The sequence below is a fragment of the Mitsuokella sp. AF21-1AC genome, assembly GCF_003458855.1.
In the GTDB taxonomy this organism is placed as follows: Bacteria; Bacillota; Negativicutes; order Selenomonadales; family Selenomonadaceae; genus Mitsuokella.
In genome coordinates this window covers 1-90,691 of sequence record NZ_QRVW01000009.1, presented here as the reverse complement: position 1 = coordinate 90,691, position 90,691 = coordinate 1, and the positions used below count along the sequence as shown (strand labels likewise).

Genomic DNA, 90,691 nt, shown 5'->3' with positions numbered 1-90,691 from the left:
GGGCCAGAGCAAACCACCAGTTTAACTGGTGGTTTTGATTTATGCATTTTTGTTTTCCGGAAACAAGCAGGGAAATGTGCTGTCGAGCTAGAAAGATAATATGTGAACCGTAGAAAAAGGTAACACGTGACAGGATTGATCAGGGGGAGGTCGTGCTATGATCGGGTTAGAGGATAAAAAAGAAATCTGGCTCGGCTTGCCGCAGGATACGCCGGAGCAGCAGGTATGGGCCGATAATTACTACGATGCCGAGCTGGTGCCCATGGCGCAGGAACGCTTCATCGGGCATTATGCGACGGAGAAGAAAACATCGTATTACGGCATGTTCCTGCTGCTGGGGTCTTCGTGGGAGCAGGTAGCCTTCAATGTCAAGCTCTTGGACCCGCAGAATGTCCATGTGCTTTGCGGCCGGGACCACGACATCCAGCTCTCCTTGCTCTGCAACAATCTGGGACTGGACGAAGGGAGCTTCTGTGTGACGACCATCCAGGAGGGTGATGCGACGGCGCTTTATCGCGTGATCCGCAAGCAGCATGATATCTGGGATTCCATGGGCAGGAGTGCCATCGACATCACGGGCGGTTCGCCTCTGATGCGCACGGCAGCCGCGATGGCGGCTGCCTATCTCGATATCGATGTGTACCGCCTCGAAAGCCACTATATGCCGAAGTATCATCATTATGAGCCGGGTACGGAGCGCATGCAGAGACTCCCGTCGGTACAGTCCATCCTGCTTTGAGCCGGGATGGGACGGTAAGACGCCACAGGAAAGGGATGGCAGCATGAAGCAGATGACGGAGCTGCAGCAGAAAATCGTCGATTTTTATCATCAGAATCCATTTGTTGAATACATTCACGCGCAGGTCGTGCCGACGCCGGACGGTCAGATCCGTCTGGAGCTCGATGTCGAGGAGGAGCATACGAATCTTTACGGCATCATCCACGGCGGCGTGCTCATGACGCTGGCCGATACGGCCATGGGCGCTGCGGCGCTCATGCACAACAAGCGCGTGGTCACGATTGAGCTCGGCATGGATTTCATGCATTCGGTGCCGCTGACGACGCATATTTACGCGCAGGGGCAGGTATTGCACGACGGCCAGCACAACATGACGCTCGAATGCACGATCACGGACCGTGACGGCAAGCTCTATGCCAAAGCGCATGGCACATTCTATGTGCTCGGCCGTGTTGACGATTAAAATAAGATTAATTTTATATTGTTAACAAATAATAATTGTAAATTACACTGGATATATCTGCGAAATGCTGATATAATAAAGTCATCAAGAGATGTTACTACGTATTATCTTTTAGGAGGAAATGAAATGGCTGAAGAAAAGAAAACTCAGTATGCAGGAACTCAGACGGAAAAGAATTTGTGGGCTGCTTTTGCCGGTGAAAGTCAGGCAACGAATAAGTATACGTATTTTGCATCACGTGCAAAAAAGGACGGCTATGAGCAGATGGCTGCACTGTTCCTGAAGACGGCAAACAATGAACGTGAGCATGCCAAGATCTGGTTCAAGGAACTTGCTGGTATCAGTGATACGCCGGCTAATCTGGAAGATGCTGCCGCAGGCGAGAACTACGAGTGGACGGACATGTACGAGGGCTTTGCCAAGACGGCAGAGGAAGAGGGCTTCAAGGTCCTGGCACAGAAATTCCGCATGGTTGCTGCCATCGAGAAGCATCATGAGGAGCGTTATCGTGCACTGCTCAAGAACATCGAGACGTCGCAGGTCTTCGAGAAGAGCGAGGTCAAGATCTGGGAGTGCCGCAACTGCGGTCATATCGTCATTGGCACGAAGGCCCCGGGTGTATGCCCGGTCTGCGCACATCCGCAGAGCTTCTTCGAGGTCAACGCCGAGAACTACTGATTTGCCTGCATAATCATACACCACAGCAAACAAAAGGGAGGACGTTCGTCCCCCTTTTTTCTTTCGCCTCCTGGTCAAGCTAGCGGGGCTTTTTTATTTTGCCTGATATGCTGCAACAGTGCTCGGCATCCCTTGAGCACATCATCATATGTTGCGGAAAAATTATCGGTATACCAGGGATCGGCGACTTCGCGATGCTCGCCGGCACAGTCGAGCAGCAGACAGGTCTTGCGGTCGGGGTCACCCTTTGTCAGGCGTCTGAGATCACACATGTTCTCGTTGTCCATGCCGATGATGAGGTCATACGTCTCGTAATCCTGCGGTGTAATCAGGCGGGCGCGGCGCGGTGTGAACGGGATGCCCTTTTTCCGCAGCTGCGCTTTGGTGCCGGGATGTGTGTCGGAGCCGAGTTCATCGCGATGGCAGGCCGCTGAGGCCACCATAATCTGGTCCTGCAGTCCGGCCCGGCGCACGAGCTCCTTCATGACGAATTCTGCCATCGTGGAACGGCAGATGTTGCCATGGCAGACGAATAAGATACGTTTCATTGCGAATTCCTTTCTGCAAAAAGATACGTTTATTGTAGCATGTATACCGATTTTTTCCTATTGGCGGATTTTTGTATATAGTAATCGTTTTCAGATACATTGTTACAAGTTTGTCCCCGTGTGTGTATCCTGTGTACATACAATAAAATTATCAAAACCTATTGAAAGATAAATGAAATCTATATACAATAATAGCAGGGGGAATCAACAGAAAAATCATAAAATGTGAATGGAGGTTTTTATCATGTTGATTGTTGGAGGACTTATTGTCATCCTTACCTTCGTACTGATCGTCAAAAAGTACGAAGCACGTCTGGTATTATTCTTAGCAGGTCTTTTGATGTGCCTGATCGGTGGCCTGCCGGGGGATGTCATGAAGGCATTCACGAAAGCGATGGTCAACAACTCGCTGGTGCCGACGATCTGTACGGTCATGGGTTTTTCTTACGTCATGCGCCTTACGGAATGTGACCAGCATCTCGTCCAGTCCATCTCGGGTCTGCTCAAGAAGGGCCGCGCCGTACTCGTGCCGCTCTCGTTCCTGCTGACCTGGTGGATCAGCCTGGCCATTCCTTCGGCTTCGGGCTGCTCGGCTGCTGTCGGCAGTATCCTCATTCCGACGCTCATCGCTGCCGGTGTTCATCCGGCCATGGCTGCCGCTACAGTTCTTGCCGGCACCTGGGGCAGTGCCATCAGCCCGGGCAACGCGCATAACCCGTTCGTTGCCGATCTCGCCGGTACGGACATGATGACGGTCATCATCAACGAGACGCCGGGAGCCATCATCGCCTCGATTGCCTGCGTGGCTGTCATGACGGCTTATGCAGTCGTGCGCCGCGAGGGTGCCACGGAAGAACGCCGCCAGGCCTACCTTGCTTCTCTCGGTGAAGATGCCAAGGAACTCGAAGCATTCCATGTCAATCCGCTGCGCGCCATCGTGCCGCTCGTGCCGCTGATTCTCCTGATCATCAGCTCGAAGCAGGTCGGCCTCATCCCAGAAGTCAGCGTACCGCTCTCGATGCTCGTCGGTGTGGCGCTCGGTTTCCTCGTAACGCTCACGGATCTTCAGGAAGTCTGCCGCAAGTTCTTCCAGGGCATGGGCAATGCCTATGCGGATGTCATCGGTCTGATCGTCTGCGCCAGTGTCTTCACGGCCGGCATGACGGCCATCGGCCTCACGGGTGCACTGACGGACCTCATGAAGGGTTCGCAGTCCGCAGCAGCTGCTGCCGGCACGTTTGGCCCGTTCCTCATCGCCGTCATCTCGGGTTCCGGTGACGCCGCTGCCTTTGCCTTCAATGGTGCGGTTACGCCGTTTGCTGAGCAGTTCGGCATGAGCATCATGGATCTCGGCTCTCTCGCTCAGATCGCCGGTGCCATGGGCCGTTCCATCTCGCCGGTCGCCGGTGCAGCCATCATCTGCGCAGGCCTTGCCAAGGTCAACCCGATTGAAGTCTCAAAGCGCAATGCGCTGCCGTGCTTTGTCGCAGCGCTGGTCCTCATGTTCATGCTTTGAGATGGATATATGATAAGTCAAGCTGCCATTATGGTATAATGATGGTGAGCGCATAGAAAGGAAGTCTTTATGATGATTAATCGCGAGCGTGTTTTGCAGGAATTTCTCGAATTGGTGCAGATCCGCTGCTCCACGCGTCAGGAGCGTGAGGTCGGCGATCTTCTGACGAAGCGCCTGGAGGAACTCGGCGGTACGGTTCATGAAGATCAGGCCGGCGTTAAGCTCGGCGGCAACTGCGGCAATCTCGTGGCGGATTTCCCGGGCACGATTGACGCGCCGACGGTCATGCTGACGGCGCATATGGACTGTGTGGAACCCTGCGGCGACGTCCATCCGCAGATCGAGAACGGCATCATCCGCTCCGATGGCACGACGGTGCTGGGCTCCGACGATAAAGCAGGCGTCACGGCCATCCTCGAGACGCTGCGTCAGCTTAAGGAACAGGATATCCCGCACGGCCCGCTGCAGGTCGTATTCACGATTGCCGAGGAGAACGGCGTGCATGGCTCGCAGAATCTCGACAGCAGCCTGCTGCATGCAGATTTCGGCTTTACGCTCGATACGCACGGCCATCCGGGCGTCATGAGCTACAAGGCTCCGGGCAAGAACCAGATCCACATTGCCATCAAGGGCAAGGCTGCACATGCCGGTGTAGAGCCGGAGAAGGGCATCAATGCCATTCAGGCAGCCGGCATCCTGCTTTCTGATGCACCGCAGGGTCGCATCGATGAGGAGACGACCTGCAACGTCGGACGCATCCAAGGCGGCAGCGCGACGAATGTCGTGGCCGATACCTGCGATGTCTTCTACGAGTCGCGCAGCCGCGACAAGGCGAAGCTCGATGCCATCACGCAGCGCATCGTCGATCATTTTGAGCAGGGCGCTGAGAAAACCGGCTGCCAGATTCACGCAGAGGTCAGCCCGGACTACGGTCCTTACGAGATTCCGCAGGACAGCCCGGCCATTGAGGTGGCAAAGCGTGCCGCGGAGAAACTGGGCTTCCCAGTTGAGCTCGAGGAGTCGGGCGGCGGTTCGGATGCCAACCACTTCAATACGTACGGCGTGCCGACTGTCGTGCTGGCTGTGGGCATGACGAACTGCCACACGAAAGAAGAGTATATTGAAGAAAAAGATCTTTACGATGCAGCAGAATGGGCGCTTGAGATCGTCAAGCAGGCTGCAGACTGCAAGCGCGGATAAAAACACAAACAGTTGGGAGAGAGAATGTGACCTGGATCTTATTTGACTGGGCGGGTACCGTCGCCTTTGCGGTTTCAGGCGCCATGGTTGGCCTGTCGCGCCGCATGGATATCTTTGGCGTTATCGTGCTGGCTCTGCTGACGGCTGTCGGCGGCGGCATGGTGCGCGACGTGCTAGCGGGCATCACGCCGCCGGGGGCCATGACGAAGACGACGGATCTCTTGATGTCCATCGTCGCGGCAATACTGGTATCCTTTGCGTATTCGGCCATGCATTTTGACAGCCGGCGCAGGAAGAGCATGACCTTCCTTTACAATCTGTCGGATACCATCGGCCTGGCATCGTTTACCGTGACGGGCGCGTCGACAGGCCTCATGCAGGGGACGGGGGACCCGTATGTGTTCCCCGTCACGCTGGGCGTCATCACGGCCGTGGGCGGCGGTATGCTGCGCGATCTCATGGCACAGCGCGTGCCGGTTGTCCTGCGCATGGACGTCTATGCCGTGGCCTCGTTGGCAGGAGGCATCGTCATGTGCTGGAGCTGGCCCATCTGGGGGACAGAGATCTCTTCCTGGATTTGTTTTCTGGTGGTACTGCTGCTGCGCGGCTGCGCACTGCATTTTGGCTGGCAGCTCTATCATCCGCATCCTGGCGGGCGGATGTTTCATCGCCGCGCCAAACATCAGAATAAAGATCTTTAACTAGCATTACAGGGCGGGAACAGGCTTCCCGCCCTGTTTTCTATCTGTTTTTGATTTTTTGGCAGAAAAAATGAAAAAACCTGTTGACAAAAGCTCTGAAAATGAGTAAAATAGTTTTTGTCAGTCAGTGAGAGACACAGAAAAGCTCGCAGGAGATTGACGGCAGATGCGGAAATAGCTCAGTGGTAGAGCACCACCTTGCCAAGGTGGGGGTCGCGAGTTCGAGCCTCGTTTTCCGCTCCATACTGCGGAAATAGCTCAGTGGTAGAGCACCACCTTGCCAAGGTGGGGGTCGCGAGTTCGAGCCTCGTTTTCCGCTCCATTTGCCTGATTCCGCTTTGCGGATCACATATATCAATGGGCCTATAGCTCAGTTGGTTAGAGCAACCGGCTCATAACCGGTCGGTCCTTGGTTCGAGTCCAAGTGGGCCCACCAAAACAATTTCATAGCCAACAAAACATGACTCAGTAGCTCAGCTGGATTAGAGTATTTGACTACGAATCAAAGGGTCGGGGGTTCGAGTCCCTCCTGGGTCACCATTGTGGGTAGGTGCCCGAGTGGTTAAAGGGAACAGACTGTAAATCTGTCATCTTCGGATTACGATGGTTCGAATCCATCCCTGCCCACCACTATGAACGATGAGACGTCGCGTAAGCGGCGTCTTTTTTGTTGTCTGGAACTTACACGCGGAAGCCTTTGTGTCCTCCATGAAAAAATCCCGACGTACGAGCAATGCGTCGGGATTTTCCTGTATATCGTGTGTGGTTAGAACAGTGAGGTTTGTTCTGCCATTTCCGCGGGAGCGGGGCGGCGGCTGACGAGCGGCTGTTCCACTTTGCGGAAACCGGTCTTCTGCATCTCGGCGAGGAAATCGGCAAGCACGTCGTGGCTTTGCCCGCCGGCTGTAATGCTGAGGACGCAGGTGCCGGATGGCTGCAGAACGCGCGTGATCGTCACTTCATCAGCCGGCAGGCTTTCATTCTGGTCGTTGACGTAGATGATGTCTTTCTGGAGCGGCAGATTCAGGAGTTTCTTTAGCTCGCGCAGTTCGTCAGCGGCGATGCGGCTGAAGGGGAGCCCCAGGTAGCCGGCGAAGGGATTGCTGGCCGGGCCGCCGATGATCTTGGCGAGCTTCTTGTAGCAGTGAAGCGTGGCCAGGGAATCGGCGAGTGCGCCGTGTGCCTTCGTATCCTGCCAGTCGTACTGGAAGTAGGCGGCACATTCAGTGAGCTTGAATTTTCGCCATTTGCCGCGCTGCGTGCCGGGTACTTTGCGGTATTCAGCGAAGGCCTCCATGACATCGTAGGTACGGTGCGGGTGGATGGAGAGGCCGCTCTGGCGCAGCAGGCGGAGGTCAAAGCCGAGGTTGTAGCCGACGAGCATCGTGTCCTCGTCGTTGAGCAGGGCTTCGATTTCCTGTTTGTCGCTGAGAATCGTGGGCATGCCGACGAGGTCCTGCGGACTGATGTGATGGACTTGCTGGGCTTGCGGCCATTCCTTGTGCGACTGCGGAGCGTAGAGCCTGTCGAGGAGGACGCTGCCTTCGCCGTCGACCATGGCCAGGGAAAGCACTTCATCCGTTACGCGCACGCCGGTGGTTTCGGTATCGAAAACGATGATTTTCATCATATCATCCTTTCTTTTCTCTGGGGATCACTTCTGCTCGATGGGGCAGGAGTGGACGGCACCGCCGCGCTCGGCCGTGTGCTTGCCCTCAAAGAGTGCCTGGCTCACGCGCCGCATGAGTTCTTCTTCCTCGGCCTGGGCGCTGAAGACGACGCGCTTGTCCTCTGGCAGCACGTTGCCGTCGAGTTCCGTGATGGCCAGCTGCAGGCGGTGATCCTTGTCCTTGCGGAAGGAGTACGCGCGGCGCGTGGCCAGCCATTCCGTGATCATCTCGATGTTCTGGAATGAGGCATTCTTGTTGTAGTCCTTGTAGACTTCGGCGGCGATGCCGGCAGCTTTCTGCTTGTCTTCCGTGGCACCAATGATGGAGAAGGTCTTGGCCTGTCCCTCGGTGAGCAGCTCGGTGACGATATAGAGCATGATGATCCCTTCCTTTACTTTATATACGGGTGATTTTGACAGATACGAAAAAAGCACCAGCCGCAGCTGATGCCTTACTTTCATATGGTGACCCAGGAGGGACTCGAACCCCCGACCCTTTGATTCGTAGTCAAATACTCTAATCCAGCTGAGCTACTGAGTCATGTTCGTCTTTTGCTCTCGCAATCAACGTATATTATAATAGCATGACCCTGGCGGTCTGTCAACACTTGCCTTTGAAAAAATAAAAATTTTTTCGTAGAGTACGGGCTGTGCGTGATGATAAAAAGTGAATTCTATTCATTTTTCTCTTTATAAAGCGGACATTTTCTATTATAATGGAATAGACACAGAAGGAAGACTGAATGGAAACGGAGCGATCGATATGGAAGAAAAGATGGGACGCAGGGAGCGGAAGAAACTGCAGTCGCGCAAGGCCATCCTGGATGCGGCCGTGCGTGAATTCTCGGCGAAGGGGTTCAAGGAGACTTCGGTAGCGGATATCATGAATGCAGCGGATCTCGGCATCGGCACGTTCTATAATTATTTTCAATCGAAAGAGGAAGTGCTCATGTGCCTGCTGGCCCGCCTCGTCGACGAGGTGGATGCAGGGCTGAACGAGCTGCGGGCTGCGAAACGGCCTTCTTATGAGATGCTTGAAGCCGGCAGCCGCATCACGGCAAGATTCCTCGATGAGAACCGCTTTGTCCTGCCCCTGTTCCTTTCCGCGGCGGAGCAATCCGCCATGCCTGCCGGCCGTCAGGACCGTGCGATGCCGGCGCCTGGCTTCAAGCCGGTCTTTGAGGACATCGTGCGCCAGGGACAGAAGGACGGGGAGCTTCGCCGGGATGTTCCCGCTGAGATCATTGCGGAGATGTTCCATTCTATCTATCAGGCAGCAGCATTCAGCAAACTGCCCATTAATTTCCAGGAGAACGTCGCGCTCAAGACGCGCATTCTCTTGTCCGGCATCAAGAACTGAGCAGGATTTGTGTACTTGTATTTAGGAGTGTTTTGTAATGATCAGTGTAACGAAGCTTTTATTTGCCCGGGAGTATTTTGGCGACCGGCTGCGCTATACAAAGAATGCGCACACGATGCGCAATGGTGCAGCAGAGGGTGTCGGCCCTGTTGTCGTCTGGAATTCGACGAAGACCTGCAACCTCCGGTGCATGCACTGCTATATGCAGTCCGATGCGAAGAAATATCAGAACGAACTGACAACGGAAGAAGCCAAGAAATTCATCGATGATCTCGCGGACTTCCATGTGCCCGTGCTGCTGTTCTCGGGCGGTGAGCCGCTGATTCGCCCGGATTTCTTTGAGCTCGCGGCCTATGCTCAGGAGAAGGGCGTGCGTCCGACGCTTTCGACGAACGGCACGCTGATCACGCGCGAGGTCGCACAGCGCATCAAGGACATCGGCGTGGGGTATGTCGGCATCTCGCTCGACGGGCTCAAGGATGTCAACGATAAATTCCGCGGTGTGGACGGCGCCTACGAGAAAGCCATGCAGGGCATCAAGAACTGCGTGGCGGTAGGTCAGCACGTCGGTCTGCGCTTCACGATCAACCATCACAATATCCAGGAACTTGACCGCATCTTCGATTTCATCGAAGCGGAGAACATCAATCGCGTCTGCTTCTACCACCTCGTCTATTCGGGCCGCGGCGAGCAGATGATGGATCAGGACGTCACGCCGGAAGAATCCCGCCGTGCCATGGACATCATCATCCGCCGCACAAAGGATTTCGAGGAGCGCGGCCTCAAGAAGGAAATCCTGACCGTCGACAATCACTGCGACGGTCCGTACATGTATCTCAAGGCACTCGAGGCCGGTGATGTGGAAACGGCGGCGCAGATCAAGAAGTACATCTCGATGAATGGCGGCAATCGCTCGGGCATCGCGTTCGGCGAGGTCGATCCCCTGGGGTACGTTCATCCCGATCAGTTCACGCAGCATCATACATTCGGCAATGTGCGCGAGCGCAAGTTCGGCGATATCTGGCAGGATACGTCGAATCCGATTATGGCCGGCCTCAAGGACCGCAAGCCGCTCCTGAAGGGACGCTGCGCGAAATGCAAGTGGCTCGATAACTGCAACGGCAATTTCCGCACGCGCGCCGAGGCACGCACGGGTGATTTCTGGGCCTCGGACCCGAGCTGCTATCTGACGGATGAAGAAATCGGACTGACGGAGGAACATAAATGAAGATCATTTCCTGGAATACGACGAATGCCTGCAACATGTACTGCGCGCACTGCTACCGTGATGCGGGCTGCAAGGCCGAGGAGGAACTGAGCACCGAGGAAGGCAAGAAGCTGCTGCACGAGATCGCGAAGGCCGGCTTCAAGATCATGATCTTCTCGGGCGGTGAGCCCCTGATGCGCCCGGATATCCTCGAGCTCGTCAAATGTGCGGCGGACCTTCACATGATCCCGGTCTTTGGCACGAACGGCACGCTCATCACGCTCGATATGGCGAAGAAGCTCAAAGAGGCTGGTGCGCGCGCGATGGGCATCTCGCTCGATTCGCTTGACCCAAAGAAGCATGACAAGTTCCGCAGTTTCCCGGGCGGCTGGGAAGGTGCCGTGCAGGGCATGAAGAACTGTGCGGCCGTTGGCCTGCCATTCCAGATCCACACGACGGTCATGGACTGGAATCAGCAGGAGCTCGAGGCCATGACGGATTTTGCCGTTGAGATCGGAGCCAAGGCACATCATTTCTTCTTCCTCGTGCCGACAGGCCGCGCCAAGACCATCGAGGAGGAGTCGCTGCGTGCCGAGCAGTACGAAGATGTCCTGACGCGCATCATGAAGAAGCAGCAGGAAGTCGACATCGAGCTCAAGCCGACGTGTGCGCCGCAGTTCCTGCGCATCGCTGATCAGCTCGGCTACAAAACGCGCTTCCACCGCGGCTGCCTTGCCGGTCTTTCGTACTGCATCATCAGCCCGCGCGGCAAGGTACAGCCGTGCGCCTACCTCAACATGGAGCTCGGCGATGTGCGCGAGACGCCGTTTGACGAGATCTGGGCTAAAAATGAGGTCCTGCAGAAGCTGCGCACGCTTGACTACAGCGGCGGCTGCGGCTCCTGCAACTACAAGGGCGCCTGCGGCGGCTGCCGCGCGCGCGCTGCCTACTATCACGGCGGCGACTACATGAGCGAAGAGCCCTGGTGCCTCTATCACGGACGCCGCGGCGAATAAGCTGCATACCGAAAAAGAAACGGTCTGTTCACCGGGAAGCCTGCAGGGACTTCCGGCGAACAGACCGTTTCTTTTGGGAAATGGGGGGGATGAGAGAGGGATTATTTTCCAAGCTGGCGTGCAGCGGCTTTGAGCCACTTCCAGTGCCAGGCGAGGTGAAGAACGATGGCGGCGAGCATGATGTAGCCGGACCAGGTGTGGATATTCGAGAAGAGTTCCTTGCCCGCGCGGCCCATGCCGCCGAAGAGATGGAAATCGAGAACAATGCCTGTGATGCCGCATACCAGGATGCAGATGATCAACAGGATATCGAGGTAAAAATTCTTTTTCATCGCTGTCACCTTCTTAGCGTATGTCTGAGTTGTTTCTATCATCAATGATAGCGGAGAATGATGAAAATGTTGTGTATGTTCGCTAAATTTTATCTGAAAATTGGTGGTTATTCTGGGAGGGCTGGCTTATAACGGCGCAGAGGAAGAAGGATGCAGATTCCCTGCCGCAGGGCGGCCGCGAGGGGAGTAACTGTAATGTGTTTTTTAGATTCTGTGCGTAAAATAAGCCGCGTGAGTCTGTTGTTTTATATTTTTATATGAATTTAGGTGAATTTATGACTTTGAACAATCGCAATAAGATCCTTTTGATCATGATGATGTCGTCGTTCCTGACGCCATTCACGAGCAGCGCACTGACGCTCTCGCTGCCGGATATCGGGCGGGATTACGGGGCCTCTCCCAATGAGCTCGGCTGGGTCCTGGAGATATTCCTGCTGGCCTCGATCGTCTGCCTGCTGCCGATGGGCAAGCTGGCGGACCGCCTCGGCAAGCGGCGCATTTTCTTCTGGGGGACGATTCTTTTTACCGTGTCATCTGCGCTCTGCATCGTGACGCCCAACATGTCGCTGCTGCTGGCGGCCCGGGCCCTGCAGGGCGTGGCGGCATCGATGCTCTACGCGACGAACATGTCGATCGTGGCGCTGAGTTTTCCGAAGGAGCAGCGCGGACAGGCACTCGGCTGGATGGTTTCGATGGTCTATGTCGGCCTGGCCTGCGGCCCGGTGCTCGGCGGCCTGCTCAATTACTACGCGGGCTGGCAGAGCATCTTCGTCTTCATCACGCTGGCGTGCCTGGCCTGTGTCGTGACGACGATGCGCTATCTGCATCAGGAATGGCGCGAAACGAATGTATCGGGAGGTGATGGTTCGGGGGGCGTGCTCTACGGCCTGGCCATGATCCTCGCGATGTTCGGCCTTTCAGAGCTCGTGGAACTTTCGTGGGGCTGGGCGGCTCTGGCGGGCGGTTTGCTGCTGCTCGTGGTTTTCGTCCGTCATGAGCGGAAGACGCAGGACCCCATCGTGCCCGTCCATATCTTCGTGGAGAACCGCGAATTCTCGCTGTCAAATCTCACGGCCATGATCAATTACAGTGCGACGTTTGCCATCAGCTTCCTGCTGTCCATCTATCTGCAGTCGGTCCTTAATCTGACTTCGCGGGAAACAGGTCTCATGATGCTGATCCAGCCAATCGTCATGGCCATGCTTTCTCCTGTAGCCGGAAAACTCTCCGACCGCCATGCGCCGACGCAGATCGCGACGCTTGGCATGGCCATCACGGCTTTTGGCATCTTGGGGCTGGTATTGGCCGTCCATCTGCAGTCTCTCTGGCTGGTCGTGCCTGTCGTCGTCGTCATCGGTATCGGCTTTGCCTTCTTTGCCGCACCGAACAACAATGCCATCATGGGGGCCGTGCCGAAGCCTCAGTACAGCCTTGCCACCTCCATGCTCGGCACGGTCCGCCTCGTCGGGCAGGTCGTCTCGGTGGCCATCGTGACGATGATCCTGTCGCTCGATTGGAGCCTCCTGACACCTGGTGCAGAACTCGTGCGCAATATCGAGATTTCCTTCATCGTTTTCACGGTTCTCTGTGTCATCGGCATCCTGCCGTCCGTTGCCCGGCGCTCGCGCACAGCAGCGAAATAATGTCTGGTCAACCTTCATCGGGGGGATGCGGCAGGAATTGAAAAGAGCGGTCATTTCCTGCTATAATGAGGGTGATTTTATGGTATGATACGGACCGCTGCAGGCGGCGTTTAGAGATTGCGAGGGACCTTATGATCAAGATCATTTTTTCGGATATGGATGGCACGCTGCTCGACGAGCACGGCAATGTACCGGCCGGGTTTGATGAGATCGTGGCGGAGCTCGAGAAGCGTGGTGTGATGTTCGCGCCGGCATCGGGCCGTCAGTATTATTCACTGGAGGACAGCTTCATGAAGTACAAGGACCGGTTCCTGTTCCTTGCAGAAAACGGCACCGTCGTCACGTACAAGGGCGAGAAAATCTTCACATGCCCGATGGACAAGCAGCTGGCGCAGCAGGTCCTGAAGACGGCTGAACCATTGAAGCGTGTCTATGGCGTCTTCTGCGGCATGAAGAACGGCTACGTGTTAACGCATCAGTATACGGATGAATTCCTGGAGGAACTCCATAAATATTACACGCATTCGGAGCCCATCCCGTCCTTTATCGATGTACCGGATATCCCCGTCAAGGTGTCATTTTTTGATCCTACCGGTCATGCGGCCGAGACCATCTATCCCGTCATGAAGCCGTTTGAGTCAAAACTGCAGGTCGTGCTGGCCAGTGATCACTGGGTGGATCTCATGAATCCCGGCATCAATAAGGGTGTAGCAGTCAAGGAAGTGCAGAAGCGCTTCGGGATTCGCCCGGACGAGTGCGCGGCTTTTGGTGATTACATGAATGACGCTGAGATGATGGAGGCCGTTTACTACAGTTTTGCCATGGGCAACGCGTATCCGGAAATCAAGAAGCTGGCGCGCTTTGAGACGGCAACGAATGAAGAGCATGGCGTGCTGCTCGGTATCAAGCGCCTGATGAAGGAAGGACTGATATAAATGCGGATTGATTACCACATGCATTTTGAGAAGGGCTCCTATGACGAGAACTGGGTTGAGGGGTTCTTCACGGCTGCCAGGAAGCGCGGCCTCGCGGAAATCGGCATATCCGAGCATTCCCATACGTTCCCTGAGTTCAAGCCCCTGTATTATCAGGATCTGATCCTCGATGATTCCTTTATCGGCAGTTTCCAGCAGCAGTGGCTCAAGACGAATAAGTTCAAGTATACGCTCGACGAGTATTTCGCGTTCATGCACAAGCTGCAGCAGCATCATGACGTCAAGATCGGCATCGAGGTCTGCAACTTCCAGGATCAGGCGGCAGTCCGCGATATCCTCAAGGATTACGACTTTGACTACATCATCGGCTCCGTCCATTTCCTGCATGGCTGGGCCTATGATTCATCGGAAATCAAGGCGGAGTGGGACAGGATTCCGCTTGAGAGAATCTACGAGTGGTATGCGGAAGAAGTCGAGAAGCTCGCAGCTGCCGGCCTTTATGATGTGCTCGGCCATCCCTTCAACATCCGCCTGTTCCGTTATCTGCCGGATTTTGATGTGACACCGTACCTCATGCGTGTGGTCAAGGCGTTGAAGAAGGCCAATATGGCAGTCGATGTCAATACGGGCACGTATTACCGGTATCCCATCCATGAGATTTCACCGTATCCGGATTTCATGAAGCTGGCGGCACAGTACGATCTGCCCATCATCACGACGTCGGATGCGCATAAACCGGAGGACTGCGGCAACTACAATCAGATGGCTGTCGATTATGCCAGGGAATTCGGTTATACGGGCACATTGCGCTTCTCTCATCGCAAACGTTCGTTTGTTTCGTTCGATTGAAGTATAGTTTAAAATTATTTTATCATATTTTTTATTGTAATCCTCTTGACGTGTCCGATGGGGAAGGATATAATAAGCATGAACCGGGCGAGAGACGGTTGGAGGTAAGTCCATTTCACTCACATTTCGTTTGCACGGATGTCGCGTTTGTTTGATGTTTGGCAGTTTTGGTTGGGAAAGGTTGCACGTCAAGGATGTGTCTGGTGCTGCAGGTGATTGATCGAGATGGGTTTTGGATGTTTGTTTTACCATTACTGATTTTGTAATCATGCAGTAACGAGGAGAGGTTTTATCGTGAAAGTACAGATTTATTCCCAGTGGTGTGAAAACGTATTTGTTCCGGCCAGAGTCAAGCAGTTCTCGAAAGCAGCCCGCCTGATGGGATGCACGGGGTTCCAGGATTATGCCGAGCAGCATGACCTGAAGGATGCCGAGGCGCTTGATGAGCGCGAGCTCGTAGGCCGCTGGCTCGACAAGAATGCCGGCGAAGCTGCCGCCAAGGCAGAAGGCGTTGCCTGAACAAGAAGACACTGAGACAGCAAGAGGCGTATGACGAAAGCCGTCATACGCCTCTTTTTTGATTGAGCGATTTGCTTGCTGCGATTCTCTCTGGTGGATGCTTAGTGAGCGCTGCCGAGTAGGATCAGGCGCAGGCCAAGGGCAAACATGGCCAGGGACAGGAGCGTCAGGATGACCTTTGACTTCGTCTTGCGCGAGATCTTGGCGCCAATCTGCGCGCCGATGGCTGCGCCGATGGAGATGCAGATTGCCGGAATCCAGACGATGTGATTGAGCATATAATGTGAGACGACGCCAAAGGCCGAGGAGCAGGCCAGCACGAAGTGGCTGGTCGCCGTGGCGACGTGGACCGGGAAGCCGAGCAGATAGATCATCAAAGGCACGTGGATAACGCCGCCGCCGATGCCGAAGATGCTCGAGAGGAAGCCGACGCCGAGGCTGGCGATGATACCGAGCATGCGATTGTACTGGAAGTCCTTCGGCAGCTCGAGAAGGTCCGTGGCCGGCTTGTGCGTGGAGTTCCAGTACATGATGATGGACATGATGAGCAGGAAGATGCCGAAGTAGAGATCGAGCATCGGCGTACTGAAGCGGTTGACGATGTAGGAGCCGAGGATGGCGCCGGGCAGCGTTGCAATCGCGAAGGGGATGGCGGCGTTGAAGAAAACGCGCTTCTGGCGGATGTAGGCCAGCGTGCCCGAGAGGGCATTGGCGAAGACGACGACGAGCGAGGTGCCCGCAATCTGTCCGGCCGTGTGGAAGTAGGGATAGATGCCGCCCTCTGACATGCAGAGGATGAAGATCGGGACGCAGATGAGGCCGCCGCCGATACCGACGAGCGTGCCGAAGACGCCGACGCCGACGCCCAGCACGAGGAATAAGATGATGTCCATGGATTGCCTTCTTTCTTTGTTTTCAAGGAATTGCAATGCCATTATACCATATTCGTCCGCAGGATTTCATCCGCTGGCCATATGACTTTCCGATAGAGACGATACTCTTTTCGTTCGTGTCTCATTGTCAGTCTTTTTCTTCTTTTTCGGCAGGTATTTGCAGAACACAGCGCGAATTATCTCATTATAAACAATCAGGAAAGAGAGGTTGGTCTTTATGAAACGCTTTATGGATGAAGATTTTCTCTTGAATTCGGAACTTGCCGAAGACCTGTATCACGAGTATGCAGAAAAGCTCCCCATCATCGATTACCATACCCATATTCCTGTGCGGGATATTGCGGAGAATCGGCAGTATCACAATCTTTCTGAGGCGCTGGTCGATAATCCGGTGGCCCGCCGGCTGATGCGCGGCAACGGTGTGCCGGAAAAGTACATCACGGGCGGCGAGGCCACGGCACGCGACCGCTTCCAGTATTTTGCCGAAGCGCTTGAGAAGGCAGCGGGCAATCCGCTCTACACGTGGGTGCACCTGATCCTGCGCCGCGTCTTTGACTGCCGGTATATCCTGAGTGCGGCGACAGCGGATGAGGTGTGGACGCACTGCGAGGAGAAGATTCGGGATGGTTCGGTGACGGCGCGTTCGCTGCTGGCAGATGGTCATGTCGAAGTACTGTTCACGGCGGACAACCCTGAGGACACGCTCAAATGGCACCGCATGCTGCGCGAGGAGGGGTATCCTGTCAAGATCCTGCCGGTCATGCACCCCGATGCCGCCCTTGACATTGCCAATCCGGAGTGGGGCAATTACATGCTCTACGACCTCGGGCAGACGGCGGATGTCGATATTACGACCATGCGGGATGTGCGCGAGGCACTGGCCAAACGTATTGATTACTTTGATGCCATGGGCTGCCGCACGGCTGACCACGGTTTCCCGCGCATCGTTTACCGGGAAGCGGAAGAGTACGAACTCGACGATATCGTCGGCCGCGTCGTCCACAGCAAGGGCGCGCCGAGTCAGGAAGAGGTCGAGAAGTACCAGACGGCTCTTCTTCGTTTCCTCGGCAAACAGTACGCCGACCATGGCTGGGTCATGCAGATTCATTACGGCATCCTGCATGATGTGAATCAGGCCATGAAAGCCAAGCTCGGCACAGGGGCAGGCTTCGACTGCATCAGCTCGAGCAGCAACGGCGAGGGCCTCGCCAAACTCCTCGACCTGCTTTCGCGTGAGGAAGCATTGCCGCGCATGATCATCAGCTCGATGAATCCGGCCGATGAGATTGTCATCGGCGCCATCCTCGGCGCCTTCCAGGCGGCAGAGCCCGGTCATCTGCAGCTCGGTCCCTCCTGGTGGGTCAACCAGACGCCTGCTGGCATCCGCCGTCAGTTCGCCGCGATGGCCAGCCTTGGCATCCTCGGCACGGGCGTGGGCTTCGCCACGGATATGCGCAGCGTGATGTTCTGGCCCTGCCATGAATACTATCGCCGCATCCTCTGCGATTACCTTGCTGACCTTGCCAACCAGGGGCTTTACCCTGCTGACCAGGACGCACTGGGCACACTCATCCGCAATGTCTGCTATGAGAATATCAAATCGTTCTTCCATATAGTAAAGATATAAAATCAACCATATCAAATCTATAGATAATCATATTAAAATATGTTCTAATTATCTATAGAAGGGAAGTGGACCCCATATGTTTGCTAAAGATGTTCTTCGTGTCTTGCAGGTTTCCAGGCCAACGCTCACAAAATTACCGGTCGTGTCGAGGTGTGGTCGTGACCTGAAATCGTGAACTTGTTGCATTGCTACTCCATGAAGCCGTATTCCAGCAGCAGAAGACTGCGGAAGATCAAGGAGGCGATAGAGGATGATGAAACGAGTGGAACACCACCGGCTTAAACCTTCTTCACCTTTTTGCGCCATGCTGCGCAACTTCTGCCATCGTTCCAAGAACCTCTACAATCACGGGAACTTTCTGATTCGCCAGACGTTCATCGAAGATGGCAAATGGTTGCGCTATGGGGAAATCGACCGTCTGCTTAAGGCTGACGCAGAGTACCCCGACTATCGGGAGATGCCGACTGCACAGACGGCACAGCAGACGCTTCGACTGCTGGACAAGAACTGGAGAGGCTGTGTTCAAGCAGGTACGCATCATCCCGCATGGTGGTGAGATTGATCTGGAGCTTGTCTATGAGATTCCCGAGGTCGAAGAGAAAGCGGACAATGAGTATTCCCGAACGTGAACGCAGACGGGATAGAGGGCGTAGCGTTGCGCCCAGCTGTAGTAGCCCTTTCGATGAGCGCTCGTCGCAGCTCCGGCTGCGCCTGATGCGAGAAAGAGTGAACAGCGAAATTTATTAAAAATACAAATATTATTATTTTGTATTTTTAATAAATATAACGTGGAATGATTGGCTGAAACAGCATTGAATCAAACGCAACAAAAAAGAGGCTTCGCGTTCCGAAGCCTCTTTTGCTTGCAAGTGGCGGAGTGGAGAGGATTCGAACCTCCGCACCGGTTACCCAGCCTAACGATTTAGCAAACCGTCCTCTTCAGCCTCTTGAGTACCACTCCATATGGCGGAGAGGGTGGGATTCGAACCCACGGTGCATTGCTGCATCACCGGTTTTCAAGACCGGCTCCTTAAACCACTCGGACACCTCTCCATATGAAGTCATTATAGCAAAGAAACGGAGCATGTGTCAAATGAAGCGTTGTTTTCGTGCGTTGCCAGAGAAAAACAGAACTGCTATAATGAAGAATAGAAGAAGGAACCCGCCTGTTCGCTGTCACTGCTAGGCGGGTTTTCTGAATGCTGCGGGTCTGTGAAAGGCGTCCTCATGGGCGGCTGATTATATTGGCAGCGAATCTTATTGTTCGGGAGTGCTGAGAATGAAAATCGCGTTTTTTGATTCGGGCATCGGCGGGCTGTCTGTCCTGCATCATGCCATGCGTGTCCTGCCGCATGAGCAGTTCGTGTTCTATGCGGATGAGGATCATGTACCTTATGGCGTCAAGACGCAGGAAGAAGTGCGCGGCTTCGTGCAGGAAGCCTTTGATTTCCTGCTGACGCGTGATGTCAAGGCCATCGTCGTGGCCTGCAATACGGCGACCTCCGTAGCGGTCAAGGATATGCGCCGCCGCTACGATATCCCCATCATCGGCATGGAGCCGGCTGCCAAGAAAGCACTCGATCTCGATGGCGAGCATCGCGTGCTCGTGACGGCCACGCCAATCACGGTCAAGGGAAAGAAGATGAAGGTCCTGATTGACCGTGTGGACAAGGAACATCTCGTGGACCTTCTGCCGCTGCCGCGGCTCGTGGAGTTCGCGGAACGCGAGGAATTTGAGTCGCAGGCCGTGACGGATTATCTGCAGCAGGAGTTCTCGGCATTTGACCTTGCTGAGTATTCGGCACTTGTCCTCGGCTGCACGCATTTCAACTATTTCAAGGACACGATGCGCCGTCTCATGCCGCCGGCCATGCATTTCGTTGACGGCAATGCCGGTACGGTGCGGGAGCTCGTGCGCCGTCTCAAGGAGCGCCATGCCCTTGAGAATCTGCCGCAGAGGGTCGAGTATTATTATTCGGGCCGCCTCGTCAGGGAAGAAGCGGAGCTGCAGCGCATCGGCCGCTACCTGAAGCGGCTCGACAAGGTCTACGAGCTCAATTGATTCTTGACTTTCCATGGCTTTTGTTCTACCCTATACATTGTATTTCTAATCAAGAAACCTGCATGAGGAGGGATGGCCGTGTCAGTGATTACGGAACATCATGTCAACTTCTACGATACGGACGCCATGGCGGTTGTACATCATGCCAACTACATTCGCTGGTTTGAGACGGGCCGCGTTGAATATCTGCGCAAATACGGGATTACCCTGGGGGAGATGATGGAAGACGGATACGTTTTCCCCATCACCGAGGTGCGGGCGAAGTACGTTTCGCCGGGCCGCTTCGATGATGTCGTCCAGATTGAGACGACGGCCAAGGCTCTGACGCGCGCGAAGATGGCGTTCTCTTACCGCGTCTTTAACAAGAAGACAGGGGTCCTCATGGTAACGGGCTTCACGCAGAACGTCTTTACCCATAGCGATACGGGCAAGATCACGCGCCTGCCGGAGAAGTATTACCGCAAGCTCCAGCAGGCCATGGCGGAAGAACAGCAGGCTCTGGCAGCTGCAGAGGAAAAAGACTGAGGAGGAAGTAACGTGACGGTATTATATGTAATCATTGGCCTCATCGTGGCCGCAGTCATCGTGGCAAAACTTTATCTTTGCGCGGTCGGCAAGGAAAAGGTTGTCGTGAAGACGGATGCCCCGTTTGTCGTGGAATCCCAGACGGACGACAGCATCGTCATCTCCAAGAAACTGACCTTTATCAATGAGGGCAAGCAGTGTGCGACGATCATGGATGCCATGGTACGTCCGCAGCTGCCGTACGAGCAGTACGACGGCATCGAGGCACGTGGCAAGGCTGAGCGCGAAGGGGAGCCCCGCGAGGACGATTATTTCGAGGCTGTGCTCATTCAGAAGCTCGGCGACCGCAACCATGAGGACAAGCTCAACATCTTTGCCAAGGTCAAACTGACGCCGCGCAAGGGCCTGAGCCTCAAGGAAGCGCTTTCTCATATGGTCGACTTGCCGATGGATGTCATCTGGATGGAAACAGGCCGCACGCCGTGGCATTACACGAAGGTACGCCTGACTCTGCCGGCTGAAGAGATTGCCAAGCTCGCCGGTGTCGAGCTCGTTAAGGATTGAGGACTGAGGGAGGAATTATCATCATGGCAGAAGCAAAACTTGATTTGATCCCGGTCCCGACGCGCATCCTGACCGAGAAAGACGATATCGTCGACAGCATTGAACGCTATACGAAGGGCAAGATTGGCCCTGACGACCTCCTGTGCACGGCAGAGAGCGTCGTTGCCATCACGCAGGGCCGCTTCGTGCGCCCGGAGGATCTCAAGATTACGCGCGTCGCACAGTTCTGCTGCCGCTTCATCCCGGATTACGGCAGCCTGGCTTCGCCGCATGGCATGCAGTCCCTGATGGATGTCGAAGGCAAATGGCGCGTGGCCTTTGCGCTGTTCGCGGGCTTCCTCGGCAAGCTCGTCGGCCAGAGCGGCCTCTTCTACAAATGGGGCGGCGAGCAGACGGCGCTCATCGATGATGTCACGGGTACGATGCCGCCGTTCGATAAATGCATCGTCTACGGCCCGAAGGATCCGAATGAAGTCGTCAAGAAGATCCAGCAGCGTCTCGGCTGTTTCGGCGCGATGATTGCCGATGTCAATGATCTCAAGCGCTCGCGCGTGGTCGGTGTGACGGATAAGGTCGATGGCCAGATGGCAGCAAAGCTGCTCATTGACAACCCGTTCGGCAATGCCAGCCAGAAGACGCCGATCTGCATCATCAAGAACTATCGCCAGTATCAGGAGAGCAAATCCGGCAAATAAGCGTTGATTTTATGGAAGCCCTCCCCCTTGCGGGGGAAGGCTCTTTTCTTTGGAGGGTGAAGGCATGGCAAGAATTGACAGAAGGCAGGCCGGTGACCTGCGGCCGTATGAGATTCATCGCCATTTCCAGAAGTATCCGGCGGGTTCGGTGCTCATTGAGATGGGGAATACCAAGGTCATTTGCGCGGCTTCCATCGAGGACCGCGTGCCCTTTTTCCTGCGCGGTACGGGAGAGGGATGGATCGCGGCAGAGTATTCACTGCTGCCGAGTGCGACGAGCACGCGCACGCAGCGCGAAGCCGTCAGGGGACGCCAGTCCGGCCGGACGCAGGAGATTGAGCGCCTGATCGGCCGCAGTCTGCGTTCCGTCGTCGATACGAAAGCTCTCGGTGAGCGCACCATCCAGATTGACTGCGATGTCATCCAGGCGGATGGGGGCACGCGCACGGCTTCGATTACCGGTGCCTTTGTTGCGCTGGTCGAGGCATGTGCGTCCTTTTATGAGAAGGGGAATATCTTTCCCGTCAAGGATTTCCTGGCTGCAATCAGCGTGGGCATCAGCCATGAGGAGGAGCCGATTCTCGATCTTTGCTACGAGGAGGATTCGCAGGCCATCGTCGACATGAATGTCGTCATGACGGGAGACGGCCGTTTCGTCGAAGTGCAGGGGACGGGCGAGGGCCGTCCGTTCAGCCATGAGGAGCTCAGCAGCCTCCTGGCGCTTGGCGAGCGCGGCTGCCGGGAACTCATTTCGTATCAGAAGGATGTGCTGGGCGGGGAACTCGTCTGGCTGGTAGGCCGGGAAGGATGAGAAAAGCATGAAGAAAATCGTTTTGGCAACTAAAAATCCGGGCAAGGTGCGCGAATTGCGCGCGGCGCTTGCGCATCTGCCGGTAGAAGTCGTTTCGCTGGCAGATTTTGGCGAGCTGCCGGATGCGGTGGAAAACGGCCGGACCTTCGGCGAGAATGCCAGGATCAAGGCCTGCTTCTATCGGGAAAAAACCGGCTGCGACTGCCTGGCGGACGATTCGGGCCTGGAGGTCGAAGTCCTTTCAGGGGCGCCAGGTGTCCATTCGGCGCGCTTCGCCGGCTTCCATGCTGATGACGCGACGAACAACGCGAAGCTCAGGGAGGAACTGCGTGCACACGGCGTCACGTGTTCGCCTGCCGATTACCGCTGCGTCCTGTCCTTTGCCGGTCTTGACGGCACGGAGTACGAGACGGAAGGATGCTGCGAGGGCAAGGTCGCGCTCGAGCCGAAGGGGGAAAATGGCTTTGGCTATGATCCGTATTTCTACACGGCCGATTATCCGGGCCGCACGATGGCGGAGCTGACGATTGAGGAGAAGGATTGCATCAGTCATCGCGGCAGGGCTTTGCGTGCCATGGTCCGCAAGTTGGAGGAGTATCTGAAATGAAAGTAGGAATCGTGAGCGACAGCCATGGCAATACGCGTGCCATCGATGCGATGCTCGCCCATCCCGCTGCGCAGGGCGTCAGGCTCTGGTTCCACGCAGGCGATGTGGTACCCGATGCGGAGTACCTGGCGATGATGACGGATACCGAAGTCGTACGTGTCGCCGGCAATTGTGACTGGCCGGATGAGCGCGTCCGGGATGATGAGGTCCGGGATGTGGAAGGCCATCGCATCTTCCTGACGCATGGACATATCTACGGTGTGCGCTATACGACGCGGATGCTGCGCGAACAGGCGGAGGCCTGCGGCGCGGATATCGCCATCTACGGTCATACGCATGTGGCAGAACTTTCTCCGGGGGAGCTCACCGTACTGAATCCCGGCAGTGTCGCGCGGCCGCGCGATGCCGCGACGGGGTCGTTCGCAGTCATGGAACTCGTGCCGGGGAAGCGCCCCGGTGTCCGTCTCGTGCGTTTTCCCACAGAGGACACCATAAATGGCGTATATGTCAACACGATACAATAAGTCGAATCAAGAAAAATTTTAACAAAATATATAAGTGAACCGAAAAAAGTCCTGTGTGAAAGCAGGATTTTTTTTTGCAGATGGCCAATATATGTAAATGTATATAGTAGTAATTTCGTGTCCTGAACGGGCAGGAAAAAGTGAATGGAATTCACTATTTTCAAGGGTTTGCGGGCATTCAATAATGCTTGAAAGCCGCTATAAAATGTGTTATCATGAATCACAGATGTGTGATAAGTCGTATTTATGGGAGGGATTACTTTGCGAGAACTCGACGCAAAACAGATCACGGAAACCGTTGCACAGATGTGCAAGGAAGCTGCCTACTATCTTCCGAAGGACGTCTATGAAGGCCTGAAGAAAGGCCGTGAGACGGAGAAGTCCCCGGTAGGCCAGGCCGTGCTCGACCAGATCATCAAGAACGCAGAAATCGCACGCGATGAAGATCGCCCGTACTGCCAGGATACCGGCATGACGATTGTCTTCCTCGAAGTTGGTCAGGATCTTCACATCGTCGGCGGTGACCTCGAAGAGGCTGTCAACGACGGTATTGCCAAGGGCTACACGGAAGGCTACCTGAGAAAGTCAGTCGTGGCAGAGCCGATTTTCAATCGCGTCAACACGAAGAACAACACGCCGGGCGTCATCTACACGAAGATCGTTCCGGGCGACAAGCTCAAGATCACGGTTGAGCCGAAAGGCTTTGGTTCTGAGAACAAGGGCGGCATCAAGATGCTCGTTCCGGCTGATGGCGTCGAAGGTGTCAAGAAAGCCGTTATGGAAATCATCCTCCATGCCAGCATGAATCCTTGCCCGCCGATGGTTGTCGGTATCGGCATCGGCGGCACGATGGACCGCGCCGCTGTCATGAGCAAGATTGCGCTGACGCGCTCGATCGATTCGCATAACCCGATGCCGGAGTATGCAAAGCTCGAAGACGAACTCCTCGAACTCATCAATGAAACGGGTATTGGACCGCAGCTCGGCGGCACGACGTCCTGCATCGGCGTCAACATCGAGTGGGGCCCGACGCATATCGCTGGCCTGCCGGTGGCTGTTACGATCTGCTGCCATGCATGCCGCCATGCACAGCGCGTACTTTGATTCGTTCCATAAGCTGAGCAGAAATCATCAGGAGGAGAGATAATCATGGCAGAACCTATTCGTATCCATACCCCATTTACGGAAGAAGATTCCCGTAAGCTCAAGATCGGCGACAGCGTGCTCATCACGGGTGAGATTTACGCAGCCCGCGATGCCGCACACAAGAAGATGTGCGAAGCGCTTGCCAATGGCGAGAAGCTGCCGATTGACTGGCACAATAAGATGGTTTATTACCTCGGACCTACGCCGGCAAAGCCGGGTGACCCGATTGGCTCCTGCGGTCCGACGACTTCTGGCCGCATGGATGCATACACGCCGACGATGCTCGATCAGGGCATCAAGGGCATGATTGGCAAAGGCTCCCGTTCCAAGGAAGTCGTTGAATCCATGAAGAAGAATGGCGTTACGTACTTTGCTGCTGTTGGTGGCGCTGCGGCGCTCATCGCAAAATCCGTCAAGAAATACGAAGTCCTCGCTTACCCGGAACTCGGCCCTGAGGCGCTGGCACGCCTGACGGTCGAAGACTTCCCAGCAATTGTTGTCATCGACTGCCAGGGGAACAACCTCTACGATGTCAACCAGGAGAAGTATCGTACCCTGAAGGGTTACTGATAAAAGTTGGGAGGAAGGAAGCTCTTGAGAGGCTCGCTCAAGGCTTCTTTCCTTTTTTCCACGAATCAACAGGAGGTATAGAATGTTTCACACAACTTTTTATCTGCGCCGTCTGCATTCCTTAGTCGGCTTGCTGGCAATCGGCCTTTTCCTCTTCGAGCATATCATCACGAATGCTCGTGCACTTGGTGGTGCTGAGTCGCTCAATGGCGCTCTTGCCATGATGGAGCTCATTCCGCATCCGATTTTCCTCGGCCTGGAAATCTTTGGCGTTGCTCTGCCAATCCTCTTCCATGCCATCTATGGTATCTATATCGCACTGCAGGCCAAGAACAACCCGGGCCGCTATGGCTATGTCCGCAACTGGCAGTTTGCACTCCAGCGCTGGACGGCATGGTTCCTCGTCGTATTCCTCATCTGGCATGTATTCTATCTGCGCATCTTCACGAAAGCCATCTCCGGTACGCCGATTTCCTATGAGCTCCTGCAGTCCTACTTCACGGGCAGCCCGCTCGTAGCCGTGCTCTACACGATCGGCATGTTCGCTGCAATCTTCCATTTCTGCAATGGTATCACGACCTTCTGCATGACTTGGGGCATTGCCAAAGGCCCGCGCGTTCAGTTCGTCATCAACGTCCTGAGCATGTGCCTCTGCGCACTTCTCTGCCTGGTAACGGTCGCTTTCATGGCCAGCTACTACGTCATGTAAGACCTCGATACGCTGTGTAAGAAAAGGAGAATATCAATGGCTAAGAAACCAGAAAATAAGATTATCGTCGTAGGCGGCGGCCTTTCGGGCCTCATGGCTACGCTGAAGATCTGCGAAGGCGGCGGAAAAGTAGACCTCTTTTCCTATTGCCCGGTAAAGCGTTCCCATTCCCTCTGCGCCCAGGGCGGCATCAACGCCTGCATGGATACGAAGGGTGAGCACGATTCCATCTATGAGCATTTCGATGATACGGTATACGGCGGCGACTTCCTCGCTGACCAGCTCGCAGTAAAGGGCATGGTCGAGGCTGCTCCGAAGCTCATCAAGATGTTCGACCGCATGGGCGTGCCGTTCACGCGTACGGCAGAAGGCGTGCTTGACCTCCGCAACTTCGGTGGCCAGAAGAACAAGCGCACGGTCTTCGCCGGCTCCACGACGGGCCAGCAGCTCCTCTATGCTCTCGACGAGCAGGTTCGCCGTTGGGAAGTAAAGGGCGGCGTCAAGAAGTATGAGTTCTGGGAATTCATCAAGATCATCAAGAACAAAGATGGTGTCTGCCGCGGTATCGTTGCGCAGAACATGAATTCCAACGAGATCGTTTCGTTCCCGGCTGATGTCGTCATCCTCGCTACGGGCGGCCCTGGCCAGGTGTACGGCCGCTGCACGGCTTCGACGATCTGCAACGGCTCCGCTGTCTCCGCTGTTTACCAGCAGGGTGCTGAGCTCGGCAATCCGGAGTTCCTCCAGATCCATCCGACGGCCATCCCGGGTTCCGATAAGAACCGCCTGATGTCCGAGGCTTGCCGCGGTGAAGGCGGCCGCGTCTGGGTTTACCGCAAGAACCCGCAGACGGGCGAGAAAGAGCGCTGGTACTTCCTCGAGGATATGTATCCGGCATACGGCAACCTCGTACCGCGTGACGTTGCATCGCGCGCCATCTACAAGGTCGTTGTCCACATGGGCCTCGGCATGCACAACCCGAACCGCGTTTACCTCGACCTCTCGCACATCCCGGCTGACTACCTCGAGCGCAAGCTCGGCGGCATCCTCGAGATGTACAGCGACTTCATGGGTCAGGATCCGCGCAAGGTCCCGATGGAGATCTTCCCGTCGATCCATTACTCGATGGGCGGTATCTGGGTCGATCGCGAGCATCACACGAACATCCCGGGCCTGTTGGCTTCCGGCGAGTGCGATTACCAGTACCATGGCGCAAACCGCCTCGGTGCAAACTCGCTGCTGTCGGCAACGTATTCGGGCACGATCTCTGGTCCGGAATCCCTGCGCCTCGCACGCAGCGGCAAGCTCGGCGCTGCTCTTACGGACGAAGAGCTCGAGGCAGCACGTCAGGAGTGCGTAGCAGAGTTCGACAAGATCCGCAACATGAATGGTACGGAAAATGCGCATAAGCTCCATCACGAGCTCGGCGATATCATGTACAAATACGTTTCCATTGAGCGCGATAACAACGGCCTCAAGGAATGCGTCAAGGAACTCAAGGAGATCCTCAAGCGCTGGGACAACATCGGCGTCACGGATCATGGCACGTGGGCAAACCAGGAAGCCATGTTCGTTCGTCAGCTGCGCAACATGATCATCTATGCGATGGCCATCACGCAGTCCGCTCTGCAGCGTGACGAGAGCCGCGGTGCTCATGCGAAGATCGTCCTGAAGTCCGACTACGACAAGATGGACGATCAGCTCAAGGAAGCCCTCACGAAGAAGTACGGCAAGTTCCACTTCGATGCTGAGACGGGCCGTGGCACGACGGATGACGGCAACGACGACCTCGTGTTCTTCGAGCGTAACGATAAAGAGTTCATGCGTACGACCATCGTCACGTTCGACCAGGAGAAGGAAGAGCCGGTTGTTTCCTACCGTGAATTCGAACACTCTCTTATCAAGCCGCGTCTGCGTAACTATGCCGTAGCTAAGAAAGAGTAAGAGGGAGGACAAATAGAAATGGCAGAACAGAAAAAAGTCAGAATCATCGTCGAGCGCCAGGACGGCCCGAAAGAGAAGCCGTACAACCAGGAGTTCGAAGTAGACTATCGTCCGGGCCTCAACATCGTTGCAGCCCTGATGGAAATCCAGAAGAACCCGGTGACCGTCGACGGCAAGAAAGTCGCTCCGGTAACTTGGGAGTGCAACTGCCTCGAGAAGGTCTGCGGCGCCTGCATGATGGTCATCAATGGCAAGGCACGCCAGGCTTGCTGCACGCTCGTTGATACGCTCAAGCAGCCGATTCACCTGCAGCCGGCACGCACGTTCCCGGTTATCCGCGACCTGCTCATCGACCGCTCCGTCATGTTCGAGAGCCTCAAGCGCATCCATGGCTGGGTCGAAGTCGATGGTACCTGGGAAGTCAAGGATGCTCCAATCCAGAATCCGTACACGGCTCAGACGGCTTACGAGATTTCGCACTGCATGACCTGCGGCTGCTGCCTCGAAGCCTGCCCGAACGTTGGCCCGCAGTCCGACTTCATCGGACCGGCTCCGACGGTACAGGCTTATCTCTTCAACCTCCATCCGCTCGGAAAGTTCGACGCTCCGAAGCGCCTGAACGCCTTGATGGAGAAGGGCGGCATCACGAGTTGCGGCAACAGCCAGAACTGTGTCGAGGCTTGCCCGAAGAACATCAAGCTGACGACGTATCTCGCACAGCTTAACCGCGATGTCAACAAGCAGGCACTGCGCAACATCTTCGACAAATAATCTCTGACGACTTGGTCACATCTGGGGACTGCCCTGCAGAGCATAGCTTTGCAGGGCAGTCCTTTTGCATTGCTTGATTATTTTTGATGGATTCGCTATGATAGTAGTAATATACTGTGTAGGAATAGTGAAGATACGGAGGGAATTTCATTGTCACGCGATAAATCCCAGGAAGACATCACGCTTTTAGGCAAGAAAAATGTCAAATACCATTACGATTACTGCCCGGAAATCCTTGAGACGTTCGAGAACCGTCATCCGGATAACGATTACTGGGTCAAGTTCAATTGCCCGGAGTTCACGGCACTCTGCCCCATCACGGGACAGCCGGATTATGCGACCATCTACATCTCGTATGTCCCGGGAAAGAAGATGGTTGAGAGCAAATCCCTGAAGCTTTACCTCGTGAGCTTCCGCAACCATGGCGATTTCCATGAGGATGTCGTCAATGTCATCATGAAGGACCTCATTGCGCTCATGGATCCGAAATATATCGAGGTCTGGGGCAAGTTCCTGCCGCGCGGCGGCATTTCCATCGATCCCTACGCCAATTACGGCCGTCCGGGCACGAAGTATGAGAAGCTGGCCGAGCACCGTTTCATGGAACATGACCTCGTCGCCATGGACAAGGTCGATAACCGCTGATAATGCAAGGGATGAAGGGATGAAGGAATGAAACGTCAAAAGCGCATTGCGCTGGTGAATGATATCACGGGGTTCGGCCGCTGCTCGGTGACCGTGGAGCTGCCGCTCATCTCGGCCATGAAGATTCAGGCGTGTCCGCTGCCGACGGCTATCCTGTCCGTCCATACGGGATTCCCGGATCATTATCTCGATGATTATACGGCCCGCATGAAACCGTATATGGAGAGCTGGCAGCGCAACCATCTGGATTTTGATGGCATCTGCACGGGATTTCTGGGCTCTGCCGAACAGATTGCCATCGTGCTGGATTTCATCCGGCGCTTCAAGAAAGATGGCACGCGCGTCATGGTCGATCCGGTCATGGGCGATTACGGCAGGCTTTATCCTTCGTATACGCAGGAGATGTGCGACAAGATGCGCAGCCTGCTGCAGGTGGCTGACCTCGTGACGCCGAATCTTACGGAAGCCTGCCAGCTGCTCGATATCCCGTATCCGGAGAATGGGGAAGTGAGCGATGAAGAACTCCAGCAGATGGCTTCGTCTCTGGCTGCACGCGGGCCGCGGCAGATCGTCATCACGGGACTTCACGAAGCGGATACCATTAAGAATTTTCTCTATGAAGATGGCAGGACGGCCATCATCCGGGCGGAAAAGATCGGCGGCGACCGCTCCGGCAGCGGTGATGCCTTCGCGGCCATTGTCGCTGCCAGCCTGATCCGCGGCGAAGCACTCGAGCCGGCCGTACAGCGCGCTGCGGATTTCATCAGCCGCTGCCTTGCTTATGCCGTAGAGCTCGACCTGCCGTGGAATTACGGCCTGCCATTTGAAGAATACCTGACAGAACTGCATTGAGCCGTTTTGTCTGCAGAAAGCAACAAGAAGATAGGTGGTAATGAAGATGATTGTTTATGCAACGCATGCCGGCGGCAAATACCTGCCGCTTGAGGAATCCCTGCGCGTCCAGCCGGAGGGCAGGCGCAATCTCTATGTCAATATCACGAACCGCTGCAATTGCGCCTGCACCTTCTGCCTGCGCACGATGAAGCATATGGCGGAGCAGTCCACGCTCTGGCTCAAACGCGAACCGACCGTGGCTGAAGTGGAGCGGGCTTTGGATGAAGTTCCCTGGGAGTACATCAAGGAAGTTGTCTTTTGCGGCTTCGGTGAGCCGACGATGCGGCTTGATGATCTGCTGACTCTTTTGCACTATGTCAAGAAGACGCACCCTGATCTGCCGACGCGCCTCAACACCAATGGTCTTGGTGAGCTTGAGAACGGACGCGTCTTTGCCGCTGATTTCAAAGGAATCCTCGATACGGTTTCCATCAGCCTCAACGCTTCCAATGCACAGCGCTATTACGAGCTCACGCGGGCGAAGTTTGGCGAGAAGTCGTATGAGGCGATGCTGACATTTGCCGAGCATTGCAAGCCGTATGTGCCGCATGTCGTTCTGACCATTGTCGACCATGTCGAGGGTCCCGATGAGATTGCAAGATGCAAGGCAATCTGTGAGCAGCGTGGCCTGACATTGCGCGTGCGTCCCTATGAAGATTCCTGATGCGGGGAAATGGCAATAAAAAAGCGGCTCGTATTCTCTCTGTAATACGAGCCGCTTTATATGTAGATTACCATAGATATTTGTGATCCTTCTCTTTTTCAATATTCTGTTGTCGACCTGTAAAATTTCTTCGCGATTAGAAATTCTACCAATATCTCATGCTCAGCTGAAACAACTGTGATGTCAAATCACCTTGTTGTAAAATCGTGTACACATCTGGTTCATCTTCGGAACGTTACCGATAACGATAGGAGATACCGACTACCACTCTCGATGGAACGTAGATGAAACTCGTTTACTTACCCAGGGTTGCTTTCCTTCAGTCCATCGCGCTGACGTTGCGCTCCAAACTTCCACTGGCATCGAGCACGACTGGCGGCCCCTGGCCATCATTACGTGCATACCCCGCCGTTGCGGATATTCTTGTACTTCAACAATGCGCTTGCTAGTCAGGATGGAAAGAAGTCTTGCGATACATAATCTTCAATAACCACCCACATCCTTTCGTGTAAGGTTTTGAAGAGAGCCTCTTTCGGCAGGACAGGCACCGTACCTCATTTCGACCTCCAGGACTACTCTGCGGTGGTCTGCATGTCCATCTCCTCTTTACACTTATATTATAGCATTACTATCAGATAATTGCAATACTTCTGATATAAATTTGAGAAGAATTTTCTTTGCCGCAGGATGGACAGAATCGATTCTGCACAAATTGCGGATCAAGGGCGATGGATTCAGGAAAAATATAAGATTCTGTCGTATTTTGTAGTATAATGGAAGTAATACCAAAGGGAAAGAAGGGCCTGTCCTATGAAACATCTGATCATCGTGCGAGGAGGCGGTGAGATTGCCAGCGGCATCATCCATTGCCTGCACTGTGCCGGTTTTCGCGTACTCGTGCTCGAACAGAAAAAGCCGACGGCCACGCGCCGCAAGGTATCGTTTTCCGATGCCATGTACCGTGGTGAAGCCGAGGTGGAGCGCGTGACCTGCTATCGCGCCAAGACGCTGCCGGAAGCGGCGAAGCGTCTCAAGAAAGGCGAAGTCATCATGATGGCCGACCCCGAGGCCAAGTGCGTGGCCGAGCTGCACCCGGATGTGCTGGTCGATGCTATTCTGAACCATCAGCCTACGGGAACAAACAAGGGGATGGCGACACATACGATTGCTCTGGGGCCTGGCTTTTGTGCCGGACGCGATGTCGATGTGGTCGTAGAGACGGGCCGCGGGCACAACCTCGGCCGCCTAATCTATGAAGGCTACTCGTCAAAGGATCCTGACCATGGGAATGGCACGGTCGATGCGTCGCCGAATCTCGATCATCTGGTCTTTTCGCCGGCTGATGGCCGCATCGAGGTCCTGCGCACGATTTCTCTCGTGGTCAAGAAGGGCGAGCCAATCGCGCATCTTCATACGAAGGAGGGCAAGACAATCGAGATCGAAGCGACGATTGACGGCGTGCTGCGTGGCATCATCTACGATGGTGTGAAAGTGGCTGCCGGGCAGAAGATCGCGGATATCCATCCGACGATGGGACAGGAAGAATGCTATACGATATCGGACAAGGCCCGCTGCATCGGCGGCTCCGTACTCGAGGCAGTCATGGCCTGGCAGAGCAAGAAGCCGAAATATCGCTTCTTCTGAGGTTCTGGCCATTGCGGTACGAGCTGAGACAGCGGCCTGGAAAGGAGCGTCATGACTCGGTTTTCCTTATGGCAGCCGCTGCTGGATTTCTTGTTTCCTCCGCATTGCCCACTCTGTCATGCGTATGTGGAGACGCGCGGTTCGTGGTGCCCGGCCTGCCTGAAACGGGCTGGCGGCGTACACCGGTTGGTTTTGCCGGCTCCCTTAAAAGGAATCGTCCGTTCTGCCTGGGCGCTTGGCGTCTATCGCGGCGGCCTGCGCAGCCTGGTCCATGATCTCAAATACCGGCGCCGGCGCAGTGCACTGCCGTATATCGATACGTATCTTTGTCATGTGCAGCAGGATATTCATCTGCCGCCTGATCTTGAGGTTGCGGTGCCTGTGCCGCTGCATGCGGCGCGGGAACGGGAACGCGGCTTCAATCAGGTGGAGGCCATATTTGATCGATTCCTGACTGCCAGGAATCTGCCGTCTGAGCGCCTGCTGCGACGGCAGTCCGCCACCCGTCCTCTCTATGCGCTGCAGCCTCACGAGCGGCGCCGTGTCCTGCAGCATGCCTTCGTGCCTGAGCCGGGGGCTGCGATTGCCGGACGTCATCTCCTGCTGCTTGACGATATCCTGACGACAGGGACTACGATGGCAGCCTGTGCCCGGGTGCTCCATGAGGCAGGAGCCGCTTCCGTTGACGTACTTGTGTTTACAAGCGACTTTGGGAGATTAAATTGTCGTTAATGATTGTAAACTTGTATACAATTGATGTATAATAGAGGAATCTTACGCGAGTTTTTTGTTGGAGCCAATATGGCGAAGGTACAAGGGGGCATTCGATTGAAGATGAATGGTGCTCAGGCCGTCCTTACGAGCCTGAAGAAAGAAGGCGTGGATATGGTCTTCGGGTATCCCGGAGGCGCTGTGCTCACGTTATACGATGCGGTTTATAAGATGAATTTCCCGCATACGCTGACGCGTCACGAACAGGGCGCTGTCCATGCGGCTGACGGCTATGCGCGCGCGACGGGCAAAGTCGGCGTGGTCTTTGCCACGTCGGGCCCTGGTGCAACGAACCTCATCACGGGGATTGCAACAGCTTGCACGGATTCGGTACCACTCGTCTGCATCACGGGACAGGTCGGCAATGCCTCCATCGGCAAGGATTCCTTCCAGGAGGCGGATATCTGCGGCATCACGACGCCCATCACGAAACACAATTACCTCGTCAAGGATGTACACAATCTGCCGCGCATCATCAAGGAAGCGTTCTACATTGCCCGCACGGGCCGTCCGGGCCCAGTCGTCATCGATATTGCCAAGGATGTCTTCGATGCGAAGTTTGACTACGAATATCCGGAATCGGTTCATCTGCGCGGCTACAAGGGCGAGTGCGCCGGCAGGGAAGAGGACATCGATGACGTCATCGCAGCTTTGCGCAAGGCAAAGAAACCGCTGGTCTTCACGGGCGGCGGCGTGACGATCTCCAATACGTCAGAAGATCTCTGCGCCATCATCGAGCGTCTGGGCGTGCCTTCGACGGCGACGCTGCTGGGTATCGGCACGATCCCGGCTGATATGAAAGGCTATCTGGAATTTGCCGGCATGCATGGCTCGTATGCGGCAAACATGGCCATCCAGCAGTGCGATCTCTTGCTCTGCGTCGGCATGCGCTTCAGCGACCGCGTGACGGGCAAGGTTTCGGAGTTTGCCCCGCATGCCAAGATCGTTCATTTCGACATCGATCCGGCGGAAATCAACAAGAATGTGACGGCGGATATCAGCGTGATCGGCGATCTCAGCTGGGCACTGCCGCTCCTGCGCAGCAAGCTCGAAGCGGCAGAGGATGATTTCCCGGCCCGCTATGCACCGTGGCTGGCCCATGCCATCGAGATGACGGGCGAGCACCCCTTCGGCTATCAGGAGGAAGGCGACCTCATCAAGCCGGGTGCCGTGATTGAGAAGATCAGCCAGCTGTCGGACAAGGACACGATTGCCGTTACCGACGTTGGCCAGCATCAGATGTGGGCTGCGCAGTTCTTCAAGGTCTACAAGCCGCGTCATTTCCTGACCTCCGGCGGCCAGGGCACGATGGGCTACGGCCTGCCAGCTGCCATGGGCGCCAAGGTCGGCTGCCCGCAGAGCCGCGTCATCCTCTTCTCGGGTGACGGCAGCATCATGATGAACTGCCAGGAGTTTGCGACGATTGCCGATGAGGGGATTGACGTCAAGGTCGTCGTGATCCATAACTGCATCCTCGGCATGGTAGGCCAGTGGCAGCGCCTGTTCTACAATCATCATTATTCCCATTCGGAACTCAAGGGCAAGACGGATTTCGTGAAGCTGGCTGAAGCGATGGGCGTCAAGGGATATCGCCTGACGAAGAAGCAGGAGCTCACGACGCGCCTGCCGGAGATCCTCGCACAGCCGGGTCCTGTCCTCATCGACGTGCTCGTGCCGGAAGAGGAGAATGTCCTGCCGATGGTACCGGGCGGCAAGCGCCTGGATCAGATGGTGCTCGGCAATCTTTGAGGAACCGTTGTGTCATGGCGCCGGGTGACGCCATGGCTGCCATAGAAAGGGGTTTTATGATGAAAAAATATCTGCTGGCCGTCCTCGTCGACGATAAGCCGGGAGTTCTGACACATGTATCGGGACTCATCAGCCGCAGAGCATTCAATATCGAAAGCATTTCGGCCGGTTATACGGAAGATGCGGATGTCACGCGCATCAACATTGTGGTTTCGGTAGAATCGGAGAATGAGCTCTACCAGGTCATCAATCAGCTCAGCAAGCTCATCGATGTCATCAAGATCGTCAATCTCAGCGAGGCGGATTCCATTGAGCGCGAGCTCGTGCTCATCAAGGTTGCCGCGACGCGTGAGAATCGCGCGGACATCATCAATGTGGTCAACATCTTCCGTGCCAACATCGTCGATGTGACGCCGCAGGATGTCGTCATTGAATTGACGGGTGCACAGAATAAGATCGATGCACTCTGTGATGTCATGAAGGAGTACGGCATCATCGAGATTGCCCGCACAGGGGCCATCGCGATTTCCCGCGGTCCGGTCCCCGTCAAGGACATGTGAACACGCTGGTGTGGAAGCGTTACAATCCCTGCTGTGGCTTGCTCCAGCAGGGATTTTTTTACGTTCTTATTTTTGATAATGATAACCAGTCGTGTTATTATGGAAAGGAAATAGAGAGTGCAGTCCCCGCCAATATGGGTAATAAGCAGTCTGCATATTATATATACGATGATATGTGAAGGAGGATGGATGAGATGTTCCAGAAGACAGATTTTTGGATTGGTCTTGCTGTTGGTGCAGTAGCCGGTATCTTCGGCTATCGCTTCATGCAGGAGCGCGAGCAGCAGATGGCCGCTCTTCAGCCGGCCGCTCCGACTGGCGAAGTTCCCCTTGCTGAGCTTCAGCGTCAGAAGGAAGAACTGGAAGACCTGATTGCAGCTCAGGAAGCCAAGAAAAACTGATTGTTTTGCATGAGACAAGGGAGACTGCCAGCTTTGCGGCAGTCTCTTTCTGTACATGCCATTGTGGTTTTAGGGAGGAAATACGATTGAATTTCATGGGAAATCTGCAGATTCCTACGAATACCCTGGATTTATTCATCCGCTCGGTCGAGATCTCATCTTATCTGCCGGGCCGTGTGCGTCTTCACAGCAAGAAGCTCATCGGCAATCCCGGCCTGGAACAGCAGGTGCAGCAGCAGCTCGGTGCATTCCGGGAAATTGAGCGCGTGGAGACGAACACGGTGACGGGCTCCATCCTCATCCATTATGTGCCTGGGATCCTGCGCACGAACCGTGATTTGCGCAAAGTTGAAGAATATATCATGACACATGCGAGGAGGAGGTAAGCCATGTCTTATGTATCTGGTTTCATGATGGGCGCCGCCATTGGCAAGAGCATCCGTCAGATGCTGGGAGGTCGTCAGTCAGGAGCTTGTGCGCCGCGCGTTTCGGCACGCCGGGCACATTTTTCCCGTCCGGTGCGCAGTAAGGCTGTGCCGGACGGGCTCGAGCTCGTTTCCGCTTTGCCGGGCCGCCGGCGTTACCAGGCTGCTGTCATTTCCGCAGGACTGGCGAGTATCCTCGAGGAAAATCTTTCACGCCTGGATTTTGTCAGGAGCGTGGAGGTCAATGCCTTAAGCGGCAGCATCCTGTTCTGCTTCGAGGAGGCGGATGCACTGAAGATTGAAGGCCTGGCAGCCTGGCTGCGTGATCATATCTTTGGGCACAGGGGCCGCGCAGATACAGAAGACCGGCTGCCGGATGAGTCGCACGCGGGCAGTGTCACGCGCAGCATCCGCGGCTCGGCCCGCGCTTTTTCCGCCTGGATCAAGCACAGCACGGGCGGCTTGTTTGACATGAGTTCTCTGGCCTCCCTGCTGTTTGGCCTGCGCGGCCTGCGCAAGATGATTATGACACAGACTTCGCCATCAGGCGCGCAGATGCTCTGGTGGGCCTTGTCACTGATGAGAGGTTGGCGAACGGTATAATGTACGGAAGTTGTTATTTTAATCTGCAGGCCAGCCTGCCGCGCGAAGAGCGCGCAAGGCTGGCGGCAGCCATACGCCGCTACCGCATGGTCAAGGCCGTGACGGTAGCGGAGCGGCGCATTCAGATCTGGTATCAGGGACGCCTGCCGGTACGGGAAATCCAGCGCCTGGCCATCGAGACGGTCGAACACGTCAGGGAAGCAGCCATCAAACCGGCTGACCGCCTCGCGGAGTACCGCCGTGATGCCTTGTTCTCGCTTGCGAGCTTTGCCGGCATGGAAGTCCTGCGCCGCACGCAGCCGCAGCTCTTCCTGAGCCTCAAGGTCGTCAGGAGCCTGCTCGTGCTCGGCATTGCCCGCAAGTTCATCCAGAATGGCATACAGGGCATGGTCAAGGATCATCAGCCCAATGCTGATACACTGACGGCGACGGCTGTCATCGCTTCGGTACTGGCCGGCAAGCCGGAATCGAGCCTGACGCTGCTTGCCATTTCCAACGGTGCGGAAATGCTGACGAGCTACGCGGCAGAACGCGCGCGCAGCCATATTTCCGGCCTGCTCTCGATCGATCAGCGCTACGTATGGCTCGTCGATGGAGAGGTCGAGCGCAAGGTACCCGTCGAAGAGGTCAAAGCCGGCGATGTCATCGCCGCGCATACCGGTGAGAAGATTGTCATCGATGGCCGCGTCATCTCCGGCGATGCCGCCATCAATCAGGCATCGATCACAGGTGAGTCCAATCCGGCCATGAAGCACAAGGGCTCGCCCGTATATGCGGGCTCTGTCGTCGAAGCCGGTGAGCTCGTCATTGCCGTGGAGAAAGTCGGCAAGGATACGAGCCTTGCGCACATCGTCCATCTCGTCGAGGAAGCGCAGACGCGCAAGGCGCCGGTGCAGAACTTTGCCGACCAGATGGCCAATTTCCTCGTGCCGGTGTCGTTCCTCGGTGCAGCCATCGTTTATGGCGCGACGCGGGACTGGCAGCGTGTCCTGAATCTCCTGTTCATCGACTTTTCCTGCGGCCTCAAGCTTTCGACAGCCACGGCCATCTCGGCTGCCATCGGCGCGGCCGCGAAGCGCGGTATTCTCGTCAAGGGCGGCAACTACATCGAGGCCCTGGCCGAGACGGATACCGTTGTGCTCGACAAGACGGGCACGCTGACGGTGGGCGTGCCGCAGATTTCCTTTGTCAAGACCGCGCAGGGCGTCACGGAGAAGGAGACGGTTCTGCTCGCCGCTTCGGCGGAGCTGCATTCCGTTCATCCGCTGGCCGTTGCCATTCAGAAATACGTCAAGGAGAAGAACTGGGAGACGCCGCATCATAAGACTTCGAAGACCATCGTGGCGCGCGGCATGCAGGCGGAAGTGCCTGATTTTGAGGGCTTCCACGGCGGCGTGGTCCGCGTGGGCAGCAAGAAATTCCTTGCCGAGCATGGCATCACGGATCCCGAAACGCTCGATGCGGGACTCACGAGCAAGAATCTCCTCTACGTGGCTCGCGATGAACAGCTCATCGGCGTCATCGGCATCGAGGATCCGATTCGTCCCAAGATGAAGAAGACGCTCAATCAAATGCGCCGCTACGGCATTGATGAAATCGTCATGCTCACGGGTGACAGCAAGCCGGTCGCACAGGAAGTGGCCCGCAGCATGGACATCGATTCCTATTATGCGGAAATCCTGCCGGAGGATAAATCCGATTATGTCAACAAGCTCAAGCAGCACGGCACGGTCATGATGGTCGGCGATGGCATCAACGATGCGCCGGCGCTGGCCTTTGCCGACGTCGGCGTGTCACTCGGCGGCCGCCAGACGGATATCGCCGCGGAGTCTTCGGCTGTCACGATTCATTCGGAGGACCCGTCGAGACTCATGGAGGCTCTGCAGCTCGGCCGCCGCACGATGGATCTCGTGCATCAGAACTTCATGGCGACGATCCTCGTCAACAGTGCGGCGATGCTCCTCGGAGCACTCGGACGCATCAATCCCTTGTGGGCAGCCGTCATCCACAACACGGCTACACTGGCTGTCGTGCTCAACAGCTGCCGCATCCTGCGGCCCGAGCAGCGCGCCTTTGTTCGCCGCAAGCGCCGTTGATTCTCTTCATTCTCAAATCATGATTTTTTGGACAGGCTGTCTGCCGCGCGTGTGTTCCCCGCGGCAGACAGCCTGCTTTTTGCGTTGTTTGACGCGATGGTTATTGTTTCTAATTCAGCGGAATTTTTACACAATAAAAAAATTACTTGCACTTTATGATAATAACAAGTATACTGTATTTATAGACGTTCTTTTTCTTAGCATTTTCTGCTTATAGGGAAGCGGACATCTGAAGTTTATTTCTATTTTTAGTAAGGGGATTATCTTATGGAATACCAAGACAAGACACTCACGTGCAAAGAATGTGGTAAAGAATTCATCTTCACCGCTGGTGAGCAGGAATTTTATGCTGAGAAAGGCTTTGAGAACGAACCAGCACGCTGCCGTGATTGCCGCGACAAGCGCCGCCGCAGCCGTGAGGGCGGTGAGCAGCGCAAGATGTACAAGGTCGTCTGCGCAGACTGCGGCAAGGAAACGGAGGTTCCGTTCGAGCCGAAGAACGATCGTCCGGTATACTGCCGCGACTGCTTCAACAAGAGACGCGCACAGTAATCGCATAAAGAAAGACAGGAACCGCAGGGATCTCTCTTGCGATTCTTTATGCAGCATGCTATAATAAACATGCATATGAGCAACGAAGCCCGGGAATGCGTTTCCGGGCTTTCTTTTGTGAAAGGCGATTATTTTGAGAGAGAGGGATTTTGTATGAAGATGAAAAAATTACTGGCTCTCGCAGCTGCCTGTGTCTTCGCTGTTACGGCATTTGCCGGCTGCGGCGGCAATGGCGGGAGCTCCAGCAGCAGTTCCAGCGCGAAGGTCCTGAAGGTTGGTTCTTCCATCGACTTCGCTCCATTCGAGTTCCAGGATGAAGGCCAGAAGGAATACCAGGGCTTCGATATGGATCTCATCCGCGCCGTCGGCAAGGAGATGGGCTACGATGTCGAGATTCAGAACATCGGCTTTGATGGCCTGATCCCGGCCCTGCAGGCCAAGAACATCGATGTCATCATTTCCGGCATGACGATCAACGATGAGCGCAAGGAAAACGTACTCTTCTCGGATCCCTATTATCAGTCCGGCCTGACGATGGTTGTCCGCGCCGATGAGCAGGGCATCAAGAGCTTCCAGGACCTCAAGGGCCACAAGGTTGCGGTCCAGATCGGCACGACGAGTGCTGAGGCCGTCAAGAAGCTCGGCGGCGTCGAGGTCAAGGAGCTCAACACGCCGGCTGACTGCTTCATGGAACTCAAGGCCAATGGTGTCGATGCTGTTGTCAACGACCGTCCGGTCAATGATTACTACATCACCAAGAGCGGTGAGACGGGTGTCAAGGCTCTGCCGGAGCGCCTGACGGCTGAGGATTACGGCATTGCCCTCGCCAAGGACAATACGGAACTCCAGACGAAGATCAACGACGCACTCAAGAAGCTCAAGGAGAACGGCGAGTACGACAAGATCTATGCAAAATGGTTCGGTGAGCAGAAATAATCACGAATCCTGCATAAAAAAACACCAAGCCTGATGGCTTGGTGTTTTTCTTTCTATATAAAATATGCGTTGACAGGCCATACGACAGGAAATATAATTAAGTACAGGTTTTTCTTTTTTCGTTGAATAAATATAACTCGAAATGGTAAGGTGAGAGTACATGCATTTCAATTTTGACCTGGTGGTGAACTCCTTCCCACTGCTGCTGGTGGGTGCAGGAGTTACCATCAAGATTACGGCGCTGTCCGTAGCACTCGGCGTCATCATCGGCCTCTTTGTCGGCATCGCGCGCATATCGCGCATCAAGATTTTACGCGTGCTGTCGGCTGTCTATGTCGATTTCTTCCGTGGCACTCCGCTGCTCGTGCAGATCTTCCTCGTTTACTTCGCGCTGCCGGTCATTACGGGCCAGCGCGTCGATCCGTTTGTCGCCGCCATCGGTTCCTGCGGCATCAACTCCGGTGCATACGTAGCAGAGATCTTCCGCGCCGGCATCCAGTCCATCGACAAGGGGCAGATGGAAGCCGGCCGTTCCCTCGGCATGACGTGGGTACAGACGATGCGCTACATCATTGTGCCACAGGCCTTCAAGCGCGTCATCCCGCCGCTCGGCAATGAGTTCATCGCCTTGTTGAAGGATTCGTCACTCGTATCGGTCATCGGCTTTGAAGAGCTCACGCGCCGTGGTCAGCTCATCATCGCCAAGACGTACGGTTCCCTGGAAATCTGGATCAGTGTAGCGGTCATCTACCTGGCCATGACGCTGACGATTTCCCGCTTTGTCGCTTATCTCGAGAGGAGGTATCAGACGGATGATCGCCATTGAGAATCTGAAGAAATCATTCGGTGAGGTGGAGGTCCTGAAGGGCATTGACCTCGATATCAAGGAAAAGGAAGTCGTGGTCATCATCGGTCCGTCCGGTTCCGGCAAGAGCACCCTGCTGCGCTGCATGAATTACCTGGAACAGCCGACGTCCGGCAAGGTCAGCGTCGATGGCATCGTCCTCGACGGCGAGGCCAACATCAATAAGGTGCGTGAGGAAGTCGGCATGGTATTCCAGCGCTTCAACCTCTTCCCGCATATGACGGTGCTCCAGAATATCATGCTTGCACCGATGAAGGTCCGCCACATCAAGAAGGAGGAGGCTGAGGAGACGGCCAAGACCCTCCTCGCCCGCGTCGGCCTGGCAGACAAGGCGGATTCGTATCCGAACCAGCTTTCAGGCGGTCAGCAGCAGCGCGTGGCCATCGCCCGTGCCCTTGCCATGAAGCCGAAGGTCATGCTTTTCGACGAGCCGACCTCGGCGCTCGATCCTGAGATGGTCGGCGAAGTTCTCGATGTCATGCGCAAACTGGCGGAAGAGGGCATGACGATGGTCATCGTCACGCACGAGATGGGCTTTGCCCGTGAAGTCGGCGACCGCCTGCTGTTCGTCGACGACGGCCGCATCATCGAGCAGGGTGATCCGAAGGAAGTATTTGAGCATCCGCAGGAGGAGCGCACGCGCTCGTTCCTCTCGAAAGTCCTCTGATCCTCGAACAAATGTATAAGACCCTCTTATGATCCTCATATCGTAATGTAATTTGACAGTTGCATGGCGAGTCAGTATAATTGGAATTAATCAGCATCGTGCTGATTCGGGAGGCTGTTTTGGCCTCGGTTACATTGTTTTAGGGGGAATCATTATGGTTGGCAAAGTAAAATGGTTCAGCGCTGAGAAAGGCTACGGCTTCATTGCACGTGAAGACGGCGATGATGTGTTCGTTCACTTCTCCGCGATCCAGGATGAAGGCTTCAAGACGCTCAACGAGGGTCAGGGTGTCGAATTCGACATCGTTGAAGGTGCAAGAGGTCCGCAGGCAGCGAATGTCATCAAGACGGCCTGACAATATTTGTCTTTAACCAGCCCAGGCTTTGGCCTGGGCTTTCGTTTTGCATTTTTTGTTTTTTTTTAATGAAATATTCCGATTTCAAGCAGGGATTCGTGAGGCCTTGGCGAATACATATCATATAATCAGAAGCAATCCCCTGTCGGACCAGGCTTCTTGTATAGGATATCATGCAGCGGCATTCTCCGCTGCAGAAATAAGAAAGGGGATGTGTCTTATGGCAACATTCACTGTAAGAGGCAAGAATATCGAGATCACTCCGTCCCTGCGGGAATATGTGGAGAAACGTGTCGGCAAAGTCACGAAATACTTCGATAATGTCGGCAACATCACGGTGCTCCTGACGGTGTCGAAAGGCCGTCATACGGTTGAGGTGACAGTGCCGATCCAGGGCGGCGTGCTGCTTCGCGGTGAGGAATCGACGATGGATATGTACACCTCAATCGATCTCGTGGTGGAGAAGCTCGAGCGTCAGATCCACAAACAGAAGACGAAACTTGCCCGCCGCTTCCGTGCCGGTGGTTTCAAGGCCGACGAGTTCAAGTCGACGCCGCTTCCGGATGTGCGGGATGAAGGCGATACGTACAATGTCGTCAAGACGAAGCACTTTATTGTGAAACCGATGGATGTTCAGGAAGCCATCATGCAGATGAATCTCCTGAACCACAACTTCTTTGTATTCCGCGATGCGGAGACGGAGGATGTCAATGTCGTCTATCGCCGCAACGATGGCAATTATGGTCTGATTGAGTCGAGTAACTGACACAACCCCATATCGCATGCGCGCATGAATTTCTGCAGGGCCGCCGCATCCAGACAGATGGATGCAGCGGCCCTTTTCCATGCCGGCAGGGAACGGCTTTATCCTGATTTGCCAGCATCGAGGGAGCTGCGGTATAATAAAACTCATTCATATATAGTTGACGCAGCAGGATAAGGGAAAGGAAGGCATGAGAGGATGAAGCGAGTAATCATCAATGCGGATGATTTTGGCCGCCACGCCGCCATCAATGAGGCCGTGGAGCTGGGGGTCATGCACGGTTGTCTGCGTTCGGCCACGGTCATGGCCGGAGGCGGTGCGTTTGAAGGTGCCATCGACATCGCAAGGCGTCACTCGGAACTCGGCCTGGGCATCCACTTTACGCTGGTCGATGACAAACCGGTTCTTCCGCCCTCGGAGGTGCCAAGCCTTGTCACGCCGGACGGACGCTTTTATGATAATCACCTGCTCTTCGTCAAGCATTATCTGCGCGGCGGCGTGCGCCTTGAGGAGGTGCGTGCGGAACTCGGTGCACAGCTTCGGAAGGTAGAGCGCACGGGCGTGCCGCTCTCGCATGCGGACAGTCATCAGCATATGCATACGCTGCCGGGAATCCTCCGCGTCGTGCTGGATCTTTGCGGGCAGGGGGGCATCAAGGCCATGCGTGCGCCGCGCACGCCTCTCCTGGCCGGGGATTTCGGCGGGGCCGGTCAGCTTATCGGGCGTCTGGGGCTCGGGACCCTGGCGCGCCTGGCAGCTTTTTGCGCCAAGCGCCATCACATCGCTGTGCCGGATCACTTTGGCGGCATTGTGGCGGGCGAGGCCGTCAGTGAACCCTTTCTCATCAAGACTTTGCAGGGTTTGTCTTCCGGCACGACGGAAATTATGATGCATCCGGGCACGAAGAATGCGCCTTTGCAGGAAGCCTGCCGCTGGCAGCATGACTTTGAGGCTGAGCTTGCGGCCATCCTTTCGCCGAAGGTCAGGGCCGTGCTGGCCCAGGAAAAGATAGAGGCCGTGAATTTCCGCACCTTGTATGAGAAAACGCGGGCTTGACGCGGTCCGGGCGCTTCATTGACTTCTATTCGGCAGTCTGATAATATTGTAAGGTAGGTTAACTGTAGGACAGGACGTACTGTCCACACCGGACATGAAGGAGTGATTTGGTTGCTGGGATTCATCAAACGATTCTTAGGTGACAATAACGATAAAGAAATTGCCCGTTACCGCAAGGTGGTCGAGAAGATCAATGCGCTGGAGCCTCAGATGCAGGGGCTGACGGACGATAAGCTGACGGGCTATACGAATATATTCCGTGAGCGCATCGCGAACGGCGAAACGCTCGAAGATATCCTGCCGGAAGCGTTTGCCGTGGTGCGCGAGGGATCGCGCCGCGTGCTCGGCATGCGCCATTTCGATGTACAGCTCATTGGCGGCATGTGCCTGCATGAGGGCAAGATCGCCGAGATGCGCACCGGTGAAGGCAAGACGCTCGTCGCGACGCTGCCGGTTTACCTCAATGCGCTGACGGGGAAAGGTGTTCATGTCATCACGGTCAACGATTACCTGGCACGCCGCGACAGCGAGGAGATGGGCCGTCTTTACCGGTACCTCGGCCTGACGGTTGGCCTCGTCGTACACGATATGGATTTCCCGGAGCGCAAATTCGCCTACAGCCGCGACATCACCTTCGGCACGAACAACGAGTTCGGTTTCGACTACCTGCGCGACAACATGGTCATCTATCCTGAGCAGATGGTACAGCGCGATCTGCATTATGCCATCGTCGATGAGGTGGATTCCATTCTCATCGATGAGGCGCGTACACCGCTCATCATCTCGGGCCCCGGTGCCAAGTCGACGGATATGTATGCCGTCATGGCCAAGGCCGTGGCCGGCCTCAAGGAAGGCATCGACTACACGGTCGATGAGAAGCAGAAGACGGTTGCGCCTGCCGACAACACGATCCCGAAGGTCGAGAAGATTCTCGGCATCAACAACCTCTATGCACCGGAGAACATCGAGCTCTCACATTGCTTCACGGCTGCCCTGCGCGCCAAGGCACTCATGAAGCGCGACCGCGATTACGTCGTGCGCAACGGCGAGATTATCATCGTCGATGAATTCACGGGCCGCCTCATGGAAGGCCGCCGCTATTCCGACGGCCTGCACCAGGCCATTGAGGCCAAGGAGGGCGTCAAGATTCAGCGCGAAAGCCAGACGCTCGCCACCATCACGTTCCAGAACTACTTCCGCATGTACGAGAAGCTTGCGGGCATGACGGGTACGGCCAAGACGGAAGAGGACGAGTTCCTCAAGATCTACAATCTGCCGGTCATCGTGGTGCCGACGAACAAGCCGGTCATCCGCATCGATTACCCGGATCTCATCTATAAGACGAAGCGCGCGAAGTACAAGGCGGTCGGACGGGCTGTCGAAGACCTTCACCGCAAGGGGCAGCCAGTCCTCATCGGCACGACGTCCATCACGCAGTCGGAAGAACTCAGCGCCATCCTTCATAAGCACGGCATTCCCCACAATGTCCTCAACGCCAAGTTCCATGAGAAGGAAGCGGAAATCATCGCCGGTGCCGGTCAGAAGGGCGCGGTGACGATCGCGACGAACATGGCTGGCCGCGGTACGGATATCAAGCTCGGCGAGGGTGTGCCGGAGCTCGGCGGCCTCTTTATCATCGGTACGGAGCGCCACGAATCCCGCCGCATCGACAATCAGCTGCGCGGCCGTGCCGGCCGTCAGGGCGATCCGGGTGCTTCGCGCTTTTATCTGTCGCTCGAGGATGATCTGCTGCGCCTCTTCGCCTCGGACCGCATCTCTGGCATCATGGACAAGCTCGGCATGGATGAGGATGAACCGATTGAGCACAAGCTCATCACCAACTCCATCGAACACGCGCAGAAGAAGGTCGAAGCGCGCAACTTCGATATCCGCAAGCACGTCCTCGAGTACGATGATGTCATGAATCAGCAGCGCGAGGTCATGTACGGTGAGCGCCGCAAGATCCTGCTCGGCGAGAACCTGCGCGAGAACATCATGGGCATGGTCAAGCACATCATCCGCGCGGAGATGGACCAGTATGCCAATGCTCAGCTCTATCCGGAGGAATGGCAGCTCGACGGCCTCATCGAGGACGCAGAGAAGATTTACGCACCGCAGGGCCGCCTTAAGAAGGAGGAACTCGCGGAGATGAGCCGCGACGAGCTGCAGGAATGCCTCGAGAAACTCGCGGAGGAAGGTTATCACAACCGCGAGCTGCTCTTCGGCGAGGAGAATATGCGCGAGCTCGAGAAGGTTGTCATGCTGCGTGTCGTCGATACGAAGTGGATGGAACACCTCGATCACATGGATATGCTGCGCGACGGCATCAACCTGCGCGCCTATGGCCAGCGCAACCCGCTCGTCGAGTACAAGATTGAAGCACTCGACATGTTCGAGGAGATGGAAGCTGCCATCCAGGATCAGATTGCCTCGCTCATGTATCACGTCAGCATCGTGACGCCGGAGCAGCAGGCGGCTGCCGAGGAGCAGAAGCCCGCTTCGGAACAGGACAAGGCCAAGATGGAGGAAACCATCAAGAAGCAGAAGTCGCAGCTTGAAGATCATCTGCAGAATGCCCAGGCTTCGCATGGCGATGAGGTCAGTGCGGCCGAAGCACACAAGAAGCCGGTCACGAACGACGGCAAGAAGGTCGGGCGCAACGATCCCTGCCCGTGCGGCAGCGGCAAGAAATACAAGAACTGCTGCGGCAAGAATGCCTGAGCATCCTGTAAAGCAGCCGGCTGTCAGTCGATAAGGGCCGCAGGGCCTTGGGAATGGAAAGAAAGGATATCATGTTAGAAGATTTGAAACCGCGTCTCGGCGAGCTCAAGGAAAAGCTGGACCAGATGGGCGTGTCCCTCGAAGTCCCGGCCAAAGAAGAGAAGATTGCCGAGCTCGAATACAAGATGGGTGAGCCGACGTTCTGGGACGATGCGGAAAAGGCTCAGAAAATCAATCAAGAACTCAATGACGTCAAGATCAGCGTGGATAAGTACAAGCATCTCGTCTCGAAGTTCGAGGATGCCCAGACCCTCTGGGAGATGGGCATGGAGGAACAGGATGAGAGCATGGAAGCCGATGTCAAGGCTGAGCTCGATGCTGTAGCGGAGGGCCTTGAGGCCCTGCAGCTCGAGGTGCTGCTCTCGGGTCCCTACGACGCCAACAATGCCATCCTGACGCTGCATGCCGGTGCGGGCGGAACGGAAGCCCAGGACTGGACGCAGATGCTGCTGCGCATGTACGGCCGCTGGGCGGAGCGTCATGGCTTCTCCGTCGAGACGGCAGATCTCCTGCCGGGCGATGAAGCCGGCGTCAAGAGCGCGACGCTCTTTATCAAGGGCCACAATGCCTACGGCTTCCTCAAGTCGGAAAAGGGCATCCACCGCCTCGTCCGCATTTCGCCGTTTGATGCGCAGGCACGCCGTCACACGTCGTTTGCGGCCTGCGACATCATGCCGGAAATCGACGATAATGTCGAGGTCAACATCAACATGTCGGATGTGCGCGTCGATACGTACCGCGCATCGGGCGCCGGCGGACAGCATATCAACAAGACGTCTTCGGCCGTCCGCATGACGCATGAGCCGACGGGCATCGTCGTGCAGTGCCAGAATGAGCGCTCGCAGCTGCAGAACCGCGAGCAGTGCCTCAAGATGCTGCGCGCCAAGCTCTTTGAGCTCGAAATGGAGAAGAAGGAAGCGGAGCTTGCCAAGCTCGAGGGCGATCAGCAGAAGATCGAGTGGGGCAGCCAGATCCGCTCCTACGTCTTCCAGCCGTACACGATGGTCAAGGATCATCGCACGAACGTCGAGACGGGCAATGTCCAGGCCGTCATGGATGGCGATATCGACATGTTCATCCGCGCGTTCCTCGCGGCGAAGGCAAATCACGAAATCTAAAAGAATCCATCTGGGGAGTCAGGGGCCAAGCTTCTGGCTCCTCGTTCCATTGACAGGCGACTGTGAGGGATGAAATTGCGAAAAACCTTGACTATTGCGGGCTTGTTCTTCATAATATTAATCGTGCTCGGCGAGCTGCTGCTTCCCTCCCTGGCGGAGGAGACGACGGCATCGCGCCTGTCCCGTAAATTTGCGACAAATGATGTTGAGGTGGCCTTGTCTTCAACGCCGCGGCTCCTGTTGGCAGCCGGCCATGCGGACCATCTCAGCGTTGTGGTGCGCAACGGCAGGATCGGGCAGCTGCGCGCCCGGGAGCTCAAGCTCACCGGCAGCGATGCGCAGATTGACTGCGGCGAACTCTTCCATGGCAATCTGAAGCTCGAGGAAGGCCGCGATCTTTCTCTTATCGGCACGTTTGATGCGGAGGGACTGCGCGAGGCGCTGGCTGCAAAGCTCAAGCAGGCCGATAACCTGCAGGTGGCCATCACCGATGACAACATTGTGGCGACTGCCGATGCGAAGGTCTTTGGCCGCAGGACAAGCCTTTCGCTCGTGGGTCATATGACAGCGGAAGATGGCTCGCTTTATTTTGTGACGGATCAGCTCGAGGTGACGGATTCGCCCTTTGGTTCTGCGAAACTCGGCGATCTGGTGAATAAGATCCAGCTCGTCAAACCAGAACAATTGCCACTGGGCATGCAGGTGCGGCGTGTGGAACAGAACGCCGGCACCATCCTGATTGTGGCGGAGGAAACTGCGCGGAATTGATGTGCGCAGGGAATGTGATGAGATAAGGTGGTTTTTGGCAAATGAAGGATTTCAAATACAATCGGTGGCTCATCGCCGTCATCGTGGTCGGCCTGCTGGCAGCCCTTGTGATCGGGTTCCAGCGCCATGGTGTGGAGCAGGCCAACCGGCAGGTCGACATGGCCATCGATTATGAAGGCCTCAAGGAACTCGCACAGCGCGAAGGCCTGCCGGAAGATGTCGTGCTTCAGCAGGCCAGGGAGGCGGGCATCACCTCGCTGGCCGTCTATGAGACGACATTCAAGAAGCTCAATGAAAACGGCAAGGCGACGGCACTGCCGGGCAGCCAGATCCTGGCAAGCTACCATGCCGGTACGCTTTCCGATCCTGTCTGGCGCCAGCTCGTGGCATCGGGAAAAATCCAGGGCAGTGAGGTCTACGTCGTGGGCAATGATCCGCAGACGTACCGCGAGGTCAAGGAAGACCTGCTGCGCCGCCTCGGCCCGGACCGCGTGACAGCTCTGACGGTTGGTTCTGAGGAAGTCCTTGCCGTCAAGGCACATTACGAATCCTTCCTCAAGATGAATCTCGGCATGCCGACGGATGAGATGAAGACGGTCAATGATGCCGGTTTCTATGTCCTCGCGCGCCCGAGCAATTATGAGGAATGCACGCCGGATGATGTCAAGGCGGTGTTCCAGCGCCTCGAGGGCTTCAAGATCTCTGAGATCGTATTTTCCGGCAATCAGTCCCTCGGTGCGCCCAAAGCCCTGCAGACGACCATCGATGAAATGAAGGACCGCGGCATCAACCTCGGCCTCATCGAGGCGACGACTCAGCTGCAGTTCTACAAGCAGGATGGCATGGAAGAGATCGCCAAGGGACTCGGCTACGATCATGTGGCACGCTTGTACGCCATCCCGAAGGATGAACAGCCGAAGCTCAAGATCGATACGGCCGTTGAACGCTGGTCGAATACGGATGAGGAACGCAACATCCGCATCGATCTTCTGCGCATCTACGATAAACCGTCGCCGAACATGAGCCTCCTGAAGACGAATATGGAGTACTTCAAAGCCACGCATGACAAGCTCGTGGCGCATGGCTACACCATCGGACCGGCCGGCACGTTTACCCTCTACAATCCGTCTGTCATCCTGCGCGCGCTCGTCGTGCTCGGCGTCGCGGCAGCCGGTGTGCTCTATCTGTCGCTCGTCATCCCGCCCCTCAATGCGCGTCCGCGCTACCAGTATATCCTGTTCGTGATTTTCGGCCTTCTGGCGGCCGTGCCGGTGCTCATGGGCAACGGCTCGAAAATCCGCGTGGTCGCAGCCCTGGCCAGTGCCAACATGTTCCCGGCGCTTGCCGTCATCTTCCAGCTGGACCGCGTGCGCGCCTTCCGGGAGAAGACCCGCATCCACATCGTGCGCCTGATTGTGACGGCAGCCATCGCCCTCTTCGTGACGGGAGCACTTTCGTATATCGGTGCAGCGTATCTCTCCGCTTCGCTGGCGGATACGCAGTACTTCCTTGAATTCAACATCTTCCGCGGCATCAAGCTGACGTTTGTGCTGCCCATCATCCTCGTGGCCATTGCCTTCCTGCAGCGCTTCGATATCTTCGACGGCCGCATGGACGACACGCAGGGTGTGATGGAACAGCTCAAACGCATCCTGGACATGCCCGTCCGCGTCAAGACCCTCATCGGCCTCTTTATCATTCTCGTGGCCGGTATCGTTTTCGTTGCCCGCAGCGGCCATACATCCGGCATGCCGGTTTCGCAGACGGAACTCCGCTTCCGCGCCTTCCTCGAGCAGGCCTTCTACGCCCGCCCGCGCACGAAGGAGCTTTTGATCGGCCATCCGGCCTTCATGCTGGCGGCGATGGCTGTGCTGCGCAAATGGCCGACCATGGTCTTCTTTGCCCTGGTCCTTGTTGCAACGATTGGTCAGGGGTCGATGGTTGAGACATTTGCGCACATGCGCACGCCGGTCTATATGTCGTTCATGCGCGGCATCGGCGGCATTGTACTCGGTGCCGGCATCGGCGCCGCAGCCATGATCCTGGTCGAGCTCTGGCAGACCATCATGGCCAGAGCCCATAAAGCCCATGAAAAGGAGAGAAATGCAGACTGATGGAGAAACGGATTGTCGTATCGGGATATTACGGCTCCAAGAATGCCGGGGATGAGGCCATGCTGGCCGCCATGCTCGAGGTTCTGGGGGATCTCGACCCAAAACTTCATATCACGGTGATCTCGGCAAATCCTGCTGATACAAGCCGCCGCCATGGCGTCGACTCCGTTTCCTGGCTCCGTATCCCTGCGATTATCCGGGAACTCTATCACGCGGACATGCTCATAAGCGGCGGTGGCAGCCTCCTGCAGAATGTCACGAGCCGCCGGAGTCTCTATTATTACCTGGCCATCATCTTCCTGGCTCTGCTCATGGGCAAGAAGGTCATGCTCTATGCACAGGGGATAGGCCCCATCATTGGCAGGCTCGCAGAATCCGCCATGCGCGTGATCGGCAACCGCGTCAATCTCATCACCGTGCGCGACAAGGGGTCGCTCGCGGAACTTTCGCGCCTCGGCATCACGAAGCCCGTGATCGAGTGCACGGCGGACCCCGTATTGGCCATCCATCCTGTCGACCAGGCGGCAGGGCGGGCCATCTTTCATGCCTATCACGCCGATGGGGCAAAGCCGGTAGTCGGCATTTCCGTCCGCGACTGGCAGCATGAGACGCATTTCAAGGAGGTCATGGCGGAGGTATCCGACCGCATCGTGCGTGAGCTCTCGGCCCGTGTGGTCTTCCTGCCCATGCAGTTCCCGGAGGACGTGCGGGCTGCCAAGTCCATTGCAGCCCTGACGAAGGAGCCGTGCACGGTGCTCAACGATGAGTATACGACGAGTGAGTTCCTGTCGCTTGTCGGCAATATGGATTTGATGATTGCCATCCGCCTGCACGCATTGATCTTTGCCGGTGTCATGGGCGTGCCGATGATCGGCATCTCGTATGATCCGAAGATTGACCGTTTCCTGGATTCCATCGGGGAGCAGCCGGCCGGCAGTCTGGATACGATCACCGCTGACGAGCTCATGCGGGAAGTGCGCCGCAAATGGCATGACAAGGCTGCCTTCCGCAGGAAGAATGCCGAGCTGCTGTCGGTGCTGCGCAGCCTCGCGGCGCGCAATGCGGAGCTGGCATTGAACCTCATAGAGGATTGAGAACAATCGCAAGAGGACTCCGCCGGGGTCCTCTTTTGTGCATCTTAGTATTGGGATAGCTGGAGGAATTTCATTCATGATCCACATGCGCAATGTATCGAAGATTTACAGCAATGGCACGGCCGCACTCGACCATGTCAGCGTCGATATCGAGGCCGGAGAATTCGTCTTTATTGTCGGTGCCAGCGGTGCGGGCAAGTCGACATTCATCAAGATGCTGTTTCGTGAGGAGCTGCCGACGAAAGGCAGGCTCATCGTCAACGGGCGCGATGTCGTCCACATGAAGCGTTCCGAGGTCCCGTACCTGCGGCGCGGGCTGGGCGTCATCTTTCAGGATTACCGTCTGCTGCCCGACAAGACGGTCTTTGAGAATGTGGCTTTTGCCATGCAGGTCATCGAGGCCCCTCGCCGGCTGATGCAGCGCAGCGTCAACGCCGTGCTCGATGTCGTGGGTCTGCGCGACAAGTACCGCTGTTTTCCCTCCCAGCTCTCGGGCGGCGAGCAGCAGCGCGTGGCAATTGCCCGGGCCATCGTCAACGACCCGGCCATCGTCATCGCGGATGAGCCGACGGGCAATCTCGACCCCGAGACGAGCTGGGATATCATGGATATCTTCAACCGCATCAATCTGGCCGGCACGACCATCGTCATGGCCACGCACGACAAGACCATCGTGGATACCATGCAGCGCCGCGTCATTGCCATCGAAGACGGACATATCGTGCGCGACGAAGAACGAGGAGGATATGGCTATGAAGCTTAGGACCAGCGAGTATTTCATCCAGGAGGTATTCCGCTCGCTCAAGCGCAATAACTGGATGACTTTTGCGTCCATCGGCACGGTCACGGTTTCCCTGTTCGTGCTCGGCGTCTTTTTGCTGCTCGTGCTCAATATGAACCGCCTGGCCTCGACGCTGGAATCCCAGGTGCAGATCAGCGTCTATTTGGAAGACGGCCTGACGGAAGCTGGCAAGGGAACGCTGCAGCAGGACATCGAAGGTCTTGCGGGCATCGATACGGTCACGTATGTTGACAAGACAGAGGCGGAGAAGCGCCTGCGGGAGCGTCTGGGCGAACAGGGCTACCTGCTCGATGCGCTCGGCGACGAGAATCCGCTGCCCGATTCTTTTGAAGTGACGGTTGCTGATCCGGCCTTCGTCGAGACGGCCGCCGGGACCATCGGGCAGCTTGAGGGCGTGGAGGAGGCCCGTTACGGGCAGGATGTCGCCACGCACCTCTTTGACATCACGCGACTCATCCGGATTTTCGGCCTCGTGCTCATGGTGCTCCTGTGCGGTGCGACACTTTTCATCATCTCGAATACCATCCGGCTCACCGTCTTCGCGCGGCGCAAGGAAATCGCCATCATGAAGTACGTGGGCGCGACGGACTGGTTCATCCGCTGGCCGTTCCTGCTCGAGGGCGTCGTCATGGGCTTTGCCGGCGGCCTGCTCGCAGCTCTGGTGCTTCGGAGTTTCTATGCGGCCATGACGGCCAAGATTTACGATACGCTGGCCTTTTTCCCGCTGATGCCACAGTATCCGTTCATGAATTACGTGACGCTTGGCATCCTCGCAGCCGGCATTTTTATCGGAGCCCTGGGGTCGACCATTTCGCTCAAGCGCTTCCTGAAGGTCTGAATGACAGGCGGGAAAGGGACAGGAAAGATGGGAGTGTGTCACGTGCATCAGCATGTATGGAAAGCCTGGCGGCAGCGAGGGACAGGCGTCTGCCTTGCAGTCTGCCTCCTCCTGCAGCCGGCGGCCTTGTCTGCGGCGGCGCTGACCAATAACGGCGAGAGCTACGAGGATCAGGCTGCCGGCAAGCTGCGCCAGAGCAATGAATTGCAGCAGAAGATCGACAACGTTTCGGAGGAAAAGCGGGCCATCGATGAAGCGGCCGATGCGGCCGTCAAGGAGCATCAGGCGCTCAAGGCTGAGCTCGACGCGACGGAAGTGCGCATGAAGGAGAATGAAGATACGCTGCAGGGACTGCAGAAGGATTACGACGACAAGCGGCAGGCACTCGGCAAACGCGTGCGCGATATTTACATCCACGGTCAGATCTCGTATCTCGACGTACTCTTCGGGGCCAAGGATTTCAACGACCTGATGACGCGCATGGACCTTCTGAAGCGTATCATCCGGCGCGATTACAACCTCGTGACCGAGGTCGCCGCCGTCAAGGATCAGCTGGAGCTGGCGCAGGCCGAGCTTGAAAAGGACCGGGAGACGCAGGCGGAACAGGAAAGCCGGGCGCATAAGGCACGGCTGGACATGGAGGAAAAGGTCGGCCGTCAGCAGGCGCTCATCGAACGCCTCAAGACGGATAAGGCCCTCATCGATCAGCAGTATGAGGAACTCATGGCGGCCTCGCGCCAGGTCGGTGCGATGATCCGTGAGCGCGGCGATGGCGGCGTGCAGGCGTCGGGGTCCGGCGCGATGATCTGGCCCATTTCCGGGCCCGTCACGTCGGAATTCGGCTGGCGGGTTCACCCGATCACCGGCTCGCAGCGCTTCCACAGCGGCGTCGATATCGGCGGTGATTACGGCCAGAGCGTCCATGCGGCGCAGAGCGGTACGGTCGAGTATGCGGGCTGGATTTCCGGCTACGGCAACGCCGTCATCATCAATCATGGCGGCGGCATCACGACGCTCTACGGTCACAATCAGTCGCTGGCTGTTTCCGAAGGGCAGTCCGTGAGCCAGGGACAGACCATTGCCTACTGCGGCTCGACAGGCAATTCCACCGGACCGCACTGTCATTTCGAGGTGCGCCGGAACGGCGAGCCCGTCAGCCCGTATTCCTATTTGTGAGAAAGATAAGGAATGGATCAAATGTATTACATGAGCAAGAAAAAAATCATCATCGGCATCGTCGTGACGGCCCTCGTCTCTGCCTGCCTGACCATCGGCGGCCTCTGTTTTGCCCTGGGCATAAACGTCCGGCAGGCTGGCGACCTCGCGCGCTTCTTCGGCGTCAAGCATTTCATCGAGGCGCGCTATGTCAATGAGGTCGATGATTCCCAGCTGATGGACGGCGCGATTTCCGGCATGGTGCAGTCGCTCGGGGATCCGCACTCCATTTACATGAAGGCCGATATGTACCAGCAGCTCAAGGAACACACCGAGGGCGAATTCGGCGGCATCGGCGTGACCATGGGCTTCAAGGACAACAAGGTCACGATCATCTCGGTTCTGCCCGATACGCCGGGCGAGAAGGCGGGGCTTGCCGCCGGCGATGAGATCATGGCTGTTGACGGCACGCCGGTGTCAGAACTGCAGTCGGAAGAGGTCGCCATGCACATTCGCGGCGAGGTTGGCACGCATGTCACATTGACCATCAGCCGCGATGGCAGCGAGAGCGATTACGATATCGAGCGCGCGACCATCAAGATCGAGACGGCCAAGGGGAAGATGCTCGCGGACGGCATGGGCTATATCCGCATCGCCTCGTTCAGCGAGAACACGGACAAGGAATTCAAGGCGGCTTACGATGAGCTCGAGGCGCAGGGCATGAAGGGGCTCATCATCGATCTGCGCGAGAATCCCGGCGGCCTCGTGACGAGCTGCGTCAACATCGCGAATATGGTAGTGCCGAAGGGGCCCATCGTATCCGTTGTCGAGCGCGACGGCTCGAAGGAAGTCCACGAGTCGAAACTTGAGAAAGAGAAGTATCCGATCGTGGTCCTCATCGATGGCAACAGTGCCAGTGCGTCCGAGATCTTGGCAGGGGCCCTGCAGGATACGGGGGCGGCGACCATCGTGGGCACAAAGTCTTACGGCAAGGGCTCGGTACAGGTCGTCATGCCGATGTTCCACAACGACGCCTTGAAGCTCACGATTGCCAAGTATTACACGCCGAACGGCCGCTGCATCGACGGCATCGGCATCGAGCCGGATGTCGCGATCGACTTTCAGTCGGGCGATACGACGGATGTACAGCTTGAAAAGGCCGAAGAGGTCCTGCGTGAGAAGATGCAGTGATGCGATCTGGCGCAGCACAAGCGTACAGATAAGAGAACGGCGCTGCCGTGCGGAGAATCCGCGCGGCAGCGCCGTTTTCTGTTTTTATGGGTTGGCTGTCAGGCATGCTGCTTCTTCGTGTACGCCAGCAGGCAGGCGAGAAAATCATCGCCGTATTTTTTGAGCTTGTGCTCGCCGATGCCTCTGACTTCGCGCATCTCCTCCGCCGTCTGGGGCAGCCGCTCGCACATGTCGCGCAGCGTGGCGTCGGAGAAGACAAGGTAGGGCGGGATGCGATCGCGCATGGCGATGGATTTGCGCAGCGCGCGCAATTCTTCAAAGAGACCCGTATCTTCGGATACGGCGGCTTCTTCTTCATGCGGCACGGCCTGAAAGACTTGTGCCCTGCCGCGCAACACATCGTAGGCTGGCGGCTTCAGCACGACGACAGGATAGCGGCTTTCCGTTAGGCCAAGGTAATCGGTCGCGATGAAGCGCTGGATGAGCAGCTTGATGTCGGGGATGCTGCGCTCCTTCATGAGGCCGTAAGTGGACAGTTTGTCGAGGTGCAGCTCGCGCACGCGGCTGTTGGCGGAGCCCTTGAGCACCTGTGCGACGAGTGTCAGGCCGAAGCGTTCGTGCATGCGGTAGACGCAGGAGAAGACCTTCTGGGCATCGATGGTCACATCGCATTTCTCCAGGCCGGCCCTGCAGTTGCCGCAGTTGCCGCACGCCGCATCACCGCCTGTTTCGCCGAAGTAGTGAATGATGAAATGGCGCAGGCATTCGGGGGTATGGCAGTAATCGACCATCTTCTGCAGGCGGCCGAGATTGTAGCGCTTGCGCTCGTCATCTTCCGTCGAAACGTCGATGAGATACTTCTGCGTCATCGTATCCTGCGGGGAGAAGAGCAGGATGCAGGTGCCGGGCTCGCCGTCGCGGCCCGCGCGTCCGGCTTCCTGATAATAGGCTTCGATGCTGCGCGGCATGTTGTAGTGGATGACGAAGCGCACGTTGCTCTTGTCGATGCCCATGCCGAAGGCATTCGTCGCGACGATGACCTGTACGTTGTCGTAGAGGAAGTCGTCCTGCGCTTTCTCGCGTTCTGCATCGCTGAGGCCTGCATGATAGCGTCCGACCGCCAGGTGCTTCCTCGCGAGCAGGCTGTAGAGCGCATCCACTTCCTTGCGTGTGGCCGCGTAGATGATGCCGGCTTCATGCGGGTGCTTCCGGAGGTAGCGCTCGACGAAGCGCTTCTTGTCCTCTCCGCGGCGCACTTCGAAGTAGAGATTGGGGCGGTCAAAGCCCGTGACGTGGACATCGGGATGCACGAGGCCCAGCAGGGCGATGATGTCGTCGCGGACCTCCGGCGTGGCCGTTGCCGTGAAGGCGGCGACGAGCGGACGGCGCGGCAGGGCCACGATGAATGGTGCAATCTGGCGGTAGCTCGGCCGGAAATCGTGGCCCCACTGGGAGAGACAGTGTGCTTCATCGACGGCGACCATCGAGATGGGCTGCCGCTCGACGATATGCTGGAAGTAACTCGTATCCAGCCGTTCCGGTGCGATGTAGACGAGCTTGTAACGGCCCTGCTCCATGCCGTGCAGGCGCTCATCGGCCTCGGAAGGGGAAAGGGAACTGTTGAGGAAGGTGGCGGGAATGCCCTGCTCGACAAGGTCGTCGACCTGATCCTTCATCAAGGAAATCAATGGGGAAATCACGAGCGTCAGGCCGGGAAAAATCAGTGCGGGAATCTGGAAACAGATGGATTTCCCCGCGCCCGTCGGCATGACGGCCACAGTGTCGCGGCCGTGGAGCAGGCTGCGTATGACGGGCTCCTGCGCTGGGCGGAACGATGGATAGCCGTAATAATGGCGCAGGAGTTCCCGGGCTTTCTCAAAGTATGGATCGCTCATCACAATACCTCCTGTCTGGATAGCGTGGGAACAAATGTATTAGAAATGAATATGAAAATCATGTGCGATATGTTTAGATATTCCTTTAATGTATGTCTAATACAATCATAGGATAATGATAACGCTATTATCCTATCATACCCGTATGATGAATCTATGGCAATACCAGGAAATGTGGTATGATGGAAGAAGTTGACATAATTTCATTATCATACCGAAAAAAAGAGAGAATATCATAGTTTGATTGGTTCGAGGAGGACAAGATTTCATGAAGGAAAGATGTCATGGCAAGACAGCCGCGCTGCTTCTGGGCGCGATGTTCCTGGGCGCGCCGCATGGCTGGTGTGCCGATCTGTCGTTGCAGGATGCCATTGATATGGCATTGTCACAGAACACAGGGCTGCGGATCACGCAGAAGGATGAGATTGCCTCGCAGGCGGCACTCGACGAGGCCAAGGGTCAGAACGGAATTTCGGTTTCTGCTTCGGATTCGCTCTCTGGCAGCAAGAAGAATGGGCAGGAACAGAGCTCCTCGAACAGTCTGGGCGTGAGCGGTTCCCTGCCGCTCTACACGGGCGGAGCCAATGAGGCCAACATCAAGAAGAGCGACCTTGGACTGCAGGCGTCGAAGCTCACGACGGAGCGCGAGCGCGAGAATCTCAAGCTCGACGTCATCAAGGCGTATTACGATGCGCTGGAAGCCCGCCGGACCGTGGATGTGCGCCAGGAAACCGTCGACAAGTATCAGGATCACTACACGAATGTCAGTCAGCTTTACGCGGCCGGTTCGAAGGCCCGCATCGATGTCATCCGTTCATCGGTCGAGCTCAGCAATGCCCAGCAGGATCTCATCAAGGCGCAGAATGCCTATGAGGTCGATCTGGCCTCGCTGCGCAATTACATCAATATGGACCGCAATGAGCCGCTGACGCTCACGTCGGATTTCTCGTACGACCGTTTCGACATCGATATGGATTCCTGCATCGATTACGCATACCGCAACCGTAAGGATCTGCTCGTCGACCAGTATAAATACGATCAGCAGGATCAGGCCGTCAAGGCTGCCAAAGCGGGCTATCTGCCAACGCTCAAGGCCAACCTCGGACTCAGCGGCGACAACAGCTTCCAGCCGTCCAGCGATTCCAGCCGCGGTGTTTCGGGCGGCCTGACGCTGAGCTGGAACATCTTCGACAGCGGCGTGACGCGCGCGCAGGTGACGGCGGCTGAGAACCAGCGTGATATTGCAAAACTGACGCTCGACAAGGACAAGGAGGATATCGATCTCTCGGTCCGTCAGGCGTATTACAACATGCGTGAAGCGGAGAAACGCTTCAATTCCACCGGCGATGCCGTCAAGCAGGCCGAGGAAGATTACTTCATCGCACGGGAGAAGTATCGCGCAGGTGAAGGCCTCATGCTCGATATCATCGATGCGCAGGAAGCCTTGTCGACGGCACGCCTCAATTACATCAGTGCGGAGTACGATTATGCGCGCTACAAGGCGACGGTGGAGAATGCCATGGGCATCGGCCTCAACGACAGCGAGCAGGCCGCAGCAGCGCGGATGGATAAATATGCACCCGTTGACACTCCTGCCGCAGCGGCTGCGCAGTCTGTCCTGCAGGAACCCGTGGAGCCGAAAGGCGCCAGGACCGATACAGATACGAAGGGGCTCGCAAAAAAGGCAGAGAACGAGGTGAAGGCAGCTGCTTCCACGGCCAGTGCAGAGGAAGTGGCGAGTGAGTTGGCAGAAGGGAACGTTTCGCAATGAAGATCAATGGAAAAGTCAAGGCAGCGATTGCGGTCGTATTGATTGCCGGCTGCGCATTCGGCGGCTACCGGTATTATGAGAACCAGCAGGCGGCCAAGCAGGCCGCAGCGGTCGAGACGACGAAGGTCGTCCGCATGGATATGAAGTCGACGGTTTCGGCTACGGGCACGATCCAGCCGGTCGATTCGGTCGAAGTCAGCTCCAAGATTACGGCGCGCCTCAAGAGTGTGCTCGTCAAGGAGAACGACAAGGTCAAGGCCGGCCAGACGGTTGCGACGCTCGATGCCAAGGATTACGAAGCCAAGCGCGACCAGGCGCAGTACAAGGTCACGAACACGCAGGCGGAATACGAGCGCATCAATTACCTCTACAGCATCGGCGCCGATACGCAGAAACAGCTCGAGGATGCGCAGATGAATTACGATACAGCGGTCTCCGAACTCGCGCAGGCGGAATCGGATGCATCGGAGACGAGCATCCTTGCGCCGATGGACGGCACGGTCGTCGGCGAGCCCAAGACGGTCGGCACGATGGCCGTGGCGACTTCGGATAACCCGACGGTCATCATGCGCATCGCCGACCTCTCGAGCAAACAGATCAAGGCCAAGGTCGATGAGACGGATATCGGCAACATCAAAGTCGGCCAGGACGCGACCTTCACGGTCGATACGTACACCGACAAGACGTTCACGGCCCGCGTCACGAAGATTTCGCAGACGGATACGAGCAATTCCTGGGATACGAGCTCCAGCTCGAGCTCGTCGAGCAGCTCGTCCTCTTCTTCGGCCAGCGTCATTTACTACTACGTCACGCTCGATGTCGATGACCCCGACAGCCAGCTGCTGCCGGCCATGACGGCGCGCGTCGAGATCAACACGGCAAACCGCGACAACGTTCTGGCCGTTCCCATCTCGACGCTCAAGACGGACGCCAACGGCTCATACGTCATCGTGCGCAATGCCGACGGCTCGCAGGAGAACCGCTATGTCACGACGGGCATCTACAGCGATGAGTACGTGGAAATCCTCTCGGGGCTTGAGGAAGGGGAAGACATCGTCAGCACGTACACGGCTCAGAAGACCTCTTCTTCCTCGGGCAGCAGCCGGCGCGGCGGCCCCATGTTCTGAGGCGGGGGATAAAAATGGCAGAAGAAAAGAAGACTGAGGAGCGGTATGCGACGATACAGCTCCACGGCATCAAGAAAATCTATCATATTGGCGGCGAAGAACTAGCGGCACTCAACGGCATCACGACGAACATCTATCAGGGGGAGTTCGCCGCGCTGATGGGGCCGTCCGGCTCGGGCAAGTCGACGCTCATGAACATCCTCGGGTGTCTCGACCGGCCGACCGAGGGCTCCTACAAGCTCGACGGCGAGGAAGTCGCAGGCCTTGACGACGATGCGCTGGCGAAGACCCGCAACAAGAAAATCGGCTTCGTCTTCCAGAACTTCAATCTGCTCTCGCGCATCTCGGCGCTCGAGAACGTCGCCCTGCCGCTCATCTATGCGGGCGTCGGGCACAAGGAGCGCATGGAGCGCGCCATGCACTTTCTCGCGGCCGTTGGTCTCAAGGACCGCGCCGATCACCTGCCCAATGAGCTCTCAGGCGGCCAGCGGCAGCGCGTCGCCATCGCGCGGGCGCTCGTCAACGACCCGCACATCATCATGGCGGATGAGCCGACCGGCAACCTCGACACGAAATCCACGAAGGAGATCATGGAGATCTTCGAGGATATGCATGAGAAGGGACGCACGATCATCCTCGTCACGCATGAGCCGGAGATTGCGGCCTGTGCGAGCCGCCAGCTGCTTGTGCGCGACGGCCAGATTACGCGCGATGAAGGAAAGGGTGTGGTCATGGATGTTGTTTAAGGAATGTTTCGTCATGGCCATTCATGCGCTTTTGGCCAACAAGATGCGCTCGCTCCTAACGATGCTCGGCGTCATCATCGGTGTCGCCGCCGTCATCGCGCTTGTCTCCGTCGGCATGGGCGTGCGCACGGGCATCACCTCGAATTTTGAGAGCCTCGGCGCCAACACCATCACGATCATGCCGGGCTCCTCGAACCGCGGCGGTCCGCGCGGTGCAGCCGGCTCGATGCAGACGCTCAAGTATGATGATGCCAAGGCCATTGAGGCGAAAATCAAGGATATCCAGTATGTATCGCCCACGGTCAGTTCTTCGTATCAGGTGGTCAACGGCAACCAGAACTGGAATACGTCAGTCACGGGCGTGACGCCGGATCTCATGCAGATCCGCTCGCTTTCCGTCAGCAACGGTTCGTTCATCAGCAAGGCCGATATGACGAAGCGCAACCGCGTGGCTGTCATCGGTGCCACGGTCGCCGAGAATCTGTTCGGCTCTGAGAATCCCGTCGGCAAGAATATCCGCATCAAGAACCAACCGTTCAAGGTCATCGGTATCCTGGAATCCAAGGGAAGCTCCGGCTTCGGCCAGGATCAGGATGATGTCATTTACATCCCGTTGACCACGGCGCAGGAACGCATGATGGGCATCACCTACGTTCAGTCCATCAGCCTGCAGGCGACGGACACGCAGAAAATCGAGCAGGTGCAGGATGAGATCACGACGCTCTTGCGCCAGCGCCACCGCATCACGGCCGGCAAGGAGGACGATTTCCACGTGCAGAATACGGCCAGCATCATCGCCTCGGTCAATCAGTCGACGGCGATGATGACGGTGCTCCTGGGCGCGATCGCGAGCATCTCGCTACTCGTCGGCGGCATCGGCATCATGAACATCATGATGGTGTCGGTTACGGAGCGCACGCGCGAGATCGGCATTCGCAAGGCGCTCGGCGCGACCTTCCAGAACATCATGATGCAGTTCATGATCGAATCGATGGTGCTCGGCATCGTCGGCGGCCTCATCGGCATTGTCGTGGGGTGTGCCGCTTCGTACATTATCGCGAGTACCGGGGCGGTCCAGACGACGATCACGCTGCTGCCAATCGTCCTGTCGTTCTCGTTTGCCGTGGGCATCGGCCTCTTCTTTGGCATTTACCCGGCGCGCAAGGCTGCCCGGCTCGACCCGATCGAAGCATTGCGCTACGAATGAGTAAAAGCACTTGACAATGTTACACACCTAACGTATAATATCATCATATTAGTCCTTTAGAGAGATAAAGAAATAAATGGGAGAGATGCAATATGATGAAGTGGAAGAAAATCCTGGCCCTGGGACTGGCCGCCGTCATGACGGCCGCGTTTGCAGCAGGCTGCGGCAATAACAATCAGTCTGCCGGCAGTTCCTCGTCATCGGGCGGCGACAAGATTGTCGTCGGTCTCGACGACAATTTCCCGCCTATGGGCTTCAAGGATGAGAACAATGAGATTACGGGCTTCGACGTCGATCTTGCAAAGGAAGCCTCGAAGCGCCTGGGCCGCGAGGTCGAGTTCAAGGCCATCGACTGGTCGAGCAAGGAGGCGGAGCTCAAGAGCGGCCGCGTCAACGTCCTCTGGAACGGTCTCGACATCACGGAGAAGCGCAAGGAAAACATGCTGTTCTCGGATCCGTACATGGACAACCGCCAGATCATCTTCGTGAAGAAGGGCACGACGGGCATCACGGATGAAAAGAGCCTCGCCGGCAAGATGGTGGGCACGCAGAGTGCCAGCACGGCCGAAGAGTACATCGACGGTAGTGACTTCTTCAAGAAGAACGTCAAGGGTGTCAAGAAGTATTCGGATTTCGTCACGGCGTTCATGGATCTTGAGAATGGCCGCATTGATGCCGTCATCGGCGATGAGATCGTCGGCCGCTATTACATGAGCAAGCACCCCGACACGATTGAAGCCGTCGATGTGGCTGTCGGTCCTGTCAGCCAGTTCGGCATCGCCTTTGCCAAGGACAACCAGAAACTGCGCGATGAGGTGCAGAAGGTACTGAACGAGATGAAGGCCGATGGCACGACGGCCAAGATCTCGGAGAAGTGGTTCGGCAAGGACATTACAAAATAACACACGGATGCTTCCGTAATGCAGAAAAGGGCTTGATTCTTCAAGCCCTTTTTTGATACAATGAAATGGTATATCATTACTTTGCTTAATTAAAGGAATAAATCCATTGACGGGATCAGCCGGTAAGGCAGACCGCCTGCATATGGATGATGGATGATAAGGAAGGGAATACGATACGATGGATAGTATATGGAATACCGTGCTCCAGATGCTGGAGGGCTCTGAGATCACGCTGGAGATTTTCTTCATCACGCTGATCCTGGCTTTGCCGCTGGGCCTCATGGCAGCGCTCGGACGCCTCTCAAAGTGGCGTCCCGTGAGCTTCCTGATGGAAATCTACATCTGGATCATGCGCGGTACGCCGCTGATGCTGCAGCTGCTCTTTGTTTACTTTGCCCTGCCGATGATTGGCATCCGCCTGCCGGATATCGCGGCGGCGCTCCTGGCCTTCACGCTGAACTATGCGGCATACTTCGCCGAGATCTTCCGCGCCGGCATCCAGTCGGTGCCGAAGGGACAGTATGAAGCGGCCAAGACGCTCGGCATGAGCTACCCGCAGACGATGCGCCGCATCATCCTGCCGCAGGTCATCCGCATCGTGCTGCCGCCGGTTTCCAACGAGACGATCAACCTCGTCAAGGATACGTCGCTCATCTACATCCTGGCCATGAACGACCTTTTGCGCGTGGCCCGCACCATCGTGCAGCGTGAATTCGACATGACGCCGTTCCTCATTGCCGGCATCTTCTATCTGGCGATGACGTTCGTGCTCACCTGGCTGTTCAAGAAACTGGAGGCCCATTATGGCAAATACGACAAATGATGCACAGGTCATGCTGCGCATGCATGATATCCACAAATCCTTCGGCGAGCTGGCTGTGCTCAAGGGCATTGACATCGAGGTCCGGCGCGGCGAGGTGCTCGCGATTATCGGGCCATCGGGCTCAGGCAAGAGCACGCTTCTGCGCTGCATCAACAAGCTCGAGACGATTGATTCAGGTTCCATTGAGATCGAAGGGGAGTTCCTGGCTGATACGAATGAGCACGGCGTGGCGGAGTACGCCGATCTCAAGAAGAGCCGTGAGCTGCTCTCGCACACGGGCATGGTCTTCCAGCAGTTCAATCTCTTCCCGCATATGACGGTGATCGAGAATCTCATCGAGGCGCCGATGCAGGTCAAGAGCATGAAGAAGGCGGAGATCCTGCCGTATGCGCGGGAACTCCTCGCGAAAGTCGGCCTGAGCGACCGGGCGGATTACTACCCCTCGCAGCTTTCAGGCGGCCAGCAGCAGCGCGTGGCCATCGCCCGGGCGCTGTGCATGCAGCCCGATATCATGCTGTTCGACGAGCCGACGTCGGCGCTCGACCCTGAGCTCACGGGCGAGGTCTTAAAGACGATGCGGGAGCTTGCTGCCGAGCGCATGACGATGGTCGTCGTCACGCATGAGATGGCCTTTGCACGCGAAGCCGCGAGCCAGGTCATCTTCATGGCAGATGGCAATATCGTCGAACAGGGCGACCCGGAGACCTTCTTCAATCGTCCGCAGGAAGAGCGCACAAAAGCCTTCCTCAAGAATATGCTTTGAATCCTGCAGCGCCTGCCGCATGAAGCCATGCTTCAGACGGCAGGCGCTTTTCTTTTGCATGGGTGCGGCAGCTTTTCCATCAATCTTCTTGATTTTTTCAGGAGAACAGGCGATAATAAAATGTAGAATGTCGTGTTTGCGGCTTTTTTTCGTGTTCTCAGATGGAGGGATATCATGAAGCGCGTACTGTTCTTGTTCGTTGCGATTGTATCGATATTGCTTTTGCCGGCTTGTGTGTACGCGGCGAGTTCGGATTTTAGTGAGCGGGTCAGCGGCATGACCGAGATCACGGGCGTGCGTGTCAACAGCGGCTCTGAGAAGATCCGCATCGTGGTGGATGCCAATGCGCCCGTTTCCTACCGCACGATGACGCTGTCGAATCCGAACCGCGTCGTGGTGGACCTCAAGGGTGCCTGGCTCTCCGGGAAGGTCAAGAAGACAATCTCGGTCGACAGCCGTTTCGTCAATGCCATCCGCATTGGCCAGTTCAACAAGGATACGGTGCGCGTGGTCGTTGAGAACAAGGTCGGCGCGAACAATTACAAGGTGTTTTCCCTCAAAGGGGGAACGGTACCGGGGCGCCTCGTCATGGATTTCGGCAATATCAATGCGGATACGTCCAAGTCGACAATCGCCTTGCCCGATGTGAAGAACGGTTCGGCCGGTACGACGAAACCTTCGGTGACAGAGTCGCCGGAAACACCGGCAGACAACGACACCAAGACGCAGCCTAAACCATCCACGGCTGAAACGGGGACCGGCCAGCAGCCGTCTGCTTCGCAGAGCGGCGCAGAGCAGGCGAACACCACACCTGCTGCTGAGAACAAGCCGGCGGAGGCAGCCTCTTCCGGCGGCGAGGATATCGATGCGCCGGCTCAGGAAGCTGCCGGTGACACACAGGCTTCGCAACCTGCTTCAAATCAGCCTGCCGCCATCACGGATGATACGGATGCCGATATCGCCGCACTCACGGGGCTCAAGGGCCGCAAGATCACCATCGATGCCGGACACGGCGGCAACGACTCCGGTGCCATCGGGCCGACGGGCGTCATGGAGAAGAGCGTGACGCTGCGCATTGCCAATGAGCTGCGCCGCCTGCTCGTGGCGGAAGGCGCGACGGTCTACATGACCCGCACGACGGATACGGAAGTCTCGCCGAAGGGCGCCAATGCCTCGGATATCGAGGAACTGCAGGCCCACTGTGATGTGGCGAACAACAATAAATCCGATATCTTCATTTCCATTCATATGGATTCGTTCTCGAGCGGCGCGGCCAAGGGGACGACCGGCTATTACTATTCGCTGGGGTCCAAGCGCTCGCGCGACCTGGCCGATAAGGTCCGCCAGGGCGTCATTGACCAGATCGGCACCTCGAGCCGTGGCACGCAGAGCTGCAATTTCTACGTCGTGAAACACACGGATATGCCGGCGACGCTCGTGGAGGTTGCCTTCATCTCGAATCCGCAGGAGGAAAAGCTGCTCGACAGCGAGGACGGCATCAAGAAAGCCGCGCAGGGCATTGCCGACGGCATTGCCGATTATTTCGGATGAGTCCGCCGGATCATCGGGGAATCAAAAGGATACAGTTCCAACAGGCAGGCGTTTGGTGCGCCTGCTTCCTGTATGTGAGTATATGAGTATCAATGGGGACAGGATCGATTTCAGGGAGGAATTATTTTTTCATGGAACAGAAAACGAACGATATGGCACAGGAACTCAGTGAGAGCCTGCAGCAGCTCATGGATGAGAATATGGCAGAGCGCAGGAAACAGCTCTATCGCCATAAGCTGCCGGCGAATCATTCGCTGCGGGCTTTGCTTTTGGCCATGACGAAGTCGGAGCTCGACGACATCCGCTATAACCTGCATGTGACGGGCGCAAGCTCGCTGAAGAAGGCTGAGCTTGCCGAGCGCCTGGTGCCGGCCATCCTCGACTTTGCCAAGCGCTGGCTGCCGACGATCGTCGATGAGGAATACGGCTGCTTTGCACACCTGATGCAGAAGGATGGCCTCTCGACGGAGCTGCGCGATGACGATACGCGCCTTGACTATCTGCGCGGCCTCGGCCTTGTGACCTGCGGCGTTCAGGAGGAGAAGATGGCATTCTGCATGCCTGACGAGGTGCGCGAGCTCTTCAAGAGCCTGGATTCCGGTACATATCGCAGCCTGGTGGAGCTCAACACGGAGCTTTCGCGCCTGGCTGCCGGCCTCCTGTATTACTACGGCTATCTGAATTTCGAGCAGCTTTACGAAAAGGTGCTGGCGTATCTCGAGCCGGAACAGCGCGAACAGGTCAGCTTCATGGATTTTGTCGGCGTGGTGCTCAATGTTTCCTGCTGGAAGGATACGATCGTGGCTCTGCCGCAGGGCGTCAAGTACTACACGCTGATTGACGAGGAGAAGCTGGAAAACGAGCAGCTGCGCCGCAGCAATCTCGATTTCGCATCCCTGAGCTACGGTGATGTTTACGATGCCGGCACCGACAATTACATTGCGGATACGCCTGCCTACAAGGAACTGGCGCAGTTCTTCATGCGCGAGCATGGCTGTGATGTGCTCAAGGCCGCGGATATCACGGGTGAGATCCTCATCCTGCTGCAGAATGGCAGCGAGCTCGACGAAGCTGTCGATTATCTCGAGGAGCTCGGCTTCATGAAGGAGGAACGCAAGGCGGAGGCCGTCCTGCCGCTCCTCATCGCCTTCAACAACACGACGCATCTCTGGCCGCTCAAGGGACATACGCCGGCCGAGCTGATGGAGCAGTCGGGCGGCGGGCGCGTCATTCCCTTCGACGAGGTGCGCAAGCTCAAGGTCGGCCGCAACGATCCCTGCCCCTGCGGTAGCGGCAAGAAGTACAAGAACTGCTGCCTGCGCAAGGATGAGCAGTAAGGACCGCTTATGAGACAAACACATACGTACCGGCAGAAGGCCAGGCAGTTTTTTCTGGTCCTGCTGCCCATCTTTGTCACGCAGCTGTCGCTGACGGCAACGGGATTCTTCAATACCATCATGGCAGGTCATATCAGCGAGCAGGACCTCGCTGGCGTCGCCGTCGGCGTCAACCTGTTCCTGCCGTTCTTCGGCATGTTCCTCGGCATCATTTCCGGGCTGACGCCCACGGTGTCCCAGCTCTACGGTGCGGGAAAGAGGGAAACCATCGGCTTTGTCGTCAAGCAGGGATTTTACTGGGCGCTCATGCTCGGGGCCATCTTCCTGCTGCTCGGCTATCTGGCGGTGCCGCATGTCCTGCCGTATCTGGCGCTGGAGCCCAAGGTCGAATACATCACGCGCCATTATCTGATGGCGGTTTCCTTCGGCATCCTGCCGATCTTCCTGGCCGGCGTCCTGCGCAATTTCATCGATGCGCACGGCTACACGCGCCTGACGATGTGCATCACGATGTGCACGGTACCCGTCAACATCCTCTGCAATTATGTCTTCATGTACGGGTTGTTCGGCCTGCCGGCCTTTGGCGGCATCGGCGCGGGCATCGGCTCGGCCATTGCCTTTTCGCTGAATCTCGTGCTCAACGCGCTGGTCGTCACATTCATCCGCCCGTTCCGGGATTATCGGATCTTTTGCTGCCTGCCGCGCCCGAGCCTGGCGGAGTGGCGCAAGCAGCTCGGCATCGGCGTGCCCATTGGCAGCACGATGTTCTGTGAGCAGAGCATCTTCGGTGCCGTCGGCCTCTTCATGACAGCGTACGGCACGACGGTTGTGGCGGCACATCAGGCGGCAATGAATTTCACGACGGTGGTCTACATGATCCCCTTGTCTGCCAGCATGACGCTGACCATCCTCGTCGGCTATGAGATCGGCGCGGGCCGGAATCGCGATGCCGCACAGTACATCAAGCTCGGGCGCTGGTTGACGTTCCTGTTCGAGGGCAGCATCGCGCTGCTTTTGACGCAGTTTCGCTACGAGATTGCGGATTTCTATACGACGAGCATGGATGTGCGGCCTGTGCTGGCGAATTTCCTCGTGTTTGCCGTATTCCTGCAGCTCGCGGACAGCATCGATGCTCCGCTGCAGGGAGCATTGCGCGGCTACAAGGATGTGCATGCGACCTTCGTGCTGGCCGTCATCTCGTACTGGGTCATCGGCCTGCCGTTTGGCTGGACCATCGCACATTTCACCTCACTCGGTCCTGCCGGCTACTGGCTCGGCCTGATCACGGGCGTGGGCATCGGCGCGCTGCTGCTCATGATGCGGCTGCGCAAGGTACAGCGGCGGTATTCCCTGTAATGCATACGAATAAAAACAAGAAAGAATCGGCTCTTCCGGGGCCGATTCTTTCTATTTTCATATAGTTTTCAGACGCAATCAGTTGTTTTCAAGTTTCGCCTGTTACAATGAATACAGTAAGAGAACGATACGATCATCACGTCGTCTGGAGGGAATGCAAATGAATGCAGGACAAGAGTTGACGGAAGGCTATACAAGAACCCCGGCAGCAGGCCGGAAAAATCATCTGACGCGGTCATTCCGCAAGTTCCAGCCCGCGTGTTTCTCGCGCAGGATTACGGGAGCGGGAACTTGGGTGCGCAGCCTGACGGCCATGTTCATCATGATGATGGCGGTGCTTTCGCCCGTGCACGTGCTGGAAGGCTATGCATCGCCTGTGCCGGATCTCCATGAGTCGGTGCCGGCCATCGTCGAGGATACGAATACGGATGGCACGCGCACGGAACTTGGCGCGGCCCTGACCAAGAAACAGAAGAGCCGCATCCTCGCGACGGCTCTGCTCATGAAGGCAAGCGCGGCAGAACCCGCCGTGACCGCCGACATGAAGGAGCTCGAACGCAGGAATGCCCAGCTGCAGGGCCTCGACTACCGCCTGAAGTCCATTGACAGCCTCGCGCGCAAGATTGAAAGCGACGCCGAGGAGGATCAGACGAGCCTTGCTGCCGCAGCAAATGGCATCAGCGATGTGCTGCGCTACACGCTGACCTGCTCGGCTGATGATTACAGCGAGATGGTTCCGTCAGCGCTTGCGAGCCTCCAGTCGAAGGGCTACACGGTCGAGAAATTCCGCAATGCCTGGGGCGAGAAGTTCTATCAGGGCATCAATGTCCATCTCATGAGCCCGACGGGCGTGCGTGTTGAGCTGCAGTTCCATACGCCGCAGTCCTTCGCCGTCAAGCAGGCCTCGCATGAGGTCTACGAGATTCGCCGCAATCCGGCTTCGAGTCCGGAAGAGGTAGCCGAGGCCACGCGCCTGAGCCTGGCATATAATGCCGCGGTCGTCGCACCGCATGGCGCAGCCGCCATTGTCTGGCCGCTGGCTGCCTGACGCCTCGCATACAAAAAGCATACCAAAATACAAAGGGCTTCCGCACGCCTTGGGGACAGCGTGCAGAAGCCCTTTTGTCAGGTTATGGGGATTGGGGGAAGGGTGTGATATCCGCAGCATAGGGGTTATGCTTCGAACGTACCCTTGACGATGGCCTTACCTGACGCGACCATCTGCTGGCCCCTCGCCCAGACGTGCAGAAGCTCAAAGTCATCATCGATGACAATGAGATTGGCATCACTCTGAGGGGCCAGCGACTGTTGGATAATTTCTCACCTAATTATCAAAAAGCACATTACTTCATCAAGAGATAATCATATCATAAATTTTACTAAAATTCTAGTGAATAAGAAAGAGATGTGGTACAGGCATTGGCAGACGGAGAAATCCTCCTTACGCCCGGACGCGGCGGTATTCATCTCCGCAGAGCCTGGTCGGATATTTTACATCCGGACGCAAATGAAGGATAATGGAAGGGTAGTATTTTCATCAATCCTCTTTTATGGAGGGAGGTTTTTTTATGAAACATGCAGCTGCGCTTAAAGCGCCTGTTACACTCAAGGCTCCGGTTACGCTGGAGGAGATCTTGAATGCCGTGACGCACGGCGTGGGGGCGGGACTTGCCGTGGCGGCCCTCATCGGCATGCTGGTCTATTATGCGGACGATGGAGTCTGGCACACGACGAGTTGTCTCGTTTACGGCATCTCGCTGATCCTCCTGTACCTGGCCTCGACGCTTTACCACAGTTTCCGGAATCTCAAGGTCAAGGGCGTCTTCAAGGTCATCGACCATGCGGCCATCTTTGTGCTGATTGCGGGCAACTATACACCGTTTGCGCTGATTCCGCTGCACGGCAGTTTTGGCTGGGCCGTCTTCGGCATCGTCTGGAGCATGGCCGTGCTCGGCATCGTCTTTCAATGTTTTGCCGCAAAGCGCTTCCGCATCTTGCGCACCGTCTGCTATCTCGTCATGGGCTGGTTTGCCGTCTTCATGGTCAAGCCGCTCCTTGAGACATTGCCGGTGGAAGCCATCTGGTGGCTCGTGGCCGGCGGCCTCTGCTATTCGGTCGGTGCGATTTTTTACCTGATGCGCCGCCTGCCGTACAGCCACGTCATCTGGCATCTCTTCGTCATGGGCGGCAGTGCCATCCATTTCTACACGGTGTTCCATTACGTCCTGCCTTTGCCGGAGGTCGTGCGCTCAGCTATTGCGATGATCTGAACGACTTTCGGAACACAGAAAAAGACCCGCTCCGAGGAGCGGGTCTTTTCTATCTCATCTGCAAAGATTATTTGGCCAGAGCGTTGACCTTGCGAGCCAGACGGGACTTTTTGCGGGCAGCAGCATTCTTGTGATAAACTTTGTTTGCAGCAGCCTGGTCGATCGTCTTGCATGCAACCGTAAGGAGGGATTTCGCTTCTTCAGCGTTTCCAGCCTCAACAGCATCGAGGACACGGCGGGAAGCAGTGCGTACGCGGGACTTCTCAGCAGCGTTCTTTGCATGGCGCTTAGCGTCAGATTTTACACTCAGGATAGATGCTTTGATATTCGGCAAGTAATTCACCCCCTTAATTAATGTCGTTACCTAAGTATAATATCATGGGTCAAATGAAAAAGCAACTATTTCTTTCCATTTCTTGCAAGCAGAGTAACGGCGATGATATAATGAAAGAAATTTTTCGTGACAAATCCTGTGGAGAGGAGCGGTTTTACATGCATTACCGGTATGTCCTGGGAGCGGCCCTGCTTGTCTGCGCGCTCTGGCAGCCGTCAACAGAGGCGTCGGGCTATTTCCCGATGACAAAAGATGTTGTGGCGCACGAATCTCCTGACGGCAGCCTGAGCTTTGCAACGGGCCCCGATGTGCCGCTGACCAAGGTGCTTGGCAGGGCTGGAGAACGTCCTGCGTATTATTTCCGCTTCTGGGCGCAGAACCGGCGCATCGGGAACGGGCAGGGACTCATCCATGCGCGTCTGCTGGCCGATGGACAGGATGTGAAGCTGGAGCCTGTGGGAGAAGAAGCCGATATGCATGCGGCCAATGTCTTCTGCGGCTCGTACCGTGTTGCGGAAGACGACCTGCGGCAGGCGGCGCATGCCTCTTCATACGAATTCCGGCTCGTCGATGATGCAGGCAGGATCCTGTGGAAGCAGCAGGGCAAGTCAAAGACCACGGAGGCCTTCCAGAAGATCCTGGCGGCGGCGCCCGCTTCGTATCTGCGCGAGGGTGTCGTGCGCGATGAAAAGGCCGTGGACTCCGTACGCCGCGATTCCCGTCCGCGCGTCTTCCTGCCGTCCGTCACGCCGGGTGAGGTGCAGGCATGGCTTGTCCTGCACCATCAGGTCCTGCTGCAGGACAAGCTCGGCAGGGAACTGTGGGGGGAGTTCCGTCCCTATTACCATAAGTCGCATGATGACATCGTCTTCTTCATGGGCAGGGCAATCGGCGACGGCGTGCCGCTCATCACGTTTGAGACGCGTCCGTATGCGGGCGGCACGATGCTGGCGATGATGAAGGACCAGATCCTCGAAGACCGGTACTGGCATACGGCCCGCACGGTCGGCATGATGACGGCCGCCGATGATATCGTGAGCCTGACTTCGGTATGGCGTGACCTCGATGACCAGTGGGATGGCTTCCTCGATGATGCGTACAAGACGTTCCAGCCCTATGCGGATTTCGGTTTCGTCCTGGATTGCACGCACAAGAAGGGCGAGGGCAACCGGTTCTTTGTCACGAAGGTGGGGGCGGGCGTCACGAGCCTTGCGCCGAACGAAGAACTGCTGGCTCTCGACGGCGAGGAGCTGGCCTGGTACAAGCCGAACGAGCTGCGCCTGAAGCTCCTGCAGCACAAGGATGCGGCAACATTTCGCCTGCGCACACCGGCGGGAGAGGAACGCGAGGTAAAGATGGCGCCCGTCCTGCATCAGCCTGAGAATACAGCCGGACTGCCGCAGGACAGAGATGCGTTCTTTAAAGCCGGCAAGGTCAAGGGCAGCAAGGAGGCCGTCGTCGATGCCGGGAATTATCCAGTACTGTTTTCGCAGGCTGACCCCACCTATGCACAGCCTTCGACACGGGAACTTTATGAAACAGCATTGGAAAAGAAAGCTGCTGCCGAAAAACGATAAAGGGCAGATGGCAGTTATCCGCAGGTACAGCATCTGGTACCGGCACACTGAGCTTATACAATTACGAGGAGTAGATTATGCAGAATAAGAATATCCGCAATTTCTCGATTATCGCACATATCGACCACGGCAAGTCGACCATTGCCGACCGGCTCATCGAGTATACGGGCACGCTTTCCAAGCGTGAGATGGAGGCGCAGGTCCTCGACAACATGGACATCGAGCGCGAGCGCGGCATCACCATCAAGTCGCAGACGGTCCGCCTGAATTACAAGGGCAAGGATGGGGAGGAGTACGAGCTCAACCTCATCGACACGCCGGGTCATGTCGATTTTACGTATGAAGTATCGCGCAGCCTCGCCGCCTGCGAGGGTGCTCTGCTCGTCGTCGATGCCGCGCAGGGCGTTGAGGCGCAGACGCTCGCCAACGTCTACATGGCACTCGAGCATGACCTCGAGATCATTCCCGTCATCAACAAGATCGACCTGCCGAGCGCTGACCCGGAACGCGTCAAGAAGGAGATCGAGGACGTCATCGGCCTCGATACGTCGAATGCCGTGCTGGCCTCGGCCAAGACGGGCATCGGCATCGAGGAGATTCTCGACGCGATCGTCGACTACATCCCGGCGCCCGAGGGCGATGAGAATGCGCCACTGCAGGCCCTGATTTTCGACTCGTTCTTCGATTCGTACAAGGGCGTCATCGCGCACATCCGCGTCATGCAGGGTCACATCCGGAAGGGCATGAAGCTCAAGCTTATGAACTCCGGCAAGGTCTTCGAAGTCACGGATGTCGGCTGCTTCAAGCCGCAGCCGGTCGATCTCGGCTACCTCGATGTCGGCGAAGTCGGCTTTGTCGCAGGCTCTCTCAAGGACGTGCGCGACGTGCGCGTCGGCGATACGATCACGTACGCCGAAAATCCCGCGAGCGAGCCGCTGCCGGGCTACCGCGGCGTCAACCCGATGGTCTACTGCGGCCTTTATCCGGTCGAGAGCTCCGACTACGATAACCTCAAGGATGCGCTGGAGAAGATGCAGATCAACGATGCGGCACTCGTTTTCGAGCCGGAGACGTCGGTCGCGCTGGGCTTCGGCTTCCGCTGCGGCTTCCTCGGCCTGCTGCACATGGATGTCATCCAGGAACGCCTCGAGCGCGAGTACAACCTCAAGCTCATCACGACGGCGCCGTCCGTTATCTACCACGTCTACAAGACAGATGGCACGATGATCAAGGTCAGCAATCCGGCCGAACTGCCGCCGCAGACGGAAATCGAGCACATCGAGGAACCGTACGTCAAGGCCACGGTCATCGTCCCGAATGATTTTGTCGGCGCCGTCATGGAAATCTCACAGGACAAGCGCGGCGAATTCAAGGGTATGGACTACCTCGATACGAACCGTGTCATGATCACGTACCACATCCCGCTCAATGAAATCATCTTCGATTATTTTGACCGCCTGAAATCCGCGACGCGCGGCTATGCCTCGCTCGATTACGAGCTTGCCGACTACAAGGAATCGAAGCTTGTCAAGGTCGACATCCTCCTGAACGGCGATCCCGTCGATGCGCTCTCGACAATCGTCCACAAGGACCGCGCGGCTGCGCGCGGCCGCCAGCTCGCCGCCAAGCTCAAGGAGATCATCCCGCAGCAGATGTTCGAGATCCCCATCCAGGCGGCCATCGGTTCGAAGGTCATCGCGCGCGAGAACGTGCGCGCCCGCCGCAAGGACGTGCTTGCAAAGTGCTACGGCGGCGATATCTCGCGCAAGCGCAAACTGCTCGAGAAACAGAAGGAAGGCAAGAAGCGCATGAAGGCCGTCGGCAGTGTCGAAGTGCCGCAGGAAGCGTTCATGGCCATCTTGAAGATTGACTGATACATGGATGGAAAGGAAGAGGGAAATACCATGAAACGACAATGGGGCCTCTACCTCCACATCCCGTTCTGCCGTCAGAAATGCTTTTACTGCGATTTCCCGTCGTTTGCCGGACGGGAGCGCTATGAGGCGGATTATACGGACGCCCTGTGCCGGGAACTCCTGGAACAGGGCGTTCTTTATCGGGAAAAGTGGGGAAGGCCGGCGACCATCTATATGGGCGGCGGCACGCCGAGCATTCTGCCCGTGGCGCTCATGGAGCATTTGCTGCAGACCGTGTGCCGCGTCTTTGCCCTGACGGGGGATGAGGATTCGTCGGAGCTTGAATTTACCGTGGAGTGCAATCCGGGGACGGTGGATGCGGAGAAGCTGACCCTTCTTCGCTCCTATGGCGTCAACCGTCTTTCCTTTGGCGTTCAGACGTTTGACGACGGCCTGCTGCAGGCCATCGGCCGCATCCATACGGGCCAGCAGGCAAAGGAGGCCATGCAGCTGGCGCGGGAGGCAGGCTTCCGGAATGTCAGCATGGACCTCATGTACGGCCTGCCACATGAAAGCCTGGCCGTGCTGCGGCATGACCTTGAGACCATGATCGCGCTGAAGCCTGAGCACATCTCCATTTACGGGCTGCAGCTGGAGGAGGGCACAGCCTTCTATAGGATGAAAGAGCTCGGCAGGCTCGCGTTGCCCGACGAGGAAACGGTTGAACAGATGTACGATCTCATGGCGTCGTTTTTGCCCGCTCATGGCTATGCGCGCTACGAAATATCAAATTTTGCCCGGCCGGGCTATGAGAGCCGCCACAATCTTTCGTATTGGCAGGATGTCCCGTATCTCGGTGTCGGCGCGGCCGCTCACTCATATCTGGAGGGAAGGCGCTACGCCAATGGTGTGGATATCTCCGCTTACATCCGGGCGATGCAGGCGGGCGGCAGCGTGCGCGAGGAGGAAGAACCGGCTGAACGCGCCATCGCCATGGAGGAATTTGCCTTCCTGGCGCTGCGCACGTCGCAGGGGCTCAGCCGCGAGGCCTTTTTCAAGCGCTTTGCCGTTTCGCTTGAACGCATTTACAGCAAAACGATTCACGAGATGAAGCAGAAGGGACTGCTCGAGGAGCAGGACGGCTGGCTGCGCCTGACGCCGCTTGGCATGAAATACGGCAACCTGGTATTTGAGGCCTTCCTGCTGACCTGAGATTGTAACATCGGCAATGGCAAAAGACGCCATCACGTGCTAGACTGAAGGAAAAGACAGCAATGTGGAGAAAGGAAGTCTTTTCATGCATACGATCAAGGTCAAGCGCGTCTATGAGAAGCCGGAGGCAGCAGATGGCGTGCGCGTGCTCGTCGACCGTCTCTGGCCGCGCGGCATCAGGAAGGAAGCGCTGCCGCACGATTACTGGGCCAAGGAGGTCACGCCCTCAGCGGAGCTGCGCACGCTCTACCATCGCGGCGAGATGCCGTTTGCGGGCTTTGCCGAAGGGTACGAAGAAGAGCTGAACGGGAGCAAAGGCGCGTCTGACTTTGCTGAGAAGTGCCGGGAATGGCTCCAGCAGAGCGATGTCACCCTGCTCTATGCGGCGAAGAACACCGAAGAGAACCATGCGCTGGTCCTGCAGGCCTGGCTGCGCCGGCAGCTTTCCTGACAACTTTTGTCAGGGGATTGTCAGGAACGGCACCATGTAGTAAAGTAAAGGCAGCTGCTCGTGATGCTGCGGGCAGGATGCATCTGTTTTTGAGACAGGAGGGATCCTCATGAAATCCATTGCGATGATTGTTATGCCGGGCTGCCCGTATTGCGCCAAGGCCCGTCAGGCCGTCGGCGAACTGCGGGAGGAAAAACCGGTTTATTTTGATGTGCCGGTCGATGAGATCGACGAGACATCCGAGGCGGAGAAGCTCAAGCCTTATCAGGGCCAGTATTACTATGTGCCGACGCTGTTCGTGGATGGCAAGAAGATCTACGAGGCTCAGCCGGGCCACGATTACGAGGTGATTAAGGCCGCTGTGGCGGAAGCCTTTGCCGAAGCGGTCAAATAAGAGTCTCTGCATGGCAGCATGGTGCGACGCGCATCCTCAGGGAATGCGTATCGCACCGTTTCTTTTTATGGGATGAAAAATTTTTGACTTTTTGTCTTTTTAACTATTGACTTTTTGTTTTTATCGGTGTATATTCTTAGTAGATTCAAAGTTAGCACTCAGATAGCAAGAGTGCTAACAGCAAAAGATCATAGAGAGAGGAGGCAGGCAGATGGCTGACGAATTGGATGAACGCAAGAAACGCGTGCTGCGTGCTGTCGTCGATGATTACATCGAATCGGCAGAACCGGTCGGCTCGCGCACCCTGGCCCGCAAATATGATCTGGGCGTCAGCCCGGCGACCATCCGCAACGAGATGGCCGATCTCGAGATGCTCGGGTATCTCGAACAGCTGCATACTTCCTCCGGCCGCATCCCTTCGTCGAAGGGATACCGCTTCTACGTCGACGGGCTGATCCCTCCGAAACCGGTGAGCGACGAGGAAAAGGTCCTGATCGACAGGTGGTACAAGGCGCGGGTCAAGCGGATCGATGAGGTTTTCCAGGAAACGGCACGGATCATCTCGCAGGTCACGAAGAATGTTTCACTGGTACTGGCCCCGCAGATGACGCAGGCGGCCTTCCGATGCCTGCAGTTCCTGCCGCTCGATGACCAGCGCGTCATCACGGTGCTCATGACCGATGCGGGCTTCATCGAGAACAAGATCGTGCCGATGCCGCCGGGATCCAGTTTCGAGGATTTCCAGCGCATGGCGGAGGTCATCAACAAGAACCTCGCCGGTCACACACTGGCGACAATCGAGCATGAATCCCTGCTGCGCATCCGCGATGAGATCCAGGACGAGCCGCTTTACACCTCGGCCCTTGAGATCATCAACCGGGCTCTTGACTCGGGCAGGCGCGAGCGCCTTTATCTCGGCGGCACGACGCAGATGCTCGAGCAGCCGGAATTCCACGATGTGGAAAAGGTCAAGGAGACGCTGCTGATCCTCGAGAAGGAAGAACTCATGAAAGATGTCCTGCATGCCCATATGGGCGACGGCCTCGAGGTCACAATCGGCAAGGAGAATGAGGACAGTCACTTCAAGGACAGCAGCATCATCACCGCGACGTACCATCTCGATGGTGAGCTCCTGGGTACGATTGCCGTGCTGGGGCCGACGCGCATGGAGTATGCCAAGGCCATGAGCCTTTTGGAATACATGAATTCAAATCTTACAGAAGTCATCAAGCGGTTCCACTGGTAGAGCCGCAGAAGTCGTTGGGAAGAGGTGAGGGTTTTGCCATCGTTTATCAAAGACGAAATGAAAAAGAAAGATGAGCAGAAGCTGGAGGAGATGCAGCAGGAAATCGATGAGGCGGAAGCAGAAGAGGCCGCCGGTGAGACTGCTGATGATTCGGAAGCGGAAGCCACGGCATCCGATACCGGGGCTTCGGCGGATGATCAGGAAGAGCTTGCAGCCCTGAAGGCGCAGGTCGAGAAACTGACGGCCGAGCTGCAGGAAAAGAATGACCGGCTGCTCCGCCTGCAGGCGGATTTTGATAATTTCCGCCGCCGTTCCGCCAAGGAACGCGAGGAGATTGCCGCCGTGGTCACGCAGGGCTTCTGCAAGGATATGCTGCCGCTGCTCGATAATTTTGAGCGTGCCATGGCTGCAGAAACGAAGGATGTCGAGGCGTTCCAGAAGGGCGTCGAGATGATCTTCACCCAGTTCCAGGAAGTCCTCAAGAAGAACGGCCTGGAAAAAATTGAGACAGAAGGCCAGAAGTTCGATCCGAACTATCATCAGGCTGTCATGCGCATCGAGGATCCCGAGCGCGAGGACGACACCATTGCCCAGGAGCTCCAGAAGGGCTACATGGTCAAGGGACGCGTCATCCGCCCGAGCATGGTTCAGGTCGTATCCAACTGATGATGCTGGCCTCATGATATAGATGATAAAAGTTTTTTCATAAAGTTTAGGAGGATGTTACCATGTCTAAAGTAATTGGTATCGATTTAGGTACGACGAACTCCGTTGTATCTGTCATGGAAGGCGGCGAACCGACCGTCATCACGAATCCGGAAGGCAGCCGCATCACGCCGTCTGTCGTCGGTTTCACGAAGGACGGCCAGCGCCTCGTCGGTCAGCTGGCAAAGCGCCAGGCTGTATCAAACCCGGACCGCACGATCTCGTCCATCAAGCGTCATATGGGCGATCCGAACTATAAAGTAACGATTGACGGCAAGGATTACACGCCGCAGGAAATTTCGGCCATGATTCTGCAGAAGCTCAAGGGCGATGCCGAGGCATATCTCGGCGAAACGGTTACGCAGGCCGTCATCACGGTCCCGGCTTACTTCAACGACAGCCAGCGTCAGGCCACGAAGGATGCCGGCAAGATCGCAGGCCTTGAAGTCCTGCGTATCGTCAACGAGCCGACGGCAGCAGCACTCGCTTACGGCCTCGACAAGGACAAGGATGAGACGATCCTCGTCTTCGACCTCGGCGGCGGCACGTTCGATGTCTCGATCCTCGAGCTCTCCGAGGGCACGTTCGAAGTCCAGGCCACGAATGGTGATACGCACCTCGGCGGCGATGACTTCGACCAGAAGATCATCGACTGGATGGTCGGCGAATTCAAGCAGGAGAACGGCATCGACCTCTCCCAGGACAAGATGGCTGCCCAGCGCCTCAAGGAAGCTGCTGAGAAAGCCAAGATCGAGCTCTCGAGCATGACGCAGACGAACATCAACCTGCCGTTCATCACGGCGGATGCTTCGGGCCCGAAACACCTCGACCTCACGCTGACGCGTGCAAAATTCAATGAGCTTACGAGCGACCTCGTCGAGCGCACGATGGGCCCGACGCGCAAGGCCATGGCCGATGCAGGCCTTTCGGCTGACGACATCGACAAGATCATCCTCGTCGGCGGTTCTTCCCGTATCCCGGCCGTCCAGGATGCCATCCGCAACATCCTGCACAAGGAGCCGTCGAAGGGCGTCAACCCGGATGAGTGCGTATCCGTCGGTGCTGCCATCCAGGGCGGTGTTCTTGTCGGTGAAGTCAAGGATGTCCTGCTCCTCGATGTTACGCCGCTTTCCCTCGGTATCGAGACGCTCGGCGGTGTCTGCACGAAGATCATCGAGCGCAACACGACAATCCCGACGCATAAGAGCCAGGTCTTCTCGACGGCCGCTGATAACCAGCCGTCTGTTGATATCCACGTCCTGCAGGGCGAGCGCGAGATGGCTGCCGGCAACAAGACGCTCGGCCGCTTCGAGCTCACGGATATCCCGCCGGCTCCGCGCGGAGTACCTAAGATTGAAGTTTCCTTCGATATCGATGCCAACGGCATTGTGCACGTATCCGCCAAGGACCTCGGCACGGGCAAGGAGCAGAAGATCACGATTCAGTCTGACAGCGGCATGAGCAAGGAAGATATCGACCGCATGGTCAACGAAGCCAAGGCTCATGAGGCGGAGGACAAGAAGCAGAAGGAAGCCATCGACGCCAAGAACAACGCCGACAACATGGTTTACCAGGCTGAAAAGACCATCAAGGAGCTCGGTGACAAGGCCGATGCCGGCAAGGTTTCGGAAGTCAAGGCTGCTTGCGAGAAGGTCAAAGAGGCCATCAAGAGCAACGATACGGAAGCCATCAAGAAGGCAACCGAAGAGCTGCAGAAGCCGCTCTATGAGCTCAGCGCCGCTGCTTATCAGCAGGCACAGGCTGCCGGTGCCCAGGGGGCTCAGGCTGGTACCGAGAGCGCACAGGGTGCTCAGCAGCAGAAGAAAGACGATGATGATGTCGTCGACGCCGATTACACGGAAGTCAAGGACGACAAGAAATAAGCGATTGAAGTGGTAAGAGTTGGGAGTTTGACGTGGGAAGGGCCTGGTCCCTTCCCGCAGACTCCCAATTTTTCTATAAGGGTGGTGCAACGTGAGCGAGAAACGCGATTACTATGAGGTGCTTGGCGTCGATAAGAGCGCGGATGAGAAAGAAATCAAACGCGCCTATAAGAAGCTGGCCCGTAAATATCATCCGGACCTCAATCCGGATAATCCGAAAGAGGCTGAAGCCAAATTCAAGGAAATCAATGAAGCATATGATGTCCTGAAAGACCCGAAGAAACGTGCTCAGTACGATCAGTTCGGCTCGGCTGCCTTTGACGGAACCGGTGGCTTCGGCGGCGGTGCTGGTGCCGGTGGTTTCGGCGGTTTCGGCGGCTTTGGAGGCTTCGGCGGCGGTGCCGGTACCGAAGGCTTCGGGGATATCTTCGACATGTTCTTCGGCGGTGCCGGCGGCCGTCAGGCCCGTCAGCCGGGGCCGGAGCGTGGCAATGACCTGCGTTATGATCTCGAGATTTCATTCGAGGATGCCGCTTTTGGCAAGGAAGTGGAACTCACAATTCCGCGCACGGTCGAGTGCTCTACCTGCCATGGCACGGGCGCGGCGCCGGGAACGAGTCCTGAGACCTGCTCCGTGTGCCACGGCACCGGCCAGCAGCAGGTTGTCCGCAACACAGCCTTTGGCCGCATGATGAGCAGCCAGACGTGTTCACACTGCCATGGCACGGGCAAGGTCATCAAGACGCCCTGCAAGGACTGTCATGGTACTGGCCGCAAACGCGAGACGAAGACGGTCAAGGTCGGCATCCCAAAGGGCGTCGACCAGGGTTCGCGCGTCCGCGTGTCGGGGGCCGGCGAGGCCGGCCGCAACGGCGGCGGCTACGGCGATCTCTACGTTTACATCTTTGTCAAGCCGCATAAGCTCTACAAGCGTCAGGGCAACGATGTCATCGTGGAAGTGCCGGTTACCTTCGTGCAGGCCGCACTCGGCGGCACGGTACAGGTGCCGACGCTCGACGGCCCCGTCGACCTCAAGATTCCGGCAGGCATCCAGTCCGGCAAGGTCCTGCGCATCCGCAATCATGGCATCCCGTTCCTGCGCGGTTCGGGACGCGGTGACGAGCTCGTGCACATCAAGGTGTTGACGCCGCAGAATCTTTCCTCGCGCCAGAAGGAACTCCTGCGCGAATTCGGCGAGATCAGCGGCGACAAGGTCAATCCGGAGCAGAAGAGCTTCCTCGACGACCTCAAGCGCTTCTTCAAGAAATAATCTCATCGAAAAATGCCATGCGAGGCAGCTGCTTCGCATGGCATTTTTTATGCATTCAGTTGTCAGATGGAGCCATCCATCAGCCCCAGACCTCGTTGGCGATCTCTTTGACAAGGGCGAGCTTGGCCCACTGCTGTGCTTCGGTGAGCTTGTTGCCAATCTCGCAGGAGGCGAAGCCGCACTGCGGGCTCAGATAAAGGTCTTCGAGCGGCACGTACTTGGCTGCCTCATGGATGCGGGCGATGATGGCCGCCTTGTCCTCAAGTTCCGGACGCTTCGTCGTGATGAGGCCGAGCACGACTTTCTTGCCCGGCGTGACCTGTTTGAGGCACGCAAAGCCGCCGGAACGCTCATCATCGAATTCAAGATAATAGGCGTTGACATTCTCGCGCGTGAAGAGCGGGTCAGCAATCGGGTCGTAGGCGCCGCTGGCGAAGTAAACGGAATGGTAGTTGCCGCGGCAGACGTGCGTGTTGATGACGAGGTCGTCAGGGCTTCCCTCGATGGCGAGATTGTTGACCGTCACGAACTGCTCGGCGAGCTTCCGGAGATCGGAACCCTCGACGTAGGCAAATTTGCCGCCTTTCTTGCCGCCGGCAGCCAGCACGCCCCAGGTGCAGTCATCGAACTGCAGGTTGCGGCAGCCCGCCGCGTAGAGGTCGCGGATGACCGTGCGGTAGCCCTGGGCAATGGCCTCGATGAGCTCCTCGTCCGTTGCATAAATCTTGCGCGTGCGCTCGATGTTGTCGGGCAGGATCAGCTGCTGGAAGAACTGGGCCGGTGCCGGGATGGTCTGCTTGGCGACGGTGTTCTCATCGGTCAGTGCTTGTACGAATTTGAAATGCTCGACAAAGGGATGATGTTCGGCAGAGAGCGGACCCGTCAGCCAGGTGTCGTCAATCAGGGCCGGTTCGCCGTGGAAGCAGACGCCTTTATCGGTTTTCTGATGGGCGATGCCCGCAAAGCCCCACATGAAGTCGAGATGCCAGGTCGCACGGCGGAACTCGCCGTCCGTGATCACCTGGTAACCGGCTTTCTTCTGCTTGGCGACGAGATCGCGGATGCAGGCATCTTCGACGGCCTTGAGTTCTTCATGGGAAATCGTGCCGTCCGCGAATTCCTGGCGGGCTTTTTTCAGCTCTGCCGGACGCAGGAAACTGCCGACGTAATCGTGACGGAATGGGGTGGAAAACTGCTTGCTCATAGGGATGACCTCCTGTCAATCAGATACCGGCCGGGTGTCCGGTAATCCGGTAAGTTGTTCTGTCTTTGCTGTCCGATTGGTTGATGGCTATACTTTACCGCAAATGAGGCCGCTTGAAAAATACTTAAAACCACTGCCTGGCCATAGATTCAACCTATGGCCAAATGGGCAGGGCTGTAGTATGATGGAGCGGGAGGGGAGAATATGACACTCAATCAATTGCGCTACGTCGTGGAGGCAGCGTCATCCGGTTCCATCACGGAAGCGGCTCAGCGGCTCTTCATCACGCAGCCGAGCCTTACGGCAGCCATCCATTCGCTTGAGGAGGAGCTCGGCATTACGATTTTCCGGCGCACGAACAAGGGCATCACGCTGACGGTGAAGGGTGAGGAGTTCCTCGCCTATGCGCGGCAGATGCTCGAGCAGGAGGCGCTGATCCGGGAACGGTACAGCAGGCGGCGGCAGAAAAAGCTGCTGTTCTGCGTCTCTGCCCAGCATTATTCCTTTGCCGTGGAAGCATTCGTCGATCTCCTGCGGGAATACGGCGGTGCCGAATATGAATTCCACATGCGGGAGACGGAGACGTACAAGATCCTGGAGGATGTGGGCGGTTTTCGCAGCGAGATCGGCATCCTCTATCTGAATCCCTACAACGAAACCATCGTGCGGCGCGCCATCGAGGATCACGGGCTCATCTTCACGCCGCTCTTCACGGCACGCCCGCATGTCTTCATCAGCAAGCACAATCCCCTGGCGGCAAAGGAGGTCATCACGCTTCCGGATCTTGCGGAATACCCGCGCCTTTCGTATGAGCAGGGCGCGCACAATGCCTTTTACTATGCGGAGGAAATCCAGAGCACGCGCCCTGTGAAGAAGGACATCATCGTGACGGACCGGGCGACACTTTTTAACCTGCTCATCGGCCTCGACGGCTATACGATCTCAAGCGGCGTCATCAACGAGGAGCTCAATGGCCCGGATATCGTGGCGCGGCCCCTGGCCGTCGATGATTTCATGGAGATCGGCTATCTGACCCGCCGTGACATCAAGCTCAGCCGCTTCGGCAGGGTGTACATCGAGAAGCTGCGCCGGCGCGTCAGCAAGGTGGTGCCATAAAAAAAGCAGATGCACGCTGGCATCTGCTGAGATGGGATCGTCTGGCTGCACGCCTGTCATCTGCCGGATCAGCCGAAAAACTCGACGATCTTGTGGATGGCGAGCGCCATGTGATTGGGGTTCTGGAAGGGGTGATTGGCTCCTTCGATGGGGATGAATTCAATGACATTGTTTTCGGCAAAGGCCTTCGATTCGGCAATGGGGACCATCGCATCCTCCGTGCCATGCAGGATGAGCATGTCGTCGGCAAAGTCGAAGTATTCGTGATCCGTGGCCTTGAAGGCGTTGAGGTCGTCGAGGAAGCTCTGGTCCATCTTCATCTTGCGCTCGTAGCCGACCTGGATTTCCTTGCCCTTCTTGAGCTTGGTGCGGTCGTCGTCCGTTATGTGGTTGCTCATGGCGCGATACATATCGGTGGAGGGGCAGCGCAGCGCGATTTTCCGGAAGGGATTGCCGACTTCGATGAGGTAGCGCAGCGTCAGATAGCCGCCAAAGCTCGTAGAATAGATATAAAGATTCTTGGCCTTGAGTTCATCCCTGGCGTACTGCGTGACGATGGTCAGATAGGTCAGGCATTCCGGTACGCTGAGCTTTTTGCGGGCGTCGGCGCCGTGGCAGGGCCAGTCGAAGGCGATGACGGCATACCCCTTGTATTTGCTCGTCAGGTGCTCGGCAAATTTCACGGTGCCGGCCGTTTCCTTGCTGCTGCCGAACCCGTGCGTGACGAGGACGACGTTGGAAAATGTCCGGGTATTTTTATCGCTGTCTTTTACAAAAAGCTTGCAGCGGATGCTGAAGCCCTGCTGATTGATATCAAAGTGTTTTTCCATGGGATTCCCTCTTTTTCTGTGTGATCCGTCCCGGGGGACAGGATTAAGTATACCACAGAAGAGCGGGGATTTCTCAGTGTCTTTCGTCCTTGTTTTTTGCCGGGAGAACACGTATAATGAAATGACCATAGAAAGAAAGGAACGATGCGCTTTGAAATGGGCCGAAGTCAGTATTCGCACGACACATGAGGAAACGGATATCGTGGCGGAAATCTTCCACGATGTCGGAGCATCCGGCGTGGTCATCGAGGACCCGGAACTCCTGAACAGCTACATCGATAGCGGTCTTTTTGATTATTCCGACCTGCCGAAGGCGGAGCAGACGGAGCTGGTCACGGTCAAGGCTTATCTGCCGGCTGATGAGGAGCTCGATGCGAAGCTGCGGGCTTTTGAGCAGGGAGTCAAAGAGCTGGCACGCCGTGACGGACGCGATGAGAAGGAAGTCGAGATCTCCTGCCAGACGGTCCAGGATGAGGACTGGGCTGACAATTGGAAGGCGTACTTTCATACGGAAAAGGTCGGCGGCCTCATCGTCATCCAGCCGTCCTGGGAAGAGTATGAAGCGAGTCCCGATGACATCGTCGTGAAGCTTGACCCCGGTGCCGCCTTCGGCACGGGCACGCATCCGACGACGGCCATGTGCATCCGGGCGCTCGAATCACTCGTCAAGGGCGGCATGCGCGTCTTTGATGTGGGCACGGGGTCCGGTGTGCTGGCCGTGGCTGCCGCCAAACTCGGTGCCGGCGAGGTCGTGGCGATGGATTACGACCGTACGGCCGCGCATGTCGCCGCTGAGAACGTGCAGCTGAATCATGTCGAGGACCGCGTGACGACGGGCGTCTCCGACCTGCTGAAGCAGTTTACGGGCAAGGCGGATCTCATCATCGCCAATATCATTGCCGATATCGTCATCCGTCTCTTCGACGAGCTCGACGAACATCTGGCACCCGGCGGGCATCTGCTGGCTTCGGGCATCATCGACGAGCGCGTGGCCGACGTCACGGAAGCTGCGATTGCACATGGTTTCGTCATCGACCAGGTCATGGAGGAGAGCGGCTGGGCCGCCATGGTCATCAGCCGGGGGGAAGACGCATGAGGAGGCTTTTCTACAAGGGCCATCTGTCTGAGACTATTGCCATCACGGGACCCGATGCACATCATCTCATGCATGTCATGCGCGCCAAGCCCGGCCAGGAGGTCGTGGTCGTGGATGATGCGGGCAAAGTGGGCCGCATGGAGATGGTGGCATTTTCGCCGGAGGCCGTAACGCTGAAGCTTCGCGAGGAACTGGCCGCCGATACGGAGTCGCCGCTTGAACTCATCCTCGCGCAGTGCCTCTTGAAGGCGGACAAGATGGATACCGTCGTGCAGAAGGCCGTGGAGCTCGGTGCGACGGGCGTCATGCCCATCCGCTCGCATAACTGCGTCGTGCGCTACGACGCGAAGAAGGCCGAGAGCCGCCGCAGCCGCTGGCAGAAGATTGCCGATGAGGCGGCAAAGCAGTGCGGCCGCACGGCACTCGTCGAGGTCTGCCCGATTGCATCGCTGGCCTCATTCTGCACGGCCATGCAGCAGGAGGGGACAGAGGTTGTATTCTGCTATGAGAATGAAGAACAGGAGACGGCAAAGGCCTGCCTGCAGAAGCTTGCGGGCAAACGCATCGTGCTGCTCATTGGCCCGGAGGGCGGCTTTACGCTTGAGGAGGCTGAGGCCGTCATGGCGGCAGGCGGTCACAGCGTGACCCTTGGCCCGCGCATCCTGCGGGCGGAGACGGCGGCCATTGCCGGGCTCAGTATCGTACAATATGAAAAAGGAGATTTGGGAAGTTGAAAGTCGCTTTGACTACGCTTGGCTGCAAGGTCAATCAGTTTGAAACGGAAACCATGGAAGGCCTGTTCAAGCAGCGGGGCTATACGGTGGTGCCCTTTGAGGAAAAGGCCGATGTCTATGTCGTGAATACCTGCTCGGTCACGAGCCTCGGCGACCGCAAGAGCCGTCAGATTATCCGCCGCGCGCACCGCGAGAATGAACAGGCCATCATTGCGGTCTGCGGCTGCTATGCGCAGGTCGCGCCAAAGGAAATCGAGGCCATCGAGGGCGTGCGCGTTGTGCTCGGCACCAAGGAACGCGCGCATATCGTCGATTACGTCGAGAAGGCCATGCAGGAAGACGGCATCCAGGGAACGATCACGGATATCATGCAGGCCAGGACGTTTGAGGACATTCCGCTCTACGACAGCCCTGAGCGCACGCGCGCCTTCCTCAAGATCGAGGACGGCTGCCAGAATTTCTGCTCGTACTGCATCATCCCGTATGCGAGGGGGCCAGTGAAATCGCGTTTGCCGGAGCATGTGCGCCGCGAAGCGGAGAAGCTGGTCGCGATGGGCTTCAAGGAGATCGTGCTGACGGGCATCCATCTCGGTGCCTATGGCCGGGATCTGCCGGGGCAGGTGACGCTGGCGGATGCTTGCCGCGAGGTGCTTCAGGTGCCGGGGCTCAAGCGCCTGCGCCTGGGATCGCTGGAATCCATCGAGCTTTCGCCTGAGCTCTTTGCACTGATCCGTGAGAACGAGCGCTTCTGCGCGCATCTGCACCTGCCGCTGCAGGCGGGTTCGGACAAGGTCCTGCACGACATGAACCGCCATTACGATACGGCGGAGTTTGCGCGCCTCATCGAGCATGTCGAGCACGAGGTGCCGGGCGTTGCCATCTCCACCGATATCATCGTGGGCTTCCCGGGGGAGACGGAGGAGGACTTCCAGGCGGGGCTCGATTTCGTTGAACGCATGAATTTCGCGCGCATGCACGTCTTCCCGTATTCGCGCCGCACGGGTACGCCGGCTGCTGCGCGCCGCGATCAGGTCGATGAGGCCGTCAAGAAGGAGCGCGTGCACCGCATGCAGGCGCTGGCGGACCGCAAGGCAGAGGAATTCCATGAGAGTTTCCTCGGCCGCACGATGCGCGTGCTGTTTGAGACGGAACGCGCGGGTGTGACGGACGGACTCACCGACAACTACATCCGCGTCTACACGAAGGATCCCGTGACCTGCGGCGATATCTACGAGGTCCGGCTTGATGAAATCTGGCGCGACGGCCTTCTGGGGCATGTGGTGACGCGGGACGAATAATCCTGAAAAAATCTTTTTTCAAAGAAGGTATTTTCCCGGGAATGACGAATTGTATTTAAAGATAGGTCCTCCGTGGGCCTTGAACGGTGAAGGGGGTGAATATGATGGCAGATTGTATCTTTTGCAAGATTGCACAGAAAGAGATTCCGTCCAAGCTGGTCTATGAAGATGACAGCGTCGTGGCATTCCGCGATCTGGAGCCGCAGGCCCCTGAGCATGTGCTCGTGATTCCGAAGAAGCACGTGGAAAGCCTGCTGGCACTCAAGGACGAGGACAAGGCGCTCGTTTCCCACATCCTCGTCGATGTCATCCCGCAGCTCGCGCGCGATCTCGGTGTGGCCGAAAAGGGCTTCCGCGTCGTGGCCAATACCGGTGAGGAAGGCGGCCAGACCGTAAAGCATCTGCATTTCCACCTCCTTGGCGGCCGCTCTATGCAATGGCCCCCAGGCTGATCGGGAACGGCATTCTGTCCGTTCCGAAAACTTCAGGAGAGTGTTGACAGTGTATTATGCCCTGCGGTATAATGGTGTGGTGTAATTCTAACGACACAAACTCCCATGTTAAGTGGAGGGGGGGAAAAATAGATGGCAAACGAAATCAAAGTTGGTAAAAACGAATCGATCGATAGTGCTCTCCGCCGCTTCAAGCGTATGTCCCAGAAAGCTGGCACGCTTGCTGAAGTGAGAAAACGTGAACATTACGAGAAACCGAGCGTTCGCCGCAAGAAGAAGTCTGAGGCAGCTCGTAAACGCAAGTACAGAGGCTAATCTGTCATTTGCGCCAGGCGCCTGCGAGTTGAAAGATTCGCGGGTGCCTTTTTTAGTACGGTCGTGCAGGAAAAGAGAGGTTGATGAAGTATGTCACTGAAAGAACAGCTCACTGCTGATATGAAGGATGCCATGAAGAATCACGACAAGGACCGCTTGTCCGTCATCCGCATGGTACGCGGCGCCATCCGCCAGGCGGAGATCGACGGCGGCCACACGGAACTCGATGATGAGGCCGTCATCGGCGTCATCAGCAAGGAAGTCAAGATGCGCAAGGATTCCATCGATGAGTTCCAGAAGGGCGGCCGTGAGGATCTCGTCGCCAAGACGCAGGCCGAGATTGACGTGCTCATGCCATATCTGCCGGCTCAGCTCTCCGAGGAGGAAGTCAGGGCACTTGTCAAGGAAGCTGTCGAAAAAACTGGGGCCAAGACACCGAAGGACATGGGCAGGGTCATGGGCATGCTGATGCCGAAGGTCAAGGGACGTGCCGATGGCAAGATGGTCAATACGATCGTCCGCAGCATGCTGCAGGGCTGAGTCGCGTTTATTCGGACAGGCGGGCCGCGGCGGGAGTGAGATGCTCCTGCCGCGGCCTGTTTTTGTGCGCCGATTAGGCATGACAAAACCCCCAGTTCAA

91 protein-coding genes and 8 tRNA genes are annotated in these 90,691 nt (G+C 56.7%); 87 read left to right on the top strand and 12 right to left on the bottom strand.

Annotated features, from left to right (window positions below; all coding sequences use genetic code 11):
• The first annotated feature begins 157 nt into the window (after positions 1-157).
• From DWX75_RS05115 to rbr, 3 genes are all read left to right on the top strand, one after another.
• Positions 158-739, top strand: coding sequence for a hypothetical protein (locus DWX75_RS05115; RefSeq protein ID WP_118015247.1), 582 nt, complete (start codon positions 158-160; stop codon positions 737-739).
• Positions 740-782: 43 nt separating this feature from the next.
• A complete protein-coding gene (locus DWX75_RS05110) occupies positions 783-1,202 on the top strand; it encodes a PaaI family thioesterase (RefSeq protein WP_118015246.1) in 420 nt (139 codons plus the stop codon).
• Between the two features lie 126 nt (positions 1,203-1,328).
• Positions 1,329-1,880: a rubrerythrin gene (gene rbr / locus DWX75_RS05105; RefSeq protein ID WP_118015245.1), complete on the top strand. Its 552-nt coding sequence runs from the start codon at positions 1,329-1,331 to the stop codon at positions 1,878-1,880.
• A gap of 74 nt (positions 1,881-1,954) precedes the next feature.
• Here the strand turns inward: rbr and DWX75_RS05100 are convergent, their stop codons facing one another.
• Positions 1,955-2,428 carry a low molecular weight protein-tyrosine-phosphatase gene (locus tag DWX75_RS05100; RefSeq protein WP_118015244.1) on the bottom strand — a complete coding sequence of 158 codons (474 nt, stop codon included), beginning with the start codon at positions 2,426-2,428 and terminating at the stop codon, positions 1,955-1,957.
• 244 nt (positions 2,429-2,672) lie between these two features.
• Here DWX75_RS05100 and dcuC point away from each other — a divergent pair, with 244 nt between their 5' ends.
• The 8 genes from dcuC to DWX75_RS05060 all read left to right on the top strand — a co-directional run bounded on the left by dcuC (position 2,673) and on the right by DWX75_RS05060 (position 6,475).
• On the top strand, positions 2,673-3,944 hold the full coding sequence (gene dcuC, locus DWX75_RS05095) for a C4-dicarboxylate transporter DcuC (RefSeq protein WP_118015243.1): 1,272 nt from the start codon (positions 2,673-2,675) through the stop codon (positions 3,942-3,944).
• Between the two features lie 72 nt (positions 3,945-4,016).
• Complete coding sequence (locus DWX75_RS05090; RefSeq protein WP_118015242.1) at positions 4,017-5,144, top strand: M20/M25/M40 family metallo-hydrolase; 1,128 nt, start codon at positions 4,017-4,019, stop codon at positions 5,142-5,144.
• A 26-nt stretch (positions 5,145-5,170) separates the two neighbouring features.
• Complete coding sequence (locus DWX75_RS05085) at positions 5,171-5,845, top strand: trimeric intracellular cation channel family protein (protein WP_233519478.1); 675 nt, start codon at positions 5,171-5,173, stop codon at positions 5,843-5,845.
• A gap of 168 nt (positions 5,846-6,013) precedes the next feature.
• A tRNA-Gly gene (locus DWX75_RS05080) sits at positions 6,014-6,088 on the top strand.
• Positions 6,089-6,092: 4 nt separating this feature from the next.
• A tRNA-Gly gene (locus tag DWX75_RS05075) sits at positions 6,093-6,167 on the top strand.
• A gap of 37 nt (positions 6,168-6,204) precedes the next feature.
• Positions 6,205-6,281 (top strand) — tRNA-Ile (locus DWX75_RS05070).
• Between the two features lie 26 nt (positions 6,282-6,307).
• Positions 6,308-6,385 (top strand) — tRNA-Arg (locus DWX75_RS05065).
• Positions 6,386-6,389: 4 nt separating this feature from the next.
• A tRNA-Tyr gene (locus DWX75_RS05060) sits at positions 6,390-6,475 on the top strand.
• Between the two features lie 136 nt (positions 6,476-6,611).
• Here the strand turns inward: DWX75_RS05060 and DWX75_RS05055 are convergent.
• From DWX75_RS05055 to DWX75_RS05045, 3 genes are all read right to left on the bottom strand, one after another.
• Positions 6,612-7,475: a 3'-5' exonuclease gene (locus tag DWX75_RS05055; RefSeq protein ID WP_118015241.1), complete on the bottom strand. Its 864-nt coding sequence runs from the start codon at positions 7,473-7,475 to the stop codon at positions 6,612-6,614.
• Between the two features lie 24 nt (positions 7,476-7,499).
• Positions 7,500-7,892, bottom strand: a complete 393-nt coding sequence (locus DWX75_RS05050) for a hypothetical protein (RefSeq protein WP_118015240.1) — start codon at positions 7,890-7,892, stop codon at positions 7,500-7,502.
• Positions 7,893-7,977: 85 nt separating this feature from the next.
• Positions 7,978-8,055: transfer RNA gene (locus DWX75_RS05045), tRNA-Arg, on the bottom strand.
• Between the two features lie 222 nt (positions 8,056-8,277).
• Here DWX75_RS05045 and DWX75_RS05040 point away from each other — a divergent pair.
• Genes DWX75_RS05040 through nirJ2 form a run of 3 tightly spaced genes read left to right on the top strand, consistent with a single transcriptional unit; the run spans position 8,278 to position 11,097 of the window.
• Positions 8,278-8,874, top strand: coding sequence for a TetR/AcrR family transcriptional regulator (locus DWX75_RS05040; protein ID WP_233519477.1), 597 nt, complete (start codon positions 8,278-8,280; stop codon positions 8,872-8,874).
• Positions 8,875-8,911: 37 nt separating this feature from the next.
• Entirely contained in the window at positions 8,912-10,102 is a 1,191-nt protein-coding gene (gene nirJ1 / locus DWX75_RS05035) for a putative heme d1 biosynthesis radical SAM protein NirJ1 (RefSeq protein ID WP_118015239.1), read from the top strand.
• Entirely contained in the window at positions 10,099-11,097 is a 999-nt protein-coding gene (gene nirJ2 / locus DWX75_RS05030; protein WP_118015238.1) for a putative heme d1 biosynthesis radical SAM protein NirJ2, read from the top strand. The genes nirJ1 and nirJ2 overlap by 4 nt, the downstream gene beginning before the upstream one ends.
• Positions 11,098-11,198: 101 nt before the next feature.
• Here nirJ2 and DWX75_RS05025 read toward each other — a convergent pair whose 3' ends face one another.
• Positions 11,199-11,429: a DUF4405 domain-containing protein gene (locus tag DWX75_RS05025; RefSeq protein ID WP_118015237.1), complete on the bottom strand. Its 231-nt coding sequence runs from the start codon at positions 11,427-11,429 to the stop codon at positions 11,199-11,201.
• A gap of 281 nt (positions 11,430-11,710) precedes the next feature.
• Between DWX75_RS05025 and DWX75_RS05020 the strand changes: the two genes are divergently transcribed.
• The 4 genes from DWX75_RS05020 to DWX75_RS05005 all read left to right on the top strand — a co-directional run bounded on the left by DWX75_RS05020 (position 11,711) and on the right by DWX75_RS05005 (position 15,375).
• Positions 11,711-13,072: an MFS transporter gene (locus tag DWX75_RS05020; RefSeq protein WP_233519476.1), complete on the top strand. Its 1,362-nt coding sequence runs from the start codon at positions 11,711-11,713 to the stop codon at positions 13,070-13,072.
• 131 nt (positions 13,073-13,203) lie between these two features.
• Positions 13,204-14,007 (top strand): HAD family hydrolase, encoded by an 804-nt coding sequence (locus DWX75_RS05015; RefSeq protein WP_118015235.1) that lies wholly within the window; start codon positions 13,204-13,206, stop codon positions 14,005-14,007.
• On the top strand, positions 14,008-14,856 hold the full coding sequence (locus tag DWX75_RS05010) for a histidinol-phosphatase (protein ID WP_118015234.1): 849 nt from the start codon (positions 14,008-14,010) through the stop codon (positions 14,854-14,856).
• A gap of 294 nt (positions 14,857-15,150) precedes the next feature.
• Complete coding sequence (locus DWX75_RS05005) at positions 15,151-15,375, top strand: hypothetical protein (protein ID WP_233519475.1); 225 nt, start codon at positions 15,151-15,153, stop codon at positions 15,373-15,375.
• A gap of 101 nt (positions 15,376-15,476) precedes the next feature.
• Here the strand turns inward: DWX75_RS05005 and DWX75_RS05000 are convergent, their stop codons facing one another.
• Entirely contained in the window at positions 15,477-16,268 is a 792-nt protein-coding gene (locus tag DWX75_RS05000) for a sulfite exporter TauE/SafE family protein (RefSeq protein ID WP_118015232.1), read from the bottom strand.
• A gap of 217 nt (positions 16,269-16,485) precedes the next feature.
• Here DWX75_RS05000 and uxaC point away from each other — a divergent pair, with 217 nt between their 5' ends.
• Positions 16,486-17,895, top strand: coding sequence for a glucuronate isomerase (gene uxaC / locus DWX75_RS04995; RefSeq protein ID WP_118015257.1), 1,410 nt, complete (start codon positions 16,486-16,488; stop codon positions 17,893-17,895).
• Positions 17,896-18,145: 250 nt separating this feature from the next.
• On the top strand, positions 18,146-18,451 hold the full coding sequence (locus DWX75_RS04990; protein WP_233519474.1) for a hypothetical protein: 306 nt from the start codon (positions 18,146-18,148) through the stop codon (positions 18,449-18,451).
• A 314-nt stretch (positions 18,452-18,765) separates the two neighbouring features.
• Here DWX75_RS04990 and DWX75_RS04985 read toward each other — a convergent pair.
• Positions 18,766-18,856: transfer RNA gene (locus DWX75_RS04985), tRNA-Ser, on the bottom strand.
• A gap of 3 nt (positions 18,857-18,859) precedes the next feature.
• Positions 18,860-18,948 (bottom strand) — tRNA-Ser (locus tag DWX75_RS04980).
• Positions 18,949-19,174: 226 nt separating this feature from the next.
• On the opposite strand from DWX75_RS04980, the gene murI reads away from it, so the two are divergent.
• The 39 genes from murI (at position 19,175) to DWX75_RS04785 (ending at position 56,330) form a co-directional block, all read left to right on the top strand.
• On the top strand, positions 19,175-19,957 hold the full coding sequence (gene murI / locus DWX75_RS04975) for a glutamate racemase (RefSeq protein ID WP_118015231.1): 783 nt from the start codon (positions 19,175-19,177) through the stop codon (positions 19,955-19,957).
• A gap of 78 nt (positions 19,958-20,035) precedes the next feature.
• Positions 20,036-20,482, top strand: a complete 447-nt coding sequence (locus DWX75_RS04970) for an acyl-CoA thioesterase (RefSeq protein WP_369974333.1) — start codon at positions 20,036-20,038, stop codon at positions 20,480-20,482.
• A gap of 12 nt (positions 20,483-20,494) precedes the next feature.
• Positions 20,495-21,046 (top strand): hypothetical protein, encoded by a 552-nt coding sequence (locus DWX75_RS04965; RefSeq protein WP_118015229.1) that lies wholly within the window; start codon positions 20,495-20,497, stop codon positions 21,044-21,046.
• A 23-nt stretch (positions 21,047-21,069) separates the two neighbouring features.
• Positions 21,070-21,741: a F420-0:Gamma-glutamyl ligase gene (locus tag DWX75_RS04960; protein ID WP_118015228.1), complete on the top strand. Its 672-nt coding sequence runs from the start codon at positions 21,070-21,072 to the stop codon at positions 21,739-21,741.
• Positions 21,742-21,805: 64 nt separating this feature from the next.
• Complete coding sequence (rph, locus tag DWX75_RS04955; protein WP_118015227.1) at positions 21,806-22,552, top strand: ribonuclease PH; 747 nt, start codon at positions 21,806-21,808, stop codon at positions 22,550-22,552.
• A gap of 7 nt (positions 22,553-22,559) precedes the next feature.
• Complete coding sequence (gene rdgB / locus DWX75_RS04950) at positions 22,560-23,159, top strand: RdgB/HAM1 family non-canonical purine NTP pyrophosphatase (protein ID WP_118015226.1); 600 nt, start codon at positions 22,560-22,562, stop codon at positions 23,157-23,159.
• Positions 23,156-23,683, top strand: coding sequence for a metallophosphoesterase (locus tag DWX75_RS04945; RefSeq protein ID WP_118015225.1), 528 nt, complete (start codon positions 23,156-23,158; stop codon positions 23,681-23,683). Before rdgB ends, DWX75_RS04945 begins: the two co-directional genes overlap by 4 nt.
• Before the next feature lie 261 nt (positions 23,684-23,944).
• Positions 23,945-24,787 (top strand): fumarate hydratase, encoded by an 843-nt coding sequence (locus DWX75_RS04940; RefSeq protein ID WP_118015224.1) that lies wholly within the window; start codon positions 23,945-23,947, stop codon positions 24,785-24,787.
• Between the two features lie 45 nt (positions 24,788-24,832).
• Positions 24,833-25,399, top strand: coding sequence for a Fe-S-containing hydro-lyase (locus DWX75_RS04935; protein WP_118015223.1), 567 nt, complete (start codon positions 24,833-24,835; stop codon positions 25,397-25,399).
• Positions 25,400-25,481: 82 nt separating this feature from the next.
• The gene (locus tag DWX75_RS04930; protein ID WP_118015222.1) at positions 25,482-26,108 is read left to right on the top strand and encodes a succinate dehydrogenase; all 627 of its coding nucleotides are present in this window, start codon (positions 25,482-25,484) and stop codon (positions 26,106-26,108) included.
• A 36-nt stretch (positions 26,109-26,144) separates the two neighbouring features.
• On the top strand, positions 26,145-28,052 hold the full coding sequence (sdhA, locus tag DWX75_RS04925; RefSeq protein ID WP_118015221.1) for a succinate dehydrogenase flavoprotein subunit: 1,908 nt from the start codon (positions 26,145-26,147) through the stop codon (positions 28,050-28,052).
• A gap of 18 nt (positions 28,053-28,070) precedes the next feature.
• Positions 28,071-28,823, top strand: a complete 753-nt coding sequence (gene sdhB, locus DWX75_RS04920; RefSeq protein ID WP_118015220.1) for a succinate dehydrogenase iron-sulfur subunit — start codon at positions 28,071-28,073, stop codon at positions 28,821-28,823.
• A 150-nt stretch (positions 28,824-28,973) separates the two neighbouring features.
• The gene (gene queF / locus DWX75_RS04915; protein WP_118015219.1) at positions 28,974-29,468 is read left to right on the top strand and encodes a preQ(1) synthase; all 495 of its coding nucleotides are present in this window, start codon (positions 28,974-28,976) and stop codon (positions 29,466-29,468) included.
• Positions 29,469-29,495: 27 nt separating this feature from the next.
• Positions 29,496-30,320 carry a pyridoxamine kinase gene (locus tag DWX75_RS04910; RefSeq protein ID WP_118015218.1) on the top strand — a complete coding sequence of 275 codons (825 nt, stop codon included), beginning with the start codon at positions 29,496-29,498 and terminating at the stop codon, positions 30,318-30,320.
• A gap of 46 nt (positions 30,321-30,366) precedes the next feature.
• A complete protein-coding gene (locus DWX75_RS04905; protein WP_118015256.1) occupies positions 30,367-31,026 on the top strand; it encodes a TatD family nuclease-associated radical SAM protein in 660 nt (219 codons plus the stop codon).
• 810 nt (positions 31,027-31,836) lie between these two features.
• Positions 31,837-32,670 (top strand): selenium-dependent molybdenum cofactor biosynthesis protein YqeB, encoded by an 834-nt coding sequence (yqeB, locus tag DWX75_RS04900; protein WP_118015217.1) that lies wholly within the window; start codon positions 31,837-31,839, stop codon positions 32,668-32,670.
• Between the two features lie 51 nt (positions 32,671-32,721).
• Positions 32,722-33,402, top strand: a complete 681-nt coding sequence (locus DWX75_RS04895; RefSeq protein WP_118015216.1) for a ComF family protein — start codon at positions 32,722-32,724, stop codon at positions 33,400-33,402.
• 102 nt (positions 33,403-33,504) lie between these two features.
• Positions 33,505-35,190, top strand: coding sequence for a biosynthetic-type acetolactate synthase large subunit (gene ilvB / locus DWX75_RS04890; RefSeq protein WP_118015255.1), 1,686 nt, complete (start codon positions 33,505-33,507; stop codon positions 35,188-35,190).
• Positions 35,191-35,249: 59 nt separating this feature from the next.
• Complete coding sequence (gene ilvN, locus DWX75_RS04885; protein ID WP_118015254.1) at positions 35,250-35,750, top strand: acetolactate synthase small subunit; 501 nt, start codon at positions 35,250-35,252, stop codon at positions 35,748-35,750.
• A 194-nt stretch (positions 35,751-35,944) separates the two neighbouring features.
• On the top strand, positions 35,945-36,151 hold the full coding sequence (locus DWX75_RS04880; RefSeq protein WP_118015215.1) for a 50S ribosomal protein L9: 207 nt from the start codon (positions 35,945-35,947) through the stop codon (positions 36,149-36,151).
• A 95-nt stretch (positions 36,152-36,246) separates the two neighbouring features.
• A complete protein-coding gene (locus DWX75_RS04875) occupies positions 36,247-36,537 on the top strand; it encodes an HMA2 domain-containing protein (protein ID WP_118015253.1) in 291 nt (96 codons plus the stop codon).
• A 3-nt stretch (positions 36,538-36,540) separates the two neighbouring features.
• On the top strand, positions 36,541-37,179 hold the full coding sequence (locus DWX75_RS04870) for an HMA2 domain-containing protein (RefSeq protein ID WP_118015214.1): 639 nt from the start codon (positions 36,541-36,543) through the stop codon (positions 37,177-37,179).
• Positions 37,179-39,275 (top strand): cation-translocating P-type ATPase, encoded by a 2,097-nt coding sequence (locus DWX75_RS04865; protein WP_118015213.1) that lies wholly within the window; start codon positions 37,179-37,181, stop codon positions 39,273-39,275. Before DWX75_RS04870 ends, DWX75_RS04865 begins: the two co-directional genes overlap by 1 nt.
• 267 nt (positions 39,276-39,542) lie before the next feature.
• Positions 39,543-39,827: a zinc-ribbon domain containing protein gene (locus DWX75_RS04860; protein WP_118015212.1), complete on the top strand. Its 285-nt coding sequence runs from the start codon at positions 39,543-39,545 to the stop codon at positions 39,825-39,827.
• A gap of 153 nt (positions 39,828-39,980) precedes the next feature.
• Positions 39,981-40,763, top strand: coding sequence for a basic amino acid ABC transporter substrate-binding protein (locus DWX75_RS04855; RefSeq protein ID WP_118015211.1), 783 nt, complete (start codon positions 39,981-39,983; stop codon positions 40,761-40,763).
• Between the two features lie 160 nt (positions 40,764-40,923).
• Positions 40,924-41,589 (top strand): amino acid ABC transporter permease, encoded by a 666-nt coding sequence (locus DWX75_RS04850; RefSeq protein ID WP_118015210.1) that lies wholly within the window; start codon positions 40,924-40,926, stop codon positions 41,587-41,589.
• Positions 41,576-42,295, top strand: a complete 720-nt coding sequence (locus DWX75_RS04845) for an amino acid ABC transporter ATP-binding protein (protein WP_118015209.1) — start codon at positions 41,576-41,578, stop codon at positions 42,293-42,295. Before DWX75_RS04850 ends, DWX75_RS04845 begins: the two co-directional genes overlap by 14 nt.
• 154 nt (positions 42,296-42,449) lie before the next feature.
• Positions 42,450-42,650, top strand: coding sequence for a cold shock domain-containing protein (locus tag DWX75_RS04840; RefSeq protein ID WP_118015208.1), 201 nt, complete (start codon positions 42,450-42,452; stop codon positions 42,648-42,650).
• A gap of 220 nt (positions 42,651-42,870) precedes the next feature.
• Complete coding sequence (gene hpf / locus DWX75_RS04835; protein ID WP_118015207.1) at positions 42,871-43,416, top strand: ribosome hibernation-promoting factor, HPF/YfiA family; 546 nt, start codon at positions 42,871-42,873, stop codon at positions 43,414-43,416.
• 195 nt (positions 43,417-43,611) lie between these two features.
• The gene (locus DWX75_RS04830; protein ID WP_118015206.1) at positions 43,612-44,469 is read left to right on the top strand and encodes a ChbG/HpnK family deacetylase; all 858 of its coding nucleotides are present in this window, start codon (positions 43,612-43,614) and stop codon (positions 44,467-44,469) included.
• Positions 44,470-44,580: 111 nt separating this feature from the next.
• Complete coding sequence (gene secA, locus DWX75_RS04825) at positions 44,581-47,190, top strand: preprotein translocase subunit SecA (protein ID WP_147369879.1); 2,610 nt, start codon at positions 44,581-44,583, stop codon at positions 47,188-47,190.
• 71 nt (positions 47,191-47,261) lie between these two features.
• Complete coding sequence (gene prfB / locus DWX75_RS04820; RefSeq protein WP_118015204.1) at positions 47,262-48,368, top strand: peptide chain release factor 2; 1,107 nt, start codon at positions 47,262-47,264, stop codon at positions 48,366-48,368.
• 69 nt (positions 48,369-48,437) lie between these two features.
• Positions 48,438-49,136, top strand: coding sequence for an LmeA family phospholipid-binding protein (locus DWX75_RS04815; RefSeq protein WP_118015203.1), 699 nt, complete (start codon positions 48,438-48,440; stop codon positions 49,134-49,136).
• 41 nt (positions 49,137-49,177) lie between these two features.
• Entirely contained in the window at positions 49,178-51,250 is a 2,073-nt protein-coding gene (locus tag DWX75_RS04810; protein WP_118015202.1) for a DUF5693 family protein, read from the top strand.
• The gene (gene csaB / locus DWX75_RS04805) at positions 51,250-52,344 is read left to right on the top strand and encodes a polysaccharide pyruvyl transferase CsaB (RefSeq protein ID WP_118015201.1); all 1,095 of its coding nucleotides are present in this window, start codon (positions 51,250-51,252) and stop codon (positions 52,342-52,344) included. The genes DWX75_RS04810 and csaB overlap by 1 nt, the downstream gene beginning before the upstream one ends.
• Before the next feature lie 76 nt (positions 52,345-52,420).
• Entirely contained in the window at positions 52,421-53,107 is a 687-nt protein-coding gene (gene ftsE, locus DWX75_RS04800) for a cell division ATP-binding protein FtsE (protein ID WP_118015200.1), read from the top strand.
• On the top strand, positions 53,097-53,984 hold the full coding sequence (gene ftsX / locus DWX75_RS04795; protein WP_118015199.1) for a permease-like cell division protein FtsX: 888 nt from the start codon (positions 53,097-53,099) through the stop codon (positions 53,982-53,984). Before ftsE ends, ftsX begins: the two co-directional genes overlap by 11 nt.
• 42 nt (positions 53,985-54,026) lie before the next feature.
• Entirely contained in the window at positions 54,027-55,160 is a 1,134-nt protein-coding gene (locus DWX75_RS04790) for a murein hydrolase activator EnvC (protein WP_369974332.1), read from the top strand.
• Positions 55,161-55,190: 30 nt separating this feature from the next.
• Positions 55,191-56,330, top strand: coding sequence for a S41 family peptidase (locus tag DWX75_RS04785; RefSeq protein ID WP_118015252.1), 1,140 nt, complete (start codon positions 55,191-55,193; stop codon positions 56,328-56,330).
• A gap of 98 nt (positions 56,331-56,428) precedes the next feature.
• Here DWX75_RS04785 and recQ read toward each other — a convergent pair whose 3' ends face one another.
• The gene (recQ, locus tag DWX75_RS04780) at positions 56,429-58,225 is read right to left on the bottom strand and encodes a DNA helicase RecQ (protein WP_118015197.1); all 1,797 of its coding nucleotides are present in this window, start codon (positions 58,223-58,225) and stop codon (positions 56,429-56,431) included.
• Between the two features lie 268 nt (positions 58,226-58,493).
• Between recQ and DWX75_RS04775 the strand changes: the two genes are divergently transcribed.
• The 12 genes from DWX75_RS04775 (at position 58,494) to DWX75_RS04715 (ending at position 72,078) form a co-directional block, all read left to right on the top strand.
• A complete protein-coding gene (locus DWX75_RS04775; RefSeq protein WP_118015196.1) occupies positions 58,494-59,996 on the top strand; it encodes a TolC family protein in 1,503 nt (500 codons plus the stop codon).
• A complete protein-coding gene (locus tag DWX75_RS04770) occupies positions 59,993-61,123 on the top strand; it encodes an efflux RND transporter periplasmic adaptor subunit (RefSeq protein WP_118015195.1) in 1,131 nt (376 codons plus the stop codon). The genes DWX75_RS04775 and DWX75_RS04770 overlap by 4 nt, the downstream gene beginning before the upstream one ends.
• A gap of 14 nt (positions 61,124-61,137) precedes the next feature.
• A complete protein-coding gene (locus tag DWX75_RS04765; protein WP_118015194.1) occupies positions 61,138-61,869 on the top strand; it encodes an ABC transporter ATP-binding protein in 732 nt (243 codons plus the stop codon).
• Positions 61,859-63,076 carry an ABC transporter permease gene (locus DWX75_RS04760; RefSeq protein ID WP_118015193.1) on the top strand — a complete coding sequence of 406 codons (1,218 nt, stop codon included), beginning with the start codon at positions 61,859-61,861 and terminating at the stop codon, positions 63,074-63,076. Before DWX75_RS04765 ends, DWX75_RS04760 begins: the two co-directional genes overlap by 11 nt.
• A 95-nt stretch (positions 63,077-63,171) precedes the next feature.
• Positions 63,172-63,978, top strand: coding sequence for an amino acid ABC transporter substrate-binding protein (locus DWX75_RS04755; RefSeq protein ID WP_118015251.1), 807 nt, complete (start codon positions 63,172-63,174; stop codon positions 63,976-63,978).
• A 178-nt stretch (positions 63,979-64,156) separates the two neighbouring features.
• Positions 64,157-64,801, top strand: a complete 645-nt coding sequence (locus DWX75_RS04750; protein WP_118015192.1) for an amino acid ABC transporter permease — start codon at positions 64,157-64,159, stop codon at positions 64,799-64,801.
• Complete coding sequence (locus DWX75_RS04745; protein ID WP_118015191.1) at positions 64,782-65,564, top strand: amino acid ABC transporter ATP-binding protein; 783 nt, start codon at positions 64,782-64,784, stop codon at positions 65,562-65,564. Before DWX75_RS04750 ends, DWX75_RS04745 begins: the two co-directional genes overlap by 20 nt.
• A 174-nt stretch (positions 65,565-65,738) precedes the next feature.
• Positions 65,739-67,115 carry an N-acetylmuramoyl-L-alanine amidase gene (locus DWX75_RS04740; RefSeq protein ID WP_118015190.1) on the top strand — a complete coding sequence of 459 codons (1,377 nt, stop codon included), beginning with the start codon at positions 65,739-65,741 and terminating at the stop codon, positions 67,113-67,115.
• 131 nt (positions 67,116-67,246) lie between these two features.
• Positions 67,247-68,452, top strand: a complete 1,206-nt coding sequence (locus tag DWX75_RS04735; protein ID WP_118015189.1) for an SEC-C metal-binding domain-containing protein — start codon at positions 67,247-67,249, stop codon at positions 68,450-68,452.
• A gap of 9 nt (positions 68,453-68,461) precedes the next feature.
• Positions 68,462-69,808 carry an MATE family efflux transporter gene (locus DWX75_RS04730; protein ID WP_118015188.1) on the top strand — a complete coding sequence of 449 codons (1,347 nt, stop codon included), beginning with the start codon at positions 68,462-68,464 and terminating at the stop codon, positions 69,806-69,808.
• Positions 69,809-69,968: 160 nt separating this feature from the next.
• A complete protein-coding gene (locus tag DWX75_RS04725) occupies positions 69,969-70,856 on the top strand; it encodes a hypothetical protein (RefSeq protein ID WP_147671531.1) in 888 nt (295 codons plus the stop codon).
• Positions 70,857-71,376: 520 nt separating this feature from the next.
• Positions 71,377-72,078 (top strand): hemolysin III family protein, encoded by a 702-nt coding sequence (locus DWX75_RS04715; protein WP_233519473.1) that lies wholly within the window; start codon positions 71,377-71,379, stop codon positions 72,076-72,078.
• A gap of 67 nt (positions 72,079-72,145) precedes the next feature.
• Here the strand turns inward: DWX75_RS04715 and rpsT are convergent, their stop codons facing one another.
• On the bottom strand, positions 72,146-72,412 hold the full coding sequence (gene rpsT, locus DWX75_RS04710) for a 30S ribosomal protein S20 (RefSeq protein ID WP_118015186.1): 267 nt from the start codon (positions 72,410-72,412) through the stop codon (positions 72,146-72,148).
• Between the two features lie 158 nt (positions 72,413-72,570).
• Between rpsT and DWX75_RS04705 the strand changes: the two genes are divergently transcribed.
• From DWX75_RS04705 to dnaJ, 9 genes are all read left to right on the top strand, one after another.
• Entirely contained in the window at positions 72,571-73,989 is a 1,419-nt protein-coding gene (locus DWX75_RS04705) for a hypothetical protein (RefSeq protein ID WP_118015185.1), read from the top strand.
• 77 nt (positions 73,990-74,066) lie between these two features.
• On the top strand, positions 74,067-75,863 hold the full coding sequence (lepA, locus tag DWX75_RS04700) for a translation elongation factor 4 (protein ID WP_118015184.1): 1,797 nt from the start codon (positions 74,067-74,069) through the stop codon (positions 75,861-75,863).
• 30 nt (positions 75,864-75,893) lie between these two features.
• The gene (gene hemW, locus DWX75_RS04695) at positions 75,894-77,057 is read left to right on the top strand and encodes a radical SAM family heme chaperone HemW (RefSeq protein WP_118015249.1); all 1,164 of its coding nucleotides are present in this window, start codon (positions 75,894-75,896) and stop codon (positions 77,055-77,057) included.
• Between the two features lie 85 nt (positions 77,058-77,142).
• Complete coding sequence (locus DWX75_RS04690) at positions 77,143-77,508, top strand: DUF488 domain-containing protein (protein WP_118015183.1); 366 nt, start codon at positions 77,143-77,145, stop codon at positions 77,506-77,508.
• Positions 77,509-77,617: 109 nt separating this feature from the next.
• On the top strand, positions 77,618-77,902 hold the full coding sequence (locus DWX75_RS04685; protein ID WP_118015182.1) for a glutaredoxin: 285 nt from the start codon (positions 77,618-77,620) through the stop codon (positions 77,900-77,902).
• A gap of 211 nt (positions 77,903-78,113) precedes the next feature.
• Positions 78,114-79,148 carry a heat-inducible transcriptional repressor HrcA gene (hrcA, locus tag DWX75_RS04680; protein WP_118015181.1) on the top strand — a complete coding sequence of 345 codons (1,035 nt, stop codon included), beginning with the start codon at positions 78,114-78,116 and terminating at the stop codon, positions 79,146-79,148.
• A gap of 57 nt (positions 79,149-79,205) precedes the next feature.
• On the top strand, positions 79,206-79,814 hold the full coding sequence (grpE, locus tag DWX75_RS04675) for a nucleotide exchange factor GrpE (RefSeq protein WP_369974334.1): 609 nt from the start codon (positions 79,206-79,208) through the stop codon (positions 79,812-79,814).
• A 62-nt stretch (positions 79,815-79,876) separates the two neighbouring features.
• A complete protein-coding gene (gene dnaK, locus DWX75_RS04670; RefSeq protein WP_118015180.1) occupies positions 79,877-81,736 on the top strand; it encodes a molecular chaperone DnaK in 1,860 nt (619 codons plus the stop codon).
• A 91-nt stretch (positions 81,737-81,827) separates the two neighbouring features.
• Positions 81,828-83,006, top strand: a complete 1,179-nt coding sequence (gene dnaJ, locus DWX75_RS04665; protein WP_118015179.1) for a molecular chaperone DnaJ — start codon at positions 81,828-81,830, stop codon at positions 83,004-83,006.
• A gap of 79 nt (positions 83,007-83,085) precedes the next feature.
• On the opposite strand, the gene DWX75_RS04660 is transcribed toward dnaJ, so the two are convergent.
• On the bottom strand, positions 83,086-84,210 hold the full coding sequence (locus DWX75_RS04660) for a 5-methyltetrahydropteroyltriglutamate--homocysteine S-methyltransferase (RefSeq protein ID WP_118015178.1): 1,125 nt from the start codon (positions 84,208-84,210) through the stop codon (positions 83,086-83,088).
• 204 nt (positions 84,211-84,414) lie between these two features.
• On the opposite strand from DWX75_RS04660, the gene DWX75_RS04655 reads away from it, so the two are divergent.
• Positions 84,415-85,326: a LysR family transcriptional regulator gene (locus tag DWX75_RS04655; RefSeq protein ID WP_118015177.1), complete on the top strand. Its 912-nt coding sequence runs from the start codon at positions 84,415-84,417 to the stop codon at positions 85,324-85,326.
• 68 nt (positions 85,327-85,394) lie between these two features.
• Here the strand turns inward: DWX75_RS04655 and DWX75_RS04650 are convergent, their stop codons facing one another.
• Complete coding sequence (locus DWX75_RS04650; RefSeq protein WP_118015176.1) at positions 85,395-86,156, bottom strand: S9 family peptidase; 762 nt, start codon at positions 86,154-86,156, stop codon at positions 85,395-85,397.
• Between the two features lie 151 nt (positions 86,157-86,307).
• Between DWX75_RS04650 and prmA the strand changes: the two genes are divergently transcribed.
• The 6 genes from prmA (at position 86,308) to DWX75_RS04620 (ending at position 90,591) form a co-directional block, all read left to right on the top strand.
• Positions 86,308-87,252 carry a 50S ribosomal protein L11 methyltransferase gene (gene prmA / locus DWX75_RS04645; protein ID WP_118015175.1) on the top strand — a complete coding sequence of 315 codons (945 nt, stop codon included), beginning with the start codon at positions 86,308-86,310 and terminating at the stop codon, positions 87,250-87,252.
• A complete protein-coding gene (locus tag DWX75_RS04640) occupies positions 87,249-87,986 on the top strand; it encodes a 16S rRNA (uracil(1498)-N(3))-methyltransferase (RefSeq protein ID WP_118015174.1) in 738 nt (245 codons plus the stop codon). The genes prmA and DWX75_RS04640 overlap by 4 nt, the downstream gene beginning before the upstream one ends.
• Complete coding sequence (mtaB, locus tag DWX75_RS04635; protein WP_118015173.1) at positions 87,983-89,284, top strand: tRNA (N(6)-L-threonylcarbamoyladenosine(37)-C(2))-methylthiotransferase MtaB; 1,302 nt, start codon at positions 87,983-87,985, stop codon at positions 89,282-89,284. Before DWX75_RS04640 ends, mtaB begins: the two co-directional genes overlap by 4 nt.
• 104 nt (positions 89,285-89,388) lie before the next feature.
• Positions 89,389-89,736, top strand: a complete 348-nt coding sequence (locus DWX75_RS04630; protein WP_118015172.1) for a histidine triad nucleotide-binding protein — start codon at positions 89,389-89,391, stop codon at positions 89,734-89,736.
• A gap of 132 nt (positions 89,737-89,868) precedes the next feature.
• Positions 89,869-90,051 carry a 30S ribosomal protein S21 gene (gene rpsU / locus DWX75_RS04625; protein ID WP_005841552.1) on the top strand — a complete coding sequence of 61 codons (183 nt, stop codon included), beginning with the start codon at positions 89,869-89,871 and terminating at the stop codon, positions 90,049-90,051.
• Between the two features lie 90 nt (positions 90,052-90,141).
• On the top strand, positions 90,142-90,591 hold the full coding sequence (locus tag DWX75_RS04620) for a GatB/YqeY domain-containing protein (RefSeq protein ID WP_118015171.1): 450 nt from the start codon (positions 90,142-90,144) through the stop codon (positions 90,589-90,591).
• The last annotated feature ends 100 nt before the right edge of the window (positions 90,592-90,691 follow it).

What these genes read in the sequence shown, in the direction of transcription:
- DWX75_RS05115 (WP_118015247.1), top strand. Translation starts at nt 158, where the DNA reads ATGATCGGGTTAGAGGATAAAAAAGAAATCTGGCTCGGCTTGCCGCAG.
- DWX75_RS05110 (WP_118015246.1), top strand. Translation starts at nt 783, where the DNA reads ATGAAGCAGATGACGGAGCTGCAGCAGAAAATCGTCGATTTTTATCAT.
- rbr (WP_118015245.1), top strand. Translation starts at nt 1,329, where the DNA reads ATGGCTGAAGAAAAGAAAACTCAGTATGCAGGAACTCAGACGGAAAAG.
- DWX75_RS05100 (WP_118015244.1), bottom strand. Translation starts at nt 2,428, where the DNA reads ATGAAACGTATCTTATTCGTCTGCCATGGCAACATCTGCCGTTCCACG.
- dcuC (WP_118015243.1), top strand. Translation starts at nt 2,673, where the DNA reads ATGTTGATTGTTGGAGGACTTATTGTCATCCTTACCTTCGTACTGATC.
- DWX75_RS05090 (WP_118015242.1), top strand. Translation starts at nt 4,017, where the DNA reads ATGATTAATCGCGAGCGTGTTTTGCAGGAATTTCTCGAATTGGTGCAG.
- DWX75_RS05055 (WP_118015241.1), bottom strand. Translation starts at nt 7,475, where the DNA reads ATGATGAAAATCATCGTTTTCGATACCGAAACCACCGGCGTGCGCGTA.
- DWX75_RS05050 (WP_118015240.1), bottom strand. Translation starts at nt 7,892, where the DNA reads ATGCTCTATATCGTCACCGAGCTGCTCACCGAGGGACAGGCCAAGACC.
- DWX75_RS05040 (WP_233519477.1), top strand. Translation starts at nt 8,278, where the DNA reads ATGGAAGAAAAGATGGGACGCAGGGAGCGGAAGAAACTGCAGTCGCGC.
- nirJ1 (WP_118015239.1), top strand. Translation starts at nt 8,912, where the DNA reads ATGATCAGTGTAACGAAGCTTTTATTTGCCCGGGAGTATTTTGGCGAC.
- nirJ2 (WP_118015238.1), top strand. Translation starts at nt 10,099, where the DNA reads ATGAAGATCATTTCCTGGAATACGACGAATGCCTGCAACATGTACTGC.
- DWX75_RS05025 (WP_118015237.1), bottom strand. Translation starts at nt 11,429, where the DNA reads ATGAAAAAGAATTTTTACCTCGATATCCTGTTGATCATCTGCATCCTG.
- DWX75_RS05015 (WP_118015235.1), top strand. Translation starts at nt 13,204, where the DNA reads ATGATCAAGATCATTTTTTCGGATATGGATGGCACGCTGCTCGACGAG.
- DWX75_RS05010 (WP_118015234.1), top strand. Translation starts at nt 14,008, where the DNA reads ATGCGGATTGATTACCACATGCATTTTGAGAAGGGCTCCTATGACGAG.
- DWX75_RS05000 (WP_118015232.1), bottom strand. Translation starts at nt 16,268, where the DNA reads ATGGACATCATCTTATTCCTCGTGCTGGGCGTCGGCGTCGGCGTCTTC.
- uxaC (WP_118015257.1), top strand. Translation starts at nt 16,486, where the DNA reads ATGAAACGCTTTATGGATGAAGATTTTCTCTTGAATTCGGAACTTGCC.
- DWX75_RS04990 (WP_233519474.1), top strand. Translation starts at nt 18,146, where the DNA reads ATGATGAAACGAGTGGAACACCACCGGCTTAAACCTTCTTCACCTTTT.
- murI (WP_118015231.1), top strand. Translation starts at nt 19,175, where the DNA reads ATGAAAATCGCGTTTTTTGATTCGGGCATCGGCGGGCTGTCTGTCCTG.
- DWX75_RS04960 (WP_118015228.1), top strand. Translation starts at nt 21,070, where the DNA reads ATGGCAGAAGCAAAACTTGATTTGATCCCGGTCCCGACGCGCATCCTG.
- rph (WP_118015227.1), top strand. Translation starts at nt 21,806, where the DNA reads ATGGCAAGAATTGACAGAAGGCAGGCCGGTGACCTGCGGCCGTATGAG.
- rdgB (WP_118015226.1), top strand. Translation starts at nt 22,560, where the DNA reads ATGAAGAAAATCGTTTTGGCAACTAAAAATCCGGGCAAGGTGCGCGAA.
- DWX75_RS04945 (WP_118015225.1), top strand. Translation starts at nt 23,156, where the DNA reads ATGAAAGTAGGAATCGTGAGCGACAGCCATGGCAATACGCGTGCCATC.
- DWX75_RS04935 (WP_118015223.1), top strand. Translation starts at nt 24,833, where the DNA reads ATGGCAGAACCTATTCGTATCCATACCCCATTTACGGAAGAAGATTCC.
- DWX75_RS04930 (WP_118015222.1), top strand. Translation starts at nt 25,482, where the DNA reads ATGTTTCACACAACTTTTTATCTGCGCCGTCTGCATTCCTTAGTCGGC.
- sdhA (WP_118015221.1), top strand. Translation starts at nt 26,145, where the DNA reads ATGGCTAAGAAACCAGAAAATAAGATTATCGTCGTAGGCGGCGGCCTT.
- sdhB (WP_118015220.1), top strand. Translation starts at nt 28,071, where the DNA reads ATGGCAGAACAGAAAAAAGTCAGAATCATCGTCGAGCGCCAGGACGGC.
- DWX75_RS04910 (WP_118015218.1), top strand. Translation starts at nt 29,496, where the DNA reads ATGAAACGTCAAAAGCGCATTGCGCTGGTGAATGATATCACGGGGTTC.
- DWX75_RS04905 (WP_118015256.1), top strand. Translation starts at nt 30,367, where the DNA reads ATGATTGTTTATGCAACGCATGCCGGCGGCAAATACCTGCCGCTTGAG.
- yqeB (WP_118015217.1), top strand. Translation starts at nt 31,837, where the DNA reads ATGAAACATCTGATCATCGTGCGAGGAGGCGGTGAGATTGCCAGCGGC.
- DWX75_RS04895 (WP_118015216.1), top strand. Translation starts at nt 32,722, where the DNA reads ATGACTCGGTTTTCCTTATGGCAGCCGCTGCTGGATTTCTTGTTTCCT.
- ilvB (WP_118015255.1), top strand. Translation starts at nt 33,505, where the DNA reads ATGAATGGTGCTCAGGCCGTCCTTACGAGCCTGAAGAAAGAAGGCGTG.
- ilvN (WP_118015254.1), top strand. Translation starts at nt 35,250, where the DNA reads ATGAAAAAATATCTGCTGGCCGTCCTCGTCGACGATAAGCCGGGAGTT.
- DWX75_RS04880 (WP_118015215.1), top strand. Translation starts at nt 35,945, where the DNA reads ATGTTCCAGAAGACAGATTTTTGGATTGGTCTTGCTGTTGGTGCAGTA.
- DWX75_RS04875 (WP_118015253.1), top strand. Translation starts at nt 36,247, where the DNA reads ATGGGAAATCTGCAGATTCCTACGAATACCCTGGATTTATTCATCCGC.
- DWX75_RS04870 (WP_118015214.1), top strand. Translation starts at nt 36,541, where the DNA reads ATGTCTTATGTATCTGGTTTCATGATGGGCGCCGCCATTGGCAAGAGC.
- DWX75_RS04865 (WP_118015213.1), top strand. Translation starts at nt 37,179, where the DNA reads ATGTACGGAAGTTGTTATTTTAATCTGCAGGCCAGCCTGCCGCGCGAA.
- DWX75_RS04860 (WP_118015212.1), top strand. Translation starts at nt 39,543, where the DNA reads ATGGAATACCAAGACAAGACACTCACGTGCAAAGAATGTGGTAAAGAA.
- DWX75_RS04855 (WP_118015211.1), top strand. Translation starts at nt 39,981, where the DNA reads ATGAAGATGAAAAAATTACTGGCTCTCGCAGCTGCCTGTGTCTTCGCT.
- DWX75_RS04850 (WP_118015210.1), top strand. Translation starts at nt 40,924, where the DNA reads ATGCATTTCAATTTTGACCTGGTGGTGAACTCCTTCCCACTGCTGCTG.
- DWX75_RS04845 (WP_118015209.1), top strand. Translation starts at nt 41,576, where the DNA reads ATGATCGCCATTGAGAATCTGAAGAAATCATTCGGTGAGGTGGAGGTC.
- DWX75_RS04840 (WP_118015208.1), top strand. Translation starts at nt 42,450, where the DNA reads ATGGTTGGCAAAGTAAAATGGTTCAGCGCTGAGAAAGGCTACGGCTTC.
- hpf (WP_118015207.1), top strand. Translation starts at nt 42,871, where the DNA reads ATGGCAACATTCACTGTAAGAGGCAAGAATATCGAGATCACTCCGTCC.
- DWX75_RS04830 (WP_118015206.1), top strand. Translation starts at nt 43,612, where the DNA reads ATGAAGCGAGTAATCATCAATGCGGATGATTTTGGCCGCCACGCCGCC.
- prfB (WP_118015204.1), top strand. Translation starts at nt 47,262, where the DNA reads ATGTTAGAAGATTTGAAACCGCGTCTCGGCGAGCTCAAGGAAAAGCTG.
- DWX75_RS04815 (WP_118015203.1), top strand. Translation starts at nt 48,438, where the DNA reads ATGAAATTGCGAAAAACCTTGACTATTGCGGGCTTGTTCTTCATAATA.
- DWX75_RS04810 (WP_118015202.1), top strand. Translation starts at nt 49,178, where the DNA reads ATGAAGGATTTCAAATACAATCGGTGGCTCATCGCCGTCATCGTGGTC.
- csaB (WP_118015201.1), top strand. Translation starts at nt 51,250, where the DNA reads ATGGAGAAACGGATTGTCGTATCGGGATATTACGGCTCCAAGAATGCC.
- ftsE (WP_118015200.1), top strand. Translation starts at nt 52,421, where the DNA reads ATGATCCACATGCGCAATGTATCGAAGATTTACAGCAATGGCACGGCC.
- ftsX (WP_118015199.1), top strand. Translation starts at nt 53,097, where the DNA reads ATGAAGCTTAGGACCAGCGAGTATTTCATCCAGGAGGTATTCCGCTCG.
- DWX75_RS04785 (WP_118015252.1), top strand. Translation starts at nt 55,191, where the DNA reads ATGAGCAAGAAAAAAATCATCATCGGCATCGTCGTGACGGCCCTCGTC.
- recQ (WP_118015197.1), bottom strand. Translation starts at nt 58,225, where the DNA reads ATGAGCGATCCATACTTTGAGAAAGCCCGGGAACTCCTGCGCCATTAT.
- DWX75_RS04775 (WP_118015196.1), top strand. Translation starts at nt 58,494, where the DNA reads ATGAAGGAAAGATGTCATGGCAAGACAGCCGCGCTGCTTCTGGGCGCG.
- DWX75_RS04770 (WP_118015195.1), top strand. Translation starts at nt 59,993, where the DNA reads ATGAAGATCAATGGAAAAGTCAAGGCAGCGATTGCGGTCGTATTGATT.
- DWX75_RS04765 (WP_118015194.1), top strand. Translation starts at nt 61,138, where the DNA reads ATGGCAGAAGAAAAGAAGACTGAGGAGCGGTATGCGACGATACAGCTC.
- DWX75_RS04760 (WP_118015193.1), top strand. Translation starts at nt 61,859, where the DNA reads ATGTTGTTTAAGGAATGTTTCGTCATGGCCATTCATGCGCTTTTGGCC.
- DWX75_RS04755 (WP_118015251.1), top strand. Translation starts at nt 63,172, where the DNA reads ATGAAGTGGAAGAAAATCCTGGCCCTGGGACTGGCCGCCGTCATGACG.
- DWX75_RS04750 (WP_118015192.1), top strand. Translation starts at nt 64,157, where the DNA reads ATGGATAGTATATGGAATACCGTGCTCCAGATGCTGGAGGGCTCTGAG.
- DWX75_RS04745 (WP_118015191.1), top strand. Translation starts at nt 64,782, where the DNA reads ATGGCAAATACGACAAATGATGCACAGGTCATGCTGCGCATGCATGAT.
- DWX75_RS04740 (WP_118015190.1), top strand. Translation starts at nt 65,739, where the DNA reads ATGAAGCGCGTACTGTTCTTGTTCGTTGCGATTGTATCGATATTGCTT.
- DWX75_RS04735 (WP_118015189.1), top strand. Translation starts at nt 67,247, where the DNA reads ATGGAACAGAAAACGAACGATATGGCACAGGAACTCAGTGAGAGCCTG.
- DWX75_RS04730 (WP_118015188.1), top strand. Translation starts at nt 68,462, where the DNA reads ATGAGACAAACACATACGTACCGGCAGAAGGCCAGGCAGTTTTTTCTG.
- DWX75_RS04725 (WP_147671531.1), top strand. Translation starts at nt 69,969, where the DNA reads ATGAATGCAGGACAAGAGTTGACGGAAGGCTATACAAGAACCCCGGCA.
- DWX75_RS04715 (WP_233519473.1), top strand. Translation starts at nt 71,377, where the DNA reads ATGAAACATGCAGCTGCGCTTAAAGCGCCTGTTACACTCAAGGCTCCG.
- DWX75_RS04705 (WP_118015185.1), top strand. Translation starts at nt 72,571, where the DNA reads ATGCATTACCGGTATGTCCTGGGAGCGGCCCTGCTTGTCTGCGCGCTC.
- lepA (WP_118015184.1), top strand. Translation starts at nt 74,067, where the DNA reads ATGCAGAATAAGAATATCCGCAATTTCTCGATTATCGCACATATCGAC.
- hemW (WP_118015249.1), top strand. Translation starts at nt 75,894, where the DNA reads ATGAAACGACAATGGGGCCTCTACCTCCACATCCCGTTCTGCCGTCAG.
- DWX75_RS04690 (WP_118015183.1), top strand. Translation starts at nt 77,143, where the DNA reads ATGCATACGATCAAGGTCAAGCGCGTCTATGAGAAGCCGGAGGCAGCA.
- DWX75_RS04685 (WP_118015182.1), top strand. Translation starts at nt 77,618, where the DNA reads ATGAAATCCATTGCGATGATTGTTATGCCGGGCTGCCCGTATTGCGCC.
- hrcA (WP_118015181.1), top strand. Translation starts at nt 78,114, where the DNA reads ATGGCTGACGAATTGGATGAACGCAAGAAACGCGTGCTGCGTGCTGTC.
- grpE (WP_369974334.1), top strand. Translation starts at nt 79,206, where the DNA reads ATGAAAAAGAAAGATGAGCAGAAGCTGGAGGAGATGCAGCAGGAAATC.
- dnaK (WP_118015180.1), top strand. Translation starts at nt 79,877, where the DNA reads ATGTCTAAAGTAATTGGTATCGATTTAGGTACGACGAACTCCGTTGTA.
- DWX75_RS04660 (WP_118015178.1), bottom strand. Translation starts at nt 84,210, where the DNA reads ATGAGCAAGCAGTTTTCCACCCCATTCCGTCACGATTACGTCGGCAGT.
- DWX75_RS04655 (WP_118015177.1), top strand. Translation starts at nt 84,415, where the DNA reads ATGACACTCAATCAATTGCGCTACGTCGTGGAGGCAGCGTCATCCGGT.
- DWX75_RS04650 (WP_118015176.1), bottom strand. Translation starts at nt 86,156, where the DNA reads ATGGAAAAACACTTTGATATCAATCAGCAGGGCTTCAGCATCCGCTGC.
- DWX75_RS04640 (WP_118015174.1), top strand. Translation starts at nt 87,249, where the DNA reads ATGAGGAGGCTTTTCTACAAGGGCCATCTGTCTGAGACTATTGCCATC.
- DWX75_RS04630 (WP_118015172.1), top strand. Translation starts at nt 89,389, where the DNA reads ATGGCAGATTGTATCTTTTGCAAGATTGCACAGAAAGAGATTCCGTCC.
- rpsU (WP_005841552.1), top strand. Translation starts at nt 89,869, where the DNA reads ATGGCAAACGAAATCAAAGTTGGTAAAAACGAATCGATCGATAGTGCT.
- DWX75_RS04620 (WP_118015171.1), top strand. Translation starts at nt 90,142, where the DNA reads ATGTCACTGAAAGAACAGCTCACTGCTGATATGAAGGATGCCATGAAG.